General features: G+C 71.4%; 106 protein-coding genes, 1 tRNA gene, 4 pseudogenes and 1 riboswitch (2 of these 112 only partly in view). Of the genes and pseudogenes, 51 read left to right on the top strand and 60 right to left on the bottom strand.

Annotation, left to right across the window (positions count from 1 at the left end; translation table 11 throughout):
• Both RCR19_RS20520 and RCR19_RS20515 read left to right on the top strand, forming a co-directional pair.
• On the top strand, positions 1-6 hold the final stretch of the coding sequence (locus RCR19_RS20520) for a DUF2530 domain-containing protein (protein WP_331266458.1). Its footprint begins 246 nt before the window's first position; the window shows 6 of its 252 coding nt (coding positions 247-252); its start codon lies beyond the left edge, outside the window; its stop codon occupies positions 4-6.
• Positions 7-112: 106 nt separating this feature from the next.
• The gene (locus RCR19_RS20515; protein ID WP_331266457.1) at positions 113-2,506 is read left to right on the top strand and encodes an HAD-IC family P-type ATPase; all 2,394 of its coding nucleotides are present in this window, start codon (positions 113-115) and stop codon (positions 2,504-2,506) included.
• 42 nt (positions 2,507-2,548) lie between these two features.
• On the opposite strand, the gene RCR19_RS20510 is transcribed toward RCR19_RS20515, so the two are convergent.
• The 4 genes from RCR19_RS20510 to RCR19_RS20495 form a co-directional block, all read right to left on the bottom strand.
• Entirely contained in the window at positions 2,549-3,466 is a 918-nt protein-coding gene (locus RCR19_RS20510; protein ID WP_331266456.1) for a hypothetical protein, read from the bottom strand.
• A 220-nt stretch (positions 3,467-3,686) separates the two neighbouring features.
• Positions 3,687-4,475: a hypothetical protein gene (locus tag RCR19_RS20505; RefSeq protein ID WP_331266455.1), complete on the bottom strand. Its 789-nt coding sequence runs from the start codon at positions 4,473-4,475 to the stop codon at positions 3,687-3,689.
• A 233-nt stretch (positions 4,476-4,708) separates the two neighbouring features.
• The gene (locus tag RCR19_RS20500) at positions 4,709-7,828 is read right to left on the bottom strand and encodes a molecular chaperone Hsp90 (protein WP_331266454.1); all 3,120 of its coding nucleotides are present in this window, start codon (positions 7,826-7,828) and stop codon (positions 4,709-4,711) included.
• A 121-nt stretch (positions 7,829-7,949) separates the two neighbouring features.
• The gene (locus RCR19_RS20495; protein ID WP_331266453.1) at positions 7,950-8,876 is read right to left on the bottom strand and encodes a DUF3027 domain-containing protein; all 927 of its coding nucleotides are present in this window, start codon (positions 8,874-8,876) and stop codon (positions 7,950-7,952) included.
• A 453-nt stretch (positions 8,877-9,329) separates the two neighbouring features.
• Here RCR19_RS20495 and RCR19_RS20490 point away from each other — a divergent pair, with 453 nt between their 5' ends.
• From RCR19_RS20490 to RCR19_RS20475, 4 genes are all read left to right on the top strand, one after another.
• Entirely contained in the window at positions 9,330-10,757 is a 1,428-nt protein-coding gene (locus RCR19_RS20490) for an MFS transporter (RefSeq protein WP_331266452.1), read from the top strand.
• A 94-nt stretch (positions 10,758-10,851) separates the two neighbouring features.
• Positions 10,852-11,319, top strand: coding sequence for a DUF2771 domain-containing protein (locus RCR19_RS20485; RefSeq protein ID WP_331266451.1), 468 nt, complete (start codon positions 10,852-10,854; stop codon positions 11,317-11,319).
• Positions 11,289-12,041 carry a futalosine hydrolase gene (locus tag RCR19_RS20480; protein ID WP_331266450.1) on the top strand — a complete coding sequence of 251 codons (753 nt, stop codon included), beginning with the start codon at positions 11,289-11,291 and terminating at the stop codon, positions 12,039-12,041. The genes RCR19_RS20485 and RCR19_RS20480 overlap by 31 nt, the downstream gene beginning before the upstream one ends.
• The gene (locus tag RCR19_RS20475) at positions 12,025-12,879 is read left to right on the top strand and encodes a 1,4-dihydroxy-6-naphthoate synthase (RefSeq protein WP_331266449.1); all 855 of its coding nucleotides are present in this window, start codon (positions 12,025-12,027) and stop codon (positions 12,877-12,879) included. The genes RCR19_RS20480 and RCR19_RS20475 overlap by 17 nt, the downstream gene beginning before the upstream one ends.
• A 6-nt stretch (positions 12,880-12,885) precedes the next feature.
• On the opposite strand, the gene RCR19_RS20470 is transcribed toward RCR19_RS20475, so the two are convergent.
• Positions 12,886-13,269 carry a cold-shock protein gene (locus RCR19_RS20470; RefSeq protein ID WP_059127043.1) on the bottom strand — a complete coding sequence of 128 codons (384 nt, stop codon included), beginning with the start codon at positions 13,267-13,269 and terminating at the stop codon, positions 12,886-12,888.
• A gap of 175 nt (positions 13,270-13,444) precedes the next feature.
• On the opposite strand from RCR19_RS20470, the gene RCR19_RS20465 reads away from it, so the two are divergent.
• The gene (locus tag RCR19_RS20465; RefSeq protein WP_331266448.1) at positions 13,445-13,696 is read left to right on the top strand and encodes a hypothetical protein; all 252 of its coding nucleotides are present in this window, start codon (positions 13,445-13,447) and stop codon (positions 13,694-13,696) included.
• A 3-nt stretch (positions 13,697-13,699) separates the two neighbouring features.
• Here RCR19_RS20465 and RCR19_RS20460 read toward each other — a convergent pair whose 3' ends face one another.
• Positions 13,700-14,335 carry a haloacid dehalogenase-like hydrolase gene (locus RCR19_RS20460; protein WP_331266447.1) on the bottom strand — a complete coding sequence of 212 codons (636 nt, stop codon included), beginning with the start codon at positions 14,333-14,335 and terminating at the stop codon, positions 13,700-13,702.
• A gap of 74 nt (positions 14,336-14,409) precedes the next feature.
• A complete protein-coding gene (locus RCR19_RS20455; RefSeq protein WP_331266446.1) occupies positions 14,410-15,396 on the bottom strand; it encodes a hypothetical protein in 987 nt (328 codons plus the stop codon).
• Between the two features lie 229 nt (positions 15,397-15,625).
• Between RCR19_RS20455 and RCR19_RS20450 the strand changes: the two genes are divergently transcribed.
• Positions 15,626-18,247, top strand: a complete 2,622-nt coding sequence (locus tag RCR19_RS20450; RefSeq protein WP_331266445.1) for a helicase C-terminal domain-containing protein — start codon at positions 15,626-15,628, stop codon at positions 18,245-18,247.
• A 67-nt stretch (positions 18,248-18,314) separates the two neighbouring features.
• Positions 18,315-19,958: a DNA repair helicase XPB gene (locus RCR19_RS20445; RefSeq protein WP_059127038.1), complete on the top strand. Its 1,644-nt coding sequence runs from the start codon at positions 18,315-18,317 to the stop codon at positions 19,956-19,958.
• Between the two features lie 128 nt (positions 19,959-20,086).
• Here RCR19_RS20445 and RCR19_RS20440 read toward each other — a convergent pair whose 3' ends face one another.
• Positions 20,087-20,275, bottom strand: coding sequence for a hypothetical protein (locus RCR19_RS20440; RefSeq protein ID WP_331266444.1), 189 nt, complete (start codon positions 20,273-20,275; stop codon positions 20,087-20,089).
• Positions 20,276-20,646: 371 nt separating this feature from the next.
• Here RCR19_RS20440 and RCR19_RS20435 point away from each other — a divergent pair, with 371 nt between their 5' ends.
• A complete protein-coding gene (locus tag RCR19_RS20435) occupies positions 20,647-22,725 on the top strand; it encodes a UvrD-helicase domain-containing protein (RefSeq protein ID WP_331266443.1) in 2,079 nt (692 codons plus the stop codon).
• A 463-nt stretch (positions 22,726-23,188) separates the two neighbouring features.
• Here the strand turns inward: RCR19_RS20435 and RCR19_RS20430 are convergent, their stop codons facing one another.
• On the bottom strand, positions 23,189-23,878 hold the full coding sequence (locus tag RCR19_RS20430) for a copper homeostasis protein CutC (RefSeq protein ID WP_331266442.1): 690 nt from the start codon (positions 23,876-23,878) through the stop codon (positions 23,189-23,191).
• Positions 23,879-23,984: 106 nt separating this feature from the next.
• Positions 23,985-24,662 carry a maleylpyruvate isomerase family mycothiol-dependent enzyme gene (locus RCR19_RS20425; protein ID WP_331266441.1) on the bottom strand — a complete coding sequence of 226 codons (678 nt, stop codon included), beginning with the start codon at positions 24,660-24,662 and terminating at the stop codon, positions 23,985-23,987.
• A 46-nt stretch (positions 24,663-24,708) separates the two neighbouring features.
• Between RCR19_RS20425 and RCR19_RS20420 the strand changes: the two genes are divergently transcribed.
• A complete protein-coding gene (locus RCR19_RS20420; protein WP_331266440.1) occupies positions 24,709-25,353 on the top strand; it encodes a hypothetical protein in 645 nt (214 codons plus the stop codon).
• A gap of 51 nt (positions 25,354-25,404) precedes the next feature.
• Positions 25,405-26,472 (top strand): GNAT family N-acetyltransferase, encoded by a 1,068-nt coding sequence (locus RCR19_RS20415; protein WP_331266439.1) that lies wholly within the window; start codon positions 25,405-25,407, stop codon positions 26,470-26,472.
• Here the strand turns inward: RCR19_RS20415 and RCR19_RS20410 are convergent.
• Together RCR19_RS20410 and RCR19_RS20405 are read right to left on the bottom strand one after the other, a co-directional pair.
• Positions 26,420-26,740, bottom strand: a complete 321-nt coding sequence (locus RCR19_RS20410; protein WP_331266438.1) for a DUF4031 domain-containing protein — start codon at positions 26,738-26,740, stop codon at positions 26,420-26,422. The genes RCR19_RS20415 and RCR19_RS20410 overlap by 53 nt on opposite strands.
• A complete protein-coding gene (locus RCR19_RS20405) occupies positions 26,737-27,120 on the bottom strand; it encodes a hypothetical protein (protein ID WP_331266437.1) in 384 nt (127 codons plus the stop codon). Before RCR19_RS20405 ends, RCR19_RS20410 begins: the two co-directional genes overlap by 4 nt.
• A 56-nt stretch (positions 27,121-27,176) precedes the next feature.
• On the opposite strand from RCR19_RS20405, the gene RCR19_RS20400 reads away from it, so the two are divergent.
• A complete protein-coding gene (locus RCR19_RS20400) occupies positions 27,177-28,115 on the top strand; it encodes a MurR/RpiR family transcriptional regulator (RefSeq protein WP_059127029.1) in 939 nt (312 codons plus the stop codon).
• A gap of 52 nt (positions 28,116-28,167) precedes the next feature.
• A complete protein-coding gene (murQ, locus tag RCR19_RS20395) occupies positions 28,168-29,103 on the top strand; it encodes an N-acetylmuramic acid 6-phosphate etherase (RefSeq protein WP_331266436.1) in 936 nt (311 codons plus the stop codon).
• Positions 29,104-29,188: 85 nt separating this feature from the next.
• On the opposite strand, the gene RCR19_RS20390 is transcribed toward murQ, so the two are convergent.
• The 6 genes from RCR19_RS20390 to thrC all read right to left on the bottom strand — a co-directional run bounded on the left by RCR19_RS20390 (position 29,189) and on the right by thrC (position 36,351).
• The gene (locus RCR19_RS20390; protein WP_331266435.1) at positions 29,189-30,682 is read right to left on the bottom strand and encodes an MFS transporter; all 1,494 of its coding nucleotides are present in this window, start codon (positions 30,680-30,682) and stop codon (positions 29,189-29,191) included.
• A gap of 172 nt (positions 30,683-30,854) precedes the next feature.
• Positions 30,855-31,979, bottom strand: a complete 1,125-nt coding sequence (locus RCR19_RS20385) for an NADH:flavin oxidoreductase (protein WP_331266434.1) — start codon at positions 31,977-31,979, stop codon at positions 30,855-30,857.
• A 185-nt stretch (positions 31,980-32,164) separates the two neighbouring features.
• Positions 32,165-33,787, bottom strand: a complete 1,623-nt coding sequence (groL, locus tag RCR19_RS20380; protein ID WP_331266433.1) for a chaperonin GroEL — start codon at positions 33,785-33,787, stop codon at positions 32,165-32,167.
• A gap of 310 nt (positions 33,788-34,097) precedes the next feature.
• Positions 34,098-34,301 carry a cold-shock protein gene (locus RCR19_RS20375; RefSeq protein ID WP_009339379.1) on the bottom strand — a complete coding sequence of 68 codons (204 nt, stop codon included), beginning with the start codon at positions 34,299-34,301 and terminating at the stop codon, positions 34,098-34,100.
• Positions 34,302-34,750: 449 nt separating this feature from the next.
• Positions 34,751-35,026, bottom strand: coding sequence for a MoaD/ThiS family protein (locus tag RCR19_RS20370; RefSeq protein ID WP_220293636.1), 276 nt, complete (start codon positions 35,024-35,026; stop codon positions 34,751-34,753).
• Positions 35,027-35,070: 44 nt separating this feature from the next.
• Entirely contained in the window at positions 35,071-36,351 is a 1,281-nt protein-coding gene (gene thrC / locus RCR19_RS20365; RefSeq protein WP_331266432.1) for a threonine synthase, read from the bottom strand.
• Between the two features lie 18 nt (positions 36,352-36,369).
• Positions 36,370-36,524: riboswitch (SAM riboswitch) on the bottom strand.
• A 206-nt stretch (positions 36,525-36,730) separates the two neighbouring features.
• Here thrC and RCR19_RS20360 point away from each other — a divergent pair.
• Both RCR19_RS20360 and RCR19_RS20355 read left to right on the top strand, forming a co-directional pair.
• Positions 36,731-37,675 carry a glucosyl-3-phosphoglycerate synthase gene (locus tag RCR19_RS20360; protein WP_331266431.1) on the top strand — a complete coding sequence of 315 codons (945 nt, stop codon included), beginning with the start codon at positions 36,731-36,733 and terminating at the stop codon, positions 37,673-37,675.
• Positions 37,676-37,789: 114 nt separating this feature from the next.
• Positions 37,790-39,220 carry a trehalose-6-phosphate synthase gene (locus RCR19_RS20355; RefSeq protein ID WP_331266430.1) on the top strand — a complete coding sequence of 477 codons (1,431 nt, stop codon included), beginning with the start codon at positions 37,790-37,792 and terminating at the stop codon, positions 39,218-39,220.
• A gap of 25 nt (positions 39,221-39,245) precedes the next feature.
• Here the strand turns inward: RCR19_RS20355 and otsB are convergent, their stop codons facing one another.
• The 3 genes from otsB to RCR19_RS20340 form a co-directional block, all read right to left on the bottom strand.
• Positions 39,246-40,091 (bottom strand): trehalose-phosphatase, encoded by an 846-nt coding sequence (otsB, locus tag RCR19_RS20350; protein ID WP_331266429.1) that lies wholly within the window; start codon positions 40,089-40,091, stop codon positions 39,246-39,248.
• Positions 40,092-40,152: 61 nt separating this feature from the next.
• Complete coding sequence (locus RCR19_RS20345) at positions 40,153-40,380, bottom strand: DUF3263 domain-containing protein (protein ID WP_331266428.1); 228 nt, start codon at positions 40,378-40,380, stop codon at positions 40,153-40,155.
• A 36-nt stretch (positions 40,381-40,416) separates the two neighbouring features.
• Positions 40,417-41,643, bottom strand: coding sequence for an extracellular solute-binding protein (locus RCR19_RS20340; RefSeq protein WP_331266427.1), 1,227 nt, complete (start codon positions 41,641-41,643; stop codon positions 40,417-40,419).
• Positions 41,644-41,811: 168 nt separating this feature from the next.
• Between RCR19_RS20340 and RCR19_RS20335 the strand changes: the two genes are divergently transcribed.
• From RCR19_RS20335 to RCR19_RS20325, 3 genes are all read left to right on the top strand, one after another.
• Positions 41,812-42,756 (top strand): ROK family protein, encoded by a 945-nt coding sequence (locus tag RCR19_RS20335; RefSeq protein ID WP_331266426.1) that lies wholly within the window; start codon positions 41,812-41,814, stop codon positions 42,754-42,756.
• Positions 42,756-43,898, top strand: coding sequence for an N-acetylglucosamine-6-phosphate deacetylase (nagA, locus tag RCR19_RS20330; RefSeq protein ID WP_331266425.1), 1,143 nt, complete (start codon positions 42,756-42,758; stop codon positions 43,896-43,898). Before RCR19_RS20335 ends, nagA begins: the two co-directional genes overlap by 1 nt.
• Positions 43,899-44,056: 158 nt before the next feature.
• The gene (locus RCR19_RS20325) at positions 44,057-44,986 is read left to right on the top strand and encodes a 1-phosphofructokinase family hexose kinase (protein ID WP_331269498.1); all 930 of its coding nucleotides are present in this window, start codon (positions 44,057-44,059) and stop codon (positions 44,984-44,986) included.
• 37 nt (positions 44,987-45,023) lie between these two features.
• On the opposite strand, the gene RCR19_RS20320 is transcribed toward RCR19_RS20325, so the two are convergent.
• Both RCR19_RS20320 and cdgB read right to left on the bottom strand, forming a co-directional pair.
• Positions 45,024-45,965 carry a CBM35 domain-containing protein gene (locus RCR19_RS20320; protein WP_331266424.1) on the bottom strand — a complete coding sequence of 314 codons (942 nt, stop codon included), beginning with the start codon at positions 45,963-45,965 and terminating at the stop codon, positions 45,024-45,026.
• A 116-nt stretch (positions 45,966-46,081) separates the two neighbouring features.
• The gene (cdgB, locus tag RCR19_RS20315; protein ID WP_331266423.1) at positions 46,082-47,752 is read right to left on the bottom strand and encodes a diguanylate cyclase CdgB; all 1,671 of its coding nucleotides are present in this window, start codon (positions 47,750-47,752) and stop codon (positions 46,082-46,084) included.
• Positions 47,753-48,223: 471 nt separating this feature from the next.
• On the opposite strand from cdgB, the gene RCR19_RS20310 reads away from it, so the two are divergent.
• On the top strand, positions 48,224-48,862 hold the full coding sequence (locus RCR19_RS20310) for a flavin reductase family protein (protein WP_331266422.1): 639 nt from the start codon (positions 48,224-48,226) through the stop codon (positions 48,860-48,862).
• A 589-nt stretch (positions 48,863-49,451) separates the two neighbouring features.
• Here RCR19_RS20310 and arfB read toward each other — a convergent pair.
• Entirely contained in the window at positions 49,452-49,880 is a 429-nt protein-coding gene (gene arfB, locus RCR19_RS20305) for an alternative ribosome rescue aminoacyl-tRNA hydrolase ArfB (RefSeq protein ID WP_331266421.1), read from the bottom strand.
• 205 nt (positions 49,881-50,085) lie between these two features.
• Here arfB and RCR19_RS20300 point away from each other — a divergent pair, with 205 nt between their 5' ends.
• Together RCR19_RS20300 and RCR19_RS20295 are read left to right on the top strand one after the other, a co-directional pair.
• Positions 50,086-50,661: a TerD family protein gene (locus tag RCR19_RS20300; RefSeq protein ID WP_059127012.1), complete on the top strand. Its 576-nt coding sequence runs from the start codon at positions 50,086-50,088 to the stop codon at positions 50,659-50,661.
• Positions 50,662-50,788: 127 nt separating this feature from the next.
• A complete protein-coding gene (locus RCR19_RS20295; RefSeq protein ID WP_331266420.1) occupies positions 50,789-51,304 on the top strand; it encodes a GNAT family N-acetyltransferase in 516 nt (171 codons plus the stop codon).
• 14 nt (positions 51,305-51,318) lie between these two features.
• Here RCR19_RS20295 and RCR19_RS20290 read toward each other — a convergent pair whose 3' ends face one another.
• Positions 51,319-52,719 (bottom strand): M1 family metallopeptidase, encoded by a 1,401-nt coding sequence (locus tag RCR19_RS20290; RefSeq protein ID WP_331266419.1) that lies wholly within the window; start codon positions 52,717-52,719, stop codon positions 51,319-51,321.
• Between the two features lie 65 nt (positions 52,720-52,784).
• Here RCR19_RS20290 and RCR19_RS20285 point away from each other — a divergent pair, with 65 nt between their 5' ends.
• The gene (locus RCR19_RS20285) at positions 52,785-53,297 is read left to right on the top strand and encodes a hypothetical protein (protein ID WP_331266418.1); all 513 of its coding nucleotides are present in this window, start codon (positions 52,785-52,787) and stop codon (positions 53,295-53,297) included.
• Positions 53,298-53,423: 126 nt separating this feature from the next.
• On the opposite strand, the gene RCR19_RS20280 is transcribed toward RCR19_RS20285, so the two are convergent.
• The 4 genes from RCR19_RS20280 to RCR19_RS20265 form a co-directional block, all read right to left on the bottom strand.
• The gene (locus RCR19_RS20280; RefSeq protein ID WP_331266417.1) at positions 53,424-53,906 is read right to left on the bottom strand and encodes an SRPBCC family protein; all 483 of its coding nucleotides are present in this window, start codon (positions 53,904-53,906) and stop codon (positions 53,424-53,426) included.
• Positions 53,903-54,226, bottom strand: a complete 324-nt coding sequence (locus RCR19_RS20275) for a metalloregulator ArsR/SmtB family transcription factor (protein WP_331266416.1) — start codon at positions 54,224-54,226, stop codon at positions 53,903-53,905. Before RCR19_RS20275 ends, RCR19_RS20280 begins: the two co-directional genes overlap by 4 nt.
• A 112-nt stretch (positions 54,227-54,338) precedes the next feature.
• Positions 54,339-55,313 (bottom strand): zinc-binding dehydrogenase, encoded by a 975-nt coding sequence (locus RCR19_RS20270; protein ID WP_331266415.1) that lies wholly within the window; start codon positions 55,311-55,313, stop codon positions 54,339-54,341.
• Positions 55,314-55,358: 45 nt separating this feature from the next.
• Positions 55,359-56,519 (bottom strand): FAD-dependent oxidoreductase, encoded by a 1,161-nt coding sequence (locus RCR19_RS20265; RefSeq protein ID WP_331266414.1) that lies wholly within the window; start codon positions 56,517-56,519, stop codon positions 55,359-55,361.
• Between the two features lie 168 nt (positions 56,520-56,687).
• Here RCR19_RS20265 and RCR19_RS20260 point away from each other — a divergent pair, with 168 nt between their 5' ends.
• Positions 56,688-57,362: a pentapeptide repeat-containing protein gene (locus tag RCR19_RS20260; RefSeq protein ID WP_331266413.1), complete on the top strand. Its 675-nt coding sequence runs from the start codon at positions 56,688-56,690 to the stop codon at positions 57,360-57,362.
• Positions 57,363-57,428: 66 nt separating this feature from the next.
• On the opposite strand, the gene RCR19_RS20255 is transcribed toward RCR19_RS20260, so the two are convergent.
• The 3 genes from RCR19_RS20255 to RCR19_RS20245 all read right to left on the bottom strand — a co-directional run bounded on the left by RCR19_RS20255 (position 57,429) and on the right by RCR19_RS20245 (position 60,094).
• Complete coding sequence (locus tag RCR19_RS20255) at positions 57,429-57,941, bottom strand: GNAT family N-acetyltransferase (RefSeq protein WP_331266412.1); 513 nt, start codon at positions 57,939-57,941, stop codon at positions 57,429-57,431.
• Between the two features lie 70 nt (positions 57,942-58,011).
• Positions 58,012-59,418 carry an FAD-dependent oxidoreductase gene (locus tag RCR19_RS20250; protein WP_331266411.1) on the bottom strand — a complete coding sequence of 469 codons (1,407 nt, stop codon included), beginning with the start codon at positions 59,416-59,418 and terminating at the stop codon, positions 58,012-58,014.
• Between the two features lie 10 nt (positions 59,419-59,428).
• Positions 59,429-60,094: a rhomboid-like protein gene (locus RCR19_RS20245; RefSeq protein ID WP_331266410.1), complete on the bottom strand. Its 666-nt coding sequence runs from the start codon at positions 60,092-60,094 to the stop codon at positions 59,429-59,431.
• A gap of 22 nt (positions 60,095-60,116) precedes the next feature.
• Here RCR19_RS20245 and RCR19_RS20240 point away from each other — a divergent pair, with 22 nt between their 5' ends.
• The 3 genes from RCR19_RS20240 to RCR19_RS20230 all read left to right on the top strand — a co-directional run bounded on the left by RCR19_RS20240 (position 60,117) and on the right by RCR19_RS20230 (position 63,336).
• Positions 60,117-60,995 carry an aminoglycoside phosphotransferase family protein gene (locus RCR19_RS20240; RefSeq protein WP_331266409.1) on the top strand — a complete coding sequence of 293 codons (879 nt, stop codon included), beginning with the start codon at positions 60,117-60,119 and terminating at the stop codon, positions 60,993-60,995.
• 197 nt (positions 60,996-61,192) lie between these two features.
• Positions 61,193-62,251, top strand: coding sequence for a right-handed parallel beta-helix repeat-containing protein (locus RCR19_RS20235; protein ID WP_331266408.1), 1,059 nt, complete (start codon positions 61,193-61,195; stop codon positions 62,249-62,251).
• A 44-nt stretch (positions 62,252-62,295) separates the two neighbouring features.
• Positions 62,296-63,336, top strand: coding sequence for a methyltransferase (locus tag RCR19_RS20230; RefSeq protein WP_331269497.1), 1,041 nt, complete (start codon positions 62,296-62,298; stop codon positions 63,334-63,336).
• A gap of 90 nt (positions 63,337-63,426) precedes the next feature.
• Here RCR19_RS20230 and RCR19_RS20225 read toward each other — a convergent pair whose 3' ends face one another.
• From RCR19_RS20225 to RCR19_RS20195, 7 genes are all read right to left on the bottom strand, one after another.
• A complete protein-coding gene (locus tag RCR19_RS20225) occupies positions 63,427-63,759 on the bottom strand; it encodes a TcmI family type II polyketide cyclase (RefSeq protein ID WP_059127001.1) in 333 nt (110 codons plus the stop codon).
• A gap of 20 nt (positions 63,760-63,779) precedes the next feature.
• Complete coding sequence (locus tag RCR19_RS20220) at positions 63,780-64,259, bottom strand: SRPBCC family protein (protein ID WP_059127000.1); 480 nt, start codon at positions 64,257-64,259, stop codon at positions 63,780-63,782.
• Position 64,260: 1 nt separating this feature from the next.
• Complete coding sequence (locus tag RCR19_RS20215; protein WP_331266407.1) at positions 64,261-64,515, bottom strand: acyl carrier protein; 255 nt, start codon at positions 64,513-64,515, stop codon at positions 64,261-64,263.
• A 96-nt stretch (positions 64,516-64,611) separates the two neighbouring features.
• Entirely contained in the window at positions 64,612-65,856 is a 1,245-nt protein-coding gene (locus RCR19_RS20210) for a ketosynthase chain-length factor (RefSeq protein ID WP_331266406.1), read from the bottom strand.
• Entirely contained in the window at positions 65,853-67,121 is a 1,269-nt protein-coding gene (locus tag RCR19_RS20205) for a beta-ketoacyl-[acyl-carrier-protein] synthase family protein (RefSeq protein ID WP_331266405.1), read from the bottom strand. The genes RCR19_RS20210 and RCR19_RS20205 overlap by 4 nt, the downstream gene beginning before the upstream one ends.
• Positions 67,118-67,585, bottom strand: a complete 468-nt coding sequence (locus tag RCR19_RS20200; protein ID WP_331266404.1) for a cupin domain-containing protein — start codon at positions 67,583-67,585, stop codon at positions 67,118-67,120. Before RCR19_RS20200 ends, RCR19_RS20205 begins: the two co-directional genes overlap by 4 nt.
• Positions 67,586-67,649: 64 nt before the next feature.
• The gene (locus RCR19_RS20195; protein WP_331266403.1) at positions 67,650-68,789 is read right to left on the bottom strand and encodes a SchA/CurD-like domain-containing protein; all 1,140 of its coding nucleotides are present in this window, start codon (positions 68,787-68,789) and stop codon (positions 67,650-67,652) included.
• Positions 68,790-68,993: 204 nt separating this feature from the next.
• On the opposite strand from RCR19_RS20195, the gene RCR19_RS20190 reads away from it, so the two are divergent.
• The 6 genes and pseudogenes from RCR19_RS20190 to RCR19_RS20165 all read left to right on the top strand — a co-directional run bounded on the left by RCR19_RS20190 (position 68,994) and on the right by RCR19_RS20165 (position 74,354).
• Positions 68,994-70,661 carry an FAD-dependent monooxygenase gene (locus RCR19_RS20190; RefSeq protein WP_331266402.1) on the top strand — a complete coding sequence of 556 codons (1,668 nt, stop codon included), beginning with the start codon at positions 68,994-68,996 and terminating at the stop codon, positions 70,659-70,661.
• A gap of 142 nt (positions 70,662-70,803) precedes the next feature.
• Positions 70,804-71,355 (top strand): SigE family RNA polymerase sigma factor, encoded by a 552-nt coding sequence (locus RCR19_RS20185; protein WP_059126993.1) that lies wholly within the window; start codon positions 70,804-70,806, stop codon positions 71,353-71,355.
• A complete protein-coding gene (locus RCR19_RS20180; protein ID WP_331266401.1) occupies positions 71,348-71,923 on the top strand; it encodes a hypothetical protein in 576 nt (191 codons plus the stop codon). The genes RCR19_RS20185 and RCR19_RS20180 overlap by 8 nt, the downstream gene beginning before the upstream one ends.
• Positions 71,924-72,034: 111 nt before the next feature.
• Complete coding sequence (locus tag RCR19_RS20175; RefSeq protein ID WP_331266400.1) at positions 72,035-72,634, top strand: hypothetical protein; 600 nt, start codon at positions 72,035-72,037, stop codon at positions 72,632-72,634.
• Positions 72,635-73,045: 411 nt separating this feature from the next.
• Positions 73,046-73,396 (top strand): annotated as a pseudogene (locus RCR19_RS20170) (GNAT family N-acetyltransferase); the annotation flags it as partial.
• 355 nt (positions 73,397-73,751) lie between these two features.
• Positions 73,752-74,354, top strand: coding sequence for a hypothetical protein (locus RCR19_RS20165; protein ID WP_331266399.1), 603 nt, complete (start codon positions 73,752-73,754; stop codon positions 74,352-74,354).
• Positions 74,355-74,691: 337 nt separating this feature from the next.
• Here the strand turns inward: RCR19_RS20165 and RCR19_RS20160 are convergent, their stop codons facing one another.
• Positions 74,692-74,952 (bottom strand): hypothetical protein, encoded by a 261-nt coding sequence (locus tag RCR19_RS20160; protein ID WP_331266398.1) that lies wholly within the window; start codon positions 74,950-74,952, stop codon positions 74,692-74,694.
• Between the two features lie 112 nt (positions 74,953-75,064).
• On the opposite strand from RCR19_RS20160, the pseudogene RCR19_RS20155 reads away from it, so the two are divergent.
• Positions 75,065-75,438: pseudogene (locus RCR19_RS20155) on the top strand (tyrosine-type recombinase/integrase); the annotation flags it as partial.
• 84 nt (positions 75,439-75,522) lie between these two features.
• Here the strand turns inward: RCR19_RS20155 and RCR19_RS20150 are convergent.
• A tRNA-Thr gene (locus RCR19_RS20150) sits at positions 75,523-75,596 on the bottom strand.
• A gap of 227 nt (positions 75,597-75,823) precedes the next feature.
• Here RCR19_RS20150 and ugpC point away from each other — a divergent pair.
• The 3 genes from ugpC (at position 75,824) to RCR19_RS20135 (ending at position 78,427) form a co-directional block, all read left to right on the top strand.
• Positions 75,824-76,960: a sn-glycerol-3-phosphate ABC transporter ATP-binding protein UgpC gene (gene ugpC, locus RCR19_RS20145; protein WP_331266397.1), complete on the top strand. Its 1,137-nt coding sequence runs from the start codon at positions 75,824-75,826 to the stop codon at positions 76,958-76,960.
• A 237-nt stretch (positions 76,961-77,197) separates the two neighbouring features.
• The gene (locus tag RCR19_RS20140; protein WP_331266396.1) at positions 77,198-77,644 is read left to right on the top strand and encodes a hypothetical protein; all 447 of its coding nucleotides are present in this window, start codon (positions 77,198-77,200) and stop codon (positions 77,642-77,644) included.
• A gap of 51 nt (positions 77,645-77,695) precedes the next feature.
• Positions 77,696-78,427: a nucleotidyltransferase family protein gene (locus RCR19_RS20135; protein WP_331266395.1), complete on the top strand. Its 732-nt coding sequence runs from the start codon at positions 77,696-77,698 to the stop codon at positions 78,425-78,427.
• Between the two features lie 95 nt (positions 78,428-78,522).
• Here the strand turns inward: RCR19_RS20135 and RCR19_RS20130 are convergent, their stop codons facing one another.
• From RCR19_RS20130 to RCR19_RS20105, 6 genes are all read right to left on the bottom strand, one after another.
• Positions 78,523-80,253 (bottom strand): DoxX family protein, encoded by a 1,731-nt coding sequence (locus tag RCR19_RS20130; RefSeq protein WP_331266394.1) that lies wholly within the window; start codon positions 80,251-80,253, stop codon positions 78,523-78,525.
• 138 nt (positions 80,254-80,391) lie between these two features.
• Entirely contained in the window at positions 80,392-81,333 is a 942-nt protein-coding gene (gene rlmB / locus RCR19_RS20125; RefSeq protein WP_331266393.1) for a 23S rRNA (guanosine(2251)-2'-O)-methyltransferase RlmB, read from the bottom strand.
• Positions 81,334-81,428: 95 nt separating this feature from the next.
• Entirely contained in the window at positions 81,429-82,829 is a 1,401-nt protein-coding gene (gene cysS / locus RCR19_RS20120) for a cysteine--tRNA ligase (protein ID WP_331266392.1), read from the bottom strand.
• A gap of 266 nt (positions 82,830-83,095) precedes the next feature.
• Entirely contained in the window at positions 83,096-83,590 is a 495-nt protein-coding gene (ispF, locus tag RCR19_RS20115; RefSeq protein ID WP_331266391.1) for a 2-C-methyl-D-erythritol 2,4-cyclodiphosphate synthase, read from the bottom strand.
• Entirely contained in the window at positions 83,580-84,368 is a 789-nt protein-coding gene (ispD, locus tag RCR19_RS20110; RefSeq protein WP_331266390.1) for a 2-C-methyl-D-erythritol 4-phosphate cytidylyltransferase, read from the bottom strand. Before ispD ends, ispF begins: the two co-directional genes overlap by 11 nt.
• 348 nt (positions 84,369-84,716) lie before the next feature.
• Positions 84,717-85,199, bottom strand: a complete 483-nt coding sequence (locus RCR19_RS20105) for a CarD family transcriptional regulator (RefSeq protein WP_003953493.1) — start codon at positions 85,197-85,199, stop codon at positions 84,717-84,719.
• Positions 85,200-85,828: 629 nt separating this feature from the next.
• Here RCR19_RS20105 and RCR19_RS20100 point away from each other — a divergent pair.
• Positions 85,829-86,494 carry a DUF461 domain-containing protein gene (locus tag RCR19_RS20100; RefSeq protein ID WP_331266389.1) on the top strand — a complete coding sequence of 222 codons (666 nt, stop codon included), beginning with the start codon at positions 85,829-85,831 and terminating at the stop codon, positions 86,492-86,494.
• 205 nt (positions 86,495-86,699) lie between these two features.
• Here the strand turns inward: RCR19_RS20100 and RCR19_RS20095 are convergent, their stop codons facing one another.
• Both RCR19_RS20095 and RCR19_RS20090 read right to left on the bottom strand, forming a co-directional pair.
• Positions 86,700-87,380, bottom strand: coding sequence for a response regulator transcription factor (locus RCR19_RS20095; RefSeq protein ID WP_009340348.1), 681 nt, complete (start codon positions 87,378-87,380; stop codon positions 86,700-86,702).
• Positions 87,377-88,645, bottom strand: a complete 1,269-nt coding sequence (locus tag RCR19_RS20090) for an ATP-binding protein (RefSeq protein WP_059126979.1) — start codon at positions 88,643-88,645, stop codon at positions 87,377-87,379. Before RCR19_RS20090 ends, RCR19_RS20095 begins: the two co-directional genes overlap by 4 nt.
• A 242-nt stretch (positions 88,646-88,887) precedes the next feature.
• Here RCR19_RS20090 and phoU point away from each other — a divergent pair, with 242 nt between their 5' ends.
• Positions 88,888-89,577, top strand: a complete 690-nt coding sequence (gene phoU, locus RCR19_RS20085; RefSeq protein WP_331266388.1) for a phosphate signaling complex protein PhoU — start codon at positions 88,888-88,890, stop codon at positions 89,575-89,577.
• A gap of 503 nt (positions 89,578-90,080) precedes the next feature.
• Positions 90,081-90,332: an SCO4226 family nickel-binding protein gene (locus tag RCR19_RS20080; protein WP_331266387.1), complete on the top strand. Its 252-nt coding sequence runs from the start codon at positions 90,081-90,083 to the stop codon at positions 90,330-90,332.
• Positions 90,333-90,675: 343 nt separating this feature from the next.
• On the opposite strand, the gene RCR19_RS20075 is transcribed toward RCR19_RS20080, so the two are convergent.
• Entirely contained in the window at positions 90,676-91,908 is a 1,233-nt protein-coding gene (locus tag RCR19_RS20075) for a protein kinase (protein WP_331266386.1), read from the bottom strand.
• 434 nt (positions 91,909-92,342) lie between these two features.
• Between RCR19_RS20075 and RCR19_RS20070 the strand changes: the two genes are divergently transcribed.
• The 3 genes from RCR19_RS20070 to RCR19_RS20060 all read left to right on the top strand — a co-directional run bounded on the left by RCR19_RS20070 (position 92,343) and on the right by RCR19_RS20060 (position 97,518).
• Positions 92,343-93,854 carry an FG-GAP and VCBS repeat-containing protein gene (locus RCR19_RS20070; protein ID WP_331266385.1) on the top strand — a complete coding sequence of 504 codons (1,512 nt, stop codon included), beginning with the start codon at positions 92,343-92,345 and terminating at the stop codon, positions 93,852-93,854.
• 468 nt (positions 93,855-94,322) lie between these two features.
• Positions 94,323-96,395: an N-acetylmuramoyl-L-alanine amidase gene (locus RCR19_RS20065; RefSeq protein WP_331269496.1), complete on the top strand. Its 2,073-nt coding sequence runs from the start codon at positions 94,323-94,325 to the stop codon at positions 96,393-96,395.
• Between the two features lie 160 nt (positions 96,396-96,555).
• Positions 96,556-97,518: a nitronate monooxygenase gene (locus tag RCR19_RS20060; protein ID WP_331266384.1), complete on the top strand. Its 963-nt coding sequence runs from the start codon at positions 96,556-96,558 to the stop codon at positions 97,516-97,518.
• 63 nt (positions 97,519-97,581) lie between these two features.
• On the opposite strand, the gene clpS is transcribed toward RCR19_RS20060, so the two are convergent.
• Positions 97,582-97,854, bottom strand: coding sequence for an ATP-dependent Clp protease adapter ClpS (clpS, locus tag RCR19_RS20055; protein WP_331266383.1), 273 nt, complete (start codon positions 97,852-97,854; stop codon positions 97,582-97,584).
• Positions 97,855-98,542: 688 nt separating this feature from the next.
• Positions 98,543-98,798, bottom strand: a pseudogene (locus tag RCR19_RS20050) (hypothetical protein); the annotation flags it as partial.
• A 164-nt stretch (positions 98,799-98,962) separates the two neighbouring features.
• Here RCR19_RS20050 and RCR19_RS20045 point away from each other — a divergent pair.
• From RCR19_RS20045 to RCR19_RS20035, 3 genes are all read left to right on the top strand, one after another.
• The gene (locus tag RCR19_RS20045) at positions 98,963-99,166 is read left to right on the top strand and encodes a hypothetical protein (RefSeq protein WP_331266382.1); all 204 of its coding nucleotides are present in this window, start codon (positions 98,963-98,965) and stop codon (positions 99,164-99,166) included.
• A gap of 46 nt (positions 99,167-99,212) precedes the next feature.
• Entirely contained in the window at positions 99,213-99,644 is a 432-nt protein-coding gene (locus tag RCR19_RS20040) for a hypothetical protein (RefSeq protein ID WP_331266381.1), read from the top strand.
• 77 nt (positions 99,645-99,721) lie between these two features.
• Positions 99,722-100,003, top strand: a complete 282-nt coding sequence (locus RCR19_RS20035; protein ID WP_331266380.1) for a hypothetical protein — start codon at positions 99,722-99,724, stop codon at positions 100,001-100,003.
• 1 nt (position 100,004) lies between these two features.
• On the opposite strand, the gene RCR19_RS20030 is transcribed toward RCR19_RS20035, so the two are convergent.
• The gene (locus RCR19_RS20030; protein WP_331266379.1) at positions 100,005-100,217 is read right to left on the bottom strand and encodes a hypothetical protein; all 213 of its coding nucleotides are present in this window, start codon (positions 100,215-100,217) and stop codon (positions 100,005-100,007) included.
• A 368-nt stretch (positions 100,218-100,585) separates the two neighbouring features.
• The gene (locus tag RCR19_RS20025) at positions 100,586-101,629 is read right to left on the bottom strand and encodes a right-handed parallel beta-helix repeat-containing protein (protein ID WP_331266378.1); all 1,044 of its coding nucleotides are present in this window, start codon (positions 101,627-101,629) and stop codon (positions 100,586-100,588) included.
• 70 nt (positions 101,630-101,699) lie between these two features.
• On the opposite strand from RCR19_RS20025, the gene RCR19_RS20020 reads away from it, so the two are divergent.
• A complete protein-coding gene (locus tag RCR19_RS20020) occupies positions 101,700-101,894 on the top strand; it encodes a hypothetical protein (protein WP_331266377.1) in 195 nt (64 codons plus the stop codon).
• Positions 101,895-102,467: 573 nt separating this feature from the next.
• Here the strand turns inward: RCR19_RS20020 and RCR19_RS20015 are convergent.
• A complete protein-coding gene (locus RCR19_RS20015) occupies positions 102,468-103,640 on the bottom strand; it encodes an FG-GAP repeat protein (protein ID WP_331266376.1) in 1,173 nt (390 codons plus the stop codon).
• Positions 103,641-103,674: 34 nt separating this feature from the next.
• Here RCR19_RS20015 and RCR19_RS20010 point away from each other — a divergent pair.
• A pseudogene (locus tag RCR19_RS20010) lies at positions 103,675-103,887 on the top strand (tyrosine-type recombinase/integrase); the annotation flags it as partial.
• Between the two features lie 78 nt (positions 103,888-103,965).
• Here RCR19_RS20010 and RCR19_RS20005 read toward each other — a convergent pair.
• Entirely contained in the window at positions 103,966-104,727 is a 762-nt protein-coding gene (locus RCR19_RS20005) for a phosphoglyceromutase (RefSeq protein WP_059126970.1), read from the bottom strand.
• A gap of 175 nt (positions 104,728-104,902) precedes the next feature.
• Here RCR19_RS20005 and RCR19_RS20000 point away from each other — a divergent pair, with 175 nt between their 5' ends.
• Positions 104,903-106,159 (top strand): MFS transporter, encoded by a 1,257-nt coding sequence (locus RCR19_RS20000; protein WP_331266375.1) that lies wholly within the window; start codon positions 104,903-104,905, stop codon positions 106,157-106,159.
• A gap of 28 nt (positions 106,160-106,187) precedes the next feature.
• On the opposite strand, the gene RCR19_RS19995 is transcribed toward RCR19_RS20000, so the two are convergent.
• From RCR19_RS19995 to mshA, 4 genes are all read right to left on the bottom strand, one after another.
• A complete protein-coding gene (locus RCR19_RS19995; RefSeq protein ID WP_331266374.1) occupies positions 106,188-106,688 on the bottom strand; it encodes a cupin domain-containing protein in 501 nt (166 codons plus the stop codon).
• Positions 106,689-106,929: 241 nt separating this feature from the next.
• Complete coding sequence (locus RCR19_RS19990; protein WP_331269495.1) at positions 106,930-108,603, bottom strand: glycoside hydrolase family 55 protein; 1,674 nt, start codon at positions 108,601-108,603, stop codon at positions 106,930-106,932.
• A 161-nt stretch (positions 108,604-108,764) separates the two neighbouring features.
• On the bottom strand, positions 108,765-109,265 hold the full coding sequence (locus RCR19_RS19985) for a YbjN domain-containing protein (RefSeq protein ID WP_331266373.1): 501 nt from the start codon (positions 109,263-109,265) through the stop codon (positions 108,765-108,767).
• Positions 109,266-109,300: 35 nt separating this feature from the next.
• A complete protein-coding gene (mshA, locus tag RCR19_RS19980; protein ID WP_331266372.1) occupies positions 109,301-110,626 on the bottom strand; it encodes a D-inositol-3-phosphate glycosyltransferase in 1,326 nt (441 codons plus the stop codon).
• Between the two features lie 325 nt (positions 110,627-110,951).
• On the opposite strand from mshA, the gene RCR19_RS19975 reads away from it, so the two are divergent.
• Together RCR19_RS19975 and RCR19_RS19970 are read left to right on the top strand one after the other, a co-directional pair.
• Entirely contained in the window at positions 110,952-111,770 is an 819-nt protein-coding gene (locus RCR19_RS19975; protein WP_331266371.1) for a class I SAM-dependent methyltransferase, read from the top strand.
• A 229-nt stretch (positions 111,771-111,999) separates the two neighbouring features.
• Positions 112,000-112,162 carry the beginning of an NlpC/P60 family protein gene (locus RCR19_RS19970; protein WP_331266370.1) on the top strand. Its footprint extends 914 nt past the window's final position, so 163 of the gene's 1,077 nt are visible here — the first part of the coding sequence; its start codon is at positions 112,000-112,002; its stop codon lies beyond the right edge, outside the window.

Below are 112,162 nucleotides of genomic sequence, written 5' to 3'. Positions count from 1 at the left end.
CAATAGCCCCGAGGTTCCCCCTACACCCACCGCACGAGAGCCGTCCTCCCCTGGTCGGATCTTTGGGCTGCTCGGCGGGTGAACGCGCAAATCCACACGTACCGTCGAATGCATGACGCACATCGACGCGGGCGCCGAGCTCGATCCCGTGCACCCCGTCCCCGTGCCGGGGCAGACGCGGGGGCTGTCCGCCACCGAGGTGGCCGAGCGGGTCGCCCGTGGGGACGTCAACAACGTCCCCGTCCGCAGCAGTCGCACCCTGGGCGAGATCGTCCGCGCGAACGTCTTCACCCGCTTCAACGCGATCATCGGCGTGCTCTGGCTGGTCATGCTGTTCGTGGCGCCCTTCCAGGACAGCCTCTTCGGGTACGTGATCATCGCCAACACGGGCATCGGCATCATCCAGGAGTGGCGTGCAAAGAAGACCCTGGACTCGCTCGCGGTGATCGGCGAGGCGAGGCCTACGGTGCGCCGGGACGGAGTGGCCGCCGAGGTCGCCACCTCCGAGATCGTGCTGGACGACGTCATCGAGGTGGGCCCCGGCGACAAGATCGTGGTCGACGGCTCCTGCGTCGAGGCCGACGGTCTGGAGATCGACGAGTCACTGCTGACCGGTGAGGCCGACCCGGTCGTCAAACGGCTCGGTGATCCCGTCATGTCCGGCAGCTTCGTCGTCGCTGGGACCGGCGCCTTCAAGACCACCAAGGTGGGGCGTGAGGCCTACGCCGCCCAGCTCGCCGAGGAGGCCTCCCGGTTCACCCTGGTCCACTCCGAACTGCGAAGCGGCATCTCCACGATCCTCAAGTACGTGACGTGGATGATGGTCCCGACCGCGATCGGCCTGGTCATCAGCCAGTCGGTCGTCAAGCAGCACGGCTTCAAGGACTCCATAGCCCGCACGGTCGGCGGCATCGTGCCCATGGTCCCCGAAGGGCTCGTGCTGCTGACCTCCGTCGCCTTCGCCATCGGGGTGATCCGGCTCGGGCGCAAACAGGTCCTCGTCCAGGAGCTGCCCGCCATCGAAGGGCTCGCCCGCGTCGACACCGTCTGCCTGGACAAGACGGGCACCCTCACCGAGGGCGGCATGGACGTCACCGAACTGCGGCCGCTCCAGGGCGCCGACGAGACCTACGTACGCAAGGTGCTCGGCGCACTCGGCGAGTCGGACCCGCGCCCCAACGCCTCCCTCCAGGCGATCATCGACGCCTACCCGGACAGCGAGGACTGGCGCTGCATCGAGGCGCTCCCCTTCTCCTCCGCCCGCAAGTACAGCGGCGCCTCCTTCAGCGAGGGCGACGGAGAGTCCAGTACATGGCTACTGGGCGCCCCGGACGTCCTGCTGGACCCCGACGACCCGGCCCTGGCCGAGACCGAGCGGCTCAACGAACAGGGGCTGCGGGTGCTGCTGCTGGCCCGCACCGCCCGGGACCTGGACGACCGGCGGGTCACGTCCGGTGTCCGGCCCACCGCCCTGGTCGTCCTCGAGCAGCGGCTGCGCTCCGACGCCGCCGACACCCTGCGCTACTTCGCCGACCAGAACGTCCACGCCAAGGTGATCTCCGGCGACAACGCGGTCTCCGTGGGCGCGGTGGCCGGAAAGCTCGGTATCGCCGGCGAGACGGTGGACGCGCGGCGGCTGCCCACGAACCAGGACGAGATGGCGAAGTCACTGGACAAGGGCACCGTGTTCGGACGGGTCACCCCGCAGCAGAAGCGGGACATGGTGGGAGCGCTGCAGTCGCGCGGACACACGGTGGCGATGACCGGCGACGGGGTGAACGACGTACTCGCGCTCAAGGACGCGGACATCGGTGTCTCGATGGGTTCGGGCTCGGAGGCGACACGGGCCGTCGCTCAGATCGTGCTGCTGGACAACAGCTTCGCGACGCTGCCCTCGGTGGTCGGCGAAGGCCGGCGGGTGATCGGGAACATCACCCGGGTCGCCACGCTGTTCCTGGTGAAGACCGTGTACTCGGTGCTGCTCGCCGTGCTGGTGGTGTGCTGGCAGGTGGAGTACCCGTTCCTGCCCCGGCATCTGACGCTGCTGTCGACCCTGACGATCGGCATCCCGGCCTTCTTCCTGGCCCTGGCCCCCAACAAGGAGCGGGCCAGGCCCCATTTCGTACGGCGGGTGATGCGGTACTCGATCCCGGGCGGGGCCGTGGCCGCGATCGCGACCTTCGTCACCTACCTGGTCGCCCGCCACCACTACACGGGCCCGGGCGCGCTGGACGCGGAGACCAGCGCGGCCACCCTCACCCTGTTCCTGATCTCCATGTGGGTATTGGCGATCGTCGCCCGCCCCTACACCTGGTGGCGGGTGCTCCTGGTGGCCGCGATGGGTCTGGCGTTCCTGTTCGTCCTCTTCGTGCCGTCGCTGCAGAACTTCTTCGCGCTGAAGCTCGTCGGGATCGCGATCCCCTGGCTCGCGGTCGGCATCGCGGCGGTGGCGGCGGTCGTCCTGGAGTTCCTCTGGAAGTGGGTCGACCGCCGCTTTCCGGCGTGACGCGGTGGCAGCCGGCCACCGCGTCCGAAGTCGCCGGGCCGGTTACCTGACGTCGACGAAGTCACCCGCGGCGTTGACCGCGGGGGTCGTCGTGTTGCCCGCGAAGGCGTAGCGGTAGTAGCCGTCCACGGAGGCCTTGACCGTGGTCTTCAGATTGCCCGTGCTGCTCGTCCTGATGGTCCTGACCGTGGTGTAGGTGCTGCTGCCCTTCTTGCGGAACTGCAGCTTCACCGACTGGCCGGTGTAGTTCCCGTACTTGTTGGTCTCCCAGTTGGCGCGGGACAGCTTGCCCGTCACCGTGATGGTCCCGCCCTTCTTCACCGGCTCCGGCGAGGCGTTGACCGTCAGCGTGGAGGTGCGCTGGACGAGCGTCTTCGCGAGGCCGCCCTGGTCGGCGATGCCGATCTTGGAGACGTCCGGATCGGTCACGTCCAGTTGGCCGTTCCAGTCGATGGCCTCGGCTGCGGCGGTCCAGGAGCCCGCGTCGGCGTTCTCCAGATCTCCGTAGGCCGCGTAGATGTCGATCCTGCCCTTGCAGGCAGCGACGGTCGACGAGGTCGCGGAGCAGGTGGCCGCGGCGTCGCCGAGGACGAGGTTGCTCCAGTCGTCGAAGGAGCCCTTGTACAGGTACGGGTCCGTCTCGAAGTCCGGCGCGGTGACGTCGACGTCGGCGCCATGGGTCAGGGTGTACGAGACCGGGATGGAGACGTGGCTGGTGGGGCCCACCTTGTACGCCTTGCCGATCTTGAAGTTGGAGAAGGTGACGTTCAGCTCGTACGGCGCGCCCGCGGCGCGGGTGCCGGCGGTGAACGCCGTCCTGCCGTGCCCGGAGGCCTGCAGGACCGCTCCGAGGGCCGCGCGGTGGGAGGAGCCGGAGTCGGCGGCCCGGGCGGCCGGCGCGACGAGGGCGGCGACAGCCAGGGCGCCGGAGACGGCGGCCAGGGTGGCACGTGTGCGCATTGCGCTCTCCAAGTGGAGAAAGGGGCCTCCGCGGACTGGCTTCATGCGGGGCCGGATGTCTGCTGAGCCTCTTGGCTCGGGTCATCGGATCGGCTGCCGGAACGAATGGTTGTACGACTCCTGATCCCTCGTTCCGTGGTGGCCGGACGGTCGACGTGCCGTCGACGCAACGGCCCCCGCGCCCTGGTGGGCGCGGGGACCGGCAGGCGCTTGTGTCGGATCACCTCACGTCGACGAAGTCACCGGCGGCGCTGACGCCCGCGACGGTCGCGGAGCCCGCGAAGGTGTAGCGGAAGTACCCGTCCGCCGACGCCTTGACCGTGGTCTTCAGGCTGCCCGTCGAGGACGTCTTGATGGTCTTCACCGTCGTGTAGGTGGTGGAGCTCTTCTTGCGGAACTGGAGCTGGACGGACTGGCCCGCGTAGCCCGTGTACTTGCCGGTCTGCCAGTCGGCGCGGGTCAGCTTGCCCGTCACCGTGATGGTCCTGCCCTTCGCCACCGGCTCCGGCGAGGCGTCCACGGTGAGCTTTCCGCCGCGCAGCACCTTGAGGTGCCCGAAGTCGCCCTGCCACGTCGCGTGGTAGTCCTTGTCGACCGCGACGGCGCCGACCGTCCAGGTACCGGCGTCGGAGTTGAGCAGGTCGCCGTCGGCGGGGCGGATGTCGACGGTGGCCTTGCAGTTGAGGACGGTCGAGGACGCGGCGGTGCACGTACCCGGGTTGTCACCGCCCAGGAGGGCGCTGGGCGCGGTGATCTTGGTGCCACGATAGATGACCGGCCCGGACGCGAAGGTGCTCGGGTCGAGGCTCGCGGAGTGCGTCACGGTGTAGGTGGCGGCGACGGAGACCTTGCCGGTGGCGCTGACGGCGATGTTCTTGCCCTGGTTCACCTTGACGTTCGAGAAGGTGACGGCAGGGCCCGCGGTGCCGGCGGCGTGGGCGGCCGGTACTGCGAGGGCGGAGAGGGCCAGGGCACCGGTGAGGGCGGCCACGGTGGCACGAATACGCATTGCGTTCTCCACGAGGAGAAAGGGGCCCAGAGGTGCGATGCGCCGCCCCTGGGGCCCAAGTGACTGGGGAGTCTGTTGACTCGCGGGAAGAGATCAACGGGCGAAACGCATGGTTGTACGAGGCGGGATTCCTTTTTCCCTCCTTTACCGCAGCGCCCGCCCGCGCACCGGGCCGCCCGCTCCGGCGCCCCTCGGTCACGGACCGGCGGGGCCGGGGCGGGCGGCCGGACCGCTCAGTCGAACCAGCGGTCCCGCGCCAGCTCCTCGGTGCGGGAGGGGTCCTCCAGCAGGGCGGCGACCTCGAAGCGGCGCGGCCACTGCCCCGCGGCCCAGGCGAGTCCCGCGGCGACGCCCTCGAGGGTGGCGGCGTGGAGCGCACCGTCCGAGGTCAGCCGCCAGTCGATCTCCACCCCGTCGGCGACGAGTTCCTCGTGCTCGACGTACGAGGCGGGGGTCGCGGACCCGAGCAGCACCCGTACGGACTCCGGCACGTCGTGCTCGACGCCCTCCGAGGTGACCTCGCCCGTCACCGACCGGCTCAGCCGCCGCACCTGGAACAGCTCGGCGAGATCGGCTGCCAGCACCGGACGCACGGGCAGCAGCGGGACGCCCTCGGTGAACGGCAGCAGATCCGGCGAGTCGACCACCACCGCCTCGGCGGCGTCCACGACGGTCACCCGGCCGTCGACGACCGCGCGCAGGTCGTCCGGCAGGGTCACCTGCTCCGGGTCCAGGCCTGCCAGGGCGCCGTACAGGGCGTGCAGTTGGGCTGCCGAGACATGCCGATCGGGTTCGGCGAGCCGGTCGAGCAACTCGGCGGCACCGCCGGGTTCGTCGAGCAGGGCGGACACGGAGGTCCGTACGCCGAGTGCGCGCAGCACCTGCTCGTCCTCGAAGCCGGTCGCGTCGGCCTCGTCGTACAGGCCGCGCAGCAACGGGTCGCCGCCCGCGGCCCGCAGACCGGCGGGGCGCCGCCCGCCGAGCACCGGGTGACCGCGCAGCCACCAGGCGGTGTACGGCCGCACGATCTCGTGGGTGCCGTCCGGCAGCAGGATCCGCACAGGCTGGGTGAGCGCGTCCCGCAGCGGGGGCTGCGAGAGCAGGGCCAGGGCCTGCGGCCAGCGGTCGTCGTCGACGAGGTCGAGATCGCGCACGGCGACGACCTCGGTCGCGACCGGGGGTACCGGTGTGTCGGGCAGCCGGTCGAGGACGTCCTCGCACCAGACGTCGACGGCGTCGAGCAGCCCGACGTCGTCGGGCTCGGGGAACTCCGAGTCGCGGGGCTCCAGTTCGTCCGGGTCGAGCACCACGTCGGTGGCCCGGACCAGGGTGAAGTTCGCGAGCACGCCGCAGGCCGCCAGCGGCTGTTCGCCCCAGCGTTCGGTCATTTCGGCGTCCACGAAGGCGAGTTCGCCCTCGCGCATGACTCCGGCGAACGGGCTTCCGGGCAGCACGAGTTCACCGGCGGGAGCGAGCTCGCCGTCCTCGTCGGGCAGCGCCAGAGCGCCGAGCCAGGGTTCGTCACCGGGTTCGAGCCCGGCTTCGCGGACCAGGGCGAGCACGCTGTCGGCCAGTTCCTCGGCCTCCAGGCCCTCCTGGTCCCAGCTCGCGCCCTCGTCGTCGAGGGAGGCGGCGACGGCGGCCCTGACCTGCGGGGTGGTGAGCACGGCGCGCGGGGTCGCCGGAAGGGAGCCCAGCTTCTCCAGAAGGGGGTGGGCCGCGTCCGGGTGGGCGACCTTCAGACCCAGCCGGGCGAGTAGGTCGGGGGCCACCGGCGGCCCGTCCCCGCCGGGCAGCAGGATCTGCCGGGGCCCGATGGTGGTGCGTCCGTCGGCCAGCGGGACGGGCAGCCCGGAGAGCCGGTCCGGGTCGACCCCGGCCAGGCTGTCGTACAGCCGCCACCACCAGTCGGGCTCCTTCTCGAGCCCAGCGAGCCGGTCGACGGCCTCCGTCAGCGGCACCCGCGCCACACCCAACGTGCGCAGTTCGACGCGGCGTTCCAGACCCGCAGGCAGCAGACTGGGCAGGACCTCGGCGAGCACCCGGACGGTGGCGGCACCCGCACCCTCCACGATCTCGGCGTCCCGCGGACGCAGCGCCTCGGGCAGTTCGGAGTCGTCGCCCGCGTCGTTGGCGGGCGGCAGGAACGCGGTGCGCGGCAGCCGCTCGAGGACGGCCTGGCGCAGCGCGCCGTCCAGCTCCCCCTTGCCCAGCGGACCGGGGATCAGGTCGATGGCTCCGGGCGTCACCGGGCGCCAGGCGGCGAGGAGTTCGGCGTACGCGTCGGCCGCGCGCTCCACCAGGTACGCGGTCAGCGCGCCGGCCGCGGCATGGCGCCGGGTGGTGTCCAGCGGGAACGAGGCGATGAGCAGGGCGGGCACGCCGAGCGCCTCGTCGCTGGGGGTGGGCGCGTGCACCACCGGTGCGGTGCGTGGCTCGGCGGGGGTGCCGTCGGCGTTCACCGGCACGGCCCAGGTGACCGACCAGTGGGGGCGCAGCCGCTCCTCGACCGGGCGGTCGGCGAGAAGATCCGCGGTGAGGGGGCCGTGCCGGGAGACGGTGCGCCAGCGGGTGGCGCCCCCGCGGGAGTCCTCGACGACCGTGTCGGCTCCGTCGCTGCGCCGGCGCAGGATGCGCGGCCCGGCGCCGCCGATCTCGACGACGACCTCCTCGAGCCCGGGCAGGGCGAGCAGGAGTGCGTCGTCTACGCCCTGGAGGAGGCGTTCGGCGAGGTCTGCGGCGGCCGCGTCGCGCAGCGGCAGGATGACGACGGTGTCGTAGGGGTCGGGAGCCGTGCCCTCGGCGGCGAACGGCAGCCTGAGCAGCGGCACATGGCCGTCGCGGCGGCGGATCTCGTCGCCGAGGCGCAGGCTCTGCCCGGCGGCCTCCTCGGCCAGTGCCCGGGCTTCGGCCAGGGACCAGCGGACACCGCCGTGCCGGCCGACGACCGCCGGCTCGTCGCTGACGGCGAGGACGGCCGCGAAGCCGACGCCGAAGCGGCCGACGGTGGGCTCGTCGCCGTCGCGCTTGGCGGAGGCCCGCAGCGTGGACAGCGACTCGGCACCGGCCGCGTCCAGGGGCGCGCCGGTATTGGCCGCGACGAGCACCCCGTCGCGGAGGGTGAGGCGGAACCGGCCCGGGACACCGGCCCGCGCCGCCGCGTCGGCGGCGTTCTGCGCGAGCTCGACGACCAGACGGTCGCGGTAGCCGCCGAGTACCAGGTCCTCCTCGGCGTTGGCGTCCTCGCGGAACCGGGCGGGGCTGGTGGCCCAGGCGTCCAGCACACCGCGCCGCAGGCGCGCCGTCCCAAAGGGGTCCGCGCCCTCGGCCGCCGGCTGCACCAACTTGCTCACGGTTCACTCTCCCTCTCAGCGCGTGCGGGACGAAGGTACCGTGCGCCGTGGGTGCCGCGGACCGCGGAATGCCGCCGTCGGCCGAGGTGGCCGCCGCCCCGGACCCTCCCGGGGCACCGCGTCAGGAGTGACCCAGCTCCGCCGCGGACTCGTCCGACACCGCCGGCACGGAGCCCGAGTCGGGGGACGGCCGCAACGGGAACGGCTCCACCCTGGTCTCGTCGACCACCGGAGGGGCGGGCCGCGGTGTCTTGGGCATGACCGCCGCCTCCGAGTGCGCTCCGCAGCCGTAGGACAGGGAGACCATGCGCCCGTCCGCCGGGGAGAACTCGTTGGCGCACACGCCGAAGGCCTGCCCGAGCGAACCGCCCACCGGCACCAGGAAGGCGCAGCTGACACAGGTCGCGGGCGCCGCCTGGGCCATGGGGGTCTTCGGCCCGAAGGAGTCCTCCCAGCGGTCGGCCGCCGTGTGCAGTCCGTAGCGGGACAGCACCCGGGCCCGGCCCATGCCCAGTTCCTCGGCCACGGCCGCGATCGATCCGCGCGTCGGCGCGATGGGCAGGTTCGCCGGGGCTCCGCCGGTGACCTCCGCGTCCTCCGCCTCGACCAGCTCCGCCATCTCCCCGGACACCGCGGCGTTCGGCGGCGGCTCCTCCTCGCCGCAGAACCCGGGCTCCAGACGCAGGTCCTCGGCGTCCGTCGGCAGCAGATCGCCGGGGCCGAGGTCACCGGGGCGCAGCCGCTCGCTCCACGGCACCCACTCCGGGGCGAGCAGCGCATCGGGGCCGGGCAGCAGGACGGTCTCGTCGAGCGTGACCACCTTGGCGCGCGAGGCCCGGGCCACCGTCACCGCCCAGCGCCAGCCCCGGTACCCGAGCTCCTTGCACTCGAAGAAGTGCGTGACAACACGGTCGCCCTCGGACACCGTCCCGACATGCTCGCCGACCACGCCGGGCGCGGCCGTCTCCTCGGCGGCGGCGCGGGCGAGGTCGACCGCCTCGGCGCACAGGCGGTCGGGGGTGCGGCTTCGCGTTGTCGCTGCGCTCACGGGTATCGCTTCTCTCCTACGCCGTCTCACGGGTGCGCCCTTCCTCGGCTGCGGGTGCGGACGGAGCGGACCAGCGGGCCGCGTCGACGTCCGCGCCCGATCGCGCTCGGGCACACCTACACCACCCATTCTGCGGGATGGATGAGAGGCGCGCGGCCGAGAACGATCGCCACGGCGCGCTACGCACGCTACCTTCTCCCGGCCGCTGCGCCCACACCGAGTCGCTGGGCATTCCCGGAGCGCGGCACTCCGGGCACCGGCCGAAGGCCCCGCAGCGGCGGCTTCCGGCCCCCGAACACGGCGAGCACGTTCCGTGTCCCGGACCGTCGGGCCCGCGCGCGCCGCGCCATCCGGCCCGCCGCCCCGGGCCGCCCGCACCCCCGCGGGACGCCACTCGGTCACGTACGGGCGGTAACCGCACTACCCCCGCCGTTCTCGGGGCACTATGACGGGGTGGCAGCCGCGAGGTCGTCCCAGGGAACCGCCGGGGTCAACGGGGTCAAGGGACGTGAGCGAAGTGGCGGTTCGGGCCGGTTCGGCGGGTCCGTCCGCGCGGTCGGCCGTGCCCTCCACCTGCCCGTGACCGGCGCCGCCCGCGGCATCCGCAAGGCCACCCACGCGCACGGCGCGGGCGAGTCCGGGCTCGGCAAGCTGATCGAGCTGCATGCCGTGAACGGCGCGGGCGACGTGATGATCACCGTCGCCCTGGCCTCCACCGTCTTCTTCTCCGTGCCGACCGACGAGGCCCGGGGACGCGTCGCGCTCTACCTCGCCATCACCATGGCGCCGTTCACGCTGCTGGCCCCGGTGATCGGCCCGCTCCTGGACCGGCTCCCGCACGGGCGCAGGGCCGCGATGGCGGCCGCGATGCTCGCCCGCGCCCTGCTCGCGCTGATCATCTCGGGGGCGGTCGCGGCCGGCGGAATCGAGCTGTATCCGGCCGCGCTCGGCGTGCTCGTCGCGTCCAAGGCCTACGGAGTCGTCCGCAGCGCTGTGGTGCCCCGGCTGCTGCCGCCCCGTTTCTCCCTGGTGAAGGCCAACTCCCGGGTCACCCTCGGCGGCCTCCTCGCCACCGGCGTGGCGGCGCCCATCGGCGCCGGGCTGCAGACCATAGGTCCGGGCTGGCCGCTGTACGGCGCCTTTGTGATCTTCATCGCCGGCACGTTCCTGTCGTTCTCGCTGCCGCCGAAGGTCGACTCCGCCAAGGGCGAGGACGTCGCGCTGCTCGCCGCGGACGCCGAGCACCTGCGCGGCCCGCATCGCAGCAGCACCGGGCGCCGTCCGGGACTGCGCACCGTCGGCCCCGCCGTCACCCACGCACTGGGGGCCAATGCCGCCCTGCGCTGCCTGTCCGGGTTCCTGATCTTCTTCCTGGCCTTCCTGCTGCGCGAGCACCCGCTCGCGGGTGAGAGCGCGGCGGTGTCCCTGGGGATCGTCGGCGTCGCGGCGGGCGCGGGGAACGCACTCGGCACGGCCGTCGGCGCCTGGCTGAAATCCCGCGCTCCCGAAGTGATCATCGTGACGGTCGTCGCGATGGCGCTGGGCGCGGCGATCACCGCGGCGATCTTCTTCGGCGCGTTCCTGGTCGCGTCCCTCGCGGCGGTCGCCGGGTTCGCCCAGGCACTGGCCAAACTGTCGCTGGACGCGCTCATCCAGCGGGACGTGCCGGAGCTGGTCCGCACCTCCGCGTTCGCGCGCTCCGAGACCCTGCTGCAGGTCGCCTGGGTGCTGGGCGGGGCGATCGGCATCGCGCTGCCGCTGAACGGGGTGCTCGGGCTCGTGGTGGGCGCCGCGATCGTCGCCCTGGGCTGGCTGGCGACCGTCCGGGGCCTGCTCGCCTCGGCCCGCCGCGGCGGCGCCGCGAAACCGCGGGTGGCCTGACCGGCGGGGCGTGCGGCACCTGATCGCACGAGTGCGCGGCACGTCGCACACCCCACGTGGGGAGTGGGCCGGACGTGCCCGATAGCCTTCGGCCATGACCGCACTGCGTTCCCGCCGCGCCGTAGCCGCCCTCGGCGCCGTCTCCGCCGGACTCCTCCTGCTGTCCGCCTGTAGCAAGCCGACGCCGCTGGCCACCGTCACGGTCGGTACGGACTCGGTGAGCACCGAGACCGACTGCTACAACGACGGCAAGGAGATCACCACCGCGCAGGCGGCGCCGTGCCTCGACCAGAAGTCCAAGGACATCAAGTCGATCAAGGTCGACCCCGACGACACGGTCCGCTTCGGTGTCGACCCGAGCATCGCGGACCAGGGCTGGACGATCCTGATGAACGGTCAGCCGCTGACCGAGTCCAGCAAGAAGACCTACCGCACGATCCCCGGCAGCGTGTTCTTCAACGCGCAGTACGGCGCGAGCGGCAACTCCACCCTCGTCTCCATCAAGGAGGGCGAGAGCAAGGTGACGGGTCTGTGGTCCTTCAAGCTCGAGAAGGCCTCCTGATCACGTCCCGCGCACACGTTCTGATCGCCACCGCGGTCCCGGCCGAACGGGACGCGGTGGCCGGTGCGTTCGCCGGACCGGCCGTGGAGGTCCCGCTCCCGGGGGTGACCCTGCACCGCACCGGCGGCCTGGACCTCGTCGCGGCCGGTGTGGGTCCCGCGCTCGCCGCCTCCTCCACCGCCTCCGCGCTCACCGCCGCCGCCCTGCGGGGTGCCCCCTACGACCTCGTGGTCTGCGCGGGTGTCGCAGGCGGTTTCGCGCCACACGCGCCCGTCGGCTCGCTTGTCGTCGCCGACGACATCGTCGCCGCCGATCTCGGCGCCGAGACCCCGGACGGATTCCTGCCCGTCACCGAGCTGGGCTTCGGCACCTCCGGTCACCGGCCACCGGAATCACTCGTACGAGACCTCGCCGCCGCCACCGGTGCGCTCACGGGTGGCGTGCTCACGGTCTCGACCGTGACCGGGAGCGCCGCGCGCGCCACGGAGCTGCGCGCCCGTCACCCGCATGCGCTCGCCGAGGCGATGGAGGGGTTCGGCGTCGCCGAGGCGGCCGCCGCGCACGGCACACCCGTCGTGGAGATCCGCGCCGTCTCCAATCCCGTCGGCCCGCGCGACCGCGCCGCCTGGCGCATCGGCGACGCCCTCACGGCCCTCACCGAGGGTTTCGGGAAGCTCGCGCCCGTACTGGAGAGTTGGAATCAGCATGACCGCAACCCATGAGCCCCTCCGGATCGCGTACTCGCCCTGCCCCAACGACACCTTCGTCTTCGACGCCTGGGCGCACGGCCGGGTACCGGGTGCCCCCGGCCTGGACGTCACCTTCGCCGACATCGACATCACCAACGGCATGGCCGAGCGCGGCGAGTTCGACGTCCTGAAGGTGTCGTACGCCGTCCTGCCGTACGTCCTCGACGAGTACGCCCTGCTGCCGTGCGGAGGCGCGCTGGGGCGCGGCTGCGGCCCGCTGGTGCTGACCCGCGAGGCGGGGACCGACCTCACCGGACGGACGGTCGCCGTGCCGAGCGAGAAGTCGACGGCGTATCTGCTCTTCCGGCTCTGGGCCGCGGACACCGTGCCCGGCGGGGTCGGAGAGATCGTGGTCATGCCGTTCCACGAGATCATGCCGGCGGTGCGCGACGGCAAGGTCGACGCGGGACTCGTCATCCACGAGGCGCGGTTCACGTTCCAGAACTACGGGCTGCACAAGCTCGCCGACATGGGCGAGCACTGGGAGGACACCACCGGCCTGCCCATCCCGCTGGGCGCGATCATCGCCAAGCGCTCGCTGGGTGCGGACACGCTGAAGCTGCTCGCCGACTCCGCCCGTACGTCCGTGCGCACGGCCTGGGACGACCCCGAGGCGTCGCGCGCGTATGTCATGGAACACGCGCAGGAGATGGACCCCGCGGTGGCGGACCAGCACATCGGCCTGTACGTCAACGAGTTCACGGCCGACCTGGGCGAGGACGGTTACGCGGCGGTCCGCGGACTGCTCACACGTGCGGCGGCCGAGGGGCTCGTACCGCCCCTCGGCCCGGACGCGCTCGTCTTCCCCTGACCGGGGTCAGACGTCCAGTTGGTCGGCGACCGCGCGCAGCAGACCCGCGATCTTCTTGCCGGAGGCCTTCTCGGGGTAGCGGCCCTTCTCGAGCATCGGTGTGATGTTCTCCAGGAGGGTCGTCAGGTCCTGGACGATGGAGGCCAGTTCGTCCGGCTTCTTGCGCTGCGCGGCGGCGACCGACGGAGCCGGCTCCAGGAGGCTGACCGACAGCGCCTGGTCGCCGCGCTGGCCCGCGACGACACCGAACTCCACGCGCTGTCCCGGCTTCAGGGAATCGACTCCGGCGGGAAGTACCGAGGAATGGACGAAGACGTCGCCGCCGTCGTCGCGGGAGAGAAAGCCGAAGCCCTTCTCGCTGTTGAACCACTTGACCTTGCCGGTAGGCACGTCTGTCCTCGTCCTCGTACTCGTCGGAAACTGCGTCTGCAAAGTGTTTCGGGAAACTGCTCTGGATAGCACTGCAGCGGGCCGTGTGGACCCGCCGGGACCAAGGCTAATGGTCCGGGGGCCGGTGACAAGACGTCGCCGAGTTGTTCCTCGCGCTGGGAACTACCCTGGTCCGGTGCGTGACAAAACCCAAGCGAATTCCGCCGCTGCCGGGGACGGGCTGATCCGTGCCGGTGCCATCGTCTTCTTCGTCGGCGCTGTGGCCACACTGGTCACCGTGGCCCCGCTGCTGCTCGGGACGAAACCTTTCCCGACGTACATGTTCGGCATGAGCATGCTCATGGCCGTGGGCTTCCTCATGGCCGGGGCGGGAGTGCTCCGGTCGATCGCGGAGGGCCGTAGGCGGGCGCGCGAGATCCGGTCCTAGGACCTACCTCGGCAGGCCGTCGCCCGCACCGGAGTAGGAGCTCAGCCAGGCGGGGAACTCGGTGAGATCGGTGAGGACCACGTCGGCGCCCGCCGCCCGCAGTTCGTCGGCGGTGCAGGGGCCGGTCGCCACGGCGACGGAGAACGCGTCGGCGCCGCGGGCACCCCGGACGTCCCCGATGTGGTCGCCGACGTAGACGGCGGCGCCGTGTTCGATCAGCGCCTGAGACTTGCCCTCCGCCCACAGGTCGCCGATGACCGCGTCGGGCTCGATGCCCAGGTGCTCCAGGTGCAGCTTGGCGTTGGGCTCGTACTTGGCGGTCACCACGATCGCCCGCCCGCCGGCCGCCCGCACGGCCTCGATCGCCGAACGGGCCCCGGCCATGGCGGGCGTCGCGGCGATCGCGACATCGGGGTACATCCCGCGGTAGAGGTCGGCGGTGGCGGCGATGTGCTCCGCGGGGAACCAGTTCACCAGTTCGTCCGCCAGCGGCGGACCGAGCCGGGTGATGGCCAGATCGGCGTCGATGTACGTCCCGGTGCGCGCGGAGAGGGCCTGGTAGCAGGCTCGGATACCGGGCCGGGAGTCGATCAGCGTCATGTCGAGGTCGAAGCCGACGGTCAGGGCGCGAGAGGTCATATGGGCGATTGTCCCAGGTGACGTCGGCCGGGAGACAGGGGGCCACCCTGCGCCGCGCGGCACCGCCGGTCCCCTCACCTGGCTCGTTGCGCCCGCCAGAACAGGTACAGGGCGGAGGCGACGGCCGCACCCCTGACCACCCAGGGCCAGGTCTGGACGACCGCGTCGTTCATATGGCCCGCGGCGACGGGTTCGCCCCAGCGGCCGCTCGTGCGGCCCCACAGCCAGACGATGCCGGCGACCGCCGCCAGGCCGGGCATGCCCACGACCGCCCACTTGGACTCGGCGGGGCTCAGCCTGCGGGACGCCCAGGCGATGAGCCATCCGAGGCCGAGGGCGATCCAGTTGCCGAGCACGGCGCCTGCGATCAGGAGCACGGCGGCCAGAAGCAGCAGAGGATTGCGCCGCCCGGTCGGCCGGAACAGCCGGCGGGGCCGGGCGACCGTCGTCTCCTCGGCGGCGGGAGCGGCCTCCGTCACGGGCCCGGGGTCCTTCGGGGCCTCCGGCTTCGGCGGGGTGCCCGGCGGCGGTTTCAGCAGCTCGGGGATCTCCACGCCGCCGACGAACCCGGGCACGCTGTCGCCGAGTCCGAATCCGGCGCCGGCCCCGCCCTCCACCCGCCACCAGTCGGGCCGGGTGGCGCTGTCACCGAGTTCGTGCGCGCCGGCCAGGTGGGGCGGGGACGCGGCATTGCCGGAGGAGTCCTCGGGACGGGGCTCGGCGGGGCGGGGGCGTGGCACCACGCGCCGCAGACCCCTGGGACGCTCCTCGAAGTCGCTCGCCCGCTGCACGGGGACGGCGGCCGGACGGCTCTCGGAACCGGCGCCCGCGGCGCCCCCTGACGCGGCGGCGACCACCTCGTCGGGTGTACCGAGGCGGTCGAGGATGCGGCGGACCGCGGCCGGGCTGTCCACCGGGGACTTCGCCCGCCGGCGGTCGATCTCGTTGCGCAGCTCGGAGACGAGCCGCATACGTGCGACCGACGGCAGCTGACGCTGCTGGGCCAGGTCCCCGACCCGGCTCAGATAGTCGAAGACCAGCTGGTCGCTCTCGATCCCCACGAATCCCCTCCGCGGTGGGCCGCTTTGAGACGTACCGTATCCCCCGCGAACCGTCCCCGGGGGATCCGCCCCCGGACCTTGTATCGGTCCGGCCGGCCCCGCCCTGGAGCCCCTCGCCCCCGGCTTCGCCGGGGCGGAGGGATCCCCGCGACGTCCCGGTCGCGTCCCGACCGGGCTGAACGGTGTGCACCTCCGCCCCACCACGACAACACCCGCTACCGTGGACCGGATGACCCCCGAGGAGCGCTCACGCAAGGAATCGCCGGGCACGGGCAGCGGCACCGCCGCACCGCGCTCACTGGCCGAGTCCCTGCGCGCGCGGGACGACGCCTCCCTGTCCGCCCTCCTCCGCGCCCGCCCGGACCTCATCACCCCGGTTCCCACCGACCTCACCCAGCTCGCCACCCGGGCGGCCACCCGGGCGAGCGTCGTCCGTGCGCTCGAGCGCCTCGACCGATTCGCCCTGCAGACCGCGGAGGCCCTGGCCGTCGCCGGGGACCCCGCCACGTACGGGGAACTCCTCGGCCTGATGGCCGGTGACGACGGACCGCAGGCCGATCCCCTGGTCGCCGAGGCCCTGCCCCGCGCCCTCACCACGCTGCGCGACCAGGCCGTCGTCTGGGGCGCGGACGACCGGCTGCGGCTCGTCCGCACGGCCCGGGAACTGCTCGCCCCGTCTCCGCAGCACCCCTCGCCCACCGGCCTCGGGCCCACGGTCGCGGAGGCCGCGGGCGGCATGTCCCCGGGGCGGATCCAGGAGATCCTGACCGCGGCCGGACTGCCCTCCACGCACGACGCCGTGTCCGCCATGACCGCCCTCTCCGAGCTGTTCGGCGACCGCGCCCGTATGGCCGCGCTCCTCGAGAAGGCACCGGCCGAGTCCCTCGAGGTGCTGTCCCGGCTGGTGTGGGGCCCGCCCTACGGCCAGGTCACCCCCAACCCCGCGCCGCGCCTGCGCTGGTTGCTGGACCGCGGCCTGCTGCTGCCCTCCCCCAAGCTGTCGGCCGGACTCGAACAGGGCAGGCCCCCCGCCCCCGGCACGGTCGTCCTGCCCCGCGAAGCGGCCCTGCATCTGCGGTCCGGCCGGGCGCACCACCACACGGAGCCGCTGCCGCCCGTCGTGGAGGCCGCCGCCACCCACTCCGCGCACATGGTGGACGCGACCGCGGCCGGTCAGGCCTACACCGCGCTCGCGACCGTCGAGGAGCTCCTGAAGGACTGGGACGAGGGCGGCCCTTCCGTACTGCGCGCGGGCGGCCTGAGCGTACGGGACCTGAAGCGGACCGCCGTGGCACTGGACGTGTCCGAGCCCGTGGCCGCCTTCTGGGTCGAACTCTGCTACGCGGCGGGCCTGTTGGCGTCCGACGGCGAGGCGGACGAGCGCTACGCCGCGACTCCCGCGTACGACGAGTGGACGGAGCTGCCCCCCGCCGGACGCTGGACCCGGCTGGTCACGGCCTGGCTGACCGCGACCCGCACCGCGGGGCTCGTCGGCGGCCGGGACGCGAAGGACCGTGCGCTCTCCGCGCTCGGCCCCGGCCTGGACCGCTCGGCCGCGCCCGAGGTCCGCCACCGCGTCCTGACGCTGCTGGCCGGACTCCCCGAGGGCGCCTCCGCCGCGCAGGAATCCGTCCTCGCCCGGCTCCGCTGGGAGCGCCCGTTGCGCGCCGACCGGCCCGCGGCCGACGACCTGCGCAGCCGGCTCGCCCAGTGGACGCTGTCCGAGGCGGAGCTGCTGGGCGTCACGGGCCGCGGCGCCCTGTCCGGGCACGGCCGTGCCCTGCTCGGTGAGCGCCCGGACCACACCCCGCCCGCCGAGCCGACCGGTCCGGGCGACAAGCTGCCCGTCCACCGGCAGCACCACCGCCCCGCCCCGCACGAGCCCCTCACGGCCGCCGAACAGACGGCGGCCGCCGCCCGCGCCGCTCGTCTGCTCGCGCCCCTGCTCCCCGAACCGCTGGACCACGTCCTGCTCCAGGCGGACCTGACGGCGGTGGCACCCGGCCCGCTGCAACGGCCGCTCGCCGACATGCTGGACGTCCTCGCGGACGTGGAGTCCAAGGGCGGCGCGACGGTCTACCGCTTCACACCGGCCTCCGTGCGCCGCGCGCTCGATGCGGGCCGTACGGCCTCCGATCTGCACGCCTTTCTCGCCGCGCACGCGCGCACCCCGGTCCCGCAGCCGCTCGCGTACCTGATCGACGACGTGGCCCGCCGGCACGGGCACCTGCGGGTCGGCGCCGCCTCCGCGTATCTGCGCTGCGACGACGACGCCCTGCTGAGCGAGATCCTCGCCGACAGGCGCTCGGCAGGACTGCGCCTGCGCAGGCTGGCCCCGACGGTCCTGGCCGCCCAGTCCGATCCGGCGGTGCTCCTGGAGGGCCTGCGCACGATGGGCTTCGCCCCTGCGGCCGAGTCCGCCGAGGGCGACGTCCTGATCACCCGCGCCCATGCCCACCGCACCCCGCCCCGCACCCCGCCCGAGCCGGTCCCGGACGGCCCCCCGACCCCCGACACCACACTGCTGACGGCGGCCCTCCGCGCGGTACGCGCGGGCGACCTGGCCTCCACGGCGCCGCGCAAGCCGACGGGAGCCCCCGCCACGGGCGGCGATCTGCCCCGCACGACCTCGGCCGAGACCCTGGCCACCATGCAGGCCGCCGTCCTCACCGGCGAGTCCCTGTGGATCGGCTACGTCAACGCCGAGGGCAGCGCCAGCCAGCGGGTCATCGCTCCCATCCGTGTGGAGGGCGGCTTCGTCACGGCCTACGACCACACGGCCGACGAAGTGCGCACCTATCCGTTGCACAGGGTCACCGGGGTGGCCGAGCTGGCGGACGACCAGCTGTGATCACACCCGTATGAGGCACACTGGACGTTTGGCCGCACGATCAGGCCACATGGAAAGGGTGCCGCGCGTGAATGGTCCGCTCATCGTTCAGTCCGACAAGACCCTGCTTCTCGAAGTCGATCACGAGCAGGCCGACGACTGCCGTCGGGCCATCGCTCCGTTCGCCGAACTGGAGCGCGCTCCCGAGCACATCCACACCTACCGGGTGACCCCGCTCGGACTGTGGAACGCGCGGGCCGCCGGGCACGACGCCGAGCAGGTCGTCGACGCCCTCGTGCAGTACAGCCGGTATCCGGTGCCGCACGCGCTGCTCGTCGACATCGCCGAGACCATGGACCGCTACGGGCGGCTGACCCTCAGCAAGCACCCCGCGCACGGCCTGGTCCTGACGAGCACCGACCGGCCGGTGCTCGAGGAGGTGCTCCGGTCCAAGCGGATCGCCCCGCTGGTCGGTGCGCGGATCGACCCGGACACCGTCGCCGTCCATCCCTCCGAACGCGGGCAGATCAAGCAGGTGCTGCTCAAGCTGGGCTGGCCGGCCGAGGACCTCGCGGGCTACGTGGACGGCGAGGCGCACCCGATCGAACTGCGCGAGGACGGCTGGGCCCTGCGGCCCTACCAGAAGCAGGCCGTGGAGAACTTCTGGCACGGCGGCAGCGGTGTCGTCGTGCTGCCCTGCGGCGCCGGCAAGACGCTCGTCGGCGCCGGTTCGATGGCGGAGGCCAAGTCCACCACCCTCATCCTGGTCACCAACACCGTCTCCGCCCGGCAGTGGAAGCACGAGCTGGTGAAGCGGACCACCCTCACCGAGGACGAGATCGGCGAGTACTCCGGCACACGCAAGGAGATCCGCCCGGTCACCATCGCCACCTACCAGGTACTCACCACCAAGCGGAAGGGCGTCTATCCGCACCTGGAGCTGTTCGACTCCCGCGACTGGGGCCTCATCGTCTACGACGAGGTGCATCTGCTGCCCGCGCCCGTCTTCAAGTTCACGGCGGACCTGCAGGCACGACGGCGGCTCGGGCTGACGGCGACGCTGGTGCGCGAGGACGGCCGCGAATCGGACGTGTTCTCCCTCATCGGCCCCAAGCGTTTCGACGCGCCGTGGAAGGAGATCGAGGCCCAGGGGTACATCGCGCCCGCCGACTGCGTGGAGGTGCGGGTCAACCTCACCGACGCGGAGCGGCTCGCCTACGCCACCGCCGAGACGGAGGAGAAGTACCGGTTCTGCGCGACCACCGACACCAAGCGGAAGGTGACCGAGGCCCTGGTGCGGCGCTTCGCCGGGCAGCAGATCCTCGTCATCGGGCAGTACATCGACCAGTTGGACGAGCTGGGTGAGCACCTGGGCGCGCCCGTCATCAAGGGCGAGACCACCAACGCCCAGCGCGAGAAGCTCTTCGGAGCCTTCCGCGAGGGCGAGATCAGCGTGCTCGTCGTCTCGAAGGTGGCCAACTTCTCCATCGACCTGCCGGAGGCGACCGTCGCCATCCAGGTCTCGGGCACGTTCGGCTCCCGGCAGGAGGAGGCCCAGCGGCTGGGACGGGTGCTGCGCCCCAAGGCCGACGGCCATCAGGCCCACTTCTACTCGGTCGTCGCCCGCGACACCATCGACCAGGACTTCGCCGCCCACCGCCAGCGCTTCCTGGCGGAGCAGGGATACGCCTACCGGATCATGGACGCCGACGAGCTGCTGGCCGAGAGCTGAGTCACCGGCGGGGCACGGCACGGAAAGGGTGCGCGCGGTCACGGTCCGTCGGAGGGCCGACCCGGCCCCGCGCACCCGGGCCTGCCGCCCGGCTGTGGGATGCGGGCGGGCGCCCGGCGGGACGCCCGTCAGCGGCGGCTGCGGACCCCGGACTCCTCGCCGTACTCACCGAGGAGCACCACGTCGATCGTGGCGCCCACGAACACCTTGACGGCACGCAGGGCGTTGCCGATGCGATGGCGACGGTGGTCCCCGTCGAGGGCGGTCGCGCCGGGCGGAGGGCCGTGCCGGGCGGGTGTGAAGCTTGCTGCGCTCATGTCTCCATGGTGGAACCGTGTGCCCCGAACGGCGTCGGACCAAGGACGTAACCTTCCCGCCCGCCCCGTACCCCTCCGGTCTCCCCCGTGTCGTACTCCGGAGGGACGCCGTCCCTTAGGGCACGGGGGTCGTCATCCCCGGGACGCCGGAAAATCCGTTGTCCACCACATCCACCCGTCACCTAGAATGCCCTCTCTTGCCCGCCTCCCTTCACGGAGAGCCGCCGTCCGGACGGAAACCGGACGGCACGACAGCCACCAGCCATCGCGAGGAGCCGCCCGGCGCGCGCACGCGCTCCGATCGGCCCGCCTCCCCTGTCCTCCCGGCACCGCGCGAACAGGGGAGCCCACCGCCCCGGAGGCACCTTTCCGTGTCCAGCCCGTCAGCACCGTCCGCCCCCGATCCTCTTTCCGCCCCGTCCGCGCCCGACCCGCTCACCCGCGAGCGATCCCACCTCACTCGGTCCCGGGCCGCGCTGCGCGCGATGCGCGAGGACGTGGAGAACCTCGACATCAGCGACGTCACCGCGAACTGGGTCAACGCCGAGGTCCTCGCCCGTCAGATCGAGGAGCGCATCAAGGCGCTCGCCGACCTCAGCCACACCCCTCTGTTCTTCGGCCGCCTCGACTACCTCCACGCGCCCGGCGCCGACCGAGCCGAGGGTGCGGACGGCGAGCGCTTCTACATCGGACGGCGGCATGTGCACGACGCCGACGGCGACCCGATGGTCATCGACTGGCGCGCCCCCGTCTCCCAGCCGTTCTACCGTGCCTCGAAGAAGGACCCGATGGACGTCGCCCTGCGGCGGCGCTTCGGGTACACCGGCGGGGATCTCACCGCGTACGAGGACGAGCACCTCTCCGACCCCGCCGAGGCCGCCACCACCAGCAAGCTGCTCCAGCAGGAGATCGAGCGCCCGCGTGTCGGTCCCATGCGCGACATCGTGGCCACGATCCAGCCGGAGCAGGACGAGATCGTGCGGTCGGGGCTGTCGGGGACCGTCTGCGTGCAGGGGGGACCCGGCACCGGAAAGACGGCCGTCGGCCTGCACCGGGTCGCGTACCTCCTCTATGCGCACCGCGAGCGGCTCGCCCGCACCGGCACCCTGGTCATCGGGCCGAACGCGTCCTTCCTGCACTACATCGAGCAGGTGCTGCCCGCGCTCGGCGAGCTCGCGGTGAAGCAGGCGACCGTCGACGACCTCGTCGCGCACGTCGAGGTGCGCGGCACGGACACCGCGGCCGCCGCCGTGATCAAGGGTGACGCGCGGATGGCGGAGGTGCTCCGACGGGCGGTCCGCTCACATGTGACGATGCCCACCGAGCCCGTCATGGTGGTGCGCGGCTCCCGGCGCTGGCGGGTGCCGGCATACGACCTCGAGGAGATCGTCCGCGAGTTGCTCCAGCGGGACATCCGCTACGGCGCCGCCCGCGAGGCCCTGCCGCAGCGGATCGCGCACGCCGTACTCGTACAGATGGAGCGGTCCGGGGAGGCCCCGGACGACCGTGTGCAGGACGCGGTCGCCCGCAACAGCTCCGTGAAGGCCGCGGTCAAGGCCGTCTGGCCGCCGGTCGATCCGGCGAAACTGGTCCTGCGTCTGCTCGCCGACGCGGACTTCCTCGCCGCGCACGCGGCGGGGATCCTCGACGAGGAGGAGCAGAAGGAGATCCTCTGGGCGAAGCCCGCGCGGTCCGTGAAGTCCGCCAAGTGGTCGCCCGCGGACGCGGTTCTCATCGACGAGGTCACCGACCTGGTCCAGCGCACCCATTCGCTCGGGCACGTGGTCCTGGACGAGGCCCAGGACCTGTCCCCGATGCAGTACCGGGCGGTGGGCCGGCGCTGCACGACCGGTTCGGCGACCGTGCTCGGCGACCTGGCGCAGGGCACGACCCCCTGGGCGACGCGGAGTTGGCAGGAGGCGCTCGCACACCTCGGGAAGTCGGACGCGATGGTCGAGGAGCTGACGGCCGGTTTCCGCGTGCCGACGGACGTGATCACGTACGCCTCCCGGCTGCTGCCGCACATCGCGCCGGGCCTGGCACCGGTGGCGTCGGTGCGGGAGAACCCGGGCTTCTTCCAGGTGCGTGCGATCAGCGCGTCCGGGGAAGTGGTCGCCGCCTGCGCGGAGTTGCTGCGCAACGAGGGCTCGACGGGCCTGATCGCGGCGGACGCGCGGATCCCGGTGCTCGCCGAGGCGCTCACCGCCGCGGGCATCGGTTATCTGGGCCCCGGCGAGGAGACGACCCACGAGACCCGGCTGACCCTGGTTCCGGCGTCACTCGCCAAGGGTCTCGAGTACGACTACGTGGTCCTCGACGAGCCGCAGGCGGTCGTCGACGGCGAACCGGACGAACGGACGGGTCTGCGCCGACTGTATGTCGCGCTCACACGTGCGGTCTCGGGCCTGGTCGTCACCCACGCGGCCCCGCTGCCGACCCAGTTGGGCTGAGACGACCGGGGCCGTCACGGCACGGCCCCCGGTGCGGGCCCGGATGCGCCGGGCGGCCGTCGCGAGCCCACCGGCACACGGCAGCCGCCCGAAGACGCACCAGCCACGCACCGGGGCTCCACCGGTCCGGGCTCGGACTGCCGTACGCCATACCCGAACACCTGCCACCCGGCAACGAACGATCCGCGCCGGGGCGCCACCGTCGCCCGCGGCACAACCAGACGTCCACGACCACGTCGCACCCGAACGGCAACGGCCGGCAAGGACGGTCCGCACCCCGGCGGCACCGGCGGGGCATCAACGGCCGCACGTCACATCCGAACAGCAACCGCCCGGCAAAGGGCGGTTCCGCACCGCCGCGCCGCCGACCGGCCGGACGTCCACGACCGCGCGCCACACCCGCCCGCCGGCTGCCCTGCAAGGGCCGGTCCGAACCGAAGCGCACCCACCGCCGCGGCTCCGGCTAGGCGTCGACCGCCGTGCGCCACACGCGTACGGCCTCCGCCGAGACCGGTGCGGTCCAGCCGTGCGGGCGGGCCGCCCCGCCGATGTGGAAGGCGTCGACGCCGACCGCGCGCAGCCGCGGCACATGCTCCAGGCGCAGGCCGCCGCCGACGAGCAGCCGCTGGGTGTAGCCGGGCTCCCCGTGCCGTACGGCCTCGGTGATCAGGGTGGGCAGTCCGTCGTCCACACCGTCCCGCGAGCCCGCTGTGAGGTAGGTGTCCAGGCCCGGGAGCTCGGCGAGTTGCTTGCGCAGGGCGTCGCGGTCGGTGGCACGGTCGATCGCGCGGTGGAACGTCCAGCGGCAGCCGTCCAGCTCCGCGACCAGCCGCTCCACGGCGCCGAGGTCCGGTCCGCCGTCCTCGCCGAGGAAACCGAACACGAACTCGTCGGCCCCGGCCGCGCGCAGCTCGCCCGCGGTACGGACGAGCGCCTCGAGGTCACCGGCCGCGAACCCGTCGCGCAGGCGGAGCATCACGCGCAGCGAGATGCCGACGGCGGCGCGGATCCCGGCGAAGGTCTCGACCGGCGGGGTGAGCCCGTCGGCGGCGATGTCGGTGACCAACTCGAGGCGGTCCGCGCCTCCGGCCTGGGCGGCGAGCGCGTCCTCGACCCCGAGGGCGATCACCTCCAGGACTGCACGCGTGCTCATAGGACCCCTTTCCTTGGTGTTCCCCTGAAGCGACTACAGGTCTAGTCCAATCCAAAGGGTACGACGGCGGGGCGCCCGCGCGCGAGAAGATCACTCCGGGGACGGCTCAGCGGAAGAGGTTCAGCTCCTTCTCCGACACCCCCACAAGCTCGTACGACGCGCCCGCCGGCGGGCGGCCCGAGTAGAGCCGCACCAGCGTGGCGGAGCCGCCGAGGAACCGTGCCGGCGGCCGCTCGCCGTTCCTGTCGCCGAGGCGCAGAGGCTCGTCGACGTCGTCCAGGTCCGCGTGCAGCGGGACGTGCTTGCGCTCGCGGCAGACACGGGCCAGCAGCGTCAGCGCGTCGGGCAGTCCGTCGCCTCCGTACGCTCCCGGCTCCCCGAACGCGTCCCGGACGTCCCCGGCATGCACCCACTCACCGAGCGCGATCATGTCGAGCGGGCCGCCCGCCACGGCGATCGCCGCCCCCGCCTCGGTCATCCCGTGCTCCAGTTCGTCCACGACCCGGGCATTGGTCCACCCGGCACGTTCGGCGATGTCCCGCTCGTTCGCCTCGGGGCTGAACACGTCCTTCTCGAAGCGGTTCTCCACCACGCGCATCAGAGCCGCCGAGCAGTGCGCGAGCACATGCCGCACGGACCAGCCCGGACATGCGGCGGAAGGCAGCGCGAAGTCCGCGTCGGGACGGCCCCGCAGCAGCGGGATCAGGGCGTCGCGCTCGACGGCCAGCAGCCGCCCGGGCAGTTCGGGGTCCCGTACGTCGTCGTGCAGGTCGGCAGTCGTCATGGGAGCAACGCTAGGGGCCGACCCGCCGGCACGGGAGAATGCGCGCATGACCGACCTCGACGCGTTGCGCTCCCGCTGGCAGCGCACCCTGCTCGCGACCCGGGAGGGCGGGGGCCACCCCGATCCCCGCCTGTACGCCGACGACCTGCTGCGCCGCTGGGCGGAGCCCCAGCGGCGCTACCACACGACGGAGCATCTGAGAGCGGTCCTCGACCACGTCGACGTCCTCGAGGAGTACGCGGACGATCCGGACGCGGTACGGCTCGCCGCCTGGTTCCACGACGCGGTCTACCAGCCCGACCGCTCGACGAACGAGGAGCGCTCCGCGCGCCTGGCCGAGCGGGCCCTGCCCGAGGCAGGAGTGCCGCAGCGTACGACGGCCGAGGTCGCCCGTCTGGTGCGTCTGACCGTCGGCCACGCCACGGAGCCGGGCGACGCCAACGGCGCCGTGCTGTGCGACGCGGATCTGGCGATCCTGGCGGCGGCCCCGCACGAGTACGCCGCGTACACGGCCGCGGTCCGTCAGGAGTACGGCTTCGTCCCCGACGAGGCGTTCCGCGAGGGCCGGGCGGCCGTGCTGCGCGGGCTCCTGGATCTGCCCCGGCTGTTCCGCACGCCCTACGGACAGCGGGAGTGGGAGGCGACGGCCCGCTGGAACATCGGGGCCGAACTGGACCTCCTCGGCGCCTGATCCGCGAAATCCGGTGGGGAGGGATGCACCCACCGGCCTATCCTCGCCCGCATGCGGAGCATGGGCGGGGAACGGGTGAGGGAAGCCGTCGCGGGTGCCGTGCAGGCGCTGCGCAGGGGCGTGGACCAGGACTGGAGCGAGGTCGGGGCGGGGCGCCTGGAGTGGAGCTGCCGCCGCACGGCCGAGCATGTGGCGGGTGACCTCATCGCCTATGCCGGGCAATTGACGGGGCGCGCCCAGGACGCGTACGTCCCCTTCGAGATCACTCTCGAGGACGGCGCCGGCAACGAGGGAGCCCTGCACGTCATCGAGACGGCGGGGGCGCTGCTCGCCGCCGCCGTCGCCACCACGCCCCGCGAGGTGCGCGCCTTCCACCCGTACCCCTTCCGCAGCGCGGACCGCGAGGGTTTCGCGGCGATGGGTGTCGCCGAGGTCATACTGCACACGCACGACATGGCGACGGGCCTCGGTCTCGCGTACGAGCCGCCCGCCGAGCTGTGCGAGGACGTCCTGACCCGGATCTTCCCCCATGTGCGACCCGGCCCCGACCCGTGGCACACCCTGCTGTGGGCCACGGGCCGCGGCGATCTGCCGGGGCGTGCCCCGGTGTCCCGGTGGCACTGGAGCAACAACCCGGCCATCCCCACGGAACGGCTCACTCTCCACGGCGTCACTCCGGCGGCCGCCATCGATCTGCGCATGGGCGGCACAGGGGGCTTCGAATGGATCGGCGGCGGCCCCTACGAGGGCACCCGCGAAGCCGCCGGGATGCTCGTGCAGGCCTACGAGGCGGGCGTGCTGCGACCGGAGTGGGGCGTCTTCGTCCTGGTGCGGTCCGAGGACGGCAGGGCGGTCGGGGGCATGGGCTTCCACGGCGCCCCCGACGAGGACGGACGCGTGGAGGTCGGTTACGACCTGGTGGCGGGCGCCCGGGGCAACGGCTACGCGACCGAGGCGCTGCGCGCACTCGCCGCCCGGGCGCTGGCCGGGGACGGCGTGACGGAACTCGTCGCGAACGTCGAAAGGACGAACATCCCCTCGCAGGGCGTGGTCACCCGGTCCGGATTCACCCGGGTGGGCGAGGAGCGGGGGATGTACGCCTACTCGCTGAGGCGCTGACCCCGAGGGGCGGCTGCTTGCGTCGGCGCAGTCCGGAGGCGAGCAGCAGCCGCACCACCTCACGGCTGGCGACCTCCACCGCCCCGGCCAGGACCGCGTCGGCGTACCGGTTCGAGGGCAGGTCGTAGTGGTCGCGTTCGAAGGCGCGGCGCGGCACGTCCAGCCTCGCGGCGAAGGCGTGCAGTTCGTCGTAGGAGACGTCGCTGATCAGATGCGACCACATACGGCCGTGGCCGGGCCAGGACGGCGGGTCGATGTAGATCGTCACGAGGACGGCGTCCCGCCCGCGGCCCGCCCGAGCGCCCCCACCGCGGCGACCTTCACGCCGGCCTTGTGACACACCCAGTGCGGGTCCGGCCCGAGCTCGGGCTCGACGTCCAGTGCGTGCGGGTCACCGGAGCCGCAGACGGGGCACAGCGGCCAGCGTCCGTACCGCTCCAGCAGGGCGTCCTGGACGTCCTGCGCCACCAATCCCGCCACGTAGTCCGCTCCGTCGGGCCACTGCTCGACCCACCAGCGCCGCTGGGTGACGGAGTCCTCGACCAGTGAGACGACGTCCGCCTCGGCGACCTCACCCGCGACCAGGTCGGCCAGTACGAGGGCGCGTGCGGCGTGCAGCGTCTGCTCCAGGGGACTGATGGGATCCATGCCCCTATTGTGCGCACTCTTGACCGGGCCTCCGAATGGAAAATATCTTTCACGGTGTGACCCAGGATGTGAAGGAAATTTTCGCGGGGTCGATGCGCCTGGACGCTCCGCCCGCCCCCGCCGCGCTCGCGGCCAAGGTGCGGACCCTCGCGCCCTCCATGACCCGGTCCATGCAGCGCGTCGCGGAGGCCGTCGCCGGTGACCCGGCCGCATGTGCGGCGCTCACGGTCACCGGACTCGCCGAGCTGACCGGCACGAGCGAGGCCACCGTGGTGCGCACGGCCCGCCTGCTCGGCTATCCCGGCTACCGGGACCTGCGGCTCGCCCTCGCGGGCCTCGCCGCCCAGCAGCAGTCAGGCCGCGCCCCCGCCGTCACCGCCGACATCGCGGTCGACGACCCCATCGCGGACGTCGTCGCCAAGCTCGCCTACGACGAGCAGCAGACCCTCGCCGACACGGCGGCGGGCCTGGACACCGTGCAGCTCGGCGCGGCCGTCGCCGCGCTCGCCACCGCACGGCGCATCGACGTGTACGGCATCGGGGCGTCCGGTCTGGTCGCCCAGGACCTGGTCCAGAAGCTGCTGCGGATAGGGCTCATAGCCCATGCGCACAGCGACCCGCACCTCGCCGTCACCAACGCCGTGCAGCTGCGGGCCAAGGACGTGGCCATCGCGATCACGCACTCCGGCTCCACCGGCGACGTCATCGAACCGCTGCGGGTCGCCTTCGAGCACGGCGCGACGACCGTGGCGATCACCGGCCGCCCCGACGGCCCCGTGACGCAGTACGCCGACCACATCCTCACCACCTCCACGGCGCGCGAGAGCGAACTGCGGCCGGCCGCGATGTCCTCCCGCACGAGCCAGCTCCTCGTGGTGGACTGCCTGTTCGTCGGCATCGCACAGCGCACCTACGAGACCGCGGCACCCGCCCTGTCCGCCTCGTACGAGGCCCTGGCGCACCGGCACAGCCCACGGGGCGGAACAAAGCGCTAGCGCCGCCCGTCTTCCTTTCAGAGCTGCGCCGCACCGGAAAGAGCCGCCACCCATGACCACCTCGCCCCACCCCCATGGTCTTCGAGCAGAGCTGGAGACGTTGACCACCGAGGCGTTCCGGTCCGAGCTGGCCGAGATCGACCAGCTGCCGACGCTGGAGATCGCGAAGATCATGAACGGTGAGGACGCGACCGTGCCGGGCGCCGTCGCCGCACGGCTGCCGCAGATCGCCGCCGCGATCGACGACATCGCCGAGCGGATGGCCGGGGGCGGCCGGCTCGTCTACGCGGGCGCGGGCACCGCCGGCCGGCTGGGCATCCTCGACGCCTCCGAGTGCCCGCCGACCTTCAACACGGACCCGTCGCAGGTGGTGGGCCTGATCGCGGGTGGCCCCGGCGCGATGGTGACCTCGGTCGAGGGTGCGGAGGACTCCAGGGAACTGGCGGCGCGGGACCTCGACGCGCTGGCGCTGACGGACCGCGACACGGTGGTCGGCATCTCGGCCTCGGGCCGCACTCCGTACGCCGTCGGCGCGGTGGAGCACGCCCGGGCGCGCGGCGCGCTCACCGTCGGCCTCTCGTGCAACGCGGACAGCCCCCTCGCGGCCGCCGCCGACCACGGCATCGAGATCGTGGCCGGCCCCGAGCTGCTGACCGGCTCCACGCGGCTGAAGGCCGGCACGGCGCAGAAGCTGGTCCTCAACATGATCTCCACGATCACGATGATCCGTCTGGGCAAGACCTACGGGAACCTGATGGTCGACGTCCGTGCCTCCAACGCCAAGCTCCGCGCCCGTTCCCACCGCATCGTGGCGCTGGCGACGGGAGCGGCCGACGGGGAGATCGAACGCGCCCTGGCGGCCACGGACGGCGAGGTGAAGAACGCCATCCTGACGATCCTCGGGGGCGTGGACGGACCGTCGGCGGCACGGTTGCTCGCGGAGAGCGGCGGGTATCTGCGCACGGCGCTGGAGAAGGCGGCGGGCTGACCCGGGGCGGCTGCCGCCCCCGCCGTACGCGGTGCGCGGCGGGCGATCCCGTCGAAGCAGGACCGCGCGCCGCGCACCGCCGGGCTTATGCCTTGGCCCCGGAGACCTTGCCTGCGGGCTCGTGCTCGCCCGCCCCCTCGGCGGGCGAGCCCTGCTCGGCCGACGGGGTGCGGCGCGGGATGAAGGACGCCACCACGAAGGCGAGGAGCGCGGCGCCGGCACCGATGGCCAGGACGGTCTTGAAGCCCTTCTCCGAGGGCAGGGTGGCGGGACCGAGGGTCGTGGTCATGTTGGCCAGGATGACGCCGGCCACCGCGCTCGCGGTCGATGTGCCGATGGACCGCATCAGGGTGTTGAGGCTGTTGGCGGACCCGGTCTCCGACGCGGGGACGGCGCCCATGATGAGCGCGGGCATCGCGCCGTACGTGAAGCCGATGCCGCAGCCGATGACGCAGGAGACGAGCACGAGGTGCCAGACCTGGTCCATCAGCACGATGTTGATGCCATAGCCGGCGGCCACGATCAGCGCGCCGATCATCAAGGTCACCTTCGGGCCCCTGGCGCGCGAGACGGCGGCGGAGACCGGTGCGGTCGCCATCATCACCAGACCGGACGGAGCCATGACCAGGCCGGCCGTCAGCAGTGACTTGCCGAGGCCGTAGCCGGTGGCGGCGGGCAGCTGCAACAGCTGCGGCAGGACGAGGGACATCGCGAACATGCCGAAGCCGAGCGCCACCGAGGCGAGGTTGGTGACCAGCACCTGACGGCGGGCGGTGGTGCGCAGGTCCACCAGCGGCTCCCGCACGCGCAGTTCGAAGACGCCCCACACCAGCAGGATCACGACGGCGGCCACGAACAGGCCGAGGGTGGTACCGCTGCCCCAGCCCCAGTCGGCACCCTTGGAGATCGCCAGCAGCAGACACACCAGACCGGCCGCCATGCCGAGGGCGCCGAGCACGTCGAACCGTCCGCCCGTGCGCACCTCCGACTCCGGCACGAACACCAGGACGAGGACGGCGGCGACGGCGCCGAGCACGGCCGAGGTCCAGAACAGCATGTGCCAGTCGAAGTTCTCGGCGATGACCGCGGCGGCGGGCAGACCGAGGGCGCCGCCGACACCGAGCGAGGCGCTCATCATCGCGGTCGCCGAGCCCAGCCGCTCGGCGGGCAGTTCGTCGCGCATGATGCTGATGCCGAGCGGGATCACACCGGCGGCCATGCCCTGCAGGACACGTCCCACGATCACCGGCGCCAGGGCGTCGCTGAGGCCGACCGTCACCGAGCCGATCACCAGCATGGACAGGCCGACCAGCAGCATGCGGCGCTTGCCGTACATGTCGCCGAGCCGGCCCATCACCGGGGTGGCCACGGCGGCGGCGAGAAGGGTGGCGGTGACGGCCCAGGCGGCGTTCGCCGGCGAGGCGTGCAGGAGCTTCGGCAGCTCCGGGACGATCGGGATCACCAGGGTCTGCATCAGCGAGACCACGATGCCACCGAAGGCGAGCACCGCGACCAGGGCGTTCGATCTCGGCGCCACGGTCGTTCCGTCCCCGGCGGGCCGGGCGGGTGCGTCGGGCATGGCAGGAGCCTCCGTGGGAGTGCAGGTGTGCTTGACTCAGGCAACCTTAGTCCCGATTGATTGACTTAAGCAAGTTAAATTGCGGACGACCGCCAGGAGTCCGGAGGTGTCGGGAGGACGGCGGGCGGCGCTCCCCTTCGCGAGCGCCGCGCCGATCCCGTCGGGTGCCCTCTCAGCTCAGCGTCTTCAGCGCCGCCGCGTCGTAGGGCTTCACCTCGTCGAAGCGGTCGGTCAGGACCTTGGCGGCCCACTCGGGGTCCTGGAGCAGTGCACGGCCGACGGCCACCAGATCGAACTCGTCGCGCTCGAGGCGGTCCAGGAGGTTGTCGATCCCCTTGACCGGAGCACCCTCGCCCTGGAAGCCCCTGAGGAAGTCGCCGTCGAGGCCGACCGAGCCGACGGTGATGACCTGCCTGCCCGTCAGCTTCTTGGTCCATCCGGCGAGGTTGAGGTCGGAGCCCTCGAACTCCGGCAGCCAGTACCGGCGGGTGGAGGCGTGGAAGACGTCCACACCCGCCGCGGCCAGCGGGGTCAGGATCGACTCCAGCTCCTGCGGGGTCCGCGCGAGCCGGGCGTCGTAGGCCTCCTGCTTCCACTGCGAGTAGCGGAAGACGACCGGGAAGTGGGGGGAGACCGCCTTGCGCACGGCCGCGACGATCTCGGCGGCGAACTTCGTACGGGCCACCGGGTCTCCGCCGTAGGCGTCGGCGCGGCGGTTGGTGCCGGCCCACAGGAACTGGTCGAGCAGATAGCCGTGGGCGCCGTGCAGTTCGACACCGTCGAAGCCGATCCGCTCGGCCTCGGCGGCCGCGGCGGCGAAGGCGCCGATGACGTCGTCCAGGTCCTGCTGCGTCATCGCCCTGCCCGTGCCCTCGGCTCCGTCGAGGCGCAGCCCGGAGGGACCGACGGCGGGGGCGTCCGCGAACGGCGGCTGGCCCTGCCTCCGCACCATGCCGATGTGCCACAGCTGGGGCATGATCGTGCCGCCCGCCGCATGCACCGCCTCGACCACCCCGGCCCAGCCCGCCAGCTGCTCCTCACCGTGGAACCGCGGGACGCGGCTGCTCTGACCCGCCGACTCGTGGCCCACGTAGGTGCCCTCGGTGACGATCAGCCCGACCCCGGCGGCCGCGCGGCGCGCGTAGTACGAGACCACGTCCTCACCGGGGATGCCTCCCGGCGAGAACTGGCGGGTCATGGGCGCCATGACGATCCGGTTGGGAACGGTCAGGCCGTTCAGCGTGACGGGGCGGGCCAGGATGCCGGCCGCGCGGGATGCGGAGGGGGTGACGGTCACGTGGGGGAACTCCTCGGCAGGGGGTCGATCGGGAGACCGTGTGGTATGTGCACATGCATCGAGCAGCATACCCAACGGTCGGTCGACCTCCGGGTGACCCTGGACACGCCAGAGGGCGGCACCCCCTGTCTCCAGGGAGTACCGCCCTCGGTGTGATCGGACCGGGTCCGAGCCTGGGATCAGGCTCAGAAGTCCATGTCACCGCCCGGCATGCCGCCACCGGCAGGCGCGGCGGCCTTCTCCGGCTTGTCGGCGATGACGGCCTCGGTGGTGAGGAACAGCGCGGCGATGGAGGCGGCGTTCTGCAGAGCGGAACGGGTCACCTTCGCCGGGTCGATGATGCCTTCCTTGACCAGGTCGACGTACTCGCCGGTCGCGGCGTTCAGGCCGTGACCCGGGGTCAGGTTGCGCACCTTCTCCACCACGACGCCGCCCTCGAGGCCGGCGTTGACGGCGATCTGCTTCAGCGGGGCCTCGAGCGCCAGCTTGACGGCGGCGGCACCGGTGGCCTCGTCGCCGGTCAGCTCCAGCTTCTCGAAGACCTGGGAGGCCTGGAGCAGGGCCACGCCACCACCGGCGACGATGCCCTCCTCGACGGCCGCCTTGGCGTTGCGGACGGCGTCCTCGATGCGGTGCTTGCGCTCCTTGAGCTCCACCTCGGTGGCGGCACCGGCCTTGATGACGGCCACGCCGCCGGCCAGCTTCGCCAGGCGCTCCTGCAGCTTCTCGCGGTCGTAGTCGGAGTCGCTGTTCTCGATCTCCGCGCGGATCTGGTTCACGCGGCCCTGCACCTGCTCCGGGGAGCCGGCGCCGTCGACGATCGTGGTCTCGTCCTTGGTGATGACGACCTTGCGGGCGCGGCCCAGGAGGTCCAGGGTCGCGTTCTCCAGCTTGAGGCCGACCTCCTCGGAGATGACCTCGCCGCCCGTGAGGATGGCGATGTCGCCGAGCATGGCCTTGCGGCGGTCACCGAAGCCCGGGGCCTTGACGGCGACGGACTTGAAGGTGCCACGGATCTTGTTGACGACCAGGGTCGACAGAGCCTCGCCCTCGACGTCCTCGGCGATGATCAGCAGCGGCTTGCCCGACTGCATGACCTTCTCCAGCAGCGGGAGCAGGTCCTTGACCGAGGAGATCTTCTGGTTGGCGATCAGGATGTACGGGTCGTCGAGGGCCGCCTCCATACGCTCCATGTCGGTGGCGAAGTACGCCGAGATGTAGCCCTTGTCGAAGCGCATGCCCTCGGTGAGCTCGAGCTCGAGACCGAAGGTCTGCGACTCCTCGACGGTGATGACGCCTTCCTTGCCGACCTTGTCCATGGCCTCGGCGATCAGCTCGCCGATCTGGGTGTCGGCGGCGGAGATGGAGGCCGTGGAGGCGATCTGCTCCTTGGTCTCGACGTCCTTCGCCTGCTCCAGCAGGGCGGCGGAGACGGCCTCGACGGCCTTCTCGATACCGCGCTTCAGGGCCATGGGGTTGGCACCGGCGGCCACGTTGCGCAGGCCCTCGCGGACCAGCGCCTGGGCGAGCACGGTCGCCGTGGTCGTACCGTCACCGGCGACGTCGTCCGTCTTCTTGGCGACTTCCTTGACCAGCTCGGCGCCGATCTTCTCGTACGGGTCCTCGAGCTCGATCTCCTTGGCGATGGAGACACCGTCGTTGGTGATCGTGGGGGCACCCCACTTCTTCTCGAGGACGACGTTGCGGCCCTTGGGGCCGAGGGTCACCTTGACGGCGTCCGCGAGCTGGTTCATGCCGCGCTCGAGGCCTCGCCGCGCCTCCTCGTCGAACGCGATGATCTTGGCCATGTGAAGTGGTCCTCCCAGGACTGGGGGTGATTACTTCGGACCGCGCCCGCGCCCGCGACGGACGGCCTCGGCCGGAGGTTCCCTGCCCCACCCGGTCCGCGGCCTCACCGACCCGGTCCTTCTTTTTTGTCACTCTCACCTTCAGAGTGCTAACGCCAATGATTAGCACTCGCCCCGTCCGAGTGCAAGGCGCGGCCCCGTGAAGCAGGCCCCTGCGCCCCGGCGCGCCGCCGGACAGACCGAGGGGCTCGCACCCCAACGGGATGCGAGCCCCTCGACACGTCGATCAGTTCAGTCGTCGGCGCGTGCTTCAGCCGGCCAGTCGGACCATGTCCGCCTGCGGCCCCTTCTGACCCTGCGAGATCTCGAACTCGACCCGCTGGCCCTCTTCGAGGGTGCGGTAGCCGTCCATCTGAATCGCGCTGTAGTGGACGAAAACATCCGCACCACCGTCGACCGCGATGAAGCCGTACCCCTTCTCCGCGTTGAACCACTTGACGGTGCCCTGAGCCATGCCTAACTCCCCTATTACTGGCCCTTGCACAGATCCACACTTCGCGGATCCGGGTCAGACCTCACCCCCCAACGGTTGGGGGCGTGCGCCGGAACGCGTCGACCGCGGCTGAATGTATCTGTCCAACTGCCGTCTGCAACAGGTCAATCGGACGAGAATTCAGGGCATGACCGGTCGGGAATGTACGAAGAATTCGTCCGAATTCAGGGCAAGTCGGGCCCCGTAAAAGGAATGAATGGCGCAAAAGCCCTGCGCACTTTGGCTACTTCTTATCGGGTGCGCGGCAGCGACCGGAGGTGCCCGACGGAGAGAGCGGGAACACGTTCCCCAACTGTACCTCGCTCAACCATGCAGAATTGCCCCCTCCGCTTGTCTCACGGAGAGGGCAATTCGATGAACTCTCGGTGACGTGCATTACCGAGGGTAACGATCACGCGGCTGAACGACCGTCAGCCACCCGCCACGGCCGGGATGATGGAGACGCCGGCGCCGTCCGGCGTCGCCGTCTCAAGACCCTGCTCGAAGCGGACGTCGTCGTCGTTGACGTAGACGTTGACGAAGCGGCGCAGCTTGCCCTGGTCGTCCAGGACCCGGGCGGCGATGCCGACGTGGTTCTTCTCCAGGTCGGCGATGACCTCCGCCAGGGTCCCGCCCTCGGCGGTCACCTCGGCTCGGCCGGCGGTGTAGGTGCGCAGGATGGTGGGGATGCGGACGTTGACGCTCATGGGGTGTGACCTCCGGTCGGGGTGCGGCTGGCGGGGACGGACTCTCAACCGAGCCCGGCCTCGCGGAAGGAGTCGAGGTTCGGGCGGATCGTGGCGGTGAGCCCGGTTCCGGCCACGGCGTCCAACGTCTTGAGGCCGTCACCGGTGTTGAGGACGACCGTCGTCTTCGCCGGGTCGAGGACGCCGTTCTCGATGAGCTTGCGCGTCACGCCGACGGTCACGCCGCCCGCCGTCTCGGCGAAGATGCCCTCGGTGCGTGCGAGCAGCTTGATGGCGTCGACGATCTCCGCGTCGGTCACGTCCTCCACGGCGCCGCCCGTGCGGCGGGCGATGTCCAGGACGTACGGGCCGTCCGCCGGGTTGCCGATCGCGAGCGACTTGGCGATGGTGTCCGGCTTCTGCGGCCGTACGACGTCGGTGCCCGCCTTGAACGCCACCGACACCGGCGAGCACCCCTCCGCCTGCGCACCGAAGATCTTGTAGGGCCGGTCCTCGACGAGCCCGAGCTTGATCAGCTCCTGCAGACCCTTGTCGATCTTCGTCAGCTGCGAGCCGGAGGCGATCGGGACCACGATCTGGTCGGGCAGTCGCCAGCCCAGCTGCTCGGCGATCTCGTACGCCAGCGTCTTGGAGCCCTCCGCGTAGTACGGGCGGAGGTTGACGTTGACGAAGCCCCAGCCCTCGCCCGCCGGGTCCCCGATCAGCTCGGAGCAGAAGCGGTTCACGTCGTCGTAGTTGCCCTCGATGCCGACGAGGTCGCCGCCGTAGATCGCGGCCATGACGATCTTGCCCTGCTCCAGGTCGTGCGGGATGAAGACGCAGGAGCGGAAGCCGGCACGGGCCGCCGCGGCGCCGACCGCGCCCGCGAGGTTGCCGGTCGAGGAGCAGGAGAGCGTGGTGAAGCCGAAGGCGCGCGCCGCCTCCAGCGCCTGGGCGACCACGCGGTCCTTGAAGGAGTGCGTGGGGTTGCCGGAGTCGTCCTTCACATACAACCCGCCGGTGACGCCCAACTCGCGCGCCAGGTTGTCGGCCCGGACGAGCTTGGTCCAGCCCGGGTTGAGGTTCGGCTTGTCGGCGACGTCCGCCGGGACCGGCAGCAGCGGCGCATAGCGCCAGATGTTCGCGGGACCCGCCTCGATCCGCTTGCGCAATTCCTCGGTGTCGTAACCCGAGAAGTCGTACGCGATCTCCAGCGGGCCGAAACACTCCTCGCAGGCGAAGACCGGGCCGAGCGGCACCCGGTGGCCGCACTCGCGGCAGGACAGCGCCGCTGCGGGGCCGAGATTCACAGAGTCGGTGCTGCTTGCAACTGTCTGCACAGCCATGTCAGGCGAGGCCCTTTCTCCTCATCTTCCTCACGACGCATCTCGCCGTAAGACGGAATTGGCACCTTCCCGAGCCGGGAGCCTCGCGCAGTGATCAACACTGATCTACGAGACCGGCTGGAGGGTTGCCGGGGCTTCATCGGGCCGTGTCCCTCTGCCCCTCTGGATGAGCTGTATGCGGTTGTTTTACCGGTTATGAACCGCGGTGACCCCCGACATGCGTTGGTCACCGGCGTTGTTCAAGACTGTAACCGAAGGCCAGGACAGTTGAGAGAGTCGTCCGAAGCGCGAGATGGACACCCACCCGCACCGACGGGAACACATCACTCGAAGATCTCTACTGCCACTACCGCCGTACGAACGTGAGGAGCCGCAGACTGTGCTGGAAGAAGTCGAGCGCTGGCTGAGCACCCGCTCCTGGTCCGTCACCGAGCGCCCGCTCCACCGGATCCTGGCCGCGAAACGCGCCTCGGGCTCGACGGTCAGTGTCGTGCTGCCCGCGCTGAACGAGGAGGAGACGGTCGGCGACATCGTCACCGCCATCCGCCGCGACCTCGTGCTGCGGGTTCCGCTCGTCGACGAGATCGTCGTCGTCGACTCGGGCTCCACCGACCGCACCTCCGAGGTCGCCGCCACGGCCGGAGCGAAGGTGGTGCACCGCGACACGATCCTGCCGCGCATCCCGGCCGTGCCCGGCAAGGGCGAGGTCCTGTGGCGCTCCCTGCTCGTCACCCGCGGGGACATCGTCTGCTTCATCGACGCCGACCTCAGGGAGTTCTCGTCCGACTTCGTATCGGGGATCGTGGGCCCGCTGCTCACCGATCCGGGCGTGGACCTGGTGAAGGCGATGTACGACCGTCCGCTGGGCGGCGCGGCGGGCCAGGGAGGGCGTGTCACCGAACTGATGGCCCGCCCGCTGCTCAACATGCACTGGCCGCAGCTCGCCGGCTTCGTGCAGCCGCTCGGCGGCGAGTACGCGGCCCGGCGCTCGCTGCTGGAGCGGCTGCCGTTCCCGGTCGGGTACGGGGTGGAGCTCGGCATCCTGGTGGACGCCCTGCACCTGGTGGGGCTCGACGCCCTCGCCCAGGTCGACGTGGGCGTGCGCAAGCACCGCCACCAGGACGGCCAGGCGCTCGGCCGAATGGCCGCCTCGATCTACCGCACGGCGCAGCTGCGCCTGGCCCGCGGCCATCTGATCCGCCCGGCCCTCATCCAGTTCGAGCGGGGCGACGGCGGTTTCGAGCCGCGCACGTATCAGGTGGACACGGAGGAGCGGCCGCCGATGGCGGAGATCGAGGAGTACGCGGAACACAAGGCGGCCTGAGGATCTCGGCCCGGCGGCGACGGTCCGCGACCGCGGCGGGACCCGTTGTATACGGCTCCGCATACGGCCGACGGGAACGTTTGAGCGTTTTGAGCTCGGGCTAGGTTTCGAGGCATGGCTTCCACGCATGCGGCATCCGTACTCGTCGCCTCCAACCGCGGCCCGGTCTCGTACGCGCTGGACGAGTCCGGCGGGCTCACCGCCAAGCGCGGCGGGGGCGGGCTGGTCTCCGGGCTCTCGGCCATCGGCCCGGACACGGACGCGGTCTGGGTCTGCTCCGCCCTGGGTGCCGGTGACCGGGAGGCCGTGCGGCGGACCGGCGGCGCGCTCGACACGGCCGACACCGGCGGCCGGCGGGTGCGGATGCTGGACATCGACCCGCAGGTGCACGCGGACGCCTACAACGGCATCGCCAACTCGGTGCTGTGGTTCGTGCACCACATGCTCTACCAGACGCCGCTGGAGCCGGCCTTCGGAGCGGAGTTCCGGCGCCAGTGGGCGGCATACGAGGCCTACAACCGCGCGTTCGCCGAGGCGCTGGCGCAGGAGGCGGGCGAGGGTGCGGCGGTGCTGATCCAGGACTACCACCTCACCCTGGCCCCGCGGATGCTCCGCGGTCTGCGGCCCGATCTGCGGATCGGCCACTTCTCGCACACGCCGTGGGCGCCGCCGGAGTACTTCCGTCTGCTGCCCGACGACATCGCGGCGCAGGTGCTCGGTGGGATCCTCGGCGCGGACCGGGCGGCGTTCCTCACGCAGCGCTGGGCGGACGCGTTCACGGACTGCTGTCACACGGTCCTCGGTCCCGGCATTCCCTCCGGCACCCGCATCGGCGTCCACGGCCTGGGCGCGGACGCCGACTTCCTGCGGCAGCGGGCCCACCGGCCGGACGTGGACGAGCGGATGGCGGCGCTGCGCAAGCAGATCGGCTCGGCCCCCGACGGCAGCCCGCGCAGGACGATCGTGCGGGTGGACCGCACCGAGCTGTCCAAGAACATCGTGCGCGGACTGCTGGCCTACCAGGAGCTGCTGGAATCGCGTCCGGAGTGGCGCGAACGGGTCGTCCACATCGCCTTCGCGTACCCCTCCCGCCAGGACCTGGCCGTCTACCGCGACTACACCGCAGAGGTCCAGCGGGTGGCCACGGAGATCAACTCACGCTACGGCACGCCGGACTGGACCCCCGTCGAACTGCATGTGAAGGACGACTTCGCGCGCTCGCTGGCCGCCTACCGGCTGGCGGACGTGGCGCTGGTGAACCCCATCAGGGACGGCATGAACCTGGTCGCCAAGGAGGTCCCGGTGGTCTCCGACGAGGGCTGTGCGCTGGTGCTGTCCCGGGAGGCCGGGGCGTTCGAGGAGCTGTCCGAGGACGCGGTGGCCGTGAACCCGTACGACATCGGGGGCATGGCGGCCGCGCTGCACGAGGCGCTGTCGATGGGGGCGGGGGAGCGCGCCGAGCGGACGAAGCGGCTCGCCGCGCAGGCCACGGCACTTCCGCCGGCCCGGTGGTTCCTTGATCAGCTGGCCGCGCTGGAGAAGTGACGGGGCCGCCACCGGCCGGGCCCGTTCACGCGAGCCCGTGTGCCAGTGCCCTCACGAGCCGTACGACCCCCGGCGGCCCGTCGACCACCAGGTCCGCCCGTTCCGCCAGTTCGGTGACCTCGTCGCTGCCGCTGCACACCAGCAGGCCGGGGACGCCGTCGGAGCGGAGCTTGTCGACCGCGGCGAAGGCGGAGAGGTCGCCGAGGTCGTCGCCCGCGTACATGACCGCGCCGGCGCCGATCTCACGGACGTACTCCAGCAGTGCCACTCCCTTGTCCATGCCCGGCGGGCGCAGTTCCAGGACGAACCTGCCGGGTTCGACGATCAGTCCGTGGCGGGCGGCGAGACCGGCCAGGGGATCGCGGAGGGCCTCGAACGCGGCCTGCGGATCCCCGGCGCGACGGGTGTGCACGGCGACGGCACGCCCCTTCTCCTCGATCCACGTCCCCTCACGGGGTCCGATCGCCTCGAGGAGCGCGGGGAGTTCGGCACGGGCGGCGGCGACGCCGGGGTGGGGGGCCGGAGCCTCGACGGTGCCGGTGCGGGCGTCCCAGCGTTCGGCGCCGTAGTGGCCGAGGACCACGAGGTGTTCGAGTCCGGGCACCTCCGCGAAGCCGCCGTAGCGGACGGCCACGTCGACGGGGCGGCCGGTGACGACCGCGACGGCGGCCACCCGCGGGGCGATGGCCGCGAGGGCGGGCACCGCGTCCGGGTGGGCGCGGGCCTGGTCGGGGTCGGGGACGATCGGCGCGAGCGTCCCGTCGAAGTCGAAGGCGAGGACGGCCCGCCCGGGCCGGGTGAGGATCGCGTCGAGTCCGTCCCGCCCGGCCGGTGTGGCGGGCGTCGGCAAGGAGTCCGTGTGGCTGCCCATGGGACGACCCTATCCACGCGGGCCCGGCCTCACTCCTGGCGCGCCGCCCCGCGCGTCCCGCTCAGCGCTCGGCGCGGCGGGACTCGCGGACGCGGCGGAGCCGGTTGACGGTGACCGGGGCGTGCGCGAGGGCTCTGGGGTCGTCGAGGAGGGCGTTGAGCAGCTGGTAGTACCGGACGGGGGCCAGACCGAGTTGCTCACGGATGACGCGCTCCTTGGCCCCCGGCCCCGTGAAACTGCGCCCTTCCAGCGCGAGGATGGCCTTGTCCAGGGCAGTGAGGTCGTCCATGGGGGAACCGTAGCCGGAAGGGCCGACACCGCTCCGTCAGCCGGCGGAACCGTCCGCGGTCACGGCCTCCCGCTGCAGCGCGCCCAGGACCGCCGCCGGGCTGCCCTCCGGACCGACGGCCTTGCCCACCTGCTGCTTGATGTCGGCGCTGACGGCCGCCCAGGACGTCTTGCCCACAGGGTAGAGCTCGGAGCTCGGCAGCTCCTCGAGGAAGGGCGCCAGGTCCGCGTCCCGGGGCGACGCCGACATCGCCTCCTGCGCGGAGTTGGTCACCGGCAGCAGGTCGTACTCGCGCGAGAACGCAAGGACGTTCTTCTCGCTGTACACATAGTCGAGGAAGTCGCGGATCCGGTCCTGGTGGCCGTTCTGCCTGAACGCCGTCATCCAGTCCGCCACGCCCATCGTGGACTTCGCCCGGCCGTCGACGCCGGGCATCGGCACCACGCCGAACTTCACACCCTCGGCCGCCGCAGCCTTCATCAGGGAGGGGTGGCCGTTCAGCATGCCGACCTCGCCGCGGGTGAAGGCGGCGAAGGCGTCGGCACGGTTCAGCTTCGCCGGCTCCACGGGCCCCGTCAGCCCCTTGTCGACCAGTTCGTCCTTCAGCCAGGTGAAGGTCGCCACGTTCTGGGTGGAGTCGAAGTTGTAGGAGCCGAAACCGTCCAGATAGCCGTCGCCGCCGCTCAGCAGCCACTGCATGGTCTCCGCCTGGGCCTCCTCCGGCCCCAGCGGCAGGGCGTAGGGGAACTTCACCCCCTTGGCCTTCAGCGCCCGCGCGTCCGCCGCCAGTTCGCTCCAGGTCGTCGGCGCGGTGATGCCGGCCTGCGCGAACAGCGTCCTGTTGTAGAACAGAAGCCGGGTGGACGCCGCGAACGGCAGGCCGTACTGGACCCGGTTCACCTTTCCCGCGTCGCTCAGCTCCGAGGCGAAGTCCGCCTGGACCGGGATCGAGAGCACATCCTCGGCCTGGTACAGCTTTCCGGCCGCCGCGTAGTCCGCGTACGCCCCGATCTGCGCCATGTCGGGCGCGTGACCCGCCGCGACCATCTCCTTGACCTTGCGGTCCACGTCGTTCCACGAGTAGACGCTCACGTCGACCTTGGTCCCCGGGTGCTGTGCCTCGAAGCCCCGGACCAGACCGTCCCAGTACTTCTTGGAGCTGTCCGCCGACGACCGCCCGTAGTCCGCGGCCACCAGCCGCAGCGTCACGTCATCGGAGCCGGCCGGCCCTCCGCAGCCGGCCAGAGCCCCTGTCACACCCATCGCGGACACTCCCGCGATCAGTCCCTTTCGCCATGTCGGCCTGCATGTCCTGCCCCGCTGCACTGCTCTTGACCAACCTTGCTGTCTCGCCATGTGGAATACCGACATAAGGTCTACACCATGTAAGTGGACTAGACCTCTTACGGGTCCAGGAGCCACACTGTCTCCGTGAGACATGTCATCGCGCTCGACGTGGGCGGTACCGGGATGAAGGCCGCCCTGGTAGGGGCCGCGGGTGAGCTGCTCCACCAGGCACGCCGCGCGACCGGCCGGGAGCGCGGGCCTGAGGCCGTGGTGGAGTCGATCCTCGACTTCGCCGCCGAGCTGAGCGCGCACGGCGAGCGTCACTTCGGCGTGCCCGCCGCCGCGGCCGGCGTCGCCGTGCCGGGGATCGTCGACGCCGAGCGCGGTGTCGCCGCCTACTCGGCGAACCTCGGCTGGCGTGACGTACCCCTGCGCGACCTGCTCAGCCGCCGGCTCGACGGCGCGCCCGTCGCCCTCGGCCACGACGTGCGCACCGGCGGTCTCGCCGAGGGCCGTGTCGGCGCCGGCAAGGGAGCGGACCGCTTCCTGTTCGTGCCGCTCGGCACCGGCATAGCGGGCGCCATCGGCATCGGCGGCCGCGTCGAGGCCGGCGCACACGGCTTCGCCGGAGAGATCGGCCATGTCGTCGTACGGCCCGGCGGGGCCCCGTGCCCGTGCGGTCAGCGCGGCTGCCTGGAGCGGTACGCGTCCGCGGCGGCCGTGAGTGAGGCCTGGGCCGCGGCCTCCGGACAGCCGGAGGCGGACGCGGCGGACTGCGCGAAGGCCGTCGCATCCGGGGAGCCGAACGCCGTTCGAGTGTGGCAGGAGGCCGTGGACGCGCTCGCGGACGGTCTGGTCACCGCGCTCACCCTGCTGGACCCGCGCACCCTGATCATCGGCGGCGGGCTCGCCGAGGCGGGGGAAACCTTGTTCACACCGCTGCGGGACGCCGTCCGGCGGCGGCTCACCTTCCAGAAGCTGCCGTCGATCGTCCCCGCCGCGCTGGGGGACACCGCCGGATGCCTGGGCGCGGGACTCCTCGCCTGGGATCTCCTCGAATCCACCGACCCTTCGGAGGTAACCACCTGATGGCCACTAGCAAGGTTCTCGCCGGTGCCCGGGTGGTGCTGCCCACCGGGATCGTGGACGACGGCCTCGTCGCCGTGGAGGGCTCACGGATCGCCGCGGAGGGCGCTGCGCACGCGCAGACCGTGGACGTGCGGGGGCACTGGCTGGTCCCCGGCTTCGTCGACATCCACAACCACGGCGGCGGCGGGGCGTCCTTCTCGGGCACGGCGGACGAGGCCCTGACGGCCGTGCGCACGCACCGGCTGCACGGCACCACCACCGTCGTCGCCTCGACCGTCACCGACGACATGGACTTCCTCGTCGGGCAGGCCGGGCTGCTGTCCGAACTCGCCGAGCAGGGGGACATCGCCGGCATCCACTTCGAGGGGCCGTTCATCTCCCCCTGCCGCAAGGGAGCGCACTCCGAGGAACTGCTGCGCGACCCGGATCCGGCGGAGGTCCGCAAACTGGTCGACGCCGCCCGCGGCCACGCGAAAATGGTCACGCTCGCCACCGAACTGCCCGGCGGCCTCGACTCCGTAAGGCTGCTCGCCGAACACGGCGTGATCGCGGCGATCGGGCACACGGACGCCACCTACGAGCAGACGGTGGCGGCCATCGACGCGGGCGCCACGGTAGCGACCCACCTCTTCAACGCCATGCCGCCGCTCGGCCACCGCACCCCCGGCCCCATCGCCGCGCTCCTGGAGGACGAGCGGATCACGGTCGAGCTGATCGACGACGGCACGCATCTGCACCCGGCCACCGTCCAGCTGGCGTTCCATCACGCGGGCGCCGGGCGGGTCGCCTTCATCACCGACGCGATGGACGCGGCCGGCAGCGGCGACGGGCGCTATCTGCTCGGCCCGCTGGAGGTCGAGGTCAGCGAGGGTGTGGCACGGCTGGTGGAGGGCGGTTCGATCGCGGGTTCGACACTCACCCTGGATCGCGCCTTCCGGCGGGCCGTCACCGTCGACCGGCTGCCGGTGGAGGACGTCGTGGCGGCCATCTCGGCCAACCCGGCGAAGCTGCTGGGCATCGACGACCGGGTGGGCTCGCTGGAGCCGGGCAAGGACGCCGACCTGGTGCTGCTGGACGCCGAGTTCGAGCTCAAGGGTGTGATGCGCCGCGGCGAGTGGGTGGTCGATCCCCAACTGGGGTGATTCATCCGGATGTTGGCATACGGCGGTCGGCTCGGGGGACTGGGCCGACCGCCGACTCTTTTGGCATGATCGAGCCTCCGCACACGCCGTCGGCAGGCGCATTCTGGAATCCTGTTTCCATGGATCGCGCCGCCATGACCTCGAGGGAGGTCCCCCAGGTGATCCTCACGGTCACGCTGAACACCGCTCTCGACATCACCTACCGGGTACGAACGCTGCGGCCGCACGCCTCACACCGGGTGACCGAGGTGACCGAACGCCCCGGCGGCAAAGGGCTGAACGTGGCCCGGGTGCTCGCGGCGCTCGGCCATCGGGTGACCGCGACGGGATTCGCCGGCGGCAGGACGGGCCGCTCGGTCCGGGACCAACTCGCCGACACCTCGGGCGTGGTGGACGCGCTCGTCCCCGTCGCGGGGGCGACCCGGCGCACGATCGCGGTCGTGGACCAGACCACCGGCGACACCACCCAGCTGAACGAACCGGGCCCGGTGATAGCCCCCGCCGAGTGGTCCGCCTTCCTGGAGTCGTACGGCGAACTGGTGTCCTCGGCCGCCGCGGTGGCGCTGTGCGGCAGCCTGCCGCCGGGGGTGCCGGTGGGCGCGTACGCCCAACTGGTGCGCACCGCACGGGCGGCGGGCGTCCCCGTGCTGCTCGACACGAGCGGCGAACCGCTGCGCCGGGGTGTCGCCGCCCGCCCCGACGTGGTCAAGCCGAACGCCGACGAACTCGCCGAACTCACCGGTTCCCACGAGCCGTTGCAGGCCACCAGGGACGCCCGGCGACGCGGCGCACACACCGTGGTCGCCTCGCTGGGCGCGGAGGGGCTGCTGGCGGTGAACGCGGAGGGCCGCTGGCGCGCCGTCCCTCCGAGCCGGGTCCTGGGCAATCCGACGGGCGCCGGCGACTCGGCGGTCGCGGGCCTGCTGTCCGGCCTGGTGGACCTGCTGCCGTGGCCGGCCCGCCTCGCCCGGGCCGTGGCGGTGTCCGCGGCGACCGTACTGGCCCCGGTGGCGGGCGAGTTCGACAGCCGGACCTATGAGGAGCTGCTGGAGCGGGTGATCGTCACCCCGCACAACGCCGCGGCGTGAGATGTGCTCGGCGCGGGGCTTCACGGGCCCCGCGCGGCTACTTGTTCGCCCAGCCCTTGGTCAGCCAGAGCTGGTCGAAGTTGGCGTTGCACTGGTTCCCCTGCTCGCAGGAGATCCGGATGGTGTTGGTGCCCTTGTTGAGCTGGACGTAGTTGAACGTCTTCGTCCAGCCCTTCTCCCAGTCGCCCTGCGGCGCGTTCGCCCAGTTCTTCAGGGACATGGGGGTGGTCTGGGCCGTGCCGTTGACGGCGAGGGTGGCCGTGGCGTCGACACCCGGGACGCCGTAGCCGGTGTGCAGCGTGTACTTGCCGGTCGACGGAACGTCCACGCTCCAGGTCACGGCGGCACCGGGGGCGTTGAAGCCCTGGACGTAGACACCGCCGTCCGCCTTGGCACCCTTCACGTCGGACGCGGTGCTGGTGCCGCCCTCCAGGCGCAGCGCCTTGGCGTCGACGGTCGGCAGCGGGCTGTCGTCCGTGGCCTGCTGGGTGGCGGACTGGCTCGGGTCCGCGCTCTGCGCGGCCGACGGGCTGGAGCCCGCCTCGTCGCCGCCCTTGTCGCCGTCCGAGTCGCCGCCGATCATGGCGATGCCGATACCGATCACGACCGCGGCGACCACCGCGATCGCACCGATCAGGAGGCCCTTGGTGTTGGGGCCCCGGCCACGGCCGCCGCCGCCCGTGCCGACCGACGTATGGCGCGTCGTGGTGGCACCGCCGCCGGGCACGGTCTCGGGCGCGGCGTAGTGCGCGTTCGGCTGCCCGTACGCCTGCTGCTGGGGCACCTGGCCGTAGGCGGCCGTCGGGGCCTGCGGCTGGCCGTACTGGCGCTCGCCGACCGGGCGCACTCTGTTGACGGTGCCCGGGTAGCCGTAACCGCCGGTGGGAGGCTGTGCGCCGTTGGCCTGGCCGTCGGCATAGAGGTAGCCGAACGGGTCCTCGTCCTCGGGCGTGCTCGCGCCGTTGTTGCCGGGCGTCATCCCTAGGTCTCCTCAACAGGTGCGGGTCCAGATGCATACGTGGCTGAATGGCGAGCCTACCCGTTCCCAGGACCCCAAACTGCTGTTCTCCCCATCACCCAGGCAATGACCTGCGTTTATCCAGCTCGCCTGTGTTGTTTGGGACGAGAACGTTTCTCTACGTACATCCGTTCGTCAGCGGATTTCAACACTTCGTCCGCCGTCATACCGCAGTGCGCCCAGCCGATACCGAAGCTCGCGCCGACCCTCATGGCGCGGCCGTCGACCCGGATGGGCTGGATGATCTCGTTGCGCAGGCGCACCGCGAGGTCCTGGGCGTCGGCCTTGCCCAGCCCGTTGGCGAGGACGACGAACTCGTCGCCGCCGAGTCGGGCCACCGTGTCCCCGTCGCGCACTCCGCGGCTGAGCCGCCGGGCCACCTCGATGAGGACCGCGTCGCCCGCGTTGTGGCCGAAGCGGTCGTTGATCGACTTGAAGCCGTCGAGGTCGCAGAAGAGCACCGCGAGCCCCTTGGTGCCGTCGTCGCTGTCGATCTCGGGGGCGACCGTGTGCACATGGTGATCGAAGGCGTCGTACGGCCCCCGCGGGTGGAGGTCGAACGTCTGCCCGGTCCCGTCGAAGGCCGCCGGGTGGCCGGTCACGTGATCGCCGTAGGCCGCGTCCAGCGCGTCGGCCGCGCCCGGCGGAAGGGACTGCGGACGCTGGCAGAGGCGGGCGGACAGGCGGGAGCGCAGCTCGGCGGAGTTGGGCAGTCCGGTGAGCGAGTCGTGCGAGGCCCGGTGGGCTAGCTGCAGCTCGCGGCGCTTGCGCTCCTCTATGTCCTCGACATGGGTGAGGAGGAAGCGGGGCCCGTCCGCGGCGTCGGCGACGACGGAGTTGCGCAGCGACACCCAGACGTACGTGCCGTCGCGGCGCCCGAGCCGCAGTTCCGCCCGCCCGCCCTCGGCGGAGGTCCGCAGAAGAGTGCCGATGTCCTCGGGATGGACAAGGTCGGAGAACGAGTAGCGGCGCATGGCGGAGGCGGGCCTGCCCAGCAGCCGGCACAGCGCGTCGTTGGTGCGCAGGATCCGCCCGTGCTGGTCACCGCCCATCTCGGCGATCGCCATGCCTGACGGGGCGTACTCGAAGGCCTGGCGGAAGGACTCCTCGCTGGCCCGCAGGGCCTGCTGCTCCCGCTCGAGGCGGACGAGGGCCCGTTGCATGTTGGCCCTGAGGCGGGCGTTGCTGATGGCGATGGCCGCCTGGAAGGCGTACATCTGGAGCGCCTCGCGGCCCCAGGCACCGGGCCGCCGCCCATTGCGCGGCCGGTCGACCGAGATGACCCCGATCAGCTCACCGCAGCTGCCCTGCACGCTCGGTGTGTACATGGGCGCCAGGAGACGGTCGGCGGGGTGCCACTCGTCCTCGAAACGGGGATCGGGGCCGTCGGTGTGCCACTGCGGCACGTCGTCCTCGTCGAGCACCCAGCCCTCGGTGTGGGGTATGAACCGCAGATCGCCCCAGGTCTCGCCCATGTTCAGCCGGCGGTCCCAGGAGGCACGGGAGCCGACCCGTCCGGTGATCAGCGACTCGGCGGCGGAGTTGCCGGCGAAAGCGGCGACGACGAGGTCACCGTCCTGCCGCACGAGGTTGACGGCCGCCAGCTCGTAGCCGAGGCCGCCCACGACGCCGTCGGCGACGGTCTGCAGCGTGTCCGCCAGGCTCCGCGCGGTGTTCATGTCCGCCATGACCTGATGCAGCTGCCGCAGGGACGCAAGACGGACATACGGCTCCGACTCGGTGTCCACTCGCCCTCCCCTCGAGGTCTCGCAGCAACTCCAGGGACGCGTCGGCGTACTACGGTTCTCCCGGTTTTCCTCGGTGCGCTACTCGGCGTACTCCATGCGTAGCGTCGTGCAGCGCCCCAGCCACTGAATCACAGCGCGCTGCCCACTAGGTACACAGGGTCAACAAAATACGGCCCCTGTGACTCAAGTCACAGCAGAACATGAACAATTGAGTGGGGATTCCGCGTTTTTCCTGTGCGTTTACCGCCCGCAATTAACGCCCCGTGCAGAAGCTGTGATCATACGTGCCAACTCCATGACGGACGGGCCCCGTTGAGTGTACGGGCCGATCATGCACGCCGACGCCCGGCGACGTCCCCACCGCCTGCGGGCCGGCCCGTACCCGCCGCCGGCGTCCGCCCATGGTCCTAGGTCGTGCTTCGGGCCCGGGGCCGATGTGCGCGTCCGGCCGCTCCGGCTAGCGTTCCGGGCGTGCTGAAGACTCCCCCTTCCCCGCCCGTGCCAACCGCCCCGTCCGCGTCCGGGCATGCTGAAGGGGTGAGCAACGACGAGTTCCGTGCCGCCCTGTCCCGGCTGGCCGCGGGGGTGGTCCTGGTGACCTCGCACGAGCCCCCGCTGGACGCCGAGGGCCCCGCCGTCACGAGCTCCCCCGGTACCGTCGGCCCCGGGGGAACCCCGGCGCGCCGCGACATCACCCGGGGCGAGGACGTGGGCATGACGGCGACGGCCTTCATGTCGGTGTCCCTGGACCCGCCGCTGGTCCTGGTCAGCCTGCGCGAGGGCTCGCGCATGGACGACCTGCTCGCCGAGCAGCCGCTGTGGGGGGTCTCCGTGCTCGCGGAGAGCCAACGGCACATCGCGGGCCGCTTCGCGATGAAGGGGCGCATCAGCGACCGGCTCCTGTTCGAGGACATCCCGTACGCGCGCGGCGAGGCCTCCGGCGCACTCCTGGTCGGCGGCGCCCTGGCGACCCTGGAGTGCAGCACGGAGCGGCGCGTGCCCGCGGGCGACCACACGCTGGTCATCGGACGGGTGCTGAGCGCGCAGGTGCCGAGCGCGGAGGGCGGACCCCTCATGTACTTCCGGGGGCGCTACCGGCACCTGGACTGAGGGGCGCGGGTACGGGGCGCAACTCCACGGGCGTCGGCCGGCCGCGGTCCGTGCGACGGGCCTCACTTCGGAACTCGAGGCCCTCGCCTTTTCCCCGGTTTCCCCGGAGCGGACGGGCCTTTCCCGCGCATTCGGGAATTCCGCCCGCCTCCCGAAGAACTGTTTTTGAAAATTGGTCAGCCCCGATCGCGGCAAGAACGCGCGGCTGCTTTTTGCACCATTGCCACGACAACTTCCACAAGACTCGCCCACGAGTGACCGTGCGTCCTCCGGACGGACGGGGGGCGAGGCAGTTGCGCAGGTCACTCGGTACGGCGCTCGCGACCGGCGCGACGGAGCAGCCGGGGCACCGGCCGGACACCGCCGGCCGTCGCCGCACCGGCGGTCGCTTCGCCGAATTCCGCGACTTCACCCGACCCCTCCGGACAACCGACTTGTCCGCGATTTTTCCATCAGGACACCAGATGTTCATGTTCGTGGGGGTGGTGGGGCCCGACCGATCCTGAAGGGCCGCTCGCTCCGGCGTTCTCGGCATTTCCCGTCGTGTTCGGGAGGGGACGACGGAGAACAACCGCGCCCCGCGCGGGGGCTAGTGCCAGTCCCGTCCGGACCGGCCCCGCTTGGTGTCCGAGCGCTGCTTCTTCTCCCGCAGCCGGCGTTCGTTGATGCCGCGGGGGATGCGGGTCGCTTTCCGGGGCTTCGGCGGCGGAGCCGTCGCCTCGGCGAGCAGGGAGGCCAGACGTACGGCGGCGGCCTCGCGATTGCGCCACTGCGAACGGTGCTCGGACGCGCGTACGGTGACGACTCCGTCGACGAGGCGCCCCGCCAGCCGCTCCAGGGCCCGCTGCTTCCACACCGGGGGCAGGGCCTCGGTCCGCTCCAGGTCGAAGCGCAACTCCACCTGGGTGTCGCTCGTGTTGACATGCTGCCCGCCCGGCCCCGACGACCTCGAGAAACGCCACAGGAGCTCGGCCTCGGGAAGCGAGACGGAGCCGCGGACGACGTAGGGACCTGACATGCCTCCATGGTCGCGCGACTGACCGGTCCACGTCACGCGAATATCACCCGCACGGCCCCCGCGGAAGACTCCGGGTAAAGAAAGTAAAGAGATCCGGAACCATCGGGACCCCCCTTGGCGTTGAGACGGGTAGCTGTAGCTTCGTGCCGTACGAAGCGCACAGACACCGCACCGCGTACGCGACCGAGGGAAGGGACTCCCAACAATGGCTGTAAGCCTGTCCAAGGGCGGCAACGTCTCGCTCACCAAGGAGGCTCCGGGCCTGACTGCCGTCACCGTGGGCCTCGGCTGGGACGTCCGCACCACCACGGGCACCGACTTCGACCTCGACGCCTCCGCGATCGCGGTCAACACCCAGGGCAAGGTCTACTCGGACCAGCACTTCGTCTTCTTCAACAACAAGCAGACCCCGGACAGCTCGATCGTCCACACCGGTGACAACCGCACGGGTGAGGGCGCGGGCGACGACGAGGCGATCAACGTCAACCTGGCGGCCCTCCCGGCCGACATCGACAAGATCGTCTTCCCGGTCTCCATCTACGACGCGGAATCCCGCTCGCAGAACTTCGGCCAGGTGCGCAACGCGTACATCCGCATCGTCAACCAGGCCGGCGGTCAGGAGATCGCCCGCTACGACCTGTCGGAGGACGCGGCCACCGAGACGGCCATGGTCTTCGGCGAGCTGTACCGCAACGGCGCCGAGTGGAAGTTCCGCGCGGTCGGCCAGGGCTACGCCTCGGGTCTGGTCGGTATCGCCCAGGACTTCGGCGTCAACGTCTGACCCCTGGGCGCTTCGGCGTGAAGCCCCCGGCCCGCGGTGCGCCGCGGCCGGGGGCTCGGTCATGCCCCCTGACCGGAGTTCCGCACACCTCCTGCCCCCGGGGTTCCGTCGCGATACCTTGGGCCCCGTGATCCTCGAGTCCCTCCCCCTCACCCCCGACCACGACATCCCGGGTCCGCTGCTCGTCGAACTCACCGCCGTCTATATCTCCAACCGCGAGTTCCACGCACTGAGCGGCGACTTCCCGGACCCGGACGACATCCGCCCCGAACAGGTGGCGGCCGAGCTGGCCGACGAGCTGGCGAACCCGGACGTCGAGGTCCTGCTCGCGCGCAGCGCCGGGCGGCTGACGGGCATCGTGATCACCCTCGCGCACCATCCCGACCCGGCCGACCCGGACCCCTGGATCGGCCTGCTGATGGTGGACGCGGGACTCCAGCGGCAGGGGCACGGCAGGCGGCTCGTCTCCCTGGTGGAGGACCGGTTCCGCTCCGCGGGCCGCACCGCCGTGCGTCTGGCGGTGCTGGAGAACAACCCCAAGGCCCTGGCCTTCTGGACCGCCCTCGGCTACGAGACGATCGACCGCCGCCCGGACCGCGGCCGGGGCCGCCCCTGCGCCGTGCTGCGCAAGGCACTGGGCTGACGGCTCCCGCCGCGTCAGGGGTGTTCCGGCCGCCCCTGCCCGTAGAGCCAGTCCCGCCAGATCGCGCGGAAGTCGTGGCCCGGTGCCGTTCTCTCGACGTAGGCGGTGAAGTCGGCGGTGTCCGCGTTCCCGTGACGACGGGTCGCGGCCCAGCCGCGGACGATGCCGTAGAAGGCGTCGTCACCGACGGTCTGCCTGATCTTGTGCAGGACCATGGCGCCGCGTTCGTAGACGGGGCTCTCGGAGATCTGCGCGGCGCCAAACGGCCTGGCGGGCGGGAACGCCCAGATCGCCGCGTCGTCCGCCGGGTCCTCGTAGTAGTCGCCCCGGTAGAGCGCGTCGAAGGTCTGCTGGGCCGTGCTGCCGCCATGGCCCTCCTGCCACAGCCACTCCGCGTATGTGGCGAAACCCTCGTTGAGCCACATGTCCCGCCAGCTCTTCGGGGTCACGGAGTCGCCGTACCACTGGTGGGCGAGTTCATGGACGAGGATCTCGGTGTCCGGGGCCCCGGGGAAGACGGGGCGCGTCTGGGTCTCCAGTGCGTAGCCGGCGTCGTGCGGCCGGTCGACCACCGCGCCGACGGAGGAGAAGGGGTAGGGGCCGAAGACGCCTTCCGCCCACTCCATGATCTCCGGGAGCTTCGCCAGCACCTCCCGGCTCGTCCGCGCCTCGGCCGGGTCCACGGCGACATACACGGGCAGACCGTTCTTCAGCGTGGAGCGGGTGATCTCGTACCGGCCGATCGCGAGCAGGGCGAGATAACTCGCCATCGGCTGCGCGGTGCGCCAGGTGTAGGTGGTACGGCCGGCCTTCGTCGTCCGGCTCCTCAACTCACCGTTGGAGACGGCCTCAAGGCCCTGCGGGACAGTGATCCGGATGTCGTAGGACGCCTTGTCGGACGGATGGTGGTCGCCGGGGAACCAGGTCATCGAGCCCGTCGGTTCGCCGAGCGCCAGTGCCCCGTCGGCGGTCCTCAGCCAGCCCTCCTTCGAGCCGTCCGGATCGGTGATGGTCCCGGGAGTGCCCGAGTAGCGCACCGTCGTGCTGAACGTCTCACCCCTGTCGAGCCCGCCGGAAGGCCGCACGGTCAGCTCCTGGCCGGATCGGCTCCAGCGGGCGGCGCGCCCGTCGACGGCGACGGCGGCCACCTCAAGCCCCTTCAGGTCCAGGTCGAACGCGGAGAGGTCCTTGGTCGCGCGTGCCGTGACGACCGCCGTGCCGGTGAGACGACGGTCGGCCGGGTCATAGGCGAGGGTCAGGCCGTAGTGGCCGACGTCGTAGCCGCCGTTGCCCATCCCCGGGAAATAGGGGTCGCGCAGGCCGGATCCGCCGGGGGTCCCGTGCACGGCGCCGCCGCACGCACCGAGGACGAGTGCCAGGAGGGCGGCCGGGACAATGCGTACGTATCTGGACACACCCACGATCCTATGAGGGCAGGCCGCGGAGGTGGGGCCCGCGGCGGCGTGACACCATCGCCCCCGTGCTCGACATCGGCTACGCCCTCTCCAACCGCTTCCCCGACCCGCCGCAGACCGACTACCGCCGTGCGGACGTCCGCGCGCTGCGACACGACCTGTTCTGCGGGGACGTCTACCTCGCCGACACCGAGGCGGACCGCGAACTTTCCACAGCCTGGGGATGGGTGCCGGTGCTCGACTTCGCGTGGGCGCTGTGCGACATCGTCGAGCAACTCGACCGCGATCCCCTCGGCAGCCGCTCCGCCCGGCCGCTGCACGCGGAACTGGACTTCACCGAGTCCACCGACCGCATGCTCTTCGAACGACGCTTCGGCTGGGTGGACATCGAGGCGGAGTGGCTGCCGCCGTCCGAGCCGCCGCTGTCCTTCTCCCACGCCGAACTGCGCCACGAGTCCCGTGACTTCCTGCAGGATCTGATCGCCGACCTCACGGACCTGCACGAGGACCTCGGCGAGAACCCGGCGATCTGGACCCTTCAGGCCCGCTTCCCCAGGGTGCCCCGGAAGCGGCGGTGACCGCGCCCTCCGGCGCGGCCACCGCCTCCCCGTCCCGCGCCCCACGCCCCACGCCCCCAGGCGGAGCGGTACCCGCGTCCCGGTGCCGAGGGACCGACCACGCCGTGTCGTGGTGAAGGGCGGCCCTCAGTCGCCGGATGCGAACAGACCGGCGAAGCGGGCCAGATACAGCGGCCATCCGGCGTCGTTGCCGACACCGTCGGCGACGGCCTGCCAGCCGGGGCCGTGCCGGTCGATGTTGCGGTGCTCCAGCTCCACCCTGGTGCGCTGCGGGGTCTCGGCGACGAACCGGACCTCGACCTCGCTGGTGTTCTCCGGCTCGGTCTCGATCTGCCACTGCGGGTCGATGTCCCAGCTGAACACCACCCGGTCCGGCGGCTCGTAGGCGAGGACACGCGCCCATCGGCACTCGCTGCCGTCCACGCCGCGGTCGTAGATGTGGCCGCCGGCCTTCGGCTCGAACACGGTCTCGGCGATCTCCACCGCGAGCAGGTTGTGCTCCGGCGGCTTGAAGTCGCCGAACCGCTCCGTGAACGCGGTGAACGCCCGCTCGAGCGGCGCCTCGACGACGATCCGGCGACGGACCACCGTGGTGGCTTCCTGGGTCATGAGCTTTCCTCTTCCGGTTCTTCGACGACGTCCTGGTAGCCGGCCAGCGCCCGGTTCCAGAACGTCTCCAGTTGATCGCGCAGCGCGGCCACGCCGGCCGGGTTGAGCCGGTAGATCCGGCGAGTGCCGTCCGCTCGCTCGCTCACGAGCCCGGCGCTCTTCAGCACCTTCAGGTGCTGGGACACCGCCGGTCGGCTGACCGGGAGCTCGTCGGCGAGTTCACCGACCGCGCGCGGCCTTTCGGCCAGGCGCTCGACGATGGCGCGCCGGGTGGGGTCCCCCAGGGCACCCAGGGCATCGCCGGCTTGGTAAGTACCCACGAACGGTAAGTCTGTACTTACGGATATCTGAACGTCAAGGCCGTCGGCGCGGAGGGCCGCCGTCCACAGGCGGGCGATCGATGTCCGGGCCCCCGGCGGCTGCCCCGCGGCTTCACGGCTCCAGCACGACCTTCCCCACTGTTGCCCGCGCCTCCAGGGCCCGATGGGCCGCGGCCGCCGCCGCGAGCGGGAACCGCTGGACCACCGGCACCAGGCGCCCGGTCGCGGCCTCCGCGAGAGCACGCTGTTCCAGGGTGCGCAGCGGGTCGGGGCCACCCGCCTTCCGCAGCATCACGGGCCCGAGCACCTGCTCGGAGACGCCCTCGACGAGGTACGGCGCTCCGCCCCTGATGCCCTCGGCGGACCAGCCGAAGACGATGTGCCTGCCGCCCGGTGCGAGCAGGTCCACCGCCGTGCGCGCGACCGTGCCGCCCACTCCGTCGAGGACGACCGTGACCGCGCCCCGGTGGCCGTCCAGGCGCGCGGCCCACTCGGGGTCCGTGTAGTCGACCGCGAGGTGCGCACCGTTCTCGCGCACCCGCGCCACCTTCTCCGCCCCTCCGGCGAGCCCGATCACGGTGGCACCCGCGTGCCGGGCGTGCTGCACGAGGAGGGTGCCGATACCGCCCGCGGCCGCCGGGACGAGGACCACGGAACCGGGTCCGAGGTCGGCGAACTGCACGATCCCCATTGCCGTACGCCCCGTGCCGATCATGGCGACCGCCTGCGCGTGGTCGAGGTTCGGCGGGGTCTCGTGCAGGCGCTCGACGTCCACGACGGCGAGCTCGGCGTAGCCGCCCGGCGCGAACCCGAGGTGCGCGACCACCCGTCGGCCGAGCCAGCGGGCGTCGGCCCCCTCGCCGAGCGACACGACGGTGCCCGCGACCTCGCGGCCCGGGATGGTGGGAAGGGGGATCGGGCCGGGCGCCGGACCCGTCGCGCCCTCTCTCAGCGCCGTGTCCAGCAGGTGCACACCGGCCGCGCCCACCGCGACACGGACCTGCCCCGGACCGGCCTGGGGGTCCTCGACCCGCTCGTAGGTCAGGTTCTCCGCCGGGCCGAAGGTGTGCAGACGGATGGCGTGCATGGGCGGGCTCCTCGCCGTCACTGTCGGAGGACCCACCCTTCGGCCTCAAGCGCGCTTGAGGTCAAGGCCGCGTCGGCCGACGGCCAGGGACGCGGCGGCGAGGGCGCTGTTGAAGGAGACCTCCGACAGCACACCGGGTGCCGCGACCTGGTCGCCCGCGAGGTAGACACCGCCGCCGCGGTCGACGGCGGGCCGGTCGCGCCAGCTGGTGCCCGGCAGGTCCACGGCGCCCGTACGTCCCCGGGCCACCGCCTCCCGCCGCCACACGACGCGCTCGCGCCAGCCTTCGTAGGCGAGGTCGAGCAGGCGCTCGGCACGTGCCACGCCGTCGGCCCGGGACTCGTCGGGCGCGATCGGGATCTGGCCCTGGATCAGCTGCTCCCCCGCGGGCGCCAGCGACCGGTCCTTCGCGGTGAAGCGCTCGATCCAGCCGGGCGCGTCCAGGTCGGACACGGCCCAGGTGTCGCCCCGGCGGGTGCGCAGTGCCAGGTCGATCAGGGCGGTCCGGCCACCGTCCCAGACCAGGGAGTCGTCCCCGAGGAGGCGACGGGCCGCGTCCAGGGAGGTGGCGACGATCACGGGGGTGCCGGTGGGCAGCGTGTCGACGCGGGACAGGGTCTCCATGCGCACGCCGAGGTTCCAGGCGCGCGCCGCCATCCGGTCGATGACGCTCGCCCAGCCGCCCTTCGGCTGGTGCGCCTCGGTCGGCAGCCTGGTGGTCCGGCGCAGACGCTCCTGGACGAAGGCGGCGGACAGCGAACCGGGGTCGTGATGGAAGACGGCGATCCCTGCGTAGTGGGCCGCGGCACGCGCGGCCTCCTCACCCGCCTCCTGGCTCGCCCAGGTGAGGAAGTCCACGTCCACGGGCGCCCGTACGGAGGTCCGGCGCAACAGCTTGAGCATCGCGAAGGGCGGGGTGCGGCGCAGCACGCCCTTGTGGTGCAGGCGCAGACGGGCCGCTTCCAGGGGCGGGAGAGGAGCGAGCGGGCCGATGAGGTCCCGCTGCCCGAGCCAGGTCCAGTGCGGGCCGCCGCTGTAGAGGGCGTGCGGCCCTTCGTTGGTCCGGTACGGGCCCTCGTCGGTCCGCGCGCGCCCGCCGAGGGTGTGGTGGGCCTCGTACACGGTGACCTTGGCCCCGGCCTCGGCGGCGGTGATCGCGGCGGTGAGCCCGGCGAATCCGCCGCCGACGACGGTGATGCGGTGCATGGGTGGGGTTCTCCCTCCTGGCGCAGGCCCTGGCTCGAGAGCACGGTGCGCAGAGCCACGTCGCGAGTCGCGTCGCCCATACGACGCCTGAAGGCACCCCGAATGTGACATCGCTGGAGAAGGCGCAGGTCAGGGGGATTGTCACCGGCGGCATGCACCATAGGGGGCATGACGCGGAGCAATCGGGTGGTGAAGGCGGCGCGGCGCCCCGAGGTGCGGCTGCCCGAGCTGGTGGCCGCCTCGATCGGCGAGTTGGAGCCGGACGGGGACTACGACGGACTGGAGTTCCATGAAGCGGACTTCGCGGGGCAGGACGGCGCGGGCGCCCGTTTCATGGACTGCTCGCTGACGGGCTGTGCCCTGGACGAGACCCGGCTCCACCACGCGCGCGTGCTGGACTCCGTCCTCACCGGCATACGGGGCGTGGGCACCGATCTGGCCGAGGCGAGCCTGCGCGATGTGGAGCTGGTGGACGCCCGGCTGGGCGGTGTGCAGCTGCACGGCGCGGTCCTGGAGCGGGTGCTGGTGCGCGGCGGCAAGATCGACTATCCGAACCTGCGCAAGGCGCGGCTCAAGGACGTCGTCTTCCAGGGCTGCGTACTGGTCGAGCCGGACTTCGGGGGTGCCCGACTCGAACGGGTCGAGTTCGTGGACTGTGTCCTGAAGGGCGCCGACCTCACGGCGGCGACACTGGTGGACGTGGATCTGCGCCGCGCCGCCGAGTTGGACATCACCCGCGGGGTGGGTCGTCTGTCCGGTGCGGTGATCAGCCACACCCAACTCCTGGACCTGGCCGCCGTGCTGGCGGCCGAGATCGGTGTGCGGGTGGCGCCGGAGGACTGAGGGACGACGCCACGGACGTCCGAGGCCACGGCCGAGGTCCGGGGGCGTCCCCGGTCCACTTCCCGACTACGCCCGCCGCCCCAGCTTCGTGAGGGCCTCGTCCGTCAGCCGGTAGACCGTCCACTCGTCCTGCGGGCGGGCGCCCAGGGCCTCGTAGAAGTCGATGGACGGCCGGTTCCAGTTGAGGACCGACCACTCCAGCCGCTCGTAGCCCCGGTCCACGCAGATCCGGGCCAGCTCCGTCAGCAGCGCCTTGCCGTACCCGCTGCCGCGGGCCCCGGGCCGGACATAGAGGTCCTCCAGGTAGATGCCGTGCACACCGCGCCAGGTGGAGAAGTTCAGGAACCACAGCGCGAAGCCGACGGCCTCGCCGTCCTCCGTCTCGGCGATGTGCGCGAACGCCGCGGGCCGCTCGCCGAACAGCGCCTCGTGGAGCTGGTTCTGTGTCGCCCGCGCCTGCTCGGGCTCCTTCTCGTACTCGGCCAGTTCTCGGACGAGCGTGTGGATGACGGGCACGTCGGCGGGTATCGCGGTACGGATCACCATCGCAGTGTCACACAGGCGCCGCGGGCCCGACACCTCCTGCCGGCGTTCTCCACCGCTGGTCAGAGCGGTCGATCACGTCCGGCCGGTACGGACGGCGCCGGCTTCAGTGGCGTCCCGCGACGCGGTCGGCCAGTTGCGCGAGCCGTGAGGACCCGGCGGAGTGCGTGGTCAGTTCGCGACGGTCCGCCGTGCGGTATGTGGCGTACATGCCGTGCACTCCGAGCCAGCGCAGCGGCTCCGGCTCCCACTTGCGCACCCGGTGGTTCACCCAAGGCAGCGCGGTCAGGTCCGTCGGCCCGGCCTGACCCGAGTCCTGCCGCACCAGATCGCGGAGTGTGCGGGCGGCGAGGTTCGTGGTGGCCACACCCGAGCCGACGTATCCGCCCGCCCAGCCGAGGCCCGTCGACCGGTCCAGGGTGACCGTGGCGCACCAGTCCCGGGGCACCCCCAGCACACCCGACCAGGCGTGGGCCACCTTCACCCCGGTCAGCGACGGGAAGAAGCGCACCAGGATGTCGTACAACGCCTCGATGGTGGCGGGCTGCGTACGGCCGTCGTTGTCCGTGCGGGACCCGAACCGGTAGGGGACCCCGCGGCCGCCGAGCGCGATCCGTCCGTCGGCGGTGCGCTGCGCGTACATGTAGGCGTGCGCCATGTCGCCCAGCGTCTCGCGTCCCTCCCAGCCGATCCGGGCCCACTGCTCGTCGGTCAGCGGCTCGGTCGCGATCATGGACGAGTTCATGGGCAGCCAGGTGCGCCGCTGGCCCTTCAGCGACGCCGTGAAGCCCTCGGTGCACCGCAGGACGTAGGGCGCCCGGACCGTGCCGTAGGGCGTCACCGCGTGCTTCGGGCGGATCTCCGTCACCGGCGTCCGCTCGTGGATCGTCACCCCGAGCGCCTCGACGGCCGCCGCGAGCCCCTTGACGAGCTTGACCGGGTGCAGCCGCGCCCCGTGCGGGGTCCAGGTGGAGCCGACCGCGTCCGCGACCCGGATCCGCTCGGCGGTCTCCGCGGCGCCGTACAGCTCGCGATCCTGCTCTCCGAACGACAATTCGTGCTCGTGGAACGCCTTGAGCCGGGCCAGTTGCGCGGGCGTGTACGCCACCTCCAGGACGCCGCCGACGTGCACGTCCGCCTCGATGCCCTCCTCCCGGGTGACCCGTACCACCTCGGCGACGGTGTTGTTCATCGCCTTCTGCAGCCGGACGGCGGCCTCACGGCCGTGCAGTTTGGCGTACCGGTCGCGGCCCGCCACACCGTTGTAGAGCCAGCCCCCGTTGCGTCCGGAGGCGCCGTACCCGCAGAACTTCTGCTCCAGCACGGTGATGCGAAGGAAGGGCGCGGCCTTCTTCAGGTAGTACGCGGTCCACAGTCCGGTGTAGCCGCCGCCGACGATCACGACGTCGGCGGAGCGGTCCCCGGGCAGGGGTTCGCGCTGCACGGGGAGGCCGTCGTCGGCGTACCAGAAGGAGACACCGCCGTTGACGGCGCCGGAGACTGCGCTGCTCATGGGCCGGACGTTAGCTTCTGTGGGCGGCCGGTGTCTCCTTCGGATTCCATGGTTTTCCGCGGCCCACGGTCAGCGGCCGGCACGCGAACCCGATCATCAGTGCCACGAAATGCCCGAAATCGGTGAAGGTGGGCGCGGCCATGAGAGGGACCGTGTACACACACAGGACCACCGCCAGATAGGCGTAGCGCCAGGGCGCAGCGATCCGGTAGACGAGTACGGCCACCACTCCGGCCAGCGCGTAACTCACGCCAATGTCCAAAGTGCCGGCCGCCGACCTCGGGGCGGTCCCGTCCCGTATCGCCACCAACAGGGCGCCCTCACCGGCCAGCGTGGCCAGCACATGCGCGGCGACGCACACGGCCAGCCAGCGCGCGGTGCCCAGCCAGCGCTCCGCCGGTGCGTGGAAGACCGTGTAGAGCACGGCGTACGGCAGCCAGCGGCCGCCGTCTGTCCACATGGCGCTGGTGATGAACACACGCACGGGGTTGGACGACAGCTCGTTGAGGTTGGTGGACCGCTGCCGCAGGAAGTCCTCCTCGAACTGCGGCGGCATGTGGTGCAGGGCGACGGTGGTGACGAACAGGACGAGCAGCCACAGATAGGTGCCCGGGGCGCTGCGGACGTATGCCGCCGCCGCCCCGAGCCGTCGCCTGGCCCGTATGACCCCGCTCACATACGCAAGTATGGTCGGGAACGTGATCGACGTGCCTGGCGAGCTGGTCGCCGCACAGGAGAGGTTCAACGGGGCCGCGGGGCGGGCGTTCGTCGCGGACCTGCCGCGGCGGACGGCAGAGTTCCTGCGGCGATGGCGGCTGCGGATCGACGGACCCTCGATGTACGGCATGTGCGCCCTGGTCCTGCCGGTGGTGCGGGCCGACGGTTCGCCTGCCGTGCTCAAACTCCAGTTCCTGGACGAGGAGAGCGAGGGTGAACCGGTCGCCCTGCGCGTCTGGGACGGCGAGGGGGCCGTGCGGCTGCTGGAGCAGGACCCCGCCACGGGCAGCCTCCTGCTGGAACGCCTCGACCCGGCCCGCGCACTGACGCATGTGCCCGACTCCCGTGCGGCCGTTCTGGTCCTCGCCCGGCTGCTGGCCCGGCTGACGTCCGTGCGGGCACCGGAGGGGATGCGGCAGCTGGGTGACAGCGCCCGGACCATGCTGGAGGCGGCACCGCGGGTCCTGCCGACGATCCCCGATCCGCGCGACCGCCGGCTGATGGCGGACTGCGTCGCCGCCGTGCGCGAGGTGGCCGCCGAGCCGGGTGACCGTCTCCTGCACTGGGACCTGCACTACGACAACGTCCTGGCCGCCGACCGGGAGCCCTGGCTCGCGATCGACCCCAAACCGCTGTCGGGCGACCCGGGGTTCGAGCTCTTCCCGGCACTGCGCAACCGCTTCGAGCCGGACGAGACCGTCTGGCGCTTCGACGCCATGACCGAGGTCCTGGGCCTGGACCGGGAGCGCGCACGGGCCTGGACCCTGGGCCGCGTCCTGCAGTACGCCCTCTGGGAGGCGGGCAGCGGCCACCCTCCGTCACCGGACGAGCTGGAGATCGGCCGCGCACTGCGCAGGTGAGGCGCGCCCCGGGGCGGTGCGCCACCCGGAGGAGCGGGGCGCCCGCGCCGCCACGACCGCCGTGGGCCGTTCGTGGCGGACCACATGGGCGTCGACCACGGGCACCGGACGGGGCGACCGGCCCAACGCCCCACCAGACACGCCACCGAATGGCCGATCCGGCTTGCGGAGGCGCATCCGGTCATAGCGTACAGAATATGACGAAACGCCATATCGCCTACCTCGTATGCACCACGGCGCTGCTCGGCTCGACGCTCAGCTGTGCGGCCGCGACCGCCGCGGGTCCCTCGACCCACCTGGTGCGTCAGGGGGACTCGATCCAGAAGGCGGTGGATGCCGCCGGTTCCGGAGACATCGTCCTCGTCTCCGCGGGCACCTACCGTGAGAGCGTCCGGATCACCAAGCCGCTGACCCTGCGCGGCATGGGCCGGAGCACGGTGATCACGCCGGCCACCGGCTCGTCCCCGAACGCCTGCGCAAAGGCCGGGAGCGGCATCTGCGTGGAGGGCAAGGACGGTCACCCGGTCGAGAACGCCGCCGTCGAATCGCTGACCGTGACCGGCTTCCCCAAGAACGGGGTGTGGTCGTCGTGGACCGACGGCCTGACCGTCCGGCAGGTGACGGCCGAGAAGAACGGTCAGTGGGGCATCGCGCAGGAGCAGTCCACCCGAGGCGTGCTCCTGGACAACTCCGTCCGCAACAGCGGCAACGCGGGCATCTTCCTCGCCAACACCTCCAGCGAGGAGGCGGCGGCCCTGGACACCAAGGGCGCGGTCGTCGCACGGAACCGGCTGCAGGACAACCGGGTCGGGGTCACCGTCAGACGGCTCAGGGACCTCAGCGTCACGGGCAACGACTTCACCGCGAACTGTGCGGCGGTGTTCGTCGTCGGTGACGAGAACAAGCCGCGCGGTGGGGCGCTGACCGTCAGCGACAACTTCATCCACGGCAACAACAAGATCTGTCCGAAGGCCGACCGGCTGCCCGTCATCCAGGGTGCCGGAATCGTCCTCACCGGCGTCGAGAAGACCGTCGTCACACGGAACGTGATCACGGACAACGCCGGCTCCTCCCCGTTCGCGGGCGGCATCGTGCTCTTCAAGAGCATGGTCGGCTCCCCCAACGAGAACAACCAGATCACCGCCAACACACTGATGCGCAACGGCCCGGCGGACCTCGTCAACGCGGACACCGGCACGGGCAACACCTTCCACGGCAACTCCTGCCGGGCCTCCAAGCCCGCGGGACTGTGCTGACCGACCGCGGATCCAGAGAGGAGAGGCAGCACATGACGACCACGATGCAGACCGCCGCGACGGCCGAGGCCCCGGCTCCGCCGCCGTCCATGCGGCTGAGGGAACTCGTCTTCGGGGCGGCCTGCGCCGCCGCGCTGCGCGCCGCCGCCCGGCTGGGCGTCGCCGACGCGCTGGGCGAGGGACCGACCCGCGTGGAGGACCTCGCGGCCACCGTCGGGACCGAGGCCCGGACGCTGCGCCGGCTGCTGCGTGCCCTGTCCTGCTACGGCGTCTTCGCCGAGCAGGAGGACGGGACCTTCACGCACACCGAGATGTCCCGGCTGCTGCGCGAGGACGACCCGAACAGCCTGCGCAACATCTCGCTGTGGTGCACCGAGCCCTGGACCTGGGAGGCGTGGCCGCGGCTGGACGAGGCGGTGCGCTCCGGCCGGAACGTCGTCCAGGAGCTGTACGGCAAGGAGTTCTTCGTCTATCTCAACGAGGACGCCCCCGAGTCGGCCGACGTCTTCAACCGGGCCATGACGACCTCGAGCACCCAGTCCGCACGGGACGTCGCGGAACTCCTCGACCTGTCGGGGAGCTCCTCGGTCGCCGACATCGGCGGCGGCCAGGGACATGTGGTGGCAAGCCTGCTGGAGAAGTACCCGTCGATGCGGGGAACCCTTCTCGACCTGCCCCGCGTGGTGGAGAAGGCCGACCCGCGGCTGCGCCCGGGAGGCTCACTCGCGGACCGGGTCACCATCATGCCCGGGGACTGCCGCGAGACCGTCCCGGTCGGGGCCGACGTCTACGTCATCAAGAACATCCTGGAGTGGGACGACGACAGCACCTCCCGGACGCTGCGCAACGTCATCGAGGCGGGTGGGCCCGGGGCGAGGGTCGTGGTCATCGAGAACCTCGTCGACGACACCCCCTCGATGCGGTTCAGCACCGCGATGGACCTGCTGCTGCTCCTCAACGTGGGCGGGGCCAAGCACACCACCGGGAGCATGGTCGACCGGCTGACCGGCGCCGGTCTGGTCGTCGACTCGATCCGGCCGGTCAACGCCTATCTGCACGCCTTCGACTGCACCGTCCCCGCGTGAGCGCTGCGGCCGGAACGTCGAGGCCGCACACCGTCGGTCGCCCGGTCCGCGGCTGACGCGGACCCGGCGACCGACGGCCGTGCGGACGGTTCACCTCGCTGCGTCCCGCTCCCAGAGGTAGAAGCGCTGCGCCATCGCGTCCTTCGGAGAGCGCCAGGTCGCGGGGTCGTACGCACTCACATACGCCGACAGCTGCTCGCTGATGTCCCGGAAGGCGGGGTGCTCGGCCACCTTGGCGATGGCCGGACCGGGCTCCCGCTCGGACTCGACGAGGTGCATGTACACATCGCCGAACTGGAAGAGGCTGCGCCGGGTGACCCCGACGAGGTGGGGCAGTTCTCCCCGGTCGGAGTCCTCGAACACCTTGGCGATGTCCGGGGCCGACCCCGGGGCCATGCGGGCGACGATGAGGGCCTGATGCATCAGCCTGTCCTCCGTCCGGCTCAGTCGGCCAGGGCCGGCGCGGGCCGGTGGCTGCGGGCGGCCTGCTCGATCCGGTCCCGGATCAGGGCCATCTGGACCTTGGAGTTGCGGTTGATGTTGTCGGTCATCCAGGCGTCGTCGACCGGCGCCTCCGGCTTCATCTCGAAGTCCTGGGTCCACGTCATCCGGGTGCCCTCGGGAGCCTCCTCGTACTGCCACCGGATGTTCATGTAGGCGAAGGGGCCGGGCTCGACGCGGCGGGCCTTGACGCTGAGCGCGTCGCGGTCGGTCTCCCGCTCCGAGACCCAGCTCCACACCGTGCCCTGCTCGTCGGGATGCATGGTCAGCCGGAAGGTCGTCCGGTTCCCCTCGCGGGAGAGCACCTCGCAGGACGCGTACTCGCTGAACAGCTGCGGCCAGTTCTCCAGGTCGTTGGTCATGTCCCACACCAGGTCCACCGGTGCGGCGATGGTGATGGCGTTCTCCGTGTGTCCGGCCATGTCAGGCTCCTGCCATAAGGGTGCTGTTGACGAGATCGAGGAACTGCCTGGGGGTCTTGCAGCGCTCCGCGTCCGGCGGCATCTGCGTGCCGTGCCGGTTCTCCAGTTCGCCCACGATGCCGAGCAGGCCGAGGGAGTCGATGCCGAGACTGTCGAAGGCGGAGTCGTAGCGCTGCTGCAGTTCCTGCGGGGCGACGGTGACTCCGGCCGCCTTCTTCATCAGTTCGGACAGTTCTTCCAGGGTGATTCGGCTCATTCGGTTCCTCTCCTTTGCTTCTGGGCGGCCTCACATCGAGACGTCGCCTCTTTCGGTCGTTCGCCTACGGGGCACCGGCCGGTGCCGAGAGCCGACTCACCCGGCGGCGCCGTGCCGCAGCACGAGCGCCGAGTTCGACCCCATGAGTCCGCGGCTGAGGATCAGCGCCGTGTGCAGATCCGCGGCGCGGGCACGGGTGGTCACCAGGTCGAGGTCATGGCAGATGTCGAAAACGTTGGGCGTGGGCGGGATCAGGCCGTGTTCCATCGCGAGCACCGCCGCCGCGGCGTCCAGTACGGGCGCCGCGCAATAGCCACGGCCGGTGCCCGTCTTGGGCGCCGTGACGGGCACGCGTCTGCCGTGCGCACCGAGGACGTCGGCGATGGCCAGCGCCTCGGCACGGTCCGCCTCCGGCACACCGAGGGCGTCCGCGAAGACCACGTCGATCTCCTCGGGCGCACAGCCGGCCTCGTCCAGGGCACCGCGGATGGCCTGGACGAGTCCCTCCCGGGAGAGCTCCCAGCGGGAGGCCCCGGTGAAGGTCGACGCGTGTCCCGCGACGGTGGCCCGCACATGCGCGCCCCGCTCACGGGCGGACGCTTCGTCCTCCACGACGAACATGGCGCCGCCCTCCGCGGGTACGAACCCGCGGGCCCCGGTGGTGAACGGGCGGTAGGCCCGCGCCGGGTCGTCGGACGTGCTGAGTTCCTCGTAGCCCAGCTGGCAGACCATCGAGTAGGGCGCCAGCGGTGCCTCGGTCGAACCGGCCACCATCACGTCGGTGCCCCGTTCCACGGCCCGTGCGGCGTGCGCGAGGGCGTCCAGGCCTCCGGCCTCGTCGGCGGCGACGACCGAGCAGGGGCCCTTGAGCCCCCGCCGGATGGAGATCTGGCCTGTGCTGGCCGCGTAGAACCAGGCGATGGACTGGTAGGGACCGACGAAGCGGCTTCCCTTGCCCCACAGCTGCTGCAATTCGCGCTGGCCGAACTCACCGCCGCCGGACCCGGCAGCGGTGACCACACCCAGGGAGAACGGCGATTGCGCGACGGTGTCCCGGCCGATCCGGGCCTCCTCCAGCGCCAGGTCGGCCGCGGCCATCCCGAAGTGGGTGAACCGGTCGGTCTGGACGAGGAAGCGCTCCTCGACCGCTGCCGCCGGCTCGAAGGCGCGGACTTCGCCGGCCACCCGCAGCGGCAGATGATCGCAGCCTTCGCGGGTGATCCGGTCCAGAACGCTCATTCCCTCCCGGGTGGACTTCCAGAAGGTGTCGGTGTTCGTTCCGTTGGGCGCGACGACGCCAATTCCGGTGACGGCAGCGCGCCTTCGGTGGAATGCGCTCATCCTGTCCTCTCCCTCGGCCGGTTCAGGACGACCGCGGACTGGAAGCCGCCAAACCCGCTCCCCACGGAGAGCACGCTGTTCAGCTTCCGCTCGCGGGCGACCCGGGGCACGTAGTCCAGGTCGCACTCGGGGTCCGGCGTCTCGTAGTTCGCGGTCGGCGGTACGGCCTGGTGCTTCAGGGCGAGTACGCAGGCCACGACCTCGATCGCGCCGATCGCACCGAGGGAGTGACCCACCATGGACTTGATGGAGCTCATGGGTGTGTCGTAGGCGTGATGGCCCAGCGCCCTCTTCACCGCGGCTGTCTCGTGCCGGTCGTTCTGCCGTGTGCCCGAGCCGTGCGCGTTGACGTAGTCGATCGCCGAACCGTCGAGACGGGAGTGGTCGAGGGCGTCCTCGATCGCCCGGGCCATCTCGAGGCCCTCGCTGGTCAGACCGGTCATGTGATACGCGTTGCCGAAGGTCGCGTAGCCGCTGATCTCGCAGTACACATGCGCTCCGCGGGCGCGCGCGTGTTCCAGCTCCTCCAGGACGAGCACCGCGCCGCCCTCGCCCATGACGAACCCGTCACGGTTGTTGTCGAAGGGACGGGAGGCGTGTGCGGGGTCGTCGTTGTTCGGCGACGTCGCCTTGATCGCGTCGAAGCAGGCCATGGTGATCGGCGAGATCGGCGAGTCCGACGCACCGGCGATGCAGATGTCGGCCCGGCCCTCCTCGACGGTGTGGAAGGCGTATCCGACCGCGTCGAGCCCGGAGGTGCAGCCCGTGGAGACGGTCTGCACGGGTCCATGGGCGCCGAAGCGTTCGGCCACCGCCGAGGCGAGCGTGCTCGGGGAGAACGCCCGGTGCAGCTGGGGCTGCGCCTCACGGTGGTCCACGTCCCAACGCTGCCCACCATGGCTGACCAGGACGTAGTCGTGCTCCAGCCGGGTGGTGCCGCCGACCGCGGTCCCCAGGGAGACCCCGATCCGCCAGGGGTTCTCCCGGGTGAGGTCGAGGCCGGCGTCCCGTACGGCTTCGTCGCCGGCGACGAGGGCGAACTGGATGTACCGGTCGGCACGTTCGATCTGCTCCGCGTCCAGCCCGTGGGCCGCCGGGTCGAAGTCGCACTCGGCGGCGATCCGCGAACGGAGGCCGGTCGGGTCGAAGAAGGTGATGCCCCGCGTCGCGGTACGGCCGTTGGCGAGCAGATCCCAGAACGCCGGCGCGCCGATGCCGCCCGGTGCCACGACGCCTATGCCGGTGACCGCCACGCGCCGGGTCATGACCGGACCTGACCTCGGTCGGCCTGCCCGGCACCTGCCACCCCGGCACCTTCCGCACCCGCCGACACCGCGACGGAGTCGGTCTCCTCCGTGTCCACGTGGCCGAGCTGCGGCCGCGGGGCCAGGGGACCGAGATGGAAGACGAGACGGGCCTCCTCGTCGCCGACGTTGCGGAAGCGGTGCCGCATGAAGGCGGGGATCATGAGTCCCTGCTCGGGCCGCAGCGGGTGAGGCTCGCCGTCCAGGTCCACCTCCAGCTTCCCGCAGATGACGTAGACGAACTCCTCGGAGTACGGGTGGTAGTGCTCGCCGATGCGGTCGCCGGGCTGCACGATGGCCACGCCCATGAAGCCGCTGGTGGAGCCGACCGTGGCCGGGGTGAGCATGGCGCGCAGATCGCCGCCGCGTCTGCGGTTGTGCTCGGTCTCGCTGAGATCCACGATCTTGGGACGGGTTTTGATCACGTCGGTTTCCTCCGTTGGTGTGCTGCGCCGACCTGGGCGTGACAGCCGTGCCCGGCGGGTGCCGTCAGGCTTCGGGCGACGACCGGCGGTCGGTGATGAGGTCCATGCGGGCGAGCGTGAGGAAGCGCGCGAGGTCGCCGCTCCCGGTGTCGGCGGCGCCGTCGAGAAGGGTCGTCAGCTCGGCCACCTGTGCGGTGTCCGTCAGGCCGAGGGACAGCGCGGGCTCGGCGTCGAGGCTGTCCTTCACATCGATCAGGCGCACCACGATGTCGTCGCGATGGAAGATCGTGCTGCCGCAGATCGGGCTGCGCGGGTCGTCCGCCGCCGCCTCGTCCTGCCGGGCCAGCAGCCGGGCCAGCTCCATCCCGCGGCCGTGCCTGGCCGGGTAGTGGAGGGCGTACCGCTCCGCCTCGGCACAGTGCTGACCGCCCGTCACATGGTGTACGGCCGGGACCGCCGCACGGGTGAAGAAGACCCTGGCGGCCTCGGCGTCGTTGAGGTCGCGCTCCTCCTCCAGGTACGGGTTGATCGCCTCCTCGACGGCACGAACCTCGGGCTGCCTGGCGACATGGCGCAGCGCCGTGAGCAGGTCGCCCTCCACCTCGATGGCCCGCACGACCCGGTTGCCGTGCATGAACAGCGAGGTGCGGCACAGCCGGGTGGTGTCGTCGACCTGAGCCTCGGGGGAGGCGTAGCCCTGGAGGATCTTGGCGACCTCCCGCTCGCTGCCCGGCCTGACGGTGAAGGTGAGCGCATGGCGGATCTTGCCGTCGCCGATCCGGGGTGCCTCCTGGAGCCGGCGCGTGGCGGAGGCGGACGGCATCTGGCGTCCCGTCTCGCGCACGATGTGGAAGCGCAGCGAACGGGTGTCCCGGACACAGCTGTGCAGTGGCCGCACCATCTGCACGTGCTCCTCGCTGTTCACCCAGTCGAGGAAGGGCGGAGCGCTCTCCCACTCGCTGGTGATGAGCCACTGGGACGGGTTCTCGATCGACTGACAGAGCTGGTCGCTGACGTGTCCGGGTACGGACGCGACCTGACTGCACAGCTGTTCGTACGCTTCAAGAAACTGCTGCTGGGCTCCGTCGTAGACGTCCACGAGCAGCACGACACGGAGTGGAGAGCCGTCGAAGACGGACTGGGAGACCCGTCTCGACACCTGTCGCGTCAGCGGTTCTGAGACACGTTCAGACGTTGTGGTCATCCTGAGCACTTCTCCTTCTCGGGGCAGAGGTCAACGTCGAGCCGCGGGTGACGCGACGTCAGCGTTCCTCGATCGTGTGCCGGTCGCAGAGAGTGCGCGACTCGGATGAACCACGTGGGTGACTGGGCACTCGGACCCGCTCCCCGAAGGGCATGGAAACTGCGGGGCGCCCCCGCACCCGCTCCTCTGCTCCGGGAGGCATCGATGCGCGAAGAAGCCGACCACCGCGTTCCGGTCCTGATCGTCGGCGGCTCCCTGGTGGGCCTGTCCGCATCCCTTTTCCTGGGCCGTCACGGAGTACGGCACACCCTCGTCGAGCGCCACCCGGGAACCTCCGTCCACCCGCGTGGACGAGGCAACAACGCACGAACGATGGAACTGTTCCGGGTGGCCGGCATCGAACAGGACGTCAGAACGGCGGCGTCGCTGCTGACGGACAACCACGGCATCCTGCAGGCCCCGTCACTTCTCGGCGACGCCGGCGCATGGCTGTTCAGGCACATCGACCCGGACGGCGGACTCGCCCGGCTGAGCCCCGCCACCTGGTGCCTGTGCAGCCAGAACGACCTGGAGCCCGTCCTGCTGGACGGCGCCCGCGAACTCGGCGGCGACCTCAGGTACTCCCATGAACTCGAATCCTTCGTGCAGGACCCCGAAGGAGTGACCGCGGTCGTGCTCGACGGGACCACCGGGCGGCGGTACACCGTCCGCGCGGACTACCTCGTCGCGGCCGACGGCCCGCGCAGCCCGGTCCGCAGAAGCCTCGGCATCGCGCAGACCGGGCCCGGTGACCTCTTCGCCAATGTGAGCGTCACCTTCCGCTCCCGGCTGCTCGCGGACGCGGTCGGCGACCGGCGCTTCCTCTGCTGCTACCTGATCGGGCCCGACGCCGACGGGGCCCTCCTGCCCGTCGACAACAAGGAGAACTGGGTCTTCCACGTCCCCTGGCACCCGGAGCGGGGCGAAAGGCCCGAGGAGTTCACCGACGAACGGTGCGCGCGGCACATCCGCCGGGCCACCGGGGTCAGGGGCCTCGATGTGGAGATCACCGGCAAGGCGCCCTGGCAGGCCGCCGAACGCGTCGCGGAGCGGCTCTCCTCCGGCCGTGTGTTCCTCGCCGGGGACTCCGCCCACGAGATGCCCCCCACCGGGGCGTTCGGTTCCAACACCGGCATCCAGGACGCCCACAACCTGGCCTGGAAGCTGGCCGCCGTCCTCGGCGGCTGGGCGGGGCCCGGACTGCTGGAGACCTACGACACCGAGCGCCGGCCGGTCGCGCTGGCCACGGGCGCCCGCGCGTCGGCCCGGTCCGTGGAACACGGACACCCGGGCTTCGCACCGGCCCGCAGCGTGGGGGCGGGCGAGAGACCGAGCGGCCTGCTCAACCTCGTCCTGGGCCACCGCTACCCCGACGGCGCGGTCGTGGGCACCGATCCGGCTCGAACGGTTGTGCCCGCCACAGCGCGGCTGACCGGTGAACCGGGAAGCCGCGCACCCCATATGTGGCTGCGCCGCTCCGGCACACGACTGTCCACGCTCGACCTGTACGAGCGCTCGATGGTGCTGCTCAGCGACGCACGGGGCGGGGCGGGATGGCACGAAGCCGCCCGCCGGGTCGCGGACCTGGGCCCCGTGCGACTCGTCGCCCACCGGATCGGCACGCATCCCGACGGCGCGGACCTGATCTGCGACGAGGACGACGAGGAGCGGGCCGACTGGGCGCGGGTCCACGGCACCACGCCCGGGGGCGCGGTCCTGGTGCGGCCGGACGGGTTCGTGGCGTGGCGGGCGGAGCGGACCACCGCGGACCCGGAGGCGACGTTGCGGGCGGTCCTGACGTCGGTCCTCCGGACGGACCGGGCCGTCACCTGAAGAGGTGGCCTTCACGGTCCGGGTGGATACCGCGCCGGCGTCGCATCGGTGCGAGGGCGCCGGATCCGGGCGGCACGATAGGGTGCGCATCGTCGAGCACCCGGGTGCCTGGGATCCACCGGGGCCCGAAACGGGAAGAGGCATGCGGCAGCCCGAGTACCCGCCGGAACGGGGCGTGGATGAGCGTGAGTTCGACGCCTTCTACACCGCAAGCGTCGGCCGTCTCATAGGCCAGCTCTACGCGATGACGGGCGACCTCGCGGAGTCGCAGGACGTGGTGCACGAGGCCTTCGCCCGGGCCTGGGAACGCCGGGCGCAGCTGGATCTGCACGGCGCACCCGAGGCGTGGGTGCGCACCGTGGCGTGGCGACTGGCGGTCAGCCGGTGGAGGCGGGTCCGCACCGCCCTCGCTCTGGCCCGTCGGCAGGGCCCGCCTCCCGCCGTACCACCACCGGAGCCACACCACGTGGTGCTGGTCGAGGCGCTGCGGCGACTTCCCGAGGCTCAGCGGCGTGCCGTGGTCCTGCACCACCTGTGCGATATGTCGGTGGAGCAGGTCGCCGCCGAGACCGGCTCTCCGGTCGGTACGGTCAAGGTGCACCTGAGCCGCGGACGGGCAACTCTGGCCCGGCTGCTGTCCGATACGGAGCTGGATCCCCGGGCGGGGCGACTGCCGGAGGGGGAGCATGGCTGACGAGACCGAACTGGGATGGCGCCTCGCCGAACTCGCAGAGTCGGGAAGGAGCCACACGGTGCCGCTCGCCGCGCACCGGGTGCGAGCCCGTGGCGAGCAGCGGCTGCGACGCAGGCGGACGACTCTGGTGACGGCGGTCGCGTCACTTGCCGCCGCGCTGGTCGCGGGTGGACTGGCGCTGGCCGGATCCGCCCACGGGCCGCAGCAGCCCACGGCCACACCGGCGCCGGCTCCGCCCCCCTTCGTGCGCCCGTCGCCCGGCCCGGGCGAGGAGTACGCCAGCGAACTGGGTTATGTCTACGGCGCAGTGGCCGAGGGCGACACCGTACGCGTCACGGTCCGGCAGCTCCGCGGCACGATCCGGGGCACCGCCTCCCCCACCGGCGTTGTGCACGCGCTGACGCTGCCGCGTGCGACTCTCGTCGAGACACGGCGGCTCTCCGGCGGGCATCCCGCGGACATGCAGCTCGGTCAACTGGTCGAGCGGCTGGCGGACGGCCCGCGCTGGACGTTCTGGATCGACTACGACAACGAAGGGCGTGTGGAGTCCCTGCGGGAGGCCGGGTGATCCCCCGATGAGCTGTTACGCCTTCATGACATTCCCGGTGTAACCCGCAGGGTGCGGCACCGCGTAGTGCCCGTGTATCCCGACCGCACCCGACCCGATCGGACGCCGCCCATGCTCATCTCACGCCGCCGAAGCGTCGCCGGAGCCACCGCCCTCGCCCTCGCCGCCCTTGTCCTCACCGCCTGTTCGGAGGGCGGCGCCCAAAGCCGGGCGGTCACCTCGGCCCCCGCCGCGGTGACGACACCGGCCACCTCGACCGCCTCGGCGACCGCTTCGGCTTCGGCTTCGGCGTCCGCCTCGGCCTCCGCGGCAGCCCCGACAACGGCACCGGACCCGACGGTGACAGCGGGAGCTCCGGGGCGCTGGGCGGACACCAAGCAGTTCATGCAGATCACCGATGCCTGGATCAGCGACGGACGGACCTACCTGTCGGTCCGATCGGCCCGGAAGCAGGCAGCCACCGGCGACATCGAGGCCTGGCAGATCATTCCGGGCCGGGGGTCCTACAGCACCGTGTCCATGGCCACGGGCAGCCGGATACTGCTGTCGGTCCCGCTGGGGGACAACTCGGTCCCCTACCCCTACTCCCAGGCCGAATTCGTCAGACGGATGAAGCGCCAGTCCCCGACGTACCTCGAAGGACTTGGCTTCGACCTCACGTTCGACGGCAACGGCCGGGTGACCCGGCTGCAGTCGCTGTACACCCCGTGACACGGGTGGCACCGCCTCAACCCGAGTCGAGGACCGGCAGCCGTACGGCGGGGCGCGGGAACGGACAGGTGACCCGGTGTGCGCGCGGCCGGTCCGGCACGTACGGTTCGGCCACTGCGGGCGTCACCTTCCGTGGATTGGGCGGTACTTCCCACCCGCGACGACGAACCTGGCTGTCCCGAGCCACCTGCGATCCGAGGCAGTCGCCCTCTTGTCGCCGGGCCGCGCCCCGGGCCCTCGAGGGAAGCGATCTGGCATGTCCCACCTTGCCTGAACAAACCGCTGGCGCCCATGTCCCGCCACCGCCACGCTGAGCGAGACGATCACCTCCGGGAGGCCGTGTCCCCGGACGCATTCCTCCCGGCCCCGCCTGGACCCCCGGCTGCGCGGCAACTCCCCAGTGACCACCCTGCACTTCGAAACCTGGAGGAGGCCGTGGGCGAGGACGACGCCGGGGAGGCCGCTCTCGGGGAGATCACCTCGCCGGCCTTCGTGATGCGCGTGGGCGGCAGGGTGGTGGCCGCTGCCGGATACCGATCCTGGCCGGGGAGGGTCGCGCATCTCAGCGTGCTGACCGATCCCGCCTGGCGAGGACGAGGCTTCGCCAGGGTGGCGGCTTCGGCAGCCGTGACGCATGCATTCGCGGCCGGACTGCTGCCGCAGTGGCGGGCCCGGCCATTCGCGTCCCGGCGGGTTGCGGCCGCCTTGGGATTCCGGGAACTCGGTGCCCAGCTCAGCATCAAGCTCGCCGGCTGCCATTGAACTGACTCCCAAGCCGAGATCCTGGAGGTTCGCCGTCACGCGCCGCTGGTCGGCTCGGGCCCTCCCGCCGAGGCGGCTTCACCGCAGGGGCGCGACATCGGCACCACCGGACCCTCCGACTGGACGTCCCGCCCCTGTTCACCCGGACGTGGACCGGTTGGAGGCGAAGCCCTGCGCGTGCCCGACCGGCCGCAATGACGAAGGGCGCCCCGGAGGTTCCCGGGGCGCCCTTCGACCGCCGGGGACGTGCGCGCAGGCGGGGTCTCCCCTGAACGAGCATGGCCACTGCCGAATGAGACGGAGCCCCCGCATAACTCAGGTGACAGTTGGCTGCGGTCGGCGCTAGCGTGCGGCGGTGATCAGCGATAGGGGAGTACGCCTGGGTGCGGAGGCTGCACGTCGCCTGACACAGACAGGCCTCTATGAGTTCGAGCCGGGGCTGACGGACGCCGAGTTCACGCACATCGAGCGCGAGTACGGCTTCGAGTTCGCGGACGACCACCGAGCATTCCTTGCGGCCGGGCTCCCGATCAACGTCCCTCCCGAGGACGGGCAGACCTGGTCCAGGCCCTGGCCGGAGTGGCGGGGCGGCGATCTAGACAGTTTGCGTCGACAGCTCGACTGGCCGGTCCACGGTGTTCTGCTCGACGTTGAGCACAACGGGTTCTGGTACGAGGGCTGGGGTGAGCGTCCAGCCGACGGAACGGCAGCACTGGCTACTGCGCGGCATCATCTGGCGGAGGCGCCGGTGCTGGTGCCCGTGTACGCCCACCGATACCTGCCTGCCGGCCGGGGAAGCTTCGGGCATCCAGTGCTCTCGATGTGGCAGACCGACATCATCTATTACGGCCTGGACCTGGCCGACTACATGCACCAGGAGTTCGACGAGGCGCGGGGCGAGGTCGACGAGAGCTGGAACCCGCGTGCGACGGCCCTCTTTTGGCGGGACCTCGTCTAACTCCCTGGCGAGCCCGGGCGTGCGGCGGGCGCCCTCAGCTTGGGAAACTTGGGTTTTCCGGCGGCAGATACCGCGCTGACCTGCGGCGAGGCGATGTTGGGGCCTTGGCCGTTGTTCCCCGCTTCGCTGCTGTACAGCACCGGTCCAGCAGTCATCGATGATGTTGGTGAATCGAGTTACAGCAAAGCGTCTTCCGGCGAGTGTCACGTCTCTCATGGCCGTTCATCTCCCCCGGCAACGGTCAGTTCTTCTGGATCTGATGCGGCAACTCCCCCGCCTGTCAACGTCGGTCAGCCATCGCGCGGCCCAGCGGCGGCCAACGCTCTTGCAGATCCGATCAAGAACGCGCCGTCACGGCGTACGCCGACGCGACAAGGCCCACGCCCGGGACGGCGATCTCTGCCGCTGTGAACCAGCCGGCGATCAGCAGTAGGACGCCGGCTCCCCAGAGCCGCGGCTCGCGCACACGCCGTCGCAGCCAACGCCCGGAGATGCGTCCGAACAGCACTGCCTGCACGCCCAGCACGACGCCCGCAACCGCAAGTGCCGGCAAAACGGCCAGTACAGCCAATGCCATGAGTCCCGCCGCAGCGCTCATGGCGCCGCCCCTGAGCCCGTCGTAGCCCCTGGGTCAGTGTGGCACGCACTGCAGAAGCGGCGGCCAGCAGCGCCAGGACGGCGATGTACTTGGAGGAGCGCCCACGACGGGCTGCCTTGCGGCACTCCGCTGGCACCGGATGCGACGGTCGGATGAGGCGAGGCTCAAGGGAGTGGAGCTCTCCCCGCCCTCGTACGTCTTCACCACTCGCACCGGTCGCCCGATCGACCCGCAGAACGTCACCCGGTCGTTCTTCCGCATCGCGGCCGCAGCGGGCCTTCGCCGCATTCGTCTGCACGACGCCCGGCACCGCTGCGCCACGCTCCTCGCAGCGGCCGCGGCGTGGCTCCCCGGGTCGTGATGGAGATCCTCGGTCACAGCCAGATCAGCATCACCATGGACCTCTGCACCCAAGTGACGTCGGACACACAGCGCGAGGTCATCAGCCACCTGGACGGCCCGCGCAGGGCACCGCCTCGGGCATGAGTGACCGCCGCGCCCGACGGCACCGTGGACGTCGAACGCCCCGGACCGATCATGGTCCGGGGCGTTGGTACTGCTGGGCAGGGGAGCCCCCTGTCGGATTCGAACCGACGACCTTCGCTTTACAAGAGCGGCGCTCTGACCAGCTGAGCTAAGGAGGCGCGCACGGGCGTGCCCGAGCAGTGTACCCAGGTCCCGGACCGTGCCCGTCGAAAATTTCCGCGAAGTTCACAGTCCCCCAGGTACTGACATAGCGGTGAACGCCAGGTACGGTCCTGAACCAGTTCACCCGTGTGGACTACACCACCACGACGGAACCCCGTAGTGGCAACCACCTTTACAACGGATCGTCCGGCACGTTCCTGCCGGTGAAGGGGGCCCATTCACCATGGCCACTGTCTCGTTCGACAAGGCGACCCGGATCTACCCCGGTTCCCAGAAGCCCGCCGTCGACTCGCTCGACATCCAGATCGAGGACGGGGAGTTCCTCGTCCTGGTCGGCCCGTCCGGCTGCGGCAAGTCCACCTCGCTCCGCATGCTGGCGGGGCTCGAGGACGTGAACTCCGGCACCATCCACATCGGTGACCGCGACGTCACGCACCTGCCGCCCAAGGACCGGGACATCGCCATGGTGTTCCAGAACTACGCGCTCTACCCGCACATGTCCGTCGCCGACAACATGGGCTTCGCGCTCAAGATCGCCGGCGTGAACAAGGCGGAGATCCGCAAGAAGGTCGAGGAAGCCGCGAAGATCCTCGACCTCACCGAGTACCTGGACCGCAAGCCGAAGGCGCTCTCCGGTGGTCAGCGCCAGCGTGTCGCCATGGGCCGCGCCATCGTGCGCGAGCCGCAGGTGTTCCTCATGGACGAACCGCTGTCGAACCTCGACGCCAAGCTCCGTGTCTCCACCCGTACGCAGATCGCGTCTCTGCAGCGCCGCCTCGGCATCACCACCGTCTACGTCACCCACGACCAGGTCGAGGCCATGACGATGGGTGACCGCGTGGCCGTGCTCAAGGACGGTCTCCTCCAGCAGGTGGACTCGCCGCGGAACATGTACGACCGCCCGGCCAACCTCTTCGTCGCCGGCTTCATCGGTTCCCCGGCCATGAACCTGGTCGAGGTCCCGATCACCGACGGCGGCGTGAAGTTCGGCAACAGCGTGGTGCCGGTCAACCGCGAGGCGCTGAAGGCCGCCGCCGACAGGGGCGACCGCACGGTGACCGTGGGTGTCCGCCCCGAGCACTTCGACGTGGTGGAGCACAACGGTGACGCCGCCGCGTCCCTGTCCAAGGACACCGAGGACGCCCCGGCGGGCCTCGCCGTCTCCGTGAACGTCGTCGAGGAGCTCGGCGCCGACGGTTACGTCTACGGCGCGGCCCAGGTCGGCGGCGAGACCAAGGACCTCGTCGTCCGCGTCGGCGGCCGCCAGGTCCCCGAGAAGGGCGCGCAGCTGCACGTCGTGCCGCGTCCGGGCGAGACCCACGTGTTCTCGACCTCGACCGGCGAGCGTCTCTCCGACTGAGCTCCGCCCACCGGACGCACCGCACCGATCCGCCCCACGGCGGGTCATGCCTCCCGGCACTGACGAAGAGGGCCCCGCAGATCACTGCGGGGCCCTCTTCGTTGTCGATAAATACCCCAACATAAGAGGCATTTCACCTGAGTGCGTCAACCCCCTACCCAGAAATCGTCGCTTCTTCATCCCCCGAACCGGTGACTAATTGTCGCCAAATCACTACCCCGCGCTACCCTCACTCGCGTGAAGCACACCACTACTCCTCGGACACGGCGCGGCCGTGGCCCCGCCCGCCGCATCGGGCGCACCCTCGCCCTCGTACTGCCCGTCGTCCTGGTGCTGTCCGGGACCCTCGCGGTCGCCCGCGTCAACTGGTCGGGAGCCCATTCCAACTCGGTGCTCGCCGCCTCCTCGGGAGACGTCTCGACACGCGCCTCCTCCCGTGCGCCGCAGGACACGCTGCGCGACAGGCTGCTGCTGGAGCTTCAGGAGAAGGACCCGGGCACCGCGCTCACCCACCTCCAGCAGGCCGTCAACGGCCGCCCCTCCCTCGCGAAGCACTGCGTGGCCATCGCCCGCGCGCTGGGACGCGCCGCCGTCCGTGTGTACGGCCCCTCACGCGCCCAGTCCTACGCCCGTCCGGTCTGCGACACCTCCTTCGCCTCGGGCGTCGCCGCACAGCACGGCTGAGGGCCCTCTTCAGCCCCGGCTTGGACGGGACGCGCGACGTACAGTTCGGTCATGACCGATCCGAACGCCGCCGCGCGCCCCGTCCAAGCCGTCATCCTGGCCGGTGGCCAGGGCTCCCGGTTGCGCCCGTACACCGACGACCGGCCGAAGCCGATGGTGGAGATCCCGGGCACCGGGACCCCGATCATCGGACACCAGCTCACCTGGCTCGCCGAGGAAGGCGTCACCGACGTCGTCGTCTCCTGCGGCCATCTCGCCGACGTCCTGCAGAAGTGGCTGGACACGTCGGACCTGCCCGTCCGCGTCACGACGGTCGTCGAGTCGGAGCCGCTCGGCCGCGGTGGCGGCCTGCGGTACGCCGCCGGGTACCTCCCGCACCCCGACCGGCCCTGGTACGCGACGAACGGCGACATCTGGACCCGGTTCTCGCTGCGCGACATGGCGGACTTCCACACCGAGCGCGGCGCGGTCGCCACCCTCGCCCTGGCGCGCCCGCGCATCCCGTGGGGCGCGGTCAAGACGGACGGCTTCGGGCACGTCACCGACTTCATCGAGGCCCCGCCGTCCACGTTCGAGATCAACGCGGGTGTCTACGTCTTCTCCGCCGGGTTCGCCGAGATGCTCCCCGAGCGCGGCGACCACGAGCGCACCACCTTCCCCCGGCTGGCCCGGGAGCGCCGGCTGGCCGGCTTCCCCATCCCTCAGGGCGCGTACTGGCGGGCCATCGACACCGCGAAGGACCTCACCGAGGCGGCGAAGGAGCTTGCGACGCTGGTGCGTTGAGGTTCCGCCGGAGGCGTCGTCCCGTACGTCCTCACCCGAAAAGGGGTCCCCGCACACCGAGTGTGCGGGGACCCCTTTCGAAGGAACCGGCCCAACTACCCCAGCAGGCCGCCCACCAAATGCTCGGAGCCCCCCGAGCCGCTCCCTCCGCCGTGGCCTCCACCAGTGCTTCCGCCGCCGCTCGCTCCGCCCGAGGGGCCGCCCGTGCCGTTGCCGCCCGAGGACGACGGGCCCGCGCTCGTGCTCGGGGCCTGCTGTGCCGGCGCCGAGTGACGCGGCGGAACCTGGCCACCGCTGCCCTGCGTCTGGCTCGGCCGACCGCCCGACACCGTGCCGGTCGCACCGGGCGCGTCCGGCGTCCGGGCCGGGCCGGACGGCGACGACGTCGTGCCCTGCGGGGACGCCGGGGAACGCGAGGCCGAAGGGCTGGCCTTGTGCTGCTGCTCGCCCGGCGTCTCGGGCAGCGGCGAACCGGGCAGTTCGTTGCGCGGCGCGTCGCCGGGTCCTGGCACGACCACGCGGTCCGCGTCCCGCACCGCCCCGCCGAGGAGCGATCCGACCAGCAGCGTCACGCCGGTCACGAGGGCCGTCACAAGCGCCCCGCGCCGCAGTACGTACTGCCGCAGCTCCCAGATGTCCGCCCGCGGCCCGAGCCTGCGCCACGCGCCGCCCGCGAGCCGGGCATCCACGGAGTACACGGGCGCCCCGGCGATGATCAGCGGCGACCAGGCGGCGAGATAGATGATGTCGGGCGTGTCGTACGACGGGGTGGTGTGCCAGCTCACCGTGACGATCAAGGCGGCCGCGAGCAGCGCCCCCGCCGAGGCCGCGACCCGCTGCCACAGGCCGAGGACCGTGAGCACGCCGACGATCACCTGGAGGAAGGCGATGACCAGCCCCGTGCCGACGGGGTGGTGGAGTGCGAACTGCCGCAGCGGCTCGGCCGCTTCCCAGGGGTGCAGCGAGTTGAGCCATGTGGTCATCGAGCCCCGCCTGCCACCGTCGAAGTAGACGGGGTCGCAGAGCTTGCCCATTCCCGAGTAGACCGAGATGGAGCCGAGGAAGACACGCAGGGGCAGCAGCACCACGCCGAGGTTCAAACGGCGGCCGGGGTAATAGGCGTGCCGCACATGGTCCCCGCCGTGCCGCCGCGCCCGCGGCTCCCGCCTTCCGGCCCCCGCGCCGTCCGCGAACCGGGCGTCGTCGTAGGGGGATCGGGGATGATCGGGTCCGCCGTAGGCGGGGTCGTCGTAGCCGGGTGCCGCGTAGGCGGGTTCGTCGTACGCGCTGCCGGCGCTCCGCATCTGCGGCAGCAGCCGGGTCTCGCCGCGACGGTGACCGCGGGGGGCGCCGACGACCGGCGAGGGCAGGGTCCGGTCGTCACCGTAGCCGCCGGCACCCGGCAGGTCCTCGACTCCGATGCGGGGGATGACCCGGGTCGCCCGCGCGTCGGCCGTCGGGTCGTCGCCGTGGCGCACGCTCGAACTCCGTACGGCCTGCAGCAGCCGGTGGGCGCCGGTGTCGTCGGGTGCGGACCTGCCGCTCCAGACGACGGGCCTACGGCGGCCGTCGGCCTCTGCGGCTCTGTCCGCCGAACCGGCGGCGGGCATGTGCAGGCCGCTCTGCGCGATACCCGAGTACCGGACGAGCCGTGGGGACGGGCCGCGCCGCGTGGACGCGCCCAACCGCACGCGGAAGCTCGCGTGATTGACGATGACCTGCGCCGGATCGCTCGGCACCTTCACCATGCTCAGCACGGGGGTGTCGTCGAATCCCGACGATCGGTCCCCCGTCGGTGTGCGGGGCGTTCTGGTCTCCACACTCATCTAACCGAGTGAGGTGTGATTAGGACACTGCTCCGACCGCGCGGATCTGTCCGGACCCCGTCAAGCTTGTCCTGTACGACCGAATGACCCCGTACGGGCGAGGGAGCGAACGACTGTTCACGCCCTCGGCCTCGGGTGTCAGGCCCGTCGACGGGCCGCCTCGTACAGCACGATGCCCGCCGCCACACCGGCGTTGAGCGACTCGGCGCCACCCGGCATCGGGATCCGCACCCGGACGTCGCACGTCTCGCCGACCAGTCGCGACAGCCCCTTGCCCTCGCTGCCGACGACGATCACGACCGGCCCGCCCAGGGCGTCCAGCTCGCCGAGCTCGACGTCCCCGTCGGCGGCCAGCCCGACGACCATGATGCCCGCCTTCTGGTACGCCTCCAGGGCACGCGTGAGATTGGTGGCGCGCGCGACCGGCGTACGGGCCGCCGCGCCCGCGGAGGTCTTCCACGCGCCGGCCGTCATCCCGGCGGCGCGCCGCTCCGGCACCACGACCCCGTGTCCGCCGAAGGCGGAGACGGACCGGACGACGGCGCCCAGGTTGCGCGGGTCGGTGACCCCGTCCAGGGCGACGATCAGCGGGTCCTCGCCCTCGTCGTAGGCCGCGTCGGCGAGGTCCTCGGGATGGGCGTACTCGTAGGGCGGGACCTGGAGGACGAGCCCCTGGTGGTTGAGTCCGTTGGTCATCCGGTCGAGCTCGGGGCGCGGGGCCTCCATGAGGTTGATCCCGCCGCGCTCGGAAGCGAGCTGCAGCGCCTCGCGCACACGCTCGTCGTTGTCGATGAACTGCTGGACGTAGAGCGTGGAGGCGGGCACGCCCTCGCGCAGCGCCTCGGTGACCGGGTTGCGCCCGACGACCAGTTCGGACGAGGACCTGCCACCCGTACGACGCTGCTGCGGACGCCCCTGCGCGCGGCGCGACTTCGCCTGGGCCGCACGCTGCTTGGCGTGCCCCTTGCGCATCTCGGCCGGCGGTGTCGGGCCCTTGCCCTCGAGGCCGCGGCGCCGCTTGCCGCCGCTGCCGACCTGCGCGCCCTTCTTGCCGGACATGCGGCGGTTGTTCGCGGCCATGACCTACCCGTCTGTTGAAGCGTCGTACGTATGTCTATGCAGTGTGCCGCCCGGAGGGCCGGGCGGCACAATCGATCATCGGATCCGGTGCCGGCTCAGCGCGGGCCGAGCGACCAGCGCGGACCCTGGGGGCCGTCCTCGATGACGAGCCCCGACTGGTTGAGCTGGTCGCGGATCCCGTCAGCGGTCGCCCAGTCCTTGCGGGAGCGGGCCGCCTCGCGCTGGTCGAGGACCATGCGCACCAGGGTGTCGACGGCGCCGTGCAGGTCCTCGCCGCGGTCGCCCTCCCCGGCCCACTCGGCGTCGAGGGGGTCGAGGCCCAGGACACCGAGCATGGCCCGCACCTCGGCGAGCCGGGCGACGGCGGCGTCCTTGTCGTCGGCGGCCAGCGCGCTGTTGCCCTGCCGGACGGTGGTGTGCACGACGGCGAGCGCCTGCGGCACACCCAGGTCGTCGTCCATCGCCTCGGCGAACGCCGGGGGCACCTCGTCGGCGGGCTCGACGACCCCGCCGGCCTTCTCGACGACACGCTGCATGAAGCCCTCGATACGGGCGAACGCGGACTCCGCCTCGCGCAGGGACTCCTCGCTGTACTCGATCATCGAGCGGTAGTGCGGCGTGCCGAGGTAGTAGCGCAGGACGATGGGCCGCCACTGCTTGACCATCTCGGAGACCAGCACCGAGTTGCCGAGGGACTTGGCCATCTTCTCGCCCGCGATGGTGACCCAGGCGTTGTGCAGCCAGTACTGGGCGAACGCGTCACCGAAGCCCTTGGCCTGGGCGATCTCGTTCTCGTGGTGCGGGAAGATCAGGTCGATGCCGCCGCCGTGGATGTCGAAGGCCGACCCCAGGTACTTGTGGGCCATCGCCGAGCACTCCAGGTGCCAGCCCGGACGGCCGCGTCCCCACGGCGTCTCCCAGCTGGGCTCGCCCGGCTTCACCGCCTTCCACATGGCGAAGTCACGCGGGTCCCGCTTGCCGATCTCGCCCTCGTCGGCGGGCTGGCGCAGATCGTCGAGATCCTGCTTCGACAGCGACAGGTAACCCGGCAGCGAGCGCACGTCGAAGTAGACGTTGCCGTCGGCCTCGTAGGCGTGTCCGCGCTCGATGAGCCCGCGCATCATCTCGACCATCTCGGGCACATGCCCGGTGGCGCGGGGCTCGTAGCTGGGCGGGAGGCAACCGAGCGCGCGATAGGCATCGTTGAACGCGCGCTCGTTCTCGTAACCGATGGCCCACCACGGGCGGTTCTGCTCGCGGGCCTTCCGGATGATCTTGTCGTCGATGTCCGTGACATTGCGGACGAACGTCACGTCCAGGCCGCGGTACGCGAACCAGCGGCGCAGGATGTCGAAGTTGAGGCCGGAGCGGATGTGCCCGATGTGCGGCGGGGCCTGCACGGTGGCGCCACACAGGTAGATCGAGACACAACCCGGCTTGAGCGGGGTGAAGTCACGGATCTGCCGGGCGCTGGTGTCGTACAGGCGAATAGTCACGAGTCCAGGGTAGTGGTCCGGAAGGAGTGCCTCACGCGCCTTGCGGTCAAGGGCCATGCATTCGTGACAAACGGTTCGCCCGCAGGTATCCCCCCGCCCACCTCCGGGGCGACCGGCGTCCCGGACCACGACGCCCGCCCGGGGTCGCGGTCCGGACGTCTCTTCGCCGCCGGTGTCACCACCGTGCCGGACAGCCGGGCCGGCCGTCCCGGAGCGCCTTCGGAGCCTCCGGCGCCGGGTGATGCTCCGGTTGCGTCCGTGCGCCCTCAGTCCACCCGCACCACGAGCGCGGTGGCGATCGCCATCAGCCCCTCGTCGCGCCCGGGGAAGCCGAGACCGTCCGTCGTCGCACCTGACACCGAGACCGGTGCCCCCGCCGCGTCCGAGAGGATCTTCTGTGCCTCGTCGCGGCGCTTGCCGATCTTCGGGCGGGGCCCGACCACCTGGACGGCGATGTTGCCGATGGCGAAGCCCGCCTCGCGGACGATCCGCGCGGCCTCCGTCAGCAGCGTGACCCCGGACGCACCGGACCACTCGGGCCGTCCGGTGCCGAAGTGCTGCCCCAGGTCACCGAGGGCGGCCGCGGAGAACAGCGCGTTGCACGCGGCGTGTGCGACCACGTCCGCGTCCGAGTGGCCGGCGAGTCCCGGCCCCTCGCCCTCCCACTTCAGACCCGCGCACCACAGCTCCCGCCCCTCTTCGAAGGCGTGGATGTCGGTCCCGATGCCCACCCGGGGCAGCAGCGGCGCCTCAGAAGCCATCGGTCAGCCTCCTGCGCGCCAGGACCGCCTCGGCCAGCACCAGGTCCAGGGGGCGGGTGACCTTGAACGCCTCCGCGTGACCGGGGACGACCACGACCCGCAGCCCGAGCTGCTCCACCATGCTCGCGTCGTCCGTGACGTTGTCCGTCACGGTCTCGTGCGCGCGGATCAGCGTCCCGCGGTCGAAGCCCTGCGGGGTCTGCACGGCGCGCAGCCGGGCACGGTCGGGCGTGGCGACGACAGGCTCCGGCTGGTCGGCCTCGGCCGCGGGCTCCACCTCCTTGACCGTGTCCGCGAGCGGCAGGGCGGGCACCACGGCCGGCGCACCCTCGCGCACCGCCTCGATCACCGCGTCCACCGTCTCCACCGGGACCAGCGGGCGGGCCGCGTCGTGCACCAGGACGATCTCGTACTCCGGCGGCAGCGCGTCGAGGCCCAGCTTCACGGACTCCTGACGCGTCTCCCCGCCCGGCACGACCAGGAAGTCGGTCCGCTCGGGCAGCGCGTGCGCGTCGAGCAGCGACTTGACCTCCGCGGCGCCGTCCGGCGGCGCGACGACGATCACCAGGGACACGGCACGGGACGCGGCCATCGCGCGCACGGCGTGGATGAGCATGGGCGTGCCGTTCAGCGCGCGAAGCGCCTTGGGGGCGCCCGGACCGAGGCGCACACCTCGGCCCGCCGCCGGGATCACGGCCGCGATGGGGGTCCCTGCCCGGGCGGAGTCCGGGGTTTCCGTCAGGGTTCCGGTGAGCGAAGGGCGCGAATCGTCAGACATCGGTTCCTGTCAGGTTTGTGTGCTCGGCCGGGATGGGTATGGCCACAGCGTGCCGGGCGCGAGGCCTTGACCGGACCCTTCCGTGACCCCGGTCGAGCCGACTGCCCGGGCCCGGCACGCCAAGTATCGGGGGTTTCCCGTGTCCGGGGGGTGTCCCGCCGGGGTACGGAACGAGGGCAGGGCTTCACCATTTCGGCAGAGCATGACGTCGAGACGTCCGGGTATGAACATGCCGCAGCGCCCGGCGACAGCTACTGCGTCATCGGGCACCGCGGCATGTGCAGACGTACTGCGCGCTGCTCCGTCCGTCACGCTCCCGGCCGGGGAGCGGGTGGGGCGGGATGGGCGTCAGGACGCGAGGACCTCGTCGAGCAGAGCCTCGGCCTTGTCCTCGTTCGTGTTCTCCGCGAGGGCGAGTTCGCTCACCAGGATCTGCCGGGCCTTGGCGAGCATCCGCTTCTCACCGGCGGACAGTCCGCGCTCGCGCTCACGACGCCACAGATCGCGGACGACCTCCGCAACCTTGATGACATCGCCGGAAGCGAGCTTCTCCAGGTTTGCCTTGTATCGACGCGACCAGTTCGTGGGCTCCTCGGCGTACGGCGCACGCAGCACCTCGAAGACCCGGTCCAGCCCGTCCTGACCGACCACATCACGCACGCCGACGAACTCCGCATTGTCCGCTGGCACACGTACCGTCAGGTCGCCCTGGGCGACCTTCAGCACCAAGTAGGTCTTGTCCACGCCTTTGATCTGGCGAGTTTCGATGGCCTCGATCAGCGCGGCCCCGTGATGGGGATAGACCACGGTGTCGCCAACCTTGAACGTCATGTGACAGGTACCCCTTCCGTGGCTATCCAGGGTAACACGGAAACGGCGTCTTCTGAATGGCGTTTTCGCAGGTCAGGGCATATCTCGGGGCTTGACAACCACAACAGGAACGTGCTGCGAGGGGGCGACGGAAGACGGTATTCGCAGGTCGGAGCCGCTCTGCGGGTGAAGAGAAACGCGCACGTTACACACATCGAGGGCACCTGACTAGGTCCAAAATGCCCCTTTATGCCCTCCCTCAAGCGATCGACTTCCGCTACTCCGTTCGGCGCCTCATGGCCACCGCGAGACGAATCCGGAATTGATCACGGCACACGGTGATCCCGCCGTTGATCGGTTGATCGATTTTCGGCCCCTCGGTGCATTTCCTCGCGGAAAACCACCGAGACGCCGGAGACGCTTATGTGAATACTGGACGACGTGAGGTCAAAGTGGCTGAGGAGATGCATGGGATCGGTGTGACGGAAGCGACTTCGACGGGCGCCGCAGGGAGGCCCCGCATGCCTTGGGGCGGGTCGGGTGCGGCGGCTCCGGAACGGCTCGGTAACCTAAGGCCGCTGACAGACACTTAGGGCGGCTTTATCAGGGAGTCGCCCTGCACCGCCCACGTTCAAGGAGTTGCCGCCGCCGTGAGCAGCAGCATTCGACGCGGCGCCCTCGCCGCCGCCGCCATCGCGTTCTCGATCACCTCGCTCGCCGCGTGCGGCGCCGGCAACAACGCCCAGACGCTCGAGGTCAAGCCCGACAACGCGGCGACCAGCGTCGGCGACATCAAGGTCCAGAACGCGATGGTCATCACCCAGCCCGACCCGAAGGCCGGCGGCCCGGCCGTGGTCTCGGCGACCATCTTCAACACCGGCACCACGTCCCAGACGCTGGACTCGATCAGAGTGGAGGGTGACGGCTCCGCCGAGATCTCGCCGGCCAAGGGCGGCGGCAGCGTGACCGTCCCGGCGGGCGGCTCCCTGGTGCTCGGCGGCAAGGACAACGCCACGGCCACGCTGAACAACATGGACGCCGCCGTGCAGAACGGCAACGCCCAGAAGATCACCTTCTCGTTCAGCAAGACCGGCGAGGTCAACCTGCGGGCGTTCGTGGTCCCGGCCGAGAGCTACTTCACCAAGTGGGGGCCCAGCAACATCCCCTCGACGCCGTCCCCCACGGGCTCGCCGTCCGAGCACGCCACCCCGACGGAGTCGGCCACGGGTACGCCCGCCTCGGGCGCGCCCGGCACGCCCGCGGGCGAGGAGCCGGGAAGCGACACGACGACGGAGTCGGGCTCGTCCGAGCAGTGACAACGGGCCGGGACACCGGCGTCCGGTGACCGCTCCCTCCGCCGTGGTGCTCGCGCGGCGGCGGAGGGAGCGATGCCGCGGAACCGGAACGCACGAAGGGCGGTACCCCTCCTGGGGGTGCCGCCCTTGATCGTGCCGTGCGCGCGCGTGAGGGCTGTTCAGGCCCCGCTCAGGGGCCGTTTCCGGCCGACGCGCGCCGGTCGGCTCACGGCTCGAACTTGTAGCCGAGGCCGCGGACCGTGACCAGGTAGCGCGGGGCACCCGGGTCCGGCTCGATCTTCGCGCGCAGGCGCTTGACGTGGACATCGAGGGTCTTGGTGTCGCCCACGTAGTCGGCGCCCCAGACACGGTCGATGAGCTGCATACGGGTCAGGACGCGGCCCGCGTTGCGCAGCAGCATCTCCAGGAGGTCGAACTCCTTCAGCGGCAGGTCGACCTTGGAGCCGGAGACCGTGACCACGTGGCGGTCGACGTCCATACGGACCGGACCGGCCTCCAGCGCGGCCGGGGTGACCTCCTCGGGCTCCCCGCGGCGGCGCAGGACGGCCCGGATGCGGGCGACCAGCTCACGCGAGGAGAACGGCTTGGTGACGTAGTCGTCGGCCCCTATCTCCAGGCCGACAACCTTGTCGATCTCGCTGTCCTTGGCGGTCACCATGATGACCGGGACGTTGGAACGGCCGCGCAGCTGGCGGCAGACCTCCGTGCCCGGCAGGCCGGGCAGCATCAGGTCGAGCAGGACGAGATCGGCGCCGTTGCGCTCGAACTCGTCGAGACCGTCGGGCCCGGTGGTCGCGATGGCGACCTCGAAGCCCTCCTTGCGGAGCATGTAGGACAGGGCGTCGCTGAAGGACTCCTCGTCCTCGACGACGAGTACTCGGGTCACGGAAGGACCTCCGGGGCGGGAAGCGGTTCGTACGGGGATGTGACGGTGGTCGTCCCGTCGGGCCGGCCGTCCTCGTCGTCGAGTCCGGACGGGTGATCGGTCGCACGGTCACGGGCCGCACCCGCCTCCGGCAGCCGCAGGGTGAAAGTGGAGCCCTGACCCTCGGAGCTCCACACGGTGACCTCCCCGCCGTGCGAGGCGGCCACGTGCTTGACGATCGCGAGACCCAGCCCCGTACCGCCCGTGGCACGGGAGCGAGCCGGGTCGACGCGGTAGAAGCGCTCGAAGATGCGCTCCTTGTCCTTGTCGGAGATGCCGATGCCCTGGTCGGTCACCGACACCTCGATCAGATCCCCGCCCGAGGCCGACATCCTGCGCGCGGCGATGCCGACGCGGGTGCGGGCGGGCGAGTAGTTCACGGCGTTCTCGACGAGGTTGCCGAGAGCGGCGGCCAACTGGCCGCGGTTGCCCCACACATGCAGATCGGCGGTGCCACCGGCGGCCATGGTGATCTGCTTGGTGCCGGCCTGGTGGCGGCAGCGGTCGATGGCCTCGGCGACCAGTTCGTCCACGCGCACGGGCTCGGCGTCCTCGAGGGGGTCGTCGTTCTGCACCCGCGAGAGGTCGATGAGTTCCTGCACGAGGTTGGTCAGCCTCGTCGCCTCGATCTGCATACGGCCCGCGAAGCGCTCCACGGCCTCGGGGTCGTCGGAGGCGTCCATCACGGCCTCGGAGAGCAGCGACAGGGCGCCGACCGGCGTCTTCAGCTCATGGCTGACGTTGGCCACGAAGTCGCGGCGCACCGCCTCTATCCGGCGGGCCTCGGTGAGGTCCTCGACGAGCAGCAGCACGAGCCGGGAGCCGAGGGGCGCCACGCGTGCCGACACGGCCAGGGCCTCGCCCCGTCCGGTGCCGCGGCGCGGCAGGTCCAGCTCGACCTGGCGTATCTCCCCGTCCCGCCTGGTGTCACGTGCCATCTGGAGCATCGGCTCGACGGCGAGCTTGCCGCCCCTCACGAGTCCCAGGGCGTAGGCTGCCGAGCTGGCCTTCACGACGGCGTCGGCCTCGTCCAGCACGACCGCCGACGAGCGCAGCACGGACAGCACGGTGTCGACGCCCGGCGGAAGCACGGGGTCGGTGTGCAGGGAAGTGCGGGTAGGGCGCTTCTGGTCGCGCTCGCTCCAGCGGAACGCCAGCATGGCGATCACGCCGGTGAGCACCCCGGCGATCGCTGCCGCTGCGGCGACCGCCGCGTTCACGTCCATGCACCCAGGTTAGGCACGTCAGGACGCCGGACCACAGCCATCCGAGTGCGACCTCGGACACTCGTCGCCCAGAGTTCACCTTGGAGCCAGTATCGGTTCATTTGAGATGACTGAAACAGTCGCGTACGGACCAGAACGTGGGAGCGTGGGGTGCAAAGGGCGCCGTGACGGCCGTGTTCACCATGGTGACAACGGGCCCGGGCCCCCGGCCCCCCGAAAAGACGTAAGAGAGGGACACCCTGATGCGGGACGCGTACCACGAGGAACTTGACTCGATCGGTGAAGGTCTGGTCGAGATGGCCCGGCTCGTGGGGTCGGCGATCGGACGCGCCACGACGGCGATCCTCGACGGTGACCTGAAGCTGGCGGAGACCGTCATCGAGGGCGACAAGAAGGTCGACGAGCTCCAGCACGACCTGGAGGCGCGCGCGATCGCCCTCCTCGCCCGCCAGCAGCCGGTGGCGACGGACCTGCGCATCGTCGTCACGTCGCTGCGGATGAGCGCCGACCTCGAGCGCTCGGGCGATCTGGCGCAGCATGTCGCGAAGCTGGCCCGGCTGCGCTTCCCGGAGCGTGCCGTCCCGCAGGACCTGCACGCCACCATCCTGGAGATGGGCCAGCTCGCCCAGCGCCTGATGGCCAAGGCCGCCGAGGTGATCGTCACCAAGGACGTCGACCTGGCGATGCAGCTGGAGCAGGACGACGACGAGATGGACCTCCTGCACCGCGCGCTCTTCCAGCACCTGATCGACGACCGCTGGCAGCACGGCATAGAGACGGCCGTGGACGTCACCCTGCTGGGCCGCTACTACGAGCGCTACGCCGACCACGCGGTTGCGGTGGCGAAGCGTGTGGTCTACCTGGTGACGGGCGAGCACGCGGACGAACTCCAGGCCGACATCCAGCCGGTGACGGGCGTCGAGGGCGCCTGACCGACGCCCGGCGGGGAGGGGCCGGCGGTCCGCGCTCGGGGCGGACGCTCGGACCGGCACCCACCAGTCGGGGGGCTCGAAGGGGCCCGGCCGGGTGTGCACAAGCCTCCGTGCGCCGTTGATGCGCCTGTCGACTGGGGCATGAAATGGGCACAGGCACCAGTCTCGAGGAGGGACCCATGGCCGAGACCCCCAGCACGCAGGACCCCACGCAGGAGCGCGAGACCCAACAACCCGTCGAGATCACGAGCCTCCCGCTGGTGGGCGCGTGCGGCTGCGGCTCCGGCTGCGGGTGCGGGTGCCAGTCGGGCGCTCCGTGCCAGTGCGGCTGACGCCGGACGACGCGGACGATCCCACGGGACGACCGGACATCGAGCAGGACCACGAGGGGCCCCGGCACTGCGCCGGGGCCCCTCGTGTCCGTGTGTCCGTGGCAGGTGCCGCCCGACGGGCGCAGCATGGGAAGCGGAGAAGGCACTCCGTCCGGAAGGAGGTGCGGGGCGATGACTCAGTTCATGGACGTCCACCATGGGATGAAGGGCATCACTGACGACCGGCTGAAGCAGGTCCACCGGGCCGATCTCGCCGTGGAGAAGGAGGAGGGCGTGCACTTCGAGCGGGCCTGGGCCGACCCCGAGTCCGGCACGCTCTACTGCCTCTCCGAGGCCCCCTCGGCCGAAGCCGTCCGCCGCGTCCACGAACGCGCCGGCCACGCACCCGACGAGATCCACCCCGTCCCGCTGTCCATCTGGTGACCCGCCCCACGCCCCCTCGGACCACGACGGTCCGCGAACTCGAGCGGTGCGGCGTGCGGCCCCGCACCGGCGCCCTCCTCGTCCCGGTGGGCTGCGCCACCACGACGTGAGCAGGGGCGGGCCGGTCACGAAAGGTGAACCGACCTGCCCCTGTCGCGTTGCCGCCCGCGTACCTCCCCCCGGAGAGCAGGCGGCGGACCCCGCCCGGGGTCACTACCTCCAGCGCACCGAGCGCACCATGTGTCACGGGTGTCCGGTCACTGTCGCAGGATCAGCACAACTGTGGCGCCGGGCTCCGCGTCCGGGCACATCTTCCGTACGGCGTGTCCATACGAGGGGCGACTCAGTCGTCGGACCCCTTGCCCTTCCGGCCGTGCCCGCCCCCGTGGCCGTCGCCGCCGTGGTCGTCGTTGCCGCCCCGGTCGTCCTGCGGTGCGGCGGTGTCGGACGGAGCACCGGCGGAGGGCCCGGTCGGGGACGTCCGGTCGACGGACGCGGACGGTGCCGCCCCCGGTGCCGAGGGGGTCGGCGCGGTGGGGGTGTCACGGCCGGAATCCCCGATCCAGGTGGCGCCCAGGGCGACGGCCCCCGCGAAGAGGGCCACACCCACGGCGCCCAGTACGGCTTTTGACGGCGGCTTGCGCCTGCCCCGCCGCTGGACGCGCGGGGACGTATCCGCCACCTCCGGTTCCGCGGCGATCGGCAGGGCGGCCGTGAGGGCCACAGCCTCCGGACGGTCCTGTTCCGGTTCCGCCGGATCCGGCGACCGGTGCCAGGCCTCGAGCCAGGCGGCCGCCTGGTCGGCGGTGGGGCGGCCGTCCGCGTCCTTGGAGAGCAGGCACATCACGTAGTCGGCCAGCGCCGGCGGTATGTCCGGCCGCAGCCGGGTCGGTGGTGCCGGCCGGGCTTCGACGTGCTGCTGCACCACGGCCAGCGAATTGGTGCCGCGGAAGGGAGGGTGACCGGTGAGCAGTTCGTACAGAACGCAGCCGAGCGAGTAGACGTCGGAGGCGGGCTGGGCGGAGTGGCCCATGGCGCGTTCGGGGGCGAGGTAGGCGGCGCTGCCGACGATCTTGCCGGTGGCGGTCAGCGCGCCGGCGACGGCGTCGGCGAAGCGGGCGATCCCGAAGTCGGTGAGTTTCACGTTCCGGTCGATCGTGAGCATGACGTTGGCCGGCTTGACGTCCCGGTGGATCACCCCGTGCCGGTGGGCGGCGGCCAGTCCGGCGGCCATCTGGGCCGCGATCCCGGCCGCCTCACGCGGGGCCAGCACGCCGTACACGGAACGCTCCTGGGAGAGGTTCCAGCCGTCGACGAGTTCCATCACCAGGTAGGGCCGGCCGTCATGGGAGCCGAAGTCGTACACCCCCACCACGTTGGGGTGGCTGAGACGGCCCGCGGTCTGCGCCTCCATCCGGAACCGCTCGAGGGCTGCGGCGTCGTCGCCGTGCAGGACCTTCACCGCGACGGTGCGGTTGAGAACGTGGTCGGCGGCCCGCCACACCTCGCCCATCGCGCCGCGCCCGAGCGGTTCCTCCAGCTGATAGCGGTCCTCCAGCAGCACCCGTGCCCCCACCCCACATCGACAACACTCGACCACTGTGACGCCGCTTCTCACGGCCCATCACGTCGTGAGCCGCAAGGGGCTCACGTCACCGGTGCCGACGACACGCCGCGCCGGCGACGGTCCACTCCTACAGCGCACGGGGGCGCCGAGGTGTCACTCCCGCGCCGGGTGCCACAGGCGTGCGCCCTGCCGCACCGTGCCCGCCCCGAACACTTCGCCACGGCCCGTCTCCTCGGGGGCCGCCCGCGCGTTGTCCTGTCGGAACGACCCGGCCGGGCGGCTCACCCTGTGACGTCCGGCCGGGCCCGTTCGCTCGGTGAGTACCGCCCGGGGGCGGGTGGGGCAGTCGGGGATCGAGGGGTGGGACATTGAGTCTCCGTACGACCGGTGCGCACATGCCGTGGAGCCGGAGACGGTCGGCGTGGCTCACGGCCGGAGCCGTCGTGCTGAGCGGAGCGGGCATCGTCGTCTGCGCCGTCGGCCTTCCGCCCGCGCAGTCACAGGGGCACGGACGTGAACCCGCGGGGCACCCCGTGCATCCGGCGGACGGGCGAGCGGGGCACACGCCGTCACGTCACCGGGGCACGGACCGCTTCGGCGGAGCGCTGCCCGCCCGGGATGCGACCGGTGCCGAGCACACCCCGGCCGTCTCCGGCCGCAACCGCGGCGGCATCACCGCCCTGGTCGTCGGCACCCCGAAGACGTCGGGCGCCGCCGGAAGCGTGACCGTCGTCCCGGGCGGTCCCGACGGACCCGCCGTCGCCTCGAGGGTGACGCTCACCCAGGACAGCCCGGGGGTGCCCGGTTCCTCCGAGCCGGGCGACGGCTTCGGTGCCGCGACCGCATGGGGCGACGTGAACGGGGACGGCCGTGCCGACCTCGTGATCGGCCCCCCCGGCGAGGACGACACGAGCGGCCACGCCGACCGCGGGTCCGTCACCGTCCTGTACGGACCGGGTCTGCGTTCGGGGTTCGCCTACACGACCTCGGGTGTCCCGGCCACCGGGGCGCGGCTCGGTTCCGCGGTCGCCGTCGGTGACTTCGACGGCGACGGCAGGGCGGACGTGTTCGCGGCGGGCGCGGGCCGCGGCGGTACCTGGAACGTCCGGCTGACCGGCGGCGCCACCAGGTCCGGCGCGCTCGACGGCGCCACCGCTCCTGACGCGCGACTCCACGCCGCGACCGGCGACTTCGACCGGGACGGCTTCGCGGACGCCGCCCTCGTCCACCGTGGCACCGACGGCATCGGGCGCGTGGTGTGGTTCGCGGGCTCGACGTCGGGACTGACCACTGCGGGAGTCGTCCCGGTGCGGGGTGCCCGGTCGATCGCCGCGGGCGACGTCGACGGCGACGGCCACGACGACCTCGTGATCGGGCAGCCCTGTGCCGCCGAGTCCGGCGGCCGGGCGGGCGGTCAGATCACCGTGGTCCCCGGGGCGGCGACCGGGTTCAGGCCCACAGGGCGCAAGGTCGTCTACCAGGACGCCGTCGGCGTGGCCGGCACCGACCGGCCCGGTGACGCCTTCGGCGCCTCCGTCGCGGTCGGCGACTACAACGCCGACGGCCGTGCGGACGCGCTTGTCGGCACTCCGGGCGAAGACCTCACCCGCGACGGCGTCGAACGGCTCGACGCCGGCCAGGCCACCCTGCTCCAGGGCAGCGCCTCCGGTCTGACGACGAGCGGATCCTTCGCCCTCAACCAGGACACCCCGGGAATCCTCGACTCGACCGAGAGCGGCGACCGCTTCGGCTCCTCCGTGTCGCTCGTCGATCTGTCCGGCTCCGGACACGCGGGCCTCGTCCTCGGGGCGGACGGCGAGGACGCGGGCGACGGCATCGTCCTGTACACACCGGTCCACAGCACGGGCTTCGGCCTCGCCCGGACCGTCGCGCTCCGCAGGGCCTCCCTCGGCACACCCGCCGGCGCCCACCTCGGACAGACCCTGACGCCATGACGACCGGCGCCTGACGCCGTGTCGACCGGCAGCCATGGACCGGAGCAGCGCGACCTCCTGGAACCCCGGTCACACCTCCCACCGCAGTGATCTACGTCACGGCGGCCTCGTACCCCGTGACGTTCACGGGCCGGGGCGCGCTGAGAGAGCGAGTCACCTCTGTGAAGGGCGTGCCTCATGTGACTTTCGTCTGCGGCCTTCATCGGCCTTCTAGGGGTGGGATACGTCGTGAGTGGTCGTCGTTCGCATGCATACAGACCGCTGAGCCTCAAACGGCGCGCGTGGCTGACGCTGGGTGCGGTCGTCCTGGGCGGCGGGGGCATCGTGACCTACGCGGTCGCCAGCCCCTCGGGGGACCACGGAGCGACGGGTCGTGCCAAGCGTCCGGTGAAGGTCTACGACCTCGCGCTGAAGGGCAGCGAGTCCGGCAAGCGGGAACTGCCCCGCACGGACACCCAGCAGTTCTCGATGGTCGGCGTCTCATGGACGGGTGCCGCAAAGCGGCTCGACGGCACGGTGCAGGTACGCACCCACGGCCTCGACAGCGGCGAGTGGAGCTCCTGGCAGGACCTCGAACTGAACATCGACCCGCTGGAGAAGCCCGGCCCTCACGTGCGCGGCGCCTCCGAACCGCTGTGGGTCGGCTCCTCCGACGGCGTCCAGGTACAGGTCGTCCACAAGAACGGCACCACCGGCTCGCTGCCCAAGGGCCTCGAGGTCAACCTGGTGGACCCGGGTGTGGTGACCGCCGCCGAGACGAAGTCCGCCGCCGCCGAGCCGGCCGCGTTCGTCGCCGAGACGAGTCCCGGTGCCACACCCACGGACTCCGCTGAGCCCACGGACTCCACCGCGCCCACGGACTCCGCCACACCCGGTGACGGCACCACCGTCGCGCCGACGGACGGCCAGACCACCACGCCTCCCGCTCCGACCGACTCCACGCCCGCGGTCACCCCCAGCGACTCCGTGCCCGCATCCCCCTCGGCGAGCGCTTCGCCCACCGTGCCGGCCGCGCGGCCGTCCACCGTGCCCGAACCGCCCATCGTGGCGCGCGCGGGCTGGGGCGCCGACGAGTCGATCAGCCCCGAGGCGCCGGAGTACAACCCGGACGTCAAGGCCGTGTTCGTCCACCACACCGACGGGGCCAACGACTACTCCTGCACCGAGTCGGCGTCGATCGTGCGGGGCATCTACGCGTACCACGTGCAGGTCGAGGGCTGGAAGGACATCGGCTACAACTTCCTCGTCGACAAGTGCGGCACCGTCTTCGAGGGCCGCAAGGGCGGTGTCGACCTGCCGGTGCTCGGCGCCCACACCTACGGCTGGAACCGGGAGTCCACGGGCATCGCGGTGCTCGGTGACTACACCACGACCAGCGCCTCCAACGCCGCGCTGGCCTCGATCGCCCGCGTGGCGGCCTGGAAGCTCGGCCAGTACGGTGCCGACCCCGCCGGAACCACCCAGCTCACCGCGGGCGCCGGCCAGAAGAACTACTTCGGCACCAGCTTCACCACCGGGACCAAGTACACCTTCCAGCGGATCTCCGGCCACCGTGACGGCTACAACACCCAGTGCCCCGGCGGCTCCCTCTACGCCCAGCTGCCCACCATCCGGGCGTGGGCGGCCGGACCTGTGCAGGGTCTGAAGACCACGACGGTCGACGGCGCGGGCCTCTCCGGCTCGACGTACTACACCAAGGGCGCCATCACCGTGCACTGGACGGCCACCACGCCGTCGTCGCTGATCAAGAACTTCCAGCTGCTGGTCGACGGCAAGGTCGTGGCCACCACCTCGGGCACCGCCACCTCCGCCGCCGCGACCCTGGTCCTCGGGGGCCACACCGTCGCCGTACGGGCCGTGCACCAGTCCGGCAAGACCGCCACCAGCGCCGCGCTGAGCGTCATGGCGGAGACGACCGCGCCGACCTTCACCACCACCCCGCGGCTCTCCCTGCGCTCCGGCACCGTCAACACCACCGCCGTCCCGGTCACCCTCGGCTGGAAGGCGACGGACGACAAGGCCCTGCGCTATGTGAAGCTGCTGTCCCCGACCGCGGCCACCTACGGTGCGACCACCACCAGCGCCGGCAGCACCGCCAAGTCCGGCACCGCCACCACCTGGTCGATGCGCGCCTACGACTACGCGGGCAACTCCCGTACCTCCTCGCCCGCTTTCACCCCCGTGATCCTGCAGGAGAGCTCCGCCACGAAGTCCGGCAGCTGGAGCATCCGCTCCTCCAGCAGCTACCTCGGCGGCAAGTCGTACTCCAGTGCCTCGAAGGGCGCGAGCCTCACCTGGACGTTCACGGGTCGCTCGGCGGCGTGGGTGGTCTCCCGCGCCTCCACCTCCGGCCAGGTCTACGTCTACGTCGACGGCACGAAGGTCAGCACCGTCGACCTGAAGTCGGCCGCCACGCTGTACCGGCAGGCGATCTGGACCAAGTCCTGGTCCACCAGCGCCAAGCACACCGTGAAGATCGTCCTGGTCGGTACCAGCGGCCGTCCCACCGTCACGACCGACGGTCTCGTGTACCTCAAGTAGGGCGTTCCTTGCGGTAGTCAGTGCCACGACCACGCCAACATGCCCCCTGCCGACGCAGAACGCGCCGGCAGGGGGCATGGTCGTTCGCCCCGCATTCCGTACCGCGGGGCGCGCGCCGTACACCGTGTGCCGCACAGCGGCGAGTGCGATGATGCGGGCCATGGCGTTGTCGACGGCGTTCACGAAGTTGTCGGGTGTACGGCATCCGATCGCACTGGCACCGATGGGCGGTTCCGCCGGAGGTGCGCTGGCCGCGGCCGTCTCGCGCGGCGGCGGGCTCGGACTGCTGGGCGCCGGGGGCGGCGATCCGCAGTGGCTGGCCCGTGAACTGCCCCTCGTCGTACAGGGCACCGACCGACCGTGGGGCATCGGCTTTCTGACCTGGGCGCTCGATGTCCGCACGGTCGAGCGCGCGCTGGAGCACCGGCCCAGTGCCGTGATGCTCTCCTTCGGGGACCCGAGCACCTTCACCGAACGCATCCGCCGGGCAGGTGCGTTACTCGCCATCCAGGTCACCGATCTGGAGGAGGCCAGGCAGGCGGTGGACCTGGGCGCCGACGTCATCGTGGCGCAGGGCACCGAGAGCGGAGGGCACGGGGCCCGGAACGGACGGTCCACCCTTCCCTTCGTGCCGGTCGTGGTGGACCTCGTGGCACCGGTGCCGGTGCTCGCGGCCGGCGGCATCGCCGACGGCAGGGGCCTGGCGGCCGCCCTCGCCCTGGGTGCCGCGGGCGCCGTCATCGGCACCCGCTTCCAGGCCACGGCCGAGGCCCTGGTGCACCCGGCCATCAGCACCGCGCTCGTCGAGGGACGCGGGCAGGACACCGAACGCAGCCGCGTGCTCGACATCGCACGCAGCTCCTCGTGGCCCTCCCGGTACACCGCCCGCACCCTGGGCCATCGCTACCTCGACCGATGGCGGGGCCGGGAGGCGGAACTCGCCGCGGACGCCGAAGCGCAGCGGGCCTACCAGGACGACGTGGCCAGAGGTGAGGTGCCGCCGCTACCGGTCTGGGCGGGCGAGGCCGTCGACCTGGTCACCGACCTGCCGCCCGCGGCCGACCTCGTCGGCAGACTGGCGCGTCAGGCCGAGGACGCCCTGAACCGCGCCGGACGACAGTGACGGCAACACCGTGGAGCGGGCCCGCTCCGGACCCGGCAGCGGCACGAACCGGGCTTTCGCAGCTCATGGGTTGCGCTGGAGGGTGGCCAGCAGGCCGTAGCCGTGCAGCGCCTGCACGTGCCGTTCCATCTCCTCACGGCTGCCCACGGCGACCACGACTTCGCCCTTGCGGTGCACGTCCATCGTCGAATCGCGGGCCTCGGCCTCGGACCAGCCGAAATAGACCCGGAACACATGGACCACGTACGACATGAGGGTGATGGGATCGTTGTGGACGATCGCCACCCAGGACGAGTCCCCCTCCACGTCCGAACCCGATCTCCGGCCCTCTTCCATGACGCCCCCGGCACAAGATCATCCCCAGCGTGCCCCGACCGGCACGAGCGCCGCCATGCTAAGTGCAGCCGCCCGGCGAACGGCCCTCCCGCCGCCCCGGAAACCGCAGGCCGAGGGCAAGTTCAGATGTCGCTCACCTCGTGGTCATCCCGGAAGACCGAGTTCACGTACGACGTCGGCGAGAAGCAGCCGATCCCGGTCGTGGGAGGAGCCATCACCCGTCCTCCCCTAGTCGCCCCGTCGACCACGCACCGGGGGCGACAACGGCGGGGACGCCGGCGAACGTCCACGCCACGGACGACGACGAGGCGTGTGCAGTCGGAGCCGGCGCTTGCGCCCCTGACGCCACATCGCGACGCGACTCGGCACCAGGAAGAGGAGCGCCACGAGCGCCGCCCAGAGCGGGCGACCGGTGAACTCGCCGACGACAAGCACGGTCCACCCCACCACGAACGCGACGGGCCCCCAGAGTCCGGACCCGATCGAACGCCGCCAGGCCATGCGCCCTCCGCAGAGAATCGTGCCCGCCCTCCGACAGCGAGCAACAGAATCAACCCGCCCACCGGCCGGGTCAAGCCACCGGTTGTGTTCATGGCGAGCATGCACCACGCACCGTACCCGCACATCAGTGTCGCGAGGAGCGGGAGGATTCCCGCCGCGACGGCCCGGTTCCGGGCAGGTCGAGCGTTCACCGAAGGTCGAACGGCGAGTCGCCCGGGACCGACGCTCCGCCCGCGGGCGCCCACGTCGTCCTGCCGGCGGGAAGGCTTTCCCAACCCATGAGCATGAGGAACAGGCCTTTCATGGCGGCCCGTCGCGGGCGCGCCGGATCGCCGGCTCGTCCGCATGCTCGTACACGTCGAAGAACCTGAGGCGGCGCCCGCCGGAAGTACCACCCATGCGCCCGCCAGGTCCCACGCCGGATCGCCGGCGAACATGCCGCCGAGGTTCGTCACACGTATGCCGCCCGCCTTCGGTGTTCACGGAGACCGCCACTCAGCCAGGCGCAGCATGGAGCCCAGGCCGCGGCACATTTGTTCGCCTGGATCCTCTACGCTCCCTGCCGTCTCACTGTGCACTTGGAGGGGCCATCAGGGTGGGGATCAGGGTGGGGAAGAGAACAAGAGACAGGCTTGCGGCGGCGGTTGCGGTGACCGTGGCCGCCGCGACCGGCGCGACAGTCGTATCCGGTCAGGCCGCGGCGAAACCGATCGCCGCACCGGCGGACTTCAACGGCGACGGCTACCGGGACGTGGTCGTCCCGGCGCCCATGGCCAAGGTCGGAGGCAAGGACGGGGCCGGCGTAGCCTGACTCCGCCGAGCCGCGACGGGGGGGCTGACCTGTGGCAGGTGGTGCAGTGATCATCCTGTTCCCGGCGGTTGTTGTAGTCATTCTGCTGGCGCTGTTGTCGTACGTGGTCGGTAAAAGGACGTCCCCGACGATGGGCCTGCTGATCGCCTTGGCCTTGGTCGGCCTGCCCATTGCGCTGCTGATCGCCCCGTTCATCAGTCGAGGCGGTGCCTCCGAACCGTCGCCCCCGATCATCTATGGGAACCCGTACGAGCCCGGCTCGATTGCGTACGCCCAATATGAGCGCGGCTACGACTTTGCTGCCGCTCTCGCCAGGCGTGGGGAGGGCCCGACCGGCATGGCGGACGACGTCTATCGCTGGTGTAAGGACCGGCTGACGCCGGCAGCAGGCTTTAAGGGCAAGGTCACTACGGCGGTGATGCAGGGCTGCGACTGGGGATCCAATCGGCGCTCCGTACCTCCGTCGAATGCGCGGTAAGGCCAACTGGCGTACCTGCCCTGCCCCGTCTCCTGCGAGGCGGGGGCGTTGTCATACCTCGGACGTAGGGTCCATGCGTGGCACACACCTTTGACGATCTTGTGGAGATGGAACGCGTCGCCGATCAGGCACAAGCGCAGGTCGCGCAGCTCCGGGACGAGTACGGGCCCCCGAGCGTGAAGCCTTGGACCGAGCAGCAGACCGAGGCGTACGAGGAGGCGTGGCACGCCTGGCGTGATCGAGCGGCCGACGTCCAAGCGGCGATCACGACGTACGCCAAGGATGAGGGCCAGGCCCGCAACGACGTTGAGGCGGACGTGAAGAAGGCGGCCAGGCATCCGGAGCTGGCCTCGGCTTGATCTACGGCGTGGAGCTGGCCTCAGGTTTCGGCCAGATGGCCAACTCCTCGTCTGTTTCGGTGTCCACGAAGGTGATACGCGCCCCGTCGCGCCCGTAGTCGCCGACTGTCGCGGAGAACTTCTTGCGGCCCGTGGCCTCGCGCGCCCACCAGCCGTCCATCACCCGGCGGTCGTCCAGAAACAGGGTGAGGCGGTAGCGGCCGGCGTCATCCATGAACGGCACCCGTCTTGCCGAGCACGGTCGGCGCGGCCAGTTCGGACAGTACGCTCGGCGTGTGGCCTCGGCAGAGACCGACCCACCGAGGCCCACGCCCCGCGTCGACCACCCAGGCACTGAGGCACGTGTCGCCGCAGATCGCGCATCCGGCCAGGAGTGCGAGGTGGTCCCGCATTTCCCTCCATGAGGGGGAAAGTGGCGCGGGTTCGAGTCGGGCGGTGTCGACGCCGTGGCGCTGCAGAAGCTCGTCCACGTCCATGACGTCTCCTTCCGTTGCCCCGATACACGGATCAGATTTTCCCCGTGCCACAACTGCGCCTTGGGCGGGGAGCCACGGGGTATTCCGGGTGGCGTCAGGGCGGCGGTCAGTTCGTGCAGCCGGGGACCACGCTGGGAGCGCAGTTGGTCCGGAAGTTGTCCACGACCGGAGTCGCGGTCAGCGAGACGGTGCCGCCGTTGTTGAAGATGCCGCCCGGTTCATCGTCGGCGAAGTTGTTGGTCACCGAGCTGTTCCGGATCGTGAGGCTCGAACCCGCGTCAGCGGCGATTCCGCCGCCCTGCCCTTCGATGGCGCGGTTGGCGAAGACGGTGGTCCGCTCGAGGGTCAGCATGCTGCCCCTGCTGTTGATGCCTCCGCCGGCCTGGCCGGAGTCGGCGCTGGTGTTGCCGCGGACGAGGGTCGCCCAGACCGTGCCCGTGACGTCGAACGCGAGGAGGCCGCCAGCGTCCTGGCCCGAGGAGTTGTCGGTGACCCGGCTCTTGCTGAGGGTCAGGTTGCCGCGGGCGTCCATCCCGCCGGCGCTGTCGCGGGCGGTGTTGCCGGTGATGGTGGTGTTGGAGAGGTTCGCGGTGCCTTGCGAGGAGATGCCGCCGCCGTTATTCGTGGAGATGTTGAAGCTCACGGTGCTGTTGCGGGCAATGAGCGTGCCGCCTGCGTTGTTGACGGCCCCGCCCACGCCTGCCGCGTCCGAGACGTTCCGGGTCAGTTCGACGGTGTTGAGGCTGAGCGTACCGCCGCGGTTGAGGATGGCTCCGCCGCCGCTGGAGTCGGATCGGCCGTCGCGAAGGGTGAGGTCGTTGAGCGTGAGATTGCCGGTTGGTCCGACCTCGAGAAGGCGGAAGCCGGTCGCGGACTGGCGGCGGATGTTGCTGTTGTTGCCGAGGACGGTGATCTCGCTGGTGACGATCGGGAGGCCGTTGCCAGGGTTGTCGGCGGCCGTGAGCGTGTAGGTGCAGCCTCTGGAGAGGTGGAGGATCGCCGGGCCGGGGGTGTTGTTGGCCTGGGTGATGGCGTTGCGGAGAGCTGTGGAACTACAGGCGACGAACTGCTTGGCGTAGGCGGGGCCGGGAAGGGCGACGACCGTCGCGACGGCCGTTGTCGCGACCGTGAGGACTCCGAGTCTGAGCATGGCGTCCAAAGTAGGCAAAGACACTGACCGCACTGGGTAACCCAGCGGGACTCGCCGGGCGCGGTCCTCCATGGAGAGCAGGGAGGGGCTCCTCGTGGCCGGCGTCTCTGCAATCAGGCTTGCCGTAGTGGCGTTGGTGCTGGCGTTCCCGGGTCTTGCGGGGCCTATCGGAACGGTCGCCGGCGTCGTCGCCGCTATTGTCCCGCTGGTGCAGCGGATGGGACGCGGCGACGCGTTCCTTGGCGGATCGACAGGCGAGCCGTAGCCGCTCGGGGTCCGCAAATCCAGCCGATCCCGTCTCAGTTTCCGTCTCGTTCATGACCGTACGGCGCCGTGCATAGCCGTACTCCGCGCCTTGTGGAGCGATGTTCAGACCGGCCGTGAACGGCTACGAACGCCCCGGTACGGACCCTGACCACGAACAGACCTCGAAAGCGAGTGTGGTGTAAGCCGTCACCGAGTTTCCGCTTACCGCTTCGGAAGCGCCTGTCGAGAGGCGGGCCCTTCTTACGCCACGGCGAGCGAAGGGGGGCTGCTCCTCTTGCGTGAGGACTTGGGGGCGACATCGCCGGGCCCTCTCTGGGCCCTCCGAGAGTGACAAGCAACGGCCAACAACGACCAGTAACGACCGCCCGACCGCAGGTCAGCGGGAGTCTATGTCCCGCTGACCTGGTCAAAAGTATGGGCCCGCCAGATCCAGGGCAAGAAGAAGTAAGCGGTACAGATCAAGCCCCCTGCCTGCGGGTTCTCCGCTGGTAGGGGGCTTGATGCAGTGCTGGGGCCGCCTCCGGGCCGCTCAGGCGTACCGGAGAGGGGCCGCGGCGGTCCTGCGCGAAGTTCACTCCGGCTGGAAGCCGCCGATCCGGGGGTAGTCCCCGCCCACTCCGAGCTTCGAGGCGATCAGCTCCACGCTGCCCGTTCCGGTCGGCCGGGTGGAGGTGCCGCGCAGGATCCAGACCGCCCCTCGGTAGTTGTCCTCGCCCTCGGCGCCGACGATCAGGTCGGGGTGGCCGTCCTTGTTGACGTCCCCGACGGCGAGCGTGGCGCCGAACGCATCACCCTCGGCCGATGTCCCGGGCACGGACACGGTCTCCTGCGAGAGCTGGTACGAGCCGGCGCCCGGCGTTCCCGTCTTCTTGCCGGGGACGACGACCACGACGCCGGCGCGCGCCTTGTTGTTCTGCGTCTGGCCGGGGACGCCGACGACGAAGTCGCCGAGGCCGTCCTTGTTCAGGTCGGTGACGGCGACGGCGGTGCCGAAGGCATTGTGCTTGGCCGCCGTGCCGGCGACGCCGGGGGTGTCCTGGCTGATGCGAACCGGCGTGACCGCGAGCCCGTTCTTGCCCCCGAACCAGAGGGTGATCTGCCCGCCCTTGTGGCCGTCGGAGGCGCCGGCCGGCTCGTCGGGGTCGCCGACCACGAGGTCGTTGTAGCCGTCGCCGTTGACGTCCCCGACGGCGGTCGTGGTGCCGTCGGCGGGCAGCGGGGTGGCGCTGGATCCGGGGTTGACGTACAGGAGTCCGCCGGTGTGGCCGCCGATGCGGACCGAGGTGACGATCCGGTCCGCCCGTCCGTCACGGTTGAGGTCCGCGAGGTCGACGACGGCGAAGGAGGGCGTCGACTGGTTCACCGTCTTCGCCCCGACCGCACCGGTGCGGGTGAAGGTGCCGCTGAACTCCACGGATCCGTCGTACCCGCCGACCAGTACGCGCGCCCCGCCCTTGTCACGTACGGCGGCGACGTCCAGGCCGTACCGACCGTGCGCGACCCGCGGCACCGGCAGCGTGCTCGCCGCGGACAGCCCGCTCTTGCCGCCCCACAGGACAGTGACGTTGCCCGCCTCCTTGGCGGTCCCCACGTCTTCGCCGGGCGCTGTGACGATCAGTTCGCTGTAGCCGTCGTTGTTGAGGTCGGCGTACGCGACCGAGGACCCGAAGCCGTCGTCGGTCTCGGCGCTGTCGGGCACACCTGCGGTGTTCTGCGTGATGACGGCCTTGCGCGAGGGGGTCACCCCGCTCTTGGCCCCATAGAGAACGACGACCGCCGCCGCCCGCGAGCACGGGATGCACGCCCTGCGGCACTTCTACACGTCCGTCCTCCTGGACGCCGGAGAGAGCATCAAAGCCCTCGCTGAGTACCTCGGGCACTCCGATCCGGGGCTGACGTTGAAGGTGTACGCGCACCTCATGCCGAGCAGCCGGGACCGAGCTCGGAAGGCTCTCGGGCGAGCGCTCCGGCCGCAGGACCCGGGGGCCTGAGGGCCCAGAGAAGGCCCAGGCCGTGAAAATGCCCCTGAGTCGCGCCGCCTACGCAGCTCAGGGGCATGATCACAATCCCTACTTCTTTTTGCCCTGGTTCTTGACCGCCTCGATCGCCGCCGCGGCCGCGTCCGGGTCGAGGTACTTGCCGCCGGGGTTGAGCGGCTTGAAGTCGGCGTCGAGCTCGTAGTAGAGCGGAATGCCCGTCGGGATGTTCAGCCCCGCGATGTCGGCGTCCGAGATGCCGTCCAGGTGCTTGACCAGGGCGCGCAGGCTGTTGCCGTGGGCCGCGACCAGGACCGTGCGGCCGGTCAGCAGGTCGGGGACGATGCCGTCGTACCAGTAGGGGAGCATGCGGAAGACGACGTCCTTCAGGCACTCCGTCTTCGGGCGCAGCTCCGGCGGGATCGACGCGTAACGCGCGTCGTCCGACTGGGAGAACTCGGCCCCGTCCTCGAGCGGCGGCGGCGGCACGTCGTAGGAGCGGCGCCACAGCATGAACTGCTCCTCGCCGAACTCCTCCAGCGTCTGGGCCTTGTCCTTGCCCTGCAGGGCACCGTAGTGGCGCTCGTTCAGACGCCAGCTGCGGTGGACCGGGATCCAGTGGCGGTCGGCCGCCTCCAGCGCGAGCTGCGCGGTGCGGATCGCGCGCTTCTGGACGGAGGTGTGGACCACGTCGGGGAGCAGGCCGGCGTCCTTCAGCAGCTCACCGCCGCGGACCGCCTCCTTCTCGCCCTTCTCGTTCAGGTTCACGTCCACCCAGCCGGTGAACAGGTTCTTCGCGTTCCACTCGCTCTCGCCGTGGCGGAGGAGGATCAGCTTGTACGGTGCGTCGGCCATGGCCCCGAGCGTAATCGAAGCCTTCGACCGCTTGCGCATCCGGTCGCCAGGCGGACGGCCGTCCTCTCGGGCGTCCGCCAGTTGACGGCATCTGTTAATCGAGTAGCCCCTCCGGCCTGCACACTCGTAAGTTGTGCTCACCGCTCGTACCGCTTACATCCATGGGGGACCTCTCATGCCGCTCGCCGCCGTCAGACGTGCCGCCCGCGAGACGGTCTCCGGCCTTCCCCGCGCGTTCTGGTGGCTGTGGATCAGCACGCTCGTCAACCGGCTGGGCGCCTTCGTCGCCACGTTCATGGCGCTCTACCTCACCCTGGACCGCGGCTACTCCGCGTCCTACGCCGGACTCGTCGCCTCGCTGCACGGACTGGGAGGAGTGGTCTCCTCCGTCGGCTCGGGCGTGATGACGGACCGGCTCGGCCGGCGGCCGACCCTCCTCGTCGCCCAGTTGTCCACGGCCGTCTCCGTGGCCCTGCTCGGCTTCATGCACGACCCCGTCGCGATCGCCGCCGTGGCCTTCCTGGTCGGTATGGCGAGCAACGCGTCCCGTCCAGCCGTGCAGGCGATGATGGCGGACATCGTCCGGCCCGAGGACCGGGTCCGCGCCTTCTCCCTCAACTACTGGGCGATCAACCTGGGCTTCGCCGTCTCCTCCATGACCGCGGGGTTCATCGCCGAGTTCAGCTACCTCGCCGGGTTCCTGATCGAGGCGGGGATGACGATGATCTGCGCGATCGTGGTGTTCGCCAAGCTCCCCGAGTCGCGGCCCGTGGTCACCGCCAAGGAGGCGGCGGGCAAGGACGTGGGGCTGGCGGCCGTCCTGCGCGACGGGCGCTTCATGAGCGTGGTCGGGCTGTCCTTCCTCGTCGCGGTCGTCTTCCAGCAGGGGGCGGTGGGCCTGCCGGTGGCGATGGGCCGGGCCGGTTTCACACCCGCGGACTACGGCATGGCCATCGCCGTCAACGGCGCGCTGATCGTCGCGCTGCAGATCCCGGTCACCCGTTTCATCGAGCACCGCGACCCGCGCCGGTTGCTGGTGGCCTCCTCCATGCTGGCGGGGTACGGCTTCGGGCTCACCGCCTTCGCAGGCTCGGTCGGCGTCTTCATGCTGACGGTCTGTGTGTGGACCCTGGCTGAGATCGTCAACGCCCCCACCCAGACCGGCCTCGTGGTCCGCCTCTCCCCCGTGCACGGGCGCGGCCGCTACCAGGGCATGTACACCTTGTCCTGGGCGGTGGCGGCCCTGGTCGCCCCGCTGATGTCCGGTGTCGTCATCGACCGGTTCGGCGCCGAGTGGCTGTGGGGGCTGTGCGCGGTGGTCGGCACGGGCGCGGCGGCCGGGTACGCGGCGCTGATGCGCCGACTGCCCGCGGAGGCGACGACGACGGGGGCCCGGGTGGGAGCGCCCGAGGCGGAGGCCAGCACGGCCTGAGCGGGCGCCCCCGTCCCGGCACGTCAGCTCAGTCCCGGCGCCCCTCCCAGGCCTCACTCGCCAGGAAGTGGTTGTCGTAGAGCTCCTGTACTTCGAGGAGCGTCTCCGGCGGCACCTTCCCGAGGCCGACGCGCTCCAGATGGCGGAAGTACTCGAAGCGCTCGACACCCGGAGTGATCACGATCAGGATGTCGGAGTCCTGTCCGGGCGCGGCGGCGAAGGCGTGCGCGGCCCCCGGAGGCACGACGACCAGATCGCCCTGCTCCGCCGTGACGACCCGGTCGCCGGAGAGCAGCTGGGCCGTGCCGTCGAGGATGTAGAACATCTCGGCCGAGCGGGTGTGGAAGTGCGGTCGCGCAGGGCCCGGACGCACCGTGAGCGCGAACGAGCTGAACGAAAGCCGCTCGTCGTCACGGCCGCACGGGAACTCGCGGAGGCCGAGGGCGGGGACGCGGTGACCACGCGCCGCCTCGCCGCCTCGCCGCCGAGATCGAATACCGCCGGTCGGTCCTCTACGGCCACTTGCCATGGACCTGCCGTTCGCGACGGCCGGGGCGCCCGCCCCGCTGCGCGCCGCTTTCGGCGAACCGCGCCCGGCCGTGGCACCGTTCGCCGCGGAAGAGGATCCGGGTGTCGTCGCCGAGACCCTCCGGGCGGGTCTGCGCGGACCGCACACACCGATGCGCGGCGGCCGGCTGCCCCGTGGGCAGCACGACCGCCGGCTGTCCCTCCCGATCGACCGCCCCGCCCGGCGCAGGGCGGGTGACGGGCTACAACTCCCGCTGCGCCTCGTAGAGGTTGCGCGGACGCACGGTGTCCGTCGTCCCGTACAGCTCCAGACGCGCGTGCAGATCGCCCGCGAAGTCGGGGACGTCGATCTGGTCGAACTCCGTGACCTCGTTCAGCCCCACGGTGGCCGAGTACGGCGCCAGGCCGTCGATCCTCATCAGTCCCGCACGTCCGTTCGTCACACGAACGTTCCAATGGGTGAAGCGGGCGCCGAAGAGGGGACCCGCGGACGCGTCCCCGCCGTGACGGCCGTTGTTGTTCACCGTGATGTCCGTCCGGACGTTCGCGAAGGGCAGCCCGCGGTGCGAGTCGAAGGTGCCCATCTGCATCTCGCCGCGCGACCAGACGTTGTAGGAGGACAGCCCCTCCACATTGATGCCGTGGAGCTGGGTGTTCGGTGGGGCAGGCACCGTGCGCTCCTCGACGGTGAAGTCCTCGATCAGGTTGTCGTGCGAGCCCTCCCGGCAGAAGTACGGGTGGTGCGAGCCCCGGCCGGCCACCCGGGTGCGGCGCAGCGTGCAGGAGGAGGCGGCGACCAGGCCGAAGCCGTTGTCGACGTCACGCACCACGACGTCGTCCGCCCAGCAGTCGTAGGTGCACTGGAACGCGACCCCGTTGTAGCCCTTGTCCAGCAGGTGCGGGGACTGCGGGGTCCGGACCGCCTGGAGGGTCAGGCCCTCCACTCCCGCGCCGGTCAGCGCGGGTACGTGTGTCGTCAGACGCGGATCCCACTCCGGGCGCACGTCCAGCGGAAGGGGTCGCTCGAACGTGACCTTCCGGCCCGCCACGCGCGCGATGCGCACGGGCCACTCGTAGGGGACGTACGAGGTCAGCTTCGTCTTGTCGTCCCAGTAGTACGCCTCGGGGCCAGGGCCGCCTCCGGACATGTGCTCCAGGAGGGTGTGCCCGGCGTCGTCCGCGAGGCGCAGCAGGACGAGTTGCCCCGGCCTCAGCCGCCGGGCGTCGGCGACCGTCACCGTCCAGGAGCCCTGCTGGGCCGGGGACACCGTGGTCAGCGTCTCCCATTCGTCGCGCTTGTTGCCCGTCCAGCCCTCGAACGGCCACGCCCGGTCCCGGATCGCCGTGACCAGGGAGTCCCAACGCGCCTTCGGTGCCAGCCAGATGAGGCCCCCCGCCCAAGACCAGGAGGACTTGTCGCCGCCGTACCGCGAGCCGTAGACACCGATCAGCTCGGTGAGGTTCCTCGTCGCGTACAGCGTCGTACGTCCGCTGCCCGCACCCTTGAGGACGACGTTGTCGTGTCCGATGCGGATCAGATCGTCGATGCGGTACGTACCCGGCGGGATCAGCACCGTGCCGCCCCCGGCCCTCCCGGCGTCGGCGACGGCACGGTTGATCGCGGGGGCGCAGTCGGTGGCGCCGTCCGGCACGGCTCCGTACGCGGTCACATCGGCCACCACACGACGGCGCGGGAAGCGGGTGGCGCCACGGCCGTAGCCGGCCCGGCCGATGTACGGGATCTGCGGATGGGTGAAGGGGGTTCGGACGAACTCGCGCCATAGGAGGGGCACTTCCCCCTTGTCGCGAGTGGTGGCGGCGGCCGTCGCCGGCGTTCCGGTCACGGCGACGGCCGCCACGGCGATGGCGCTGCCGAGCAGGCTCCGTCGGGTGATGTCCGCGTGCCCCATGCCCATGTCCGAACCGCCTTCCAAGGATGTCGAGGACTCCGAGGACTCCGAGACGTGAATTTCCATGGATGTGAACGCTGTTCATGTCTGCGTTGGCGGTGAGCATGCCACGGCGCCCCTGGGCGGGGAAAGAGTTGTGCAGCGGTTGATTGGTACGGACCGAAGCGTCAGCTTTCGGAGCGCTCGGTCAAGTGACTGAACGCCGCCAGATTGCGGGTCGACTCGCCGCGCGACACCCGCCAGGCGTACTCCTTGCGGATCGCGGACGCGAAACCGAGCTCCAGCAGGGTGTTGAAACTGCCGTCCGCCGCCTCGAGCACCGACCCGAGCAGCCGGTCCACCTCGTCCGCGGTAACGGCGTCCAGCGGGAGCCGGCCGGTCAGATAGATGTCGCCGAGCGGGTCGACGGCGTAACCCACCCCGTACAGCTTGAGATTGCGCTCGAGCAGCCAGCGATGCACGGCCGGCTCGTTCTCGTCGGGGTGCCGGATCACAAAGGCGTTGAGAGAGAGGGAGTGCCTGCCGACGATCAGCGACACGGTCGTCGACAGCTTGCGCGTCCCGGGGAGTTTCACGACGTACGAGCCCGTCTGCGGGCTCTCCCACTCCAGTTCGGCGTCCTCGAGCGCCCCTTCGATGACCTGTGCCGCCTGCTGTTCATCGGACATGCGGGCAGCGTACGTGACGGGGTCGGCCGCGGCGCTCACGCCCGGCGCCGGTGCGCCTGCATCGCCTCCGCGTAGACGCCGGCCGTGGTCGAGGCCGCCGTGTCCCAGCCGAACGACTTGGCGTGCCGGGCCGCGGCCTCGCCCATGCCGGCGCAGAGATGCGGGTTGGCGGCGAACTCGCGCAGCACGCGCGCGTAGGCGGCGGGGTCGTGTCCCGGCACGAGGAATCCTGTCCGTCCGTCCTGGACGGCGACGGGCAGTCCGCCGACCGAGGCGGCGATCACCGGCGTACCGGCCGCCTGCGCCTCGATGGCCACAAGCCCGAAGGACTCGCTGTACGACGGCATGACCAGAACGGACGCGGCACGGAACCAGTCGGCGAGCCGCGCCTGGTCGACGGGCGGCCGGAAGTGCACGACATCGGCGATGCCCAGGCGGGCTGCGAGCTTCTGCAGCCCCTCCGGCTTGGCGAGGCCGCTGCCGCTCGGGCCGCCCACGACCGGCACCACGATGCGGGAGCGCAGCTCGGGGCACTCGTCGAGCAGGAGGGCGACGGCGCGCAGCAGCACGTCGGGCGCCTTGAGGGGCTGAATGCGACCCGCGAAGAGGGGGATCAGCGCATCCTGTGGCAGACCGAGCCGGGCCCGGGCGGCGGCGCGCCCGTCCGCCGGGCAGAACCGCTCCAGGTTCACCCCCGGATGGACGACGGCCACCTTGCCGGCGTCGGCCGCATAGTGCCGTACGAGTTCGGCGGCCTCTTCGGCGGTATTGGCGATGAGCCGGTCGGCGGCGGAGACGATCTGGGTCTCGCCGATGACCCGGGCGGCGGGCTCGGGGGTGTCGCCCTCGGCGAGCGAGGCGTTCTTGACCTTGGCCATGGTGTGCATGGCGTGCACCAGGGGGGCGCCCCAGCGCTGGGCGGCGAGCCAGCCGACATGGCCGGAGAGCCAGTAGTGGGAGTGCACGAGGTCGTAGTAACCGGGGCGGTGGCCTGCCCAGGCCTGCATCACGCCGTGGGTGAAGGCGCAGAGCTGGGCGGGGAGCTCCTCCTTGGCGAGCCCTTCGTAGGGTCCGGCGTCGATGTGCCGGACGAGGACGCCCGGGGCGAGCTCGACGACCGGCGGGAGGGCGGCCGTGGTGGCCCGGGTGAAGACCTCGACCTCGATGTTGATCTCCGCCAGACGCTGCGCCAGTTCCACGATGTAGACGTTCATGCCGCCGGCGTCGCCCGTGCCGGGCTGATGGAGCGGCGAGGTGTGCACGGAGAGCATGGCCACGCGGCGCGGCCTGCGATGCGGCAGCCGCAGCCGCGGGGGAGCCGTCGGGGAGCGACGCCCGAGCCTGCTGATGTACTGGCTCACGTGGCGTTTCCTCCTTGTTCCGGGCATGCCTTCAGGGAGGGCGCAGGACCCCCTCCAAGGTGCGAACGCCGGAGGACGACGCTCCATTTCCAGCACGGATGGCTTTGCCCAATCATTACCTATCGTCGCTCAACCGTTCGAGGCTGGTCGGCGTGGCGGGATCCGCGCGTCGGCCCTGCGCGACGCGATCACCTCTCGCCGCGGACCCCGTCGGATCGCCGCCCGATGCGGCGCGCCGGCCCCGTCCAGAGGTTGTCCACAGACCGCTCGAGGAGTTGTCCACAGGCCGGCCGCCCCACCGCCCGGGCCGCTTACCCTCGTACGCATGTCAACCCGCGCCGCGTCCCGCCCCGTGGGTACGGTGACGCGCGGGACCACCAATCCGAACCGGCTGCGCCGGATGGACCGCTGGATCGCAGCGGTCCACGGTGCAGAGCTCCGCCGCGTGGCGGACCCCGTGGCCGTCGACCTCGGGTACGGCGCCGCGCCGTGGACCGCGGTCGAGCTGCTGCACCGGCTGCGCGCCGCGGCACCGCGGACCCGGGTGGTGGGCGTGGAGATAGAGCCCGTACGGGTCGCGGCCGCGCAGCCGTACGCCCGGGAGGGCCTGGTCTTCCGGCACGGCGGCTTCGAGGTGCCCGTGCAGGGCCGCCCGGCCCTCATCCGTGCCGCGAACGTCCTGCGGCAGTACGAGGAGCGCGAGGTCGCCGCCGTATGGGAGCGGCTGCGCGCCCGGCTCGCCCCCGCCGACCCCGGGGCCGGCTTCCGCGGCGGGCTGCTCGTCGAAGGGACGTGCGACGAGATCGGACGCCGCCATGTCTGGGTCGCGCTCGGCCCCGAGGGCCCGCGCACGGTCACGTTCGCGACCCGGCTCGGCTCGCTGGACCGCCCGTCCGACCTGGCCGAACGGCTGCCGAAGGCGCTCATCCACCGCAACGTCCCAGGTGAACCGGTGCATACCTTCCTGCGCGACTTCGACCGCGCCTGGGCCGCCGCCGCACCCTACGCCTCGTACGGCTCGCGCCAGCGCTGGATACGCGCCGTCCGCCGGCTGACGGCGGACTGGCCGGTCACCGACGGCCCGGCGCGCTGGCGTCAGGGGGAAGTCACCGTGACCTGGAGGGCGTTGGCACCCCGCGACTGAACCCGTCCGATCTGCGGGGAACGATCTTCCTGAGTCCTTCGTCACATTCGCGGGGAGATCGTCGTACGAAGACGGCCTGTGGGGGAGGGAGATCGTCGTACGAGGTGCGGCAGGAGAGGGAGTTTTTTGCGCCCCTAAGTCCTGCCTCTGTCACTTTGCACGCTGCCGTGACACGATCCCCCAGGCGTCTGGGAGTTACTGACAGTTAATCAGCTTTGGGGGCGAAGTTATGGGATCCGGGAAGCGGACCCTCACCACGTCGGCCATCGTTCTGGTCTGCGCAGTCACCGTGCTGGGCGTGCCCGCGGAGGCGTCCGCCGACCCGGGTCGGCCGACGCCCAGGCCGTCCGACCGGTCGGCGACGGCGACGGTCGGGGATCTCGAAGCCGTCC

It is taken from the genome of Streptomyces sp. WAC07094, from assembly GCF_036320405.1.
In the GTDB taxonomy this organism is placed as follows: Bacteria; Actinomycetota; Actinomycetes; order Streptomycetales; family Streptomycetaceae; genus Streptomyces; species Streptomyces lannensis.
The sequence above is the reverse complement of the archived record's forward strand: the minus strand, read 5'-3'. Positions and strand labels throughout refer to the sequence as shown.

What these genes read in the sequence shown, in the direction of transcription:
- RCR19_RS20515 (WP_331266457.1), top strand. Translation starts at nt 113, where the DNA reads ATGACGCACATCGACGCGGGCGCCGAGCTCGATCCCGTGCACCCCGTC.
- RCR19_RS20510 (WP_331266456.1), bottom strand. Translation starts at nt 3,466, where the DNA reads ATGCGCACACGTGCCACCCTGGCCGCCGTCTCCGGCGCCCTGGCTGTC.
- RCR19_RS20505 (WP_331266455.1), bottom strand. Translation starts at nt 4,475, where the DNA reads ATGCGTATTCGTGCCACCGTGGCCGCCCTCACCGGTGCCCTGGCCCTC.
- RCR19_RS20485 (WP_331266451.1), top strand. Translation starts at nt 10,852, where the DNA reads ATGACCGCACTGCGTTCCCGCCGCGCCGTAGCCGCCCTCGGCGCCGTC.
- RCR19_RS20475 (WP_331266449.1), top strand. Translation starts at nt 12,025, where the DNA reads ATGACCGCAACCCATGAGCCCCTCCGGATCGCGTACTCGCCCTGCCCC.
- RCR19_RS20460 (WP_331266447.1), bottom strand. Translation starts at nt 14,335, where the DNA reads ATGACCTCTCGCGCCCTGACCGTCGGCTTCGACCTCGACATGACGCTG.
- RCR19_RS20450 (WP_331266445.1), top strand. Translation starts at nt 15,626, where the DNA reads ATGACCCCCGAGGAGCGCTCACGCAAGGAATCGCCGGGCACGGGCAGC.
- RCR19_RS20440 (WP_331266444.1), bottom strand. Translation starts at nt 20,275, where the DNA reads ATGAGCGCAGCAAGCTTCACACCCGCCCGGCACGGCCCTCCGCCCGGC.
- RCR19_RS20430 (WP_331266442.1), bottom strand. Translation starts at nt 23,878, where the DNA reads ATGAGCACGCGTGCAGTCCTGGAGGTGATCGCCCTCGGGGTCGAGGAC.
- RCR19_RS20425 (WP_331266441.1), bottom strand. Translation starts at nt 24,662, where the DNA reads ATGACGACTGCCGACCTGCACGACGACGTACGGGACCCCGAACTGCCC.
- RCR19_RS20420 (WP_331266440.1), top strand. Translation starts at nt 24,709, where the DNA reads ATGACCGACCTCGACGCGTTGCGCTCCCGCTGGCAGCGCACCCTGCTC.
- RCR19_RS20415 (WP_331266439.1), top strand. Translation starts at nt 25,405, where the DNA reads ATGCGGAGCATGGGCGGGGAACGGGTGAGGGAAGCCGTCGCGGGTGCC.
- RCR19_RS20405 (WP_331266437.1), bottom strand. Translation starts at nt 27,120, where the DNA reads ATGGATCCCATCAGTCCCCTGGAGCAGACGCTGCACGCCGCACGCGCC.
- murQ (WP_331266436.1), top strand. Translation starts at nt 28,168, where the DNA reads ATGACCACCTCGCCCCACCCCCATGGTCTTCGAGCAGAGCTGGAGACG.
- RCR19_RS20390 (WP_331266435.1), bottom strand. Translation starts at nt 30,682, where the DNA reads ATGCCCGACGCACCCGCCCGGCCCGCCGGGGACGGAACGACCGTGGCG.
- groL (WP_331266433.1), bottom strand. Translation starts at nt 33,787, where the DNA reads ATGGCCAAGATCATCGCGTTCGACGAGGAGGCGCGGCGAGGCCTCGAG.
- RCR19_RS20375 (WP_009339379.1), bottom strand. Translation starts at nt 34,301, where the DNA reads ATGGCTCAGGGCACCGTCAAGTGGTTCAACGCGGAGAAGGGGTACGGC.
- RCR19_RS20370 (WP_220293636.1), bottom strand. Translation starts at nt 35,026, where the DNA reads ATGAGCGTCAACGTCCGCATCCCCACCATCCTGCGCACCTACACCGCC.
- thrC (WP_331266432.1), bottom strand. Translation starts at nt 36,351, where the DNA reads ATGGCTGTGCAGACAGTTGCAAGCAGCACCGACTCTGTGAATCTCGGC.
- RCR19_RS20355 (WP_331266430.1), top strand. Translation starts at nt 37,790, where the DNA reads ATGGCTTCCACGCATGCGGCATCCGTACTCGTCGCCTCCAACCGCGGC.
- otsB (WP_331266429.1), bottom strand. Translation starts at nt 40,091, where the DNA reads ATGGGCAGCCACACGGACTCCTTGCCGACGCCCGCCACACCGGCCGGG.
- RCR19_RS20345 (WP_331266428.1), bottom strand. Translation starts at nt 40,380, where the DNA reads ATGGACGACCTCACTGCCCTGGACAAGGCCATCCTCGCGCTGGAAGGG.
- RCR19_RS20340 (WP_331266427.1), bottom strand. Translation starts at nt 41,643, where the DNA reads ATGGGTGTGACAGGGGCTCTGGCCGGCTGCGGAGGGCCGGCCGGCTCC.
- nagA (WP_331266425.1), top strand. Translation starts at nt 42,756, where the DNA reads ATGGCCACTAGCAAGGTTCTCGCCGGTGCCCGGGTGGTGCTGCCCACC.
- RCR19_RS20320 (WP_331266424.1), bottom strand. Translation starts at nt 45,965, where the DNA reads ATGACGCCCGGCAACAACGGCGCGAGCACGCCCGAGGACGAGGACCCG.
- arfB (WP_331266421.1), bottom strand. Translation starts at nt 49,880, where the DNA reads ATGTCAGGTCCCTACGTCGTCCGCGGCTCCGTCTCGCTTCCCGAGGCC.
- RCR19_RS20300 (WP_059127012.1), top strand. Translation starts at nt 50,086, where the DNA reads ATGGCTGTAAGCCTGTCCAAGGGCGGCAACGTCTCGCTCACCAAGGAG.
- RCR19_RS20280 (WP_331266417.1), bottom strand. Translation starts at nt 53,906, where the DNA reads ATGACCCAGGAAGCCACCACGGTGGTCCGTCGCCGGATCGTCGTCGAG.
- RCR19_RS20270 (WP_331266415.1), bottom strand. Translation starts at nt 55,313, where the DNA reads ATGCACGCCATCCGTCTGCACACCTTCGGCCCGGCGGAGAACCTGACC.
- RCR19_RS20265 (WP_331266414.1), bottom strand. Translation starts at nt 56,519, where the DNA reads ATGCACCGCATCACCGTCGTCGGCGGCGGATTCGCCGGGCTCACCGCC.
- RCR19_RS20260 (WP_331266413.1), top strand. Translation starts at nt 56,688, where the DNA reads ATGACGCGGAGCAATCGGGTGGTGAAGGCGGCGCGGCGCCCCGAGGTG.
- RCR19_RS20250 (WP_331266411.1), bottom strand. Translation starts at nt 59,418, where the DNA reads ATGAGCAGCGCAGTCTCCGGCGCCGTCAACGGCGGTGTCTCCTTCTGG.
- RCR19_RS20235 (WP_331266408.1), top strand. Translation starts at nt 61,193, where the DNA reads ATGACGAAACGCCATATCGCCTACCTCGTATGCACCACGGCGCTGCTC.
- RCR19_RS20230 (WP_331269497.1), top strand. Translation starts at nt 62,296, where the DNA reads ATGCAGACCGCCGCGACGGCCGAGGCCCCGGCTCCGCCGCCGTCCATG.
- RCR19_RS20225 (WP_059127001.1), bottom strand. Translation starts at nt 63,759, where the DNA reads ATGCATCAGGCCCTCATCGTCGCCCGCATGGCCCCGGGGTCGGCCCCG.
- RCR19_RS20220 (WP_059127000.1), bottom strand. Translation starts at nt 64,259, where the DNA reads ATGGCCGGACACACGGAGAACGCCATCACCATCGCCGCACCGGTGGAC.
- RCR19_RS20215 (WP_331266407.1), bottom strand. Translation starts at nt 64,515, where the DNA reads ATGAGCCGAATCACCCTGGAAGAACTGTCCGAACTGATGAAGAAGGCG.
- RCR19_RS20210 (WP_331266406.1), bottom strand. Translation starts at nt 65,856, where the DNA reads ATGAGCGCATTCCACCGAAGGCGCGCTGCCGTCACCGGAATTGGCGTC.
- RCR19_RS20205 (WP_331266405.1), bottom strand. Translation starts at nt 67,121, where the DNA reads ATGACCCGGCGCGTGGCGGTCACCGGCATAGGCGTCGTGGCACCGGGC.
- RCR19_RS20195 (WP_331266403.1), bottom strand. Translation starts at nt 68,789, where the DNA reads ATGACCACAACGTCTGAACGTGTCTCAGAACCGCTGACGCGACAGGTG.
- RCR19_RS20190 (WP_331266402.1), top strand. Translation starts at nt 68,994, where the DNA reads ATGCGCGAAGAAGCCGACCACCGCGTTCCGGTCCTGATCGTCGGCGGC.
- RCR19_RS20185 (WP_059126993.1), top strand. Translation starts at nt 70,804, where the DNA reads ATGCGGCAGCCCGAGTACCCGCCGGAACGGGGCGTGGATGAGCGTGAG.
- RCR19_RS20180 (WP_331266401.1), top strand. Translation starts at nt 71,348, where the DNA reads ATGGCTGACGAGACCGAACTGGGATGGCGCCTCGCCGAACTCGCAGAG.
- RCR19_RS20175 (WP_331266400.1), top strand. Translation starts at nt 72,035, where the DNA reads ATGCTCATCTCACGCCGCCGAAGCGTCGCCGGAGCCACCGCCCTCGCC.
- RCR19_RS20160 (WP_331266398.1), bottom strand. Translation starts at nt 74,952, where the DNA reads ATGAGCGCTGCGGCGGGACTCATGGCATTGGCTGTACTGGCCGTTTTG.
- ugpC (WP_331266397.1), top strand. Translation starts at nt 75,824, where the DNA reads ATGGCCACTGTCTCGTTCGACAAGGCGACCCGGATCTACCCCGGTTCC.
- RCR19_RS20135 (WP_331266395.1), top strand. Translation starts at nt 77,696, where the DNA reads ATGACCGATCCGAACGCCGCCGCGCGCCCCGTCCAAGCCGTCATCCTG.
- RCR19_RS20130 (WP_331266394.1), bottom strand. Translation starts at nt 80,253, where the DNA reads ATGAGTGTGGAGACCAGAACGCCCCGCACACCGACGGGGGACCGATCG.
- rlmB (WP_331266393.1), bottom strand. Translation starts at nt 81,333, where the DNA reads ATGGCCGCGAACAACCGCCGCATGTCCGGCAAGAAGGGCGCGCAGGTC.
- ispF (WP_331266391.1), bottom strand. Translation starts at nt 83,590, where the DNA reads ATGGCTTCTGAGGCGCCGCTGCTGCCCCGGGTGGGCATCGGGACCGAC.
- ispD (WP_331266390.1), bottom strand. Translation starts at nt 84,368, where the DNA reads ATGTCTGACGATTCGCGCCCTTCGCTCACCGGAACCCTGACGGAAACC.
- RCR19_RS20105 (WP_003953493.1), bottom strand. Translation starts at nt 85,199, where the DNA reads ATGACGTTCAAGGTTGGCGACACCGTGGTCTATCCCCATCACGGGGCC.
- RCR19_RS20090 (WP_059126979.1), bottom strand. Translation starts at nt 88,645, where the DNA reads ATGGACGTGAACGCGGCGGTCGCCGCAGCGGCAGCGATCGCCGGGGTG.
- phoU (WP_331266388.1), top strand. Translation starts at nt 88,888, where the DNA reads ATGCGGGACGCGTACCACGAGGAACTTGACTCGATCGGTGAAGGTCTG.
- RCR19_RS20080 (WP_331266387.1), top strand. Translation starts at nt 90,081, where the DNA reads ATGACTCAGTTCATGGACGTCCACCATGGGATGAAGGGCATCACTGAC.
- RCR19_RS20065 (WP_331269496.1), top strand. Translation starts at nt 94,323, where the DNA reads ATGGTCGGCGTCTCATGGACGGGTGCCGCAAAGCGGCTCGACGGCACG.
- RCR19_RS20060 (WP_331266384.1), top strand. Translation starts at nt 96,556, where the DNA reads ATGGCGTTGTCGACGGCGTTCACGAAGTTGTCGGGTGTACGGCATCCG.
- clpS (WP_331266383.1), bottom strand. Translation starts at nt 97,854, where the DNA reads ATGGAAGAGGGCCGGAGATCGGGTTCGGACGTGGAGGGGGACTCGTCC.
- RCR19_RS20030 (WP_331266379.1), bottom strand. Translation starts at nt 100,217, where the DNA reads ATGGATGACGCCGGCCGCTACCGCCTCACCCTGTTTCTGGACGACCGC.
- RCR19_RS20025 (WP_331266378.1), bottom strand. Translation starts at nt 101,629, where the DNA reads ATGCTCAGACTCGGAGTCCTCACGGTCGCGACAACGGCCGTCGCGACG.
- RCR19_RS20020 (WP_331266377.1), top strand. Translation starts at nt 101,700, where the DNA reads ATGGAGAGCAGGGAGGGGCTCCTCGTGGCCGGCGTCTCTGCAATCAGG.
- RCR19_RS20005 (WP_059126970.1), bottom strand. Translation starts at nt 104,727, where the DNA reads ATGGCCGACGCACCGTACAAGCTGATCCTCCTCCGCCACGGCGAGAGC.
- RCR19_RS20000 (WP_331266375.1), top strand. Translation starts at nt 104,903, where the DNA reads ATGCCGCTCGCCGCCGTCAGACGTGCCGCCCGCGAGACGGTCTCCGGC.
- RCR19_RS19995 (WP_331266374.1), bottom strand. Translation starts at nt 106,688, where the DNA reads ATGGCAAGTGGCCGTAGAGGACCGACCGGCGGTATTCGATCTCGGCGG.
- RCR19_RS19990 (WP_331269495.1), bottom strand. Translation starts at nt 108,603, where the DNA reads ATGGGCATGGGGCACGCGGACATCACCCGACGGAGCCTGCTCGGCAGC.
- RCR19_RS19985 (WP_331266373.1), bottom strand. Translation starts at nt 109,265, where the DNA reads ATGTCCGATGAACAGCAGGCGGCACAGGTCATCGAAGGGGCGCTCGAG.
- RCR19_RS19975 (WP_331266371.1), top strand. Translation starts at nt 110,952, where the DNA reads ATGTCAACCCGCGCCGCGTCCCGCCCCGTGGGTACGGTGACGCGCGGG.